At 66.9% G+C, this 110,776-nt stretch carries 115 protein-coding genes, 1 tRNA gene and 1 pseudogene (2 of these 117 running past the window's edge); 75 read left to right on the top strand and 42 right to left on the bottom strand.

Going from position 1 to position 110,776, the window contains the following annotated elements; translation table 11 throughout:
- The 9 genes from pyrR to PHR85_RS03465 form a co-directional block, all read left to right on the top strand.
- Positions 1–95, top strand: the final stretch of a protein-coding gene (gene pyrR / locus PHR85_RS03505; RefSeq protein WP_300050497.1) for a bifunctional pyr operon transcriptional regulator/uracil phosphoribosyltransferase PyrR. Its footprint begins 427 nt before the window's first position; only the last 95 of its 522 coding nucleotides appear in the window; the start codon falls outside the window, past its left edge; it ends in the stop codon at positions 93–95.
- A gap of 1 nt (position 96) precedes the next feature.
- The gene (locus PHR85_RS03500; protein ID WP_300050494.1) at positions 97–1,056 is read left to right on the top strand and encodes an aspartate carbamoyltransferase catalytic subunit; all 960 of its coding nucleotides are present in this window, start codon (positions 97–99) and stop codon (positions 1,054–1,056) included.
- A gap of 23 nt (positions 1,057–1,079) precedes the next feature.
- Entirely contained in the window at positions 1,080–2,408 is a 1,329-nt protein-coding gene (locus PHR85_RS03495) for a dihydroorotase (protein ID WP_300050491.1), read from the top strand.
- A gap of 10 nt (positions 2,409–2,418) precedes the next feature.
- Positions 2,419–3,168, top strand: coding sequence for a 1-acyl-sn-glycerol-3-phosphate acyltransferase (locus PHR85_RS03490; protein ID WP_300050489.1), 750 nt, complete (start codon positions 2,419–2,421; stop codon positions 3,166–3,168).
- A gap of 49 nt (positions 3,169–3,217) precedes the next feature.
- Positions 3,218–3,757 carry a DUF2889 domain-containing protein gene (locus PHR85_RS03485; protein ID WP_300050487.1) on the top strand — a complete coding sequence of 180 codons (540 nt, stop codon included), beginning with the start codon at positions 3,218–3,220 and terminating at the stop codon, positions 3,755–3,757.
- Between the two features lie 93 nt (positions 3,758–3,850).
- Positions 3,851–4,564 carry a TerC family protein gene (locus tag PHR85_RS03480; protein ID WP_300050484.1) on the top strand — a complete coding sequence of 238 codons (714 nt, stop codon included), beginning with the start codon at positions 3,851–3,853 and terminating at the stop codon, positions 4,562–4,564.
- 20 nt (positions 4,565–4,584) lie between these two features.
- Entirely contained in the window at positions 4,585–5,001 is a 417-nt protein-coding gene (locus tag PHR85_RS03475; protein ID WP_300050482.1) for a universal stress protein, read from the top strand.
- A gap of 22 nt (positions 5,002–5,023) precedes the next feature.
- The gene (xdhC, locus tag PHR85_RS03470; RefSeq protein WP_300050479.1) at positions 5,024–5,887 is read left to right on the top strand and encodes a xanthine dehydrogenase accessory protein XdhC; all 864 of its coding nucleotides are present in this window, start codon (positions 5,024–5,026) and stop codon (positions 5,885–5,887) included.
- A gap of 69 nt (positions 5,888–5,956) precedes the next feature.
- The gene (locus tag PHR85_RS03465; protein WP_300050477.1) at positions 5,957–6,709 is read left to right on the top strand and encodes a TerC family protein; all 753 of its coding nucleotides are present in this window, start codon (positions 5,957–5,959) and stop codon (positions 6,707–6,709) included.
- A gap of 34 nt (positions 6,710–6,743) precedes the next feature.
- On the opposite strand, the gene PHR85_RS03460 is transcribed toward PHR85_RS03465, so the two are convergent.
- The 4 genes from PHR85_RS03460 to PHR85_RS03445 form a co-directional block, all read right to left on the bottom strand.
- Complete coding sequence (locus tag PHR85_RS03460) at positions 6,744–7,136, bottom strand: co-chaperone YbbN (RefSeq protein WP_300050475.1); 393 nt, start codon at positions 7,134–7,136, stop codon at positions 6,744–6,746.
- Between the two features lie 131 nt (positions 7,137–7,267).
- Complete coding sequence (locus tag PHR85_RS03455) at positions 7,268–7,669, bottom strand: YbdD/YjiX family protein (RefSeq protein ID WP_300050472.1); 402 nt, start codon at positions 7,667–7,669, stop codon at positions 7,268–7,270.
- Positions 7,662–9,707 carry a carbon starvation CstA family protein gene (locus PHR85_RS03450; RefSeq protein ID WP_367278699.1) on the bottom strand — a complete coding sequence of 682 codons (2,046 nt, stop codon included), beginning with the start codon at positions 9,705–9,707 and terminating at the stop codon, positions 7,662–7,664. The genes PHR85_RS03455 and PHR85_RS03450 overlap by 8 nt, the downstream gene beginning before the upstream one ends.
- Before the next feature lie 137 nt (positions 9,708–9,844).
- Positions 9,845–12,148, bottom strand: coding sequence for an NADP-dependent malic enzyme (locus PHR85_RS03445; RefSeq protein WP_300050469.1), 2,304 nt, complete (start codon positions 12,146–12,148; stop codon positions 9,845–9,847).
- A gap of 91 nt (positions 12,149–12,239) precedes the next feature.
- On the opposite strand from PHR85_RS03445, the gene PHR85_RS03440 reads away from it, so the two are divergent.
- The 3 genes from PHR85_RS03440 to PHR85_RS03430 all read left to right on the top strand — a co-directional run bounded on the left by PHR85_RS03440 (position 12,240) and on the right by PHR85_RS03430 (position 15,715).
- Entirely contained in the window at positions 12,240–12,614 is a 375-nt protein-coding gene (locus PHR85_RS03440) for a DUF2946 domain-containing protein (RefSeq protein WP_300050466.1), read from the top strand.
- 117 nt (positions 12,615–12,731) lie between these two features.
- The gene (locus tag PHR85_RS03435) at positions 12,732–13,214 is read left to right on the top strand and encodes a copper chaperone PCu(A)C (protein ID WP_300050463.1); all 483 of its coding nucleotides are present in this window, start codon (positions 12,732–12,734) and stop codon (positions 13,212–13,214) included.
- A 149-nt stretch (positions 13,215–13,363) separates the two neighbouring features.
- Positions 13,364–15,715, top strand: a complete 2,352-nt coding sequence (locus tag PHR85_RS03430; protein WP_300050460.1) for a TonB-dependent receptor — start codon at positions 13,364–13,366, stop codon at positions 15,713–15,715.
- On the opposite strand, the gene PHR85_RS03425 is transcribed toward PHR85_RS03430, so the two are convergent.
- Positions 15,688–16,815, bottom strand: coding sequence for an ABC transporter ATP-binding protein (locus PHR85_RS03425; protein ID WP_300050457.1), 1,128 nt, complete (start codon positions 16,813–16,815; stop codon positions 15,688–15,690). The two genes, PHR85_RS03430 and PHR85_RS03425, sit on opposite strands and share 28 nt — an antisense overlap.
- A gap of 64 nt (positions 16,816–16,879) precedes the next feature.
- Here PHR85_RS03425 and PHR85_RS03420 point away from each other — a divergent pair, with 64 nt between their 5' ends.
- Positions 16,880–18,487, top strand: a complete 1,608-nt coding sequence (locus PHR85_RS03420; protein WP_300050454.1) for an iron ABC transporter permease — start codon at positions 16,880–16,882, stop codon at positions 18,485–18,487.
- Between the two features lie 67 nt (positions 18,488–18,554).
- On the opposite strand, the gene PHR85_RS03415 is transcribed toward PHR85_RS03420, so the two are convergent.
- A tRNA-Arg gene (locus PHR85_RS03415) sits at positions 18,555–18,629 on the bottom strand.
- Between the two features lie 110 nt (positions 18,630–18,739).
- On the opposite strand from PHR85_RS03415, the gene PHR85_RS03410 reads away from it, so the two are divergent.
- A complete protein-coding gene (locus PHR85_RS03410; protein ID WP_300050452.1) occupies positions 18,740–19,783 on the top strand; it encodes a site-specific integrase in 1,044 nt (347 codons plus the stop codon).
- Here PHR85_RS03410 and PHR85_RS03405 read toward each other — a convergent pair.
- The 6 genes from PHR85_RS03405 to PHR85_RS03380 are packed head-to-tail and all read right to left on the bottom strand — an operon-like array spanning position 19,728 to position 24,006.
- Complete coding sequence (locus PHR85_RS03405; protein WP_300050449.1) at positions 19,728–19,979, bottom strand: hypothetical protein; 252 nt, start codon at positions 19,977–19,979, stop codon at positions 19,728–19,730. The two genes, PHR85_RS03410 and PHR85_RS03405, sit on opposite strands and share 56 nt — an antisense overlap.
- Complete coding sequence (locus PHR85_RS03400; protein WP_300050447.1) at positions 19,976–20,341, bottom strand: helix-turn-helix domain-containing protein; 366 nt, start codon at positions 20,339–20,341, stop codon at positions 19,976–19,978. Before PHR85_RS03400 ends, PHR85_RS03405 begins: the two co-directional genes overlap by 4 nt.
- A complete protein-coding gene (locus PHR85_RS03395) occupies positions 20,338–20,742 on the bottom strand; it encodes a hypothetical protein (protein ID WP_300050445.1) in 405 nt (134 codons plus the stop codon). Before PHR85_RS03395 ends, PHR85_RS03400 begins: the two co-directional genes overlap by 4 nt.
- Entirely contained in the window at positions 20,739–21,311 is a 573-nt protein-coding gene (locus PHR85_RS03390) for a hypothetical protein (protein ID WP_300050443.1), read from the bottom strand. The genes PHR85_RS03395 and PHR85_RS03390 overlap by 4 nt, the downstream gene beginning before the upstream one ends.
- Positions 21,308–23,449 (bottom strand): ParB/RepB/Spo0J family partition protein, encoded by a 2,142-nt coding sequence (locus PHR85_RS03385; protein WP_300050440.1) that lies wholly within the window; start codon positions 23,447–23,449, stop codon positions 21,308–21,310. The genes PHR85_RS03390 and PHR85_RS03385 overlap by 4 nt, the downstream gene beginning before the upstream one ends.
- Positions 23,446–24,006, bottom strand: coding sequence for a DUF4406 domain-containing protein (locus PHR85_RS03380; RefSeq protein ID WP_300050438.1), 561 nt, complete (start codon positions 24,004–24,006; stop codon positions 23,446–23,448). The genes PHR85_RS03385 and PHR85_RS03380 overlap by 4 nt, the downstream gene beginning before the upstream one ends.
- Before the next feature lie 183 nt (positions 24,007–24,189).
- Between PHR85_RS03380 and PHR85_RS03375 the strand changes: the two genes are divergently transcribed.
- A complete protein-coding gene (locus PHR85_RS03375; RefSeq protein ID WP_300050435.1) occupies positions 24,190–24,537 on the top strand; it encodes a hypothetical protein in 348 nt (115 codons plus the stop codon).
- A gap of 23 nt (positions 24,538–24,560) precedes the next feature.
- Here PHR85_RS03375 and PHR85_RS03370 read toward each other — a convergent pair whose 3' ends face one another.
- Genes PHR85_RS03370 through PHR85_RS03355 form a run of 4 tightly spaced genes read right to left on the bottom strand, consistent with a single transcriptional unit; the run spans position 24,561 to position 26,071 of the window.
- On the bottom strand, positions 24,561–25,448 hold the full coding sequence (locus tag PHR85_RS03370) for a hypothetical protein (protein WP_300050433.1): 888 nt from the start codon (positions 25,446–25,448) through the stop codon (positions 24,561–24,563).
- 22 nt (positions 25,449–25,470) lie between these two features.
- Entirely contained in the window at positions 25,471–25,623 is a 153-nt protein-coding gene (locus PHR85_RS03365) for a hypothetical protein (protein WP_300050431.1), read from the bottom strand.
- Positions 25,620–25,865, bottom strand: coding sequence for a hypothetical protein (locus PHR85_RS03360; protein WP_300050428.1), 246 nt, complete (start codon positions 25,863–25,865; stop codon positions 25,620–25,622). The genes PHR85_RS03365 and PHR85_RS03360 overlap by 4 nt, the downstream gene beginning before the upstream one ends.
- Positions 25,862–26,071, bottom strand: a complete 210-nt coding sequence (locus PHR85_RS03355; RefSeq protein WP_300050426.1) for a hypothetical protein — start codon at positions 26,069–26,071, stop codon at positions 25,862–25,864. The genes PHR85_RS03360 and PHR85_RS03355 overlap by 4 nt, the downstream gene beginning before the upstream one ends.
- A 226-nt stretch (positions 26,072–26,297) precedes the next feature.
- Here PHR85_RS03355 and PHR85_RS03350 point away from each other — a divergent pair, with 226 nt between their 5' ends.
- Positions 26,298–27,350, top strand: coding sequence for a DNA cytosine methyltransferase (locus PHR85_RS03350; RefSeq protein WP_300050423.1), 1,053 nt, complete (start codon positions 26,298–26,300; stop codon positions 27,348–27,350).
- On the opposite strand, the gene PHR85_RS03345 is transcribed toward PHR85_RS03350, so the two are convergent.
- The 5 genes from PHR85_RS03345 to PHR85_RS03325 all read right to left on the bottom strand — a co-directional run bounded on the left by PHR85_RS03345 (position 27,283) and on the right by PHR85_RS03325 (position 30,384).
- Positions 27,283–28,041, bottom strand: a complete 759-nt coding sequence (locus PHR85_RS03345; protein WP_300050421.1) for an MAE_28990/MAE_18760 family HEPN-like nuclease — start codon at positions 28,039–28,041, stop codon at positions 27,283–27,285. The genes PHR85_RS03350 and PHR85_RS03345 overlap by 68 nt on opposite strands.
- Complete coding sequence (locus tag PHR85_RS03340; RefSeq protein WP_300050418.1) at positions 28,041–29,180, bottom strand: DUF262 domain-containing protein; 1,140 nt, start codon at positions 29,178–29,180, stop codon at positions 28,041–28,043. Before PHR85_RS03340 ends, PHR85_RS03345 begins: the two co-directional genes overlap by 1 nt.
- A gap of 47 nt (positions 29,181–29,227) precedes the next feature.
- Positions 29,228–29,614, bottom strand: coding sequence for a hypothetical protein (locus PHR85_RS03335; RefSeq protein WP_300050415.1), 387 nt, complete (start codon positions 29,612–29,614; stop codon positions 29,228–29,230).
- A complete protein-coding gene (locus PHR85_RS03330; protein WP_300050412.1) occupies positions 29,592–29,780 on the bottom strand; it encodes a hypothetical protein in 189 nt (62 codons plus the stop codon). Before PHR85_RS03330 ends, PHR85_RS03335 begins: the two co-directional genes overlap by 23 nt.
- 76 nt (positions 29,781–29,856) lie before the next feature.
- The gene (locus tag PHR85_RS03325) at positions 29,857–30,384 is read right to left on the bottom strand and encodes a S24 family peptidase (RefSeq protein ID WP_300050410.1); all 528 of its coding nucleotides are present in this window, start codon (positions 30,382–30,384) and stop codon (positions 29,857–29,859) included.
- Between the two features lie 328 nt (positions 30,385–30,712).
- Here PHR85_RS03325 and PHR85_RS03320 point away from each other — a divergent pair, with 328 nt between their 5' ends.
- Complete coding sequence (locus tag PHR85_RS03320) at positions 30,713–30,991, top strand: helix-turn-helix domain-containing protein (protein WP_300050408.1); 279 nt, start codon at positions 30,713–30,715, stop codon at positions 30,989–30,991.
- A 176-nt stretch (positions 30,992–31,167) separates the two neighbouring features.
- Here the strand turns inward: PHR85_RS03320 and PHR85_RS03315 are convergent, their stop codons facing one another.
- Positions 31,168–31,533 carry a DUF2513 domain-containing protein gene (locus PHR85_RS03315; RefSeq protein WP_300050407.1) on the bottom strand — a complete coding sequence of 122 codons (366 nt, stop codon included), beginning with the start codon at positions 31,531–31,533 and terminating at the stop codon, positions 31,168–31,170.
- 168 nt (positions 31,534–31,701) lie between these two features.
- Here PHR85_RS03315 and PHR85_RS03310 point away from each other — a divergent pair, with 168 nt between their 5' ends.
- From PHR85_RS03310 to PHR85_RS03140, 35 genes are all read left to right on the top strand, one after another.
- Positions 31,702–32,169 (top strand): phage regulatory CII family protein, encoded by a 468-nt coding sequence (locus tag PHR85_RS03310; RefSeq protein WP_300050405.1) that lies wholly within the window; start codon positions 31,702–31,704, stop codon positions 32,167–32,169.
- Positions 32,170–32,172: 3 nt separating this feature from the next.
- Complete coding sequence (locus tag PHR85_RS03305) at positions 32,173–32,466, top strand: hypothetical protein (RefSeq protein ID WP_300050402.1); 294 nt, start codon at positions 32,173–32,175, stop codon at positions 32,464–32,466.
- An 83-nt stretch (positions 32,467–32,549) separates the two neighbouring features.
- Positions 32,550–35,123 (top strand): VapE domain-containing protein, encoded by a 2,574-nt coding sequence (locus PHR85_RS03300; RefSeq protein ID WP_300050400.1) that lies wholly within the window; start codon positions 32,550–32,552, stop codon positions 35,121–35,123.
- Positions 35,124–35,496: 373 nt separating this feature from the next.
- The gene (locus PHR85_RS03295) at positions 35,497–35,817 is read left to right on the top strand and encodes a hypothetical protein (protein ID WP_300050398.1); all 321 of its coding nucleotides are present in this window, start codon (positions 35,497–35,499) and stop codon (positions 35,815–35,817) included.
- Positions 35,804–36,208, top strand: a complete 405-nt coding sequence (locus tag PHR85_RS03290) for a hypothetical protein (RefSeq protein WP_300050395.1) — start codon at positions 35,804–35,806, stop codon at positions 36,206–36,208. Before PHR85_RS03295 ends, PHR85_RS03290 begins: the two co-directional genes overlap by 14 nt.
- Before the next feature lie 112 nt (positions 36,209–36,320).
- Complete coding sequence (locus PHR85_RS03285; protein ID WP_300050392.1) at positions 36,321–36,725, top strand: HNH endonuclease; 405 nt, start codon at positions 36,321–36,323, stop codon at positions 36,723–36,725.
- Between the two features lie 204 nt (positions 36,726–36,929).
- A complete protein-coding gene (locus PHR85_RS03280) occupies positions 36,930–37,316 on the top strand; it encodes a P27 family phage terminase small subunit (protein WP_300050389.1) in 387 nt (128 codons plus the stop codon).
- A 44-nt stretch (positions 37,317–37,360) separates the two neighbouring features.
- Positions 37,361–39,028 carry a terminase TerL endonuclease subunit gene (locus tag PHR85_RS03275; protein ID WP_300050386.1) on the top strand — a complete coding sequence of 556 codons (1,668 nt, stop codon included), beginning with the start codon at positions 37,361–37,363 and terminating at the stop codon, positions 39,026–39,028.
- On the top strand, positions 39,025–39,219 hold the full coding sequence (locus PHR85_RS03270; protein ID WP_300050384.1) for a hypothetical protein: 195 nt from the start codon (positions 39,025–39,027) through the stop codon (positions 39,217–39,219). Before PHR85_RS03275 ends, PHR85_RS03270 begins: the two co-directional genes overlap by 4 nt.
- Positions 39,219–40,508, top strand: coding sequence for a phage portal protein (locus tag PHR85_RS03265; protein ID WP_300050382.1), 1,290 nt, complete (start codon positions 39,219–39,221; stop codon positions 40,506–40,508). The genes PHR85_RS03270 and PHR85_RS03265 overlap by 1 nt, the downstream gene beginning before the upstream one ends.
- Positions 40,505–41,497 (top strand): S49 family peptidase, encoded by a 993-nt coding sequence (locus PHR85_RS03260; RefSeq protein WP_300050380.1) that lies wholly within the window; start codon positions 40,505–40,507, stop codon positions 41,495–41,497. Before PHR85_RS03265 ends, PHR85_RS03260 begins: the two co-directional genes overlap by 4 nt.
- A gap of 90 nt (positions 41,498–41,587) precedes the next feature.
- Positions 41,588–42,976: a phage major capsid protein gene (locus PHR85_RS03255; RefSeq protein WP_300050378.1), complete on the top strand. Its 1,389-nt coding sequence runs from the start codon at positions 41,588–41,590 to the stop codon at positions 42,974–42,976.
- Between the two features lie 65 nt (positions 42,977–43,041).
- The gene (locus PHR85_RS03250; RefSeq protein ID WP_300050376.1) at positions 43,042–43,212 is read left to right on the top strand and encodes a hypothetical protein; all 171 of its coding nucleotides are present in this window, start codon (positions 43,042–43,044) and stop codon (positions 43,210–43,212) included.
- A 5-nt stretch (positions 43,213–43,217) separates the two neighbouring features.
- Positions 43,218–43,832, top strand: a complete 615-nt coding sequence (locus PHR85_RS03245; RefSeq protein ID WP_300050374.1) for a hypothetical protein — start codon at positions 43,218–43,220, stop codon at positions 43,830–43,832.
- A gap of 2 nt (positions 43,833–43,834) precedes the next feature.
- On the top strand, positions 43,835–44,176 hold the full coding sequence (locus PHR85_RS03240; RefSeq protein ID WP_300050372.1) for a phage head closure protein: 342 nt from the start codon (positions 43,835–43,837) through the stop codon (positions 44,174–44,176).
- Positions 44,169–44,555: an HK97-gp10 family putative phage morphogenesis protein gene (locus PHR85_RS03235; RefSeq protein ID WP_300050368.1), complete on the top strand. Its 387-nt coding sequence runs from the start codon at positions 44,169–44,171 to the stop codon at positions 44,553–44,555. Before PHR85_RS03240 ends, PHR85_RS03235 begins: the two co-directional genes overlap by 8 nt.
- Complete coding sequence (locus PHR85_RS03230; protein ID WP_300050365.1) at positions 44,552–44,902, top strand: DUF3168 domain-containing protein; 351 nt, start codon at positions 44,552–44,554, stop codon at positions 44,900–44,902. The genes PHR85_RS03235 and PHR85_RS03230 overlap by 4 nt, the downstream gene beginning before the upstream one ends.
- Positions 44,903–44,962: 60 nt before the next feature.
- Complete coding sequence (locus PHR85_RS03225) at positions 44,963–45,601, top strand: phage tail tube protein (RefSeq protein WP_300050362.1); 639 nt, start codon at positions 44,963–44,965, stop codon at positions 45,599–45,601.
- Between the two features lie 15 nt (positions 45,602–45,616).
- Positions 45,617–45,937, top strand: a complete 321-nt coding sequence (locus tag PHR85_RS03220; protein ID WP_300050360.1) for a phage tail assembly chaperone family protein, TAC — start codon at positions 45,617–45,619, stop codon at positions 45,935–45,937.
- Positions 45,938–46,005: 68 nt separating this feature from the next.
- Entirely contained in the window at positions 46,006–46,266 is a 261-nt protein-coding gene (locus tag PHR85_RS03215) for a DUF4035 domain-containing protein (protein ID WP_300050357.1), read from the top strand.
- Positions 46,267–46,294: 28 nt separating this feature from the next.
- On the top strand, positions 46,295–46,711 hold the full coding sequence (locus PHR85_RS03210) for a hypothetical protein (RefSeq protein ID WP_300050354.1): 417 nt from the start codon (positions 46,295–46,297) through the stop codon (positions 46,709–46,711).
- A gap of 70 nt (positions 46,712–46,781) precedes the next feature.
- A complete protein-coding gene (locus PHR85_RS03205) occupies positions 46,782–49,685 on the top strand; it encodes a phage tail tape measure C-terminal domain-containing protein (protein ID WP_300050351.1) in 2,904 nt (967 codons plus the stop codon).
- Positions 49,682–50,173 (top strand): hypothetical protein, encoded by a 492-nt coding sequence (locus PHR85_RS03200; RefSeq protein ID WP_300050349.1) that lies wholly within the window; start codon positions 49,682–49,684, stop codon positions 50,171–50,173. Before PHR85_RS03205 ends, PHR85_RS03200 begins: the two co-directional genes overlap by 4 nt.
- Position 50,174: 1 nt before the next feature.
- Complete coding sequence (locus PHR85_RS03195) at positions 50,175–50,681, top strand: hypothetical protein (RefSeq protein ID WP_300050346.1); 507 nt, start codon at positions 50,175–50,177, stop codon at positions 50,679–50,681.
- Entirely contained in the window at positions 50,678–51,079 is a 402-nt protein-coding gene (locus tag PHR85_RS03190) for a hypothetical protein (RefSeq protein WP_300050343.1), read from the top strand. The genes PHR85_RS03195 and PHR85_RS03190 overlap by 4 nt, the downstream gene beginning before the upstream one ends.
- On the top strand, positions 51,076–53,892 hold the full coding sequence (locus tag PHR85_RS03185) for a host specificity factor TipJ family phage tail protein (RefSeq protein ID WP_300050341.1): 2,817 nt from the start codon (positions 51,076–51,078) through the stop codon (positions 53,890–53,892). Before PHR85_RS03190 ends, PHR85_RS03185 begins: the two co-directional genes overlap by 4 nt.
- 11 nt (positions 53,893–53,903) lie before the next feature.
- Positions 53,904–54,401, top strand: a complete 498-nt coding sequence (locus tag PHR85_RS03180) for a hypothetical protein (protein ID WP_300050338.1) — start codon at positions 53,904–53,906, stop codon at positions 54,399–54,401.
- Positions 54,398–54,616 (top strand): hypothetical protein, encoded by a 219-nt coding sequence (locus tag PHR85_RS03175; RefSeq protein ID WP_300050336.1) that lies wholly within the window; start codon positions 54,398–54,400, stop codon positions 54,614–54,616. Before PHR85_RS03180 ends, PHR85_RS03175 begins: the two co-directional genes overlap by 4 nt.
- A 23-nt stretch (positions 54,617–54,639) precedes the next feature.
- Positions 54,640–56,307 (top strand): hypothetical protein, encoded by a 1,668-nt coding sequence (locus tag PHR85_RS03170; protein WP_300050333.1) that lies wholly within the window; start codon positions 54,640–54,642, stop codon positions 56,305–56,307.
- 23 nt (positions 56,308–56,330) lie between these two features.
- Positions 56,331–57,767: an SGNH/GDSL hydrolase family protein gene (locus PHR85_RS03165; protein WP_300050330.1), complete on the top strand. Its 1,437-nt coding sequence runs from the start codon at positions 56,331–56,333 to the stop codon at positions 57,765–57,767.
- Complete coding sequence (locus PHR85_RS03160; protein WP_300050326.1) at positions 57,767–58,225, top strand: hypothetical protein; 459 nt, start codon at positions 57,767–57,769, stop codon at positions 58,223–58,225. The genes PHR85_RS03165 and PHR85_RS03160 overlap by 1 nt, the downstream gene beginning before the upstream one ends.
- Entirely contained in the window at positions 58,218–58,505 is a 288-nt protein-coding gene (locus tag PHR85_RS03155; protein WP_300050323.1) for a hypothetical protein, read from the top strand. Before PHR85_RS03160 ends, PHR85_RS03155 begins: the two co-directional genes overlap by 8 nt.
- Before the next feature lie 46 nt (positions 58,506–58,551).
- Positions 58,552–58,719, top strand: coding sequence for a hypothetical protein (locus tag PHR85_RS03150; RefSeq protein ID WP_300050320.1), 168 nt, complete (start codon positions 58,552–58,554; stop codon positions 58,717–58,719).
- On the top strand, positions 58,716–59,270 hold the full coding sequence (locus PHR85_RS03145; protein WP_300050317.1) for a glycoside hydrolase family 19 protein: 555 nt from the start codon (positions 58,716–58,718) through the stop codon (positions 59,268–59,270). Before PHR85_RS03150 ends, PHR85_RS03145 begins: the two co-directional genes overlap by 4 nt.
- Positions 59,267–59,428, top strand: a complete 162-nt coding sequence (locus tag PHR85_RS03140) for a hypothetical protein (protein WP_300050315.1) — start codon at positions 59,267–59,269, stop codon at positions 59,426–59,428. Before PHR85_RS03145 ends, PHR85_RS03140 begins: the two co-directional genes overlap by 4 nt.
- A gap of 44 nt (positions 59,429–59,472) precedes the next feature.
- Here PHR85_RS03140 and PHR85_RS03135 read toward each other — a convergent pair whose 3' ends face one another.
- From PHR85_RS03135 to PHR85_RS03120, 4 genes are read right to left on the bottom strand one after another with little or no spacing between them, the layout of a single operon-like run.
- The gene (locus PHR85_RS03135) at positions 59,473–60,846 is read right to left on the bottom strand and encodes a hypothetical protein (RefSeq protein WP_300050312.1); all 1,374 of its coding nucleotides are present in this window, start codon (positions 60,844–60,846) and stop codon (positions 59,473–59,475) included.
- Positions 60,843–62,279 carry a hypothetical protein gene (locus tag PHR85_RS03130; protein WP_300050309.1) on the bottom strand — a complete coding sequence of 479 codons (1,437 nt, stop codon included), beginning with the start codon at positions 62,277–62,279 and terminating at the stop codon, positions 60,843–60,845. Before PHR85_RS03130 ends, PHR85_RS03135 begins: the two co-directional genes overlap by 4 nt.
- A 23-nt stretch (positions 62,280–62,302) precedes the next feature.
- Positions 62,303–63,025 carry a Rha family transcriptional regulator gene (locus tag PHR85_RS03125; protein WP_300050307.1) on the bottom strand — a complete coding sequence of 241 codons (723 nt, stop codon included), beginning with the start codon at positions 63,023–63,025 and terminating at the stop codon, positions 62,303–62,305.
- Complete coding sequence (locus PHR85_RS03120; RefSeq protein WP_300050305.1) at positions 63,022–63,276, bottom strand: hypothetical protein; 255 nt, start codon at positions 63,274–63,276, stop codon at positions 63,022–63,024. The genes PHR85_RS03125 and PHR85_RS03120 overlap by 4 nt, the downstream gene beginning before the upstream one ends.
- A 519-nt stretch (positions 63,277–63,795) precedes the next feature.
- Between PHR85_RS03120 and PHR85_RS03115 the strand changes: the two genes are divergently transcribed.
- The 5 genes and pseudogenes from PHR85_RS03115 to PHR85_RS03095 all read left to right on the top strand — a co-directional run bounded on the left by PHR85_RS03115 (position 63,796) and on the right by PHR85_RS03095 (position 65,906).
- Positions 63,796–64,056: an ADP-ribosyl-(dinitrogen reductase) hydrolase gene (locus PHR85_RS03115; RefSeq protein ID WP_300050302.1), complete on the top strand. Its 261-nt coding sequence runs from the start codon at positions 63,796–63,798 to the stop codon at positions 64,054–64,056.
- Positions 64,057–64,101: 45 nt separating this feature from the next.
- The gene (locus tag PHR85_RS03110; RefSeq protein WP_300050299.1) at positions 64,102–64,446 is read left to right on the top strand and encodes a hypothetical protein; all 345 of its coding nucleotides are present in this window, start codon (positions 64,102–64,104) and stop codon (positions 64,444–64,446) included.
- Between the two features lie 62 nt (positions 64,447–64,508).
- Positions 64,509–64,601: pseudogene (locus PHR85_RS03105) on the top strand (BrnA antitoxin family protein); the annotation flags it as partial.
- 55 nt (positions 64,602–64,656) lie between these two features.
- Positions 64,657–65,031 carry a hypothetical protein gene (locus PHR85_RS03100; RefSeq protein ID WP_300050297.1) on the top strand — a complete coding sequence of 125 codons (375 nt, stop codon included), beginning with the start codon at positions 64,657–64,659 and terminating at the stop codon, positions 65,029–65,031.
- Positions 65,032–65,033: 2 nt separating this feature from the next.
- Positions 65,034–65,906 (top strand): exonuclease domain-containing protein, encoded by an 873-nt coding sequence (locus PHR85_RS03095; RefSeq protein WP_300050294.1) that lies wholly within the window; start codon positions 65,034–65,036, stop codon positions 65,904–65,906.
- Positions 65,907–65,999: 93 nt separating this feature from the next.
- On the opposite strand, the gene PHR85_RS03090 is transcribed toward PHR85_RS03095, so the two are convergent.
- The 8 genes from PHR85_RS03090 to PHR85_RS03055 all read right to left on the bottom strand — a co-directional run bounded on the left by PHR85_RS03090 (position 66,000) and on the right by PHR85_RS03055 (position 79,468).
- Positions 66,000–69,773, bottom strand: a complete 3,774-nt coding sequence (locus PHR85_RS03090) for a translocation/assembly module TamB domain-containing protein (protein WP_300050291.1) — start codon at positions 69,771–69,773, stop codon at positions 66,000–66,002.
- Positions 69,770–71,671, bottom strand: a complete 1,902-nt coding sequence (locus PHR85_RS03085) for an autotransporter assembly complex family protein (protein ID WP_300050289.1) — start codon at positions 71,669–71,671, stop codon at positions 69,770–69,772. The genes PHR85_RS03090 and PHR85_RS03085 overlap by 4 nt, the downstream gene beginning before the upstream one ends.
- Positions 71,672–71,786: 115 nt before the next feature.
- Positions 71,787–73,124: a sigma-54 dependent transcriptional regulator gene (locus PHR85_RS03080; protein ID WP_300050286.1), complete on the bottom strand. Its 1,338-nt coding sequence runs from the start codon at positions 73,122–73,124 to the stop codon at positions 71,787–71,789.
- Positions 73,117–74,982, bottom strand: coding sequence for an ATP-binding protein (locus PHR85_RS03075; protein ID WP_300050283.1), 1,866 nt, complete (start codon positions 74,980–74,982; stop codon positions 73,117–73,119). The genes PHR85_RS03080 and PHR85_RS03075 overlap by 8 nt, the downstream gene beginning before the upstream one ends.
- A 40-nt stretch (positions 74,983–75,022) precedes the next feature.
- Positions 75,023–75,787 (bottom strand): sulfite exporter TauE/SafE family protein, encoded by a 765-nt coding sequence (locus PHR85_RS03070; protein ID WP_300050280.1) that lies wholly within the window; start codon positions 75,785–75,787, stop codon positions 75,023–75,025.
- A gap of 51 nt (positions 75,788–75,838) precedes the next feature.
- Entirely contained in the window at positions 75,839–77,140 is a 1,302-nt protein-coding gene (locus PHR85_RS03065) for a dicarboxylate/amino acid:cation symporter (RefSeq protein WP_300050277.1), read from the bottom strand.
- 273 nt (positions 77,141–77,413) lie between these two features.
- Positions 77,414–78,598, bottom strand: coding sequence for a VWA domain-containing protein (locus tag PHR85_RS03060; RefSeq protein ID WP_300050275.1), 1,185 nt, complete (start codon positions 78,596–78,598; stop codon positions 77,414–77,416).
- Positions 78,599–78,619: 21 nt separating this feature from the next.
- Positions 78,620–79,468: a MoxR family ATPase gene (locus PHR85_RS03055; RefSeq protein WP_300050274.1), complete on the bottom strand. Its 849-nt coding sequence runs from the start codon at positions 79,466–79,468 to the stop codon at positions 78,620–78,622.
- 160 nt (positions 79,469–79,628) lie between these two features.
- Between PHR85_RS03055 and PHR85_RS03050 the strand changes: the two genes are divergently transcribed.
- The 3 genes from PHR85_RS03050 to PHR85_RS03040 all read left to right on the top strand — a co-directional run bounded on the left by PHR85_RS03050 (position 79,629) and on the right by PHR85_RS03040 (position 83,852).
- Positions 79,629–81,554, top strand: a complete 1,926-nt coding sequence (locus PHR85_RS03050) for a TonB-dependent siderophore receptor (protein WP_300050271.1) — start codon at positions 79,629–79,631, stop codon at positions 81,552–81,554.
- A 151-nt stretch (positions 81,555–81,705) separates the two neighbouring features.
- The gene (locus PHR85_RS03045) at positions 81,706–82,515 is read left to right on the top strand and encodes an ABC transporter substrate binding protein (RefSeq protein ID WP_300050269.1); all 810 of its coding nucleotides are present in this window, start codon (positions 81,706–81,708) and stop codon (positions 82,513–82,515) included.
- Entirely contained in the window at positions 82,512–83,852 is a 1,341-nt protein-coding gene (locus PHR85_RS03040; protein WP_300050268.1) for a diguanylate cyclase, read from the top strand. The genes PHR85_RS03045 and PHR85_RS03040 overlap by 4 nt, the downstream gene beginning before the upstream one ends.
- 33 nt (positions 83,853–83,885) lie before the next feature.
- On the opposite strand, the gene argH is transcribed toward PHR85_RS03040, so the two are convergent.
- Positions 83,886–85,337 (bottom strand): argininosuccinate lyase, encoded by a 1,452-nt coding sequence (gene argH / locus PHR85_RS03035; protein WP_300050265.1) that lies wholly within the window; start codon positions 85,335–85,337, stop codon positions 83,886–83,888.
- Positions 85,338–85,473: 136 nt separating this feature from the next.
- Between argH and hemC the strand changes: the two genes are divergently transcribed.
- The 11 genes from hemC (at position 85,474) to ntrC (ending at position 97,147) form a co-directional block, all read left to right on the top strand.
- On the top strand, positions 85,474–86,436 hold the full coding sequence (gene hemC / locus PHR85_RS03030; protein ID WP_300050262.1) for a hydroxymethylbilane synthase: 963 nt from the start codon (positions 85,474–85,476) through the stop codon (positions 86,434–86,436).
- On the top strand, positions 86,433–87,260 hold the full coding sequence (locus PHR85_RS03025; protein WP_300050259.1) for a uroporphyrinogen-III synthase: 828 nt from the start codon (positions 86,433–86,435) through the stop codon (positions 87,258–87,260). Before hemC ends, PHR85_RS03025 begins: the two co-directional genes overlap by 4 nt.
- A gap of 2 nt (positions 87,261–87,262) precedes the next feature.
- Positions 87,263–88,426, top strand: coding sequence for a uroporphyrinogen-III C-methyltransferase (locus PHR85_RS03020; protein ID WP_300050256.1), 1,164 nt, complete (start codon positions 87,263–87,265; stop codon positions 88,424–88,426).
- Positions 88,427–88,437: 11 nt separating this feature from the next.
- Positions 88,438–89,721 (top strand): heme biosynthesis HemY N-terminal domain-containing protein, encoded by a 1,284-nt coding sequence (locus tag PHR85_RS03015; RefSeq protein WP_300050253.1) that lies wholly within the window; start codon positions 88,438–88,440, stop codon positions 89,719–89,721.
- Between the two features lie 8 nt (positions 89,722–89,729).
- Complete coding sequence (locus tag PHR85_RS03010) at positions 89,730–90,464, top strand: pseudouridine synthase (protein ID WP_300050250.1); 735 nt, start codon at positions 89,730–89,732, stop codon at positions 90,462–90,464.
- Positions 90,465–90,495: 31 nt separating this feature from the next.
- A complete protein-coding gene (locus tag PHR85_RS03005; protein WP_300050247.1) occupies positions 90,496–91,344 on the top strand; it encodes an EI24 domain-containing protein in 849 nt (282 codons plus the stop codon).
- Complete coding sequence (locus PHR85_RS03000; protein WP_300050244.1) at positions 91,341–92,174, top strand: molybdopterin-binding protein; 834 nt, start codon at positions 91,341–91,343, stop codon at positions 92,172–92,174. The genes PHR85_RS03005 and PHR85_RS03000 overlap by 4 nt, the downstream gene beginning before the upstream one ends.
- 225 nt (positions 92,175–92,399) lie before the next feature.
- Entirely contained in the window at positions 92,400–93,815 is a 1,416-nt protein-coding gene (glnA, locus tag PHR85_RS02995; protein ID WP_300050242.1) for a type I glutamate--ammonia ligase, read from the top strand.
- 148 nt (positions 93,816–93,963) lie between these two features.
- Positions 93,964–94,506, top strand: a complete 543-nt coding sequence (locus tag PHR85_RS02990; RefSeq protein ID WP_300050239.1) for a hypothetical protein — start codon at positions 93,964–93,966, stop codon at positions 94,504–94,506.
- Positions 94,503–95,594: a nitrogen regulation protein NR(II) gene (gene glnL / locus PHR85_RS02985; protein ID WP_300050236.1), complete on the top strand. Its 1,092-nt coding sequence runs from the start codon at positions 94,503–94,505 to the stop codon at positions 95,592–95,594. The genes PHR85_RS02990 and glnL overlap by 4 nt, the downstream gene beginning before the upstream one ends.
- Before the next feature lie 38 nt (positions 95,595–95,632).
- Positions 95,633–97,147, top strand: coding sequence for a nitrogen regulation protein NR(I) (gene ntrC, locus PHR85_RS02980; protein ID WP_300050233.1), 1,515 nt, complete (start codon positions 95,633–95,635; stop codon positions 97,145–97,147).
- Positions 97,148–97,489: 342 nt separating this feature from the next.
- Here the strand turns inward: ntrC and PHR85_RS02975 are convergent, their stop codons facing one another.
- The 4 genes from PHR85_RS02975 to PHR85_RS02960 all read right to left on the bottom strand — a co-directional run bounded on the left by PHR85_RS02975 (position 97,490) and on the right by PHR85_RS02960 (position 101,399).
- On the bottom strand, positions 97,490–98,494 hold the full coding sequence (locus PHR85_RS02975; RefSeq protein ID WP_300050231.1) for a tripartite tricarboxylate transporter substrate binding protein: 1,005 nt from the start codon (positions 98,492–98,494) through the stop codon (positions 97,490–97,492).
- A 25-nt stretch (positions 98,495–98,519) separates the two neighbouring features.
- Entirely contained in the window at positions 98,520–99,866 is a 1,347-nt protein-coding gene (gene iscB / locus PHR85_RS02970) for an RNA-guided endonuclease IscB (protein ID WP_300050229.1), read from the bottom strand.
- A gap of 470 nt (positions 99,867–100,336) precedes the next feature.
- Positions 100,337–101,116: an exodeoxyribonuclease III gene (gene xth / locus PHR85_RS02965; protein ID WP_300050227.1), complete on the bottom strand. Its 780-nt coding sequence runs from the start codon at positions 101,114–101,116 to the stop codon at positions 100,337–100,339.
- Positions 101,117–101,177: 61 nt separating this feature from the next.
- On the bottom strand, positions 101,178–101,399 hold the full coding sequence (locus PHR85_RS02960) for a hypothetical protein (protein ID WP_300050224.1): 222 nt from the start codon (positions 101,397–101,399) through the stop codon (positions 101,178–101,180).
- 129 nt (positions 101,400–101,528) lie between these two features.
- On the opposite strand from PHR85_RS02960, the gene nadC reads away from it, so the two are divergent.
- Together nadC and PHR85_RS02950 are read left to right on the top strand one after the other, a co-directional pair.
- A complete protein-coding gene (nadC, locus tag PHR85_RS02955; protein WP_300050221.1) occupies positions 101,529–102,398 on the top strand; it encodes a carboxylating nicotinate-nucleotide diphosphorylase in 870 nt (289 codons plus the stop codon).
- Positions 102,395–104,383 carry a Cache 3/Cache 2 fusion domain-containing protein gene (locus PHR85_RS02950; protein ID WP_300050218.1) on the top strand — a complete coding sequence of 663 codons (1,989 nt, stop codon included), beginning with the start codon at positions 102,395–102,397 and terminating at the stop codon, positions 104,381–104,383. The genes nadC and PHR85_RS02950 overlap by 4 nt, the downstream gene beginning before the upstream one ends.
- A gap of 22 nt (positions 104,384–104,405) precedes the next feature.
- Here the strand turns inward: PHR85_RS02950 and PHR85_RS02945 are convergent, their stop codons facing one another.
- The gene (locus PHR85_RS02945) at positions 104,406–104,912 is read right to left on the bottom strand and encodes a dihydrofolate reductase (RefSeq protein ID WP_300050215.1); all 507 of its coding nucleotides are present in this window, start codon (positions 104,910–104,912) and stop codon (positions 104,406–104,408) included.
- A gap of 71 nt (positions 104,913–104,983) precedes the next feature.
- Between PHR85_RS02945 and PHR85_RS02940 the strand changes: the two genes are divergently transcribed.
- On the top strand, positions 104,984–106,057 hold the full coding sequence (locus PHR85_RS02940) for a nitronate monooxygenase family protein (RefSeq protein ID WP_300050212.1): 1,074 nt from the start codon (positions 104,984–104,986) through the stop codon (positions 106,055–106,057).
- A 21-nt stretch (positions 106,058–106,078) separates the two neighbouring features.
- Here PHR85_RS02940 and PHR85_RS02935 read toward each other — a convergent pair whose 3' ends face one another.
- Positions 106,079–109,039 (bottom strand): UvrD-helicase domain-containing protein, encoded by a 2,961-nt coding sequence (locus PHR85_RS02935; protein ID WP_300050210.1) that lies wholly within the window; start codon positions 109,037–109,039, stop codon positions 106,079–106,081.
- 4 nt (positions 109,040–109,043) lie between these two features.
- Positions 109,044–110,513 carry a 5-carboxymethyl-2-hydroxymuconate semialdehyde dehydrogenase gene (hpaE, locus tag PHR85_RS02930; protein ID WP_300050207.1) on the bottom strand — a complete coding sequence of 490 codons (1,470 nt, stop codon included), beginning with the start codon at positions 110,511–110,513 and terminating at the stop codon, positions 109,044–109,046.
- Between the two features lie 202 nt (positions 110,514–110,715).
- Between hpaE and alaS the strand changes: the two genes are divergently transcribed.
- Positions 110,716–110,776: the 5' portion of an alanine--tRNA ligase gene (alaS, locus tag PHR85_RS02925; protein WP_300050204.1), read on the top strand. It continues 2,576 nt past the right edge of the window; 61 of the gene's 2,637 nt are visible here — the first part of the coding sequence; it begins with the start codon at positions 110,716–110,718; its stop codon lies beyond the right edge, outside the window.

Here is a 110,776-nt window from a genome sequence, read left to right as displayed (position 1 = left end):
GCCTGACGCTGCCGGTCAGCCAGTCCTTCGAGCTCGCGCGCGACGCGCAGGGCCATTTCAGCTTTGTGGTGCAAGACAAGAACGCGGAGACCTGAGATGAAGAAACGCAATCCCCAGCTCAACAGCAACGGCGAGCTGATTCACCTGCTCTCGACCGAGGGCCTGCCGCGCGAGATCCTGACCCAGATCCTCGATACTGCCGCCAACTTCGTCAGCATCGGTGACCGCGAGGTCAAGAAGGTGCCGCTGCTGCGCGGAAAAAGCGTGTTCAACCTGTTCTTCGAGAACAGCACCCGCACCCGTACCACCTTCGAGATCGCGGCCAAGCGCCTGAGCGCCGACGTGTTCAACCTCGACATCGCGCGCAGCTCGACCGCCAAGGGCGAGTCGCTGCTCGACACCATCGCCAACCTGTCGGCGATGGCGGCCGACATCTTCGTCGTGCGCCACGGCGAGTCGGGCGCGCCCTACCTGATCGCGCAGCATGTCGCGCCCCATGTCCATGTCGTCAACGCCGGTGATGGCCGCCACGCGCATCCGACCCAGGGCCTGCTCGACATGTACACGATCCGCCACTACAAGAAGGACTTCACGAATCTGTCGGTGGCCATCGTCGGCGACGTGCTGCACTCGCGCGTGGCGCGTTCCGACATCCACGCGCTGACCACGCTGGGCTGCCCCGACCTGCGCGTGGTCGGCCCGCGCACCCTGGTGCCGTCCGAGTTCGCCGACATGGGCGTGCGGGTCTGCCACACGCTGGAGGAGGGCATCCGAGACGCCGATGTCGTCATCACGCTGCGGCTGCAGAACGAGCGCATGAGTGGCGCGCTGCTGCCGTCCAGCCACGAGTATTTCAAGAGCTTTGGCGTTACCACTGAGCGCATGCAATGGGCCAAGCCCGATGCGATCGTGATGCACCCGGGCCCGATCAACCGTGGCGTCGAGATCGACTCCAGCGTGGTCGACGGCGGCCAGAGCGTGGTGCTGCCGCAGGTGACCTTCGGCATCGCGGTGCGCATGGCCGTGATGGGCATCGTCGCCGGCAACATGGCCTGAACCGCCATAGACAAGGACTTCACATGAAAACCCTGATCCAGGGCGGTCGCCTGATCGACCCCGCCAGCGGCACCGACCGCCTGGCCGATATCGCCATCGCGGCCGGCCGCATCGTCGGCATCGGCCAGATCCCGGCCGATTTCACCCCGAACCGCGTCATCGACGCCAGCGGCTGCATCGTCGCGCCGGGCCTGGTCGACCTGTCGATGCGGCTGCGCGAGCCCGGCCAGGAGCACGCCGGCATGCTGGCGAGCGAGACGGCCGCCGCCGCCGCCGGCGGCGTCACCAGCCTGGTCTGTCCGCCCGACACCGAGCCGGTGCTCGACGAGCCCGGCCTGGTCCAGATGCTCAAGTACCGCGCCGAGAAGCTGCACCAGGCGCGGGTGTTCCCGCTCGGCGCGCTGACCCGTGGCCTCAAGGGCGAGGTGCTGACCGAGATGGTCGAGCTGACCGACTCGGGCTGCGTCGGCTTCGGTCAGGCCGAGGTGCCAATCGTCAACACCCAGGTGCTGCAGCGCGCGCTGCAGTACGCCGCGACCTTCGGCTACAGCGTCTGGCTGCGGCCGCAGGACTTCTGGCTTGGCAAGGGCGTGGCCGCCAGCGGCTCGCTGGCGACCCGCCTGGGCCTGGCCGGCATCCCGGTCGCGGCCGAGGTGATCGCGCTGCAGACCCTGTTCGAGTTGCTGCGCGGCGTCTGCAAGACCCCGGGCACCCAGGTCCAGCTGCACCTGTGCCGCATCAGCAGCGCCGCCGGCCTCGAACTGGTGCGCCAGGCCAAGGCCGAGGGCCTGCCGGTGACCTGCGACATCAGCGTGCACAACCTGCACCTGACCGACATCGACATCGGCTATTTCGACAGCCGCCTGCGCCTGCAGCCGCCGGTGCGCCAGCAGCGCGACCGCGAGGCGCTGCGCCGTGGCCTGGCCGACGGCACCATCGACGCGCTGGTGTCCGACCACAATCCGGTCGATGCCGACGCCAAGATCCTGCCCTTCGCCGAGGCCGAGGCCGGCGCCACCGCGGTCGAGCTGCTGCTGGGCCTGGCCTGGAAATGGGCCGAGCAGGATGGCGTGCCGCTGGCGCGCGCGCTCGCCGTGCTGACCCAGGGGCCGGCCGCCGTGCTGGGGCGCAGCCTGGGCACGCTGGAAGCCAGCGTCGGTCGCCTGGTCGTTGGCGGCGTGGCCGACCTCTGCGTGATCGACCCCAAGGCCTACTGGACGGTGGGCGAGGATACGTTGTGCAGCCGTGGCAAGCACACCCCGTTCGGCGGCCACGAGCTGCCGGTCTCGGTGCGCACCACGCTGGTGGCCGGTCAGGTCGCTTACGACGCGCTGGCCGCGCAGCGCGCCTGAGAGCGCGCGCATGAAGTCGCTGCGCGCCGCCGGGCGCCTGCTGCGCGTGCTCGCGCATCTGCTGTCGGGAGCCTGGACCATCCGGCGCCGCTTCGGCGCGCTGGCTTTCCAGCAGCGCCAGGCGCTGGTGCAGGCCTGGTCGCGCCGGCTGCTCGAACTCATGGGGGTGCGCCTGGTCGTGCATGGCGAGCTGCCCGGTGCCGGGCCGCTGCTGGTGCTGGCCAACCATATCTCCTGGCTCGACATCATCGTGATCGACGCGGCGCTGCCCTGCCGCTTCGTCTCCAAGGCCGATGTGCGGCACTGGCCGCTGATCGGCCGCCTGGTCGAGGGAGCCGGCACGCTCTTCATCGAGCGCGACCGCCGGCGCGACGCCATGCGGGTGGTGCACCTGATGGCCGAGCGGCTGCGGGCCGGCGACCGGCTCGGGGTCTTCCCCGAGGGCACCACCAGCGACGGCGGCAGCCTGTTGCCCTTTCACGCCAACCTGCTGCAAGCCGCGCTCACGACCGATACGCCGGTGCAACTGCTCGGCCTGCGGTACACCGATGCCCGCGACGGCCGGCGCCATGACGGCCCGACCTATGTCGGCGACACCAGCCTGCTGCGCTCGCTCTGGCGCACGCTGGGCGCGACCCGCCTGCAGGCCGAGCTGCATGTCGGCGAGGTCGACCGCGCGCAAGGCCGCGACCGCCGTACCTGGGCCGAGGCGCTGCGGCGCGAGCTGGCGCTGCGGATCGATCTGCCGCTGCCCGACTGAAGCCGCCGCGCGCCGTTTCTTCAACCTTTTCCGTTTTCGAGTCGATCCCATGCCGCTTCCCGCTCCCCAGCCCCGCCGACAGGTCAATACCCGCGAGACCCGATTCCGCTGTTTTCTGCGTGATGACGGCCTGTGGGACGTCGAGGGCGAGTTGCTCGACACCAAGGACGAGCTGTTCACGATCCGCAACGCGCGCAGCTGGCAGCCCGGCGAGCCGATCCACCACATGCTGATCCGCGCGACCATCGACTCGGACAAGGTGGTGCGCGAGATCTCGGTCTCGATGGAGGCCTACCCGCACGGCATCTGTCCGCAGGCCATGGCCCACATGCAGCGCATGGTCGGCTGCACCATGGCCGGCGGCTGGCGCAAGGCGATCGAGCAGCACCTGGGCAAGGCGCAGGGCTGCACCCATATCCGCGAGCTGCTGTTCAACATGGCGACCGCCGCCTTCCAGGGCATGGAGCGCGCCCGCGCCGAGGCCGCGCCCGACGAAGTGCCGGCCTACCTCGGCACCTGCACCGCCTGGGACGTCGCCGGACCCGTGGTGGCGCGTGAGTTTCCGCTGCTGTACCGGCCCCGGGCATAGGTAGTTGCCGCAGCCTGAGCGGCAAATCCCTGTAGTACGATCCCGGCAACCGCGCCCGGTAGCCTGAGGCGCGCCCATTCAATCGAGGTGACCATGGACTATTTCAGCTTGGCGTTTCTGACTGCGGTGCTGCAGATCATCGCCATCGACATCCTGCTGGGCGGCGACAACGCCGTCGTGATCGCGCTGGCTTGCCGCAAGCTGCCCGAATCGCAGCGCAACAAGGGCATTGCCTGGGGCGTGGTTGGCGCCATCGGCCTGCGCATCGTGATGATCTTCTTCGCGCTGCAACTGCTGGCGCTGCCCTTCCTGAAGATCGTCGGCGCGCTGCTGTTGCTGTGGATCGGCGTCAAGCTGCTGCAGCCGGAAGACGACAGCCACGACAACATCGAAGGCGCGACCACGCTGGCGGGCGCGATCAAGACCATCGTGATCGCTGACGCGGTCATGAGCCTGGACAACGTGATCGCCGTCGCCGGTGCCGCCCATGGCAACATGGGCCTGGTCGTGTTCGGCATCCTGGTCAGCATCCCGATCATCGTCTGGGGCAGCAAGTTCGTGCTCAAGCTGATGGACCGCTTCCCGGTCGTCATCACCATCGGTGCCGGCTTGCTGGGCTGGATTGCCGGCGGCATGTTCGTCACCGACGAATTCCTCAAGGATCACCTGGCGGACGCTCCTTCCTGGCTGCACTACGTCACCGCTGTCGTCGGTGCCGTGGCCGTGGTCCTGGTCGGCAAGTTGCTCGCCGCGCGCCAGGCCCCGGCCGAGCCGGCCCCGTTGGTCGACCTGGCCAAAAAAGACTGAGACCAGAGAGGAACCGCTCCATGACCAAGATCCTGCTTCCCAACGACGGTTCTGCCGCCAGCGCCCGCGCCATCGAGCAAGTGCTGCAGCGTGGCTGTGCCGGGCTTGAGCTGCACCTGCTCAACGTGCAGCTGCCGGTCGACGGCAATGTGCGCACCTTTGTCAACGCCGACGAGCTAAACGCCTACCACCTGGCCGAAGGCCTGGCCGAGCTGGCCGCTGCCCGCGCGCAACTCGACGCCGCCGGCGTGGCCTGCCAGCAGCATGTGCTGGTTGGCCATCCGGCCGACCAGATCCGCCGCTTCGCCGACGAGAACGGCTTCGACGAGATCGTGATGGGCACCCACGGCCGCACCGGCCTGATGCACCTGTTGATGGGCTCGGTCGCGGCCGAGGTCTCGGAACAAGCCAAGACCCAGGTCACGCTGGTCAAGTGAGCTGAAGCGGCATACTGGTGGCATGGAAGCAATCCCTGCCGCCACCGCCGACCAGTCCGCCTTGCTCCAGGGGCTGGCCCGCGAGCCGGCCGTGCTGGTGACGATAGTCAAGACCCAGGGCTCGACCCCGCGCGAGGTCGGTGCCTGGCTGGCGCTGTTCGCCGACCGCCAGCTCGGCAGCATCGGCGGCGGCCAGCTCGAATTCCAGGCGCTGGCGTTCGCGCGCGAGCTGCTGCAGGCTGGCGCCTCGCACCCCCTGAACGGCCAGACCCGGCGCCAGGCGCTCGGACCCAGCCTGGGCCAGTGCTGTGGCGGCGCGGTCGAGCTGCGGTTCGATTCCCTGTCCGATTCCGACGCGGCCCGCGCCCTGGCTGTCACCGAGCCCGGTTGCGATCCGGTCGCCATCTTCGGCGCTGGCCATGTCGGGCAGGCGCTGGTGCGCGCGCTGCTGCCCCTGCCGTTCGCGCTGCGCTGGATCGACAGCCGCGACGGCGTCTTCCCGCCCGGGCTGCCGGCTGGCGTGCGGATCGAGCAGTCCGATCCGGTGCAGCGGGCGGTGCCGGAGCTCGCGCCCGGCAGTCTGGTGCTGCTCATGAGCTACAGCCATGCCGAGGACTTCGAGCTGGTCGCGGCCTGCCTGCGACGGCTGCGCGAGTCCGGCGACCTGTCCTTCGTCGGGCTGATCGGCAGCCAGTCCAAATGGGCCAGCTTTCGTCAGCGATTGCTCGCGCGCGGCTTCGGGCCGGAAGAACTCGCGCGCGTGCGCTGCCCGATCGGGCTGCCCGGCATCGCCGGCAAGCAGCCGGCCGTGATCGCCGCCAGCGTGGCGGCCCAGTTGCTGCAGCTCCGTCAGGTTTTTACGAAGGGTCACCCCCTCAAAAGCTGATTCCTTCCGAGGGGTTCAGCCCTTATCCTAAGCGGTCTGCCCGTTTCCCGGGCCTCACACGGATACACCATGGAATTCCTGTTCGACCCCAACATCTGGATCGCCTTCGCCATGCTGACCACGCTCGAGATCGTGCTCGGCGTGGACAACATCATCTTCATCTCGATCCTGGTCGGGCGCCTGCCGCCCGAGCAGCGCGACAAGGCGCGCCGCCTGGGCCTGGGCTTCGCGATGATCTCGCGCCTGCTGCTGCTGGCGTCGTTGAGCTGGATCATGGGCCTGAAGGCCGACCTGTTCTCCGTCTTTGGCCAGGGCATCAGCGGGCGCGACATCGTGCTGCTGTCCGGCGGCCTGTTCCTGCTCTGGAAGGCTTCGCACGAGATCTTCGTCGAGGTCGAGGCACGCGAGCAGGACCATGCGCCCGAGACCGACGCCGCCACGCTCAAGGCGGCCGGTCAGCGCCTGTTCTGGGGCATCATCGGCCAGATCGCCGTGATCGACATCGTCTTCAGCCTGGACTCGGTCATCACGGCGGTCGGCATGGTCGACAACCTGGCCGTGATGGTCGCCGCCGTGATCGCCGCCGTCGGCGTGATGATGTTCGCGGCCAAGCCGATCGGCGACTTCGTCGATTCGCACCCCTCGGTCAAGGTGCTGGCGCTGGCCTTCCTGGTGATGGTCGGCATGGCGCTGACCGCCGAGGCCTTCGAGGTGCATATCCCCAAGGGCTATGTCTACGCGGCGATGGCCTTCTCGCTCGCGGTCGAGGCACTCAACCTGCGCGCACGCAGCAAGCGTCTGGCCAAGGCCAACGCCGCCTGATAAGCCTGACAGCTGCAGCCTGCCCGCGCAGGCTTCAGGGCTGGCGCTCGGCCAGCGTCGCCAGCAGGGCGCGCAGGGCCGGGCTGTCGCGGTCTTCGGCCAGCGGACGCAAGCCGCTCGCCTGCTGCATCAGCCGCTCCAGCGTCTGGATATGCGGCAGCAGCACGCCAAAGAAGACCGGCTGGCCGGCCACGCCGATCAGCAGGGTCGGGAAGTTCTCGACGTCGAGGTCGCCGAGCAGGTCGGCCTCGTCCTCGACGTCGACCCAGTGCAGTCTCGCCTGCGGATAGCGGCTTGCCAGGCTGGCAAAGGCAGCGGCGTATTCGCGGCAGGTACCGCACCAGGCGGCGCAGAGGCAGACCACATCGATGGCGGCCCGCGGGTCGGAATGTGGGTCGGGACGCGGGGCAGGGACAGCGGCATTCATGGCGGGCTAGCTTACCAGCAGCCACGGGCTTTCGAGCCGATGTGGCGGGCCGGACCGGAGTCCAGACAAAACGCCGGCCCGGAGATGGCATCCGGCCGGCGTCTGGCTGGCAGCGCAGCGATCAGCCGCGATCAGCAGGGGCAGCGGCTGCCGCTGCGCTCGGCGCTCGGGAAGCGCGCCTCCAGGCAGTAGCGGTAGAACTCGTCGCGGCTGAACGGCTTGGCCTGGGGATGGCGCGAGCGCATGTGGTCGAGGTAGTACTCGTAGTCGTGGATGCCCACCACCAGGCGGCAGGTCTGCACCAGCTTCTTGGCCGCATCCTTGATGTTGGCCAGCCAGTTCGAGTCCGAGCCCAGGCTGTAGCGCTCGAACTCGGTGGGCGTCATCGGCTGCGCCAGCGGATTCTGGGCCCGCGCCTGGGCCGCGTAGCGGGCATAGGCGTCGTCCAGCTCAGCCGGTGCCGCAGCAGTTGCAGCGACCGCGGGCAGGGGCGCCTGGCGACCGCGCCCGATCAGGTAGGACAGGTCAAGCATTGCGGTATTCGATCGGTGCTTCCACGACCGTCGGCTCGCGGCTGGCCAGTGCCTTGCGGATCACGCCGAAGGCCGAGAACACCATCGTGACGGCCACCAGCATGAAGAAACCACACAGCCAGGCGTCGATCTGGTTGTTGAAGGCGACGCGGCTCATTTCCTCGATCGACTTGGCCGGCGCCAGCACCGTGCCTTGCGCGGCGGCGTCGTTGAACTTCCTGGCCAGCGCCAGGAAGCCGATCTTGGGGTTGTCGCTGAAGATCTTCTGCCAGCCCGCGCTCATCGAGGTGATGAACAGCCAGGCCGTCGGGATCAGCGTCACCCAGGCGTAGCGCTCCTTCTTCATCTTGAACAGCACCACGGTGCCGAGGATCAGCGCCATCGAGGCCAGCATCTGGTTGCCGATGCCGAACAGCGGCCACAGGGTGTTGATGCCGCCCAGCGGATCGGTCACGCCCTGGTAGACGAAGTAGCCCCAGCCCGCCACGGCCACCGAGGTGCCGATCAGGTTGCCGGTGACGCTGTGAGTGCGGTGCAGGCCCGGAATGAAGGTGCCGGCCAGATCCTGCACCATGAAGCGGCAGGCGCGGGTGCCGGCGTCGACCGCGGTCAGGATGAACAGTGCCTCGAACAGGATCGCGAAGTGGTACCAGAAGGCCATCATCGCCTTGCTGTGGAAGATGTCGGTGATGATCACCGCCATGCCCACGGCGAAGGTCGGCGCACCGCCAGCGCGCGACAGGATGCTGTGTTCGCCGACGTCCTTGGCCATCTGGGTCAGCGCTTCCGGCGTGACCACGAAGCCCCAGCCGTTGATGACCTGCGAGGCCTCCTCCACCGTCTTGCCGATCACGGCGGCCGGCGAGTTCAGCGCGAAATAGACGCCCGGGTCGAGGATGGAGGCGCAGATCAGCGCCATGATCGCCACCAGCGATTCGCCCAGCATGGCACCGTAGCCGATCAGGCGCGTCTGGCTTTCCCGCTCGATCAGCTTGGGCGTGGTGCCGGAGGCCACCAGCGCGTGGAAGCCCGAGCAGGCGCCGCAGGCGATGGTGATGAACAGGAAGGGGAACAGGCTGCCGGAGAACACCGGGCCGCTGCCGTCGATGAAGCGGGTCACGGCCGGCATCTTCAGGTCGGGCATCGAGAACGCGATGCCGATGGCCAGGCCGAAGATGACGCCGAGCTTGAGGAAGGTGGACAGGTAGTCGCGCGGCGCCAGCAGCAGCCACACCGGCAGCACCGAGGCGACGAAGCCGTACACCACCAGCGCCAGCGTCAGCTGCGGGCCGGTCAGCGTGAACAGCGGACCCCAGTACTCGCTGTGGGCGATGTTCTCGCCGTACAGGATGGCCGCCATCATCAGCGCGAAGCCGATCACCGAGATCTCGGCGATGCGGCCCGGGCGGATGAAGCGCATGTAGATGCCCATGAACAGCGCGATCGGGATCGTCATGGCGATCGTGAAGGTGCCCCACGGGCTTTCGGCCAGCGCCTTGACCACGATCAGCGCCAGCGCCGACAGGATGATGACCATCACGCCGAGCGCGCCCAGCATCACGATCAGGCCGGCGCGCGGGCCGAGCTCCTGCTTGGCCATCTCGCCGAGCGAGCGGCCATCGCGGCGCGTCGACATGAACAGCACCAGGAAGTCCTGCACCGCGCCGGCGAGCATCACGCCGACCAGGATCCAGATCGTGCCGGGCAGGAAGCCCATCTGCGCCGCCAGGATGGGACCGACCAGCGGGCCGGCGCCGGCGATCGCCGCGAAGTGGTGGCCAAACAGCACCCACTTGTTGGTCGGCACGTAATCGAGGCCATCGTTGTGGCGCTCAGCCGGCGTCAGGCGCCGGTCGTCGAGCTCGAACACCTTCTCGGCGATGAACTTGCTGTAGAAACGGTAGGAGATGGCGTAGCAGGACAAGGCGGCCAGCACCAGCCACACGGCGTTGACATGTTCGCCACGGTTGAGGGCGAGCATGGCAAACCCGCCAGCGCCGATCAGCGCGACGAGCAACCATATGAATTTTGATTTCAAGATGTACTCCTGTGATGAAGAACGGGATTCGGCGCGGGCCTGGACGCTGGGAGCCGGCCAGGCATTGTGCCTCCGGATCCGCCGCGCGTAAAAAAAAGAGCGCCCGTGGGCGCTCCTTCAGCGATCCATGATCGTGTTCAGGCCTTGTCGGCGCCGGTGAGGGCCGCCACTGCCGTCATGTTGAGCACGCGGCGCATGGTGGCCGAGGGCGTCAGGATATGCGCGCTGGCGGCCGTGCCCATCAGGATCGGGCCGACGGTCACGCCGCCGCTGGTCGTCGTCTTGAGGACGTTGAACAGGATGTTGGCCGAGTCCAGGTTCGGGCAGATCAGGATGTTGGCCGAGCCGTTCAGCGCCGAATCCGTCAGGTAGCTGCGGCGGATGTTCTCTTCCAGCGCGGCGTCGCCGTGCAGTTCGCCGTCGGACTCGACCTCGGGGTGGGCGGCGGCGAAGATCTCGCGCGCCTGGCGCATCTTCCTGGCCGACGGGCGGCTCGACGAGCCGTAGCTCGAGTGCGACAGGAAGGCGACCTTGGGCGGCAGGCCGAAGCGCTGCACTTCCTTGACCGCCAGCCAGGCGATCTCGGCGAGTTCCTCGGCGCTGGGACAATCGTTGACGTAGGTGTCGGCGATGAACAGCGGGCCGCGGTCGGTGTTGAGCGCGTTGAGCGCGGCGAACTGCTTGGCCCCGGCCTTGCGGCCGATGATGTGCTCGATGCGCTCGAGGTGGGTCTCGTATTGGCCGACCAGGCCGCAGATCATCGCGTCGGCATCGCCGAGCTTGACCATCAGCGCGGCGATGATGGTGTTGGAGCGGCGCACCGCGGCCTTGGCCATCTCGGGCGTGACGCCATCGCGACCCATCAGCTGATGGTAGGTTTCCCAGTACTGGCGGAAGCGCGGATCGCTCTCGGGGTTGATGACCTGGAAGTCTAGCCCTGGGCGGATGCGCAGGCCGGCCTTGGCGATGCGCGCCTCGATCACGGCCGGGCGTCCGATCAGGATCGGCGTGGCCAGCTGGTCGTCGATGGCGGCCTGGGCCGCGCGCAGCGCGCGCTCGTCCTCGCCGTCGGCGTAGGCGACGCGCTTCTTGTCGGCGGCGACGGCCTTGGCGGCGTTGAAGACCGGGCGCATCAGGATGCCGGTCTGGTAGATGAAGCGGCCCAGGCTCTCCTTGTACGCTTCCATGTCCTGGATCGGACGGGTCGCGACGCCGGAATCAGCGGCTGCCTGCGCGACGGCCGGCGCGATCTTGAGGATCAGGCGCGAGTCGAAAGGCTTGGGGATCAGGTAGTCGGGACCGAACACCAGGTCCTGGCCGGCGTAGGCGGCGGCGACCTCGTCGCTGATCTCGCTCTTGGCCAGATCGGCGATCTGGCGCACGCAGGCCAGCTTCATCTCCTCGGTGATCTTGGTCGCGCCGCAGTCGAGCGCGCCGCGGAAGATGTAGGGGAAGCACAGGACGTTGTTGACCTGGTTCGGGTAGTCCGAGCGGCCGGTGGCGATGATGCAGTCCGGGCGCGCGGCCTTGGCGATCTCGGGGCGGATCTCGGGCTCGGGGTTGGCCAGCGCCAGGATGACCGGCTGGTCGGCCATCGACTTGACCATCTCGGCGTTGACCACGCCAGCGGCCGAGCAGCCCATGAAGACGTCGCAGTCGACCATCGCGTCAGCCAGCGTGCGCTTGTCGGTGTCGCGGCAGAAGCGCTGCTTGGAGGCGTCGAGCTTGCCGGCCAGCGCATCGGCGCGCTGGCTCTGGATCACGCCCTTGGAGTCGCAGACCAGGATGTTCTCGACCTTGACGCCCAGGCCCACCATCACGTCGAGGCAGGCGATCGCGGCGGCGCCGGCGCCCGAGACGGCCATCTTGATCGAACCGATGTCCTTGCCGACCAGTTCCAGCGCGTTGAGCAGGGCGGCGCTCGAGATGATCGCGGTGCCGTGCTGGTCGTCGTGGAAGACCGGAATGTTCATCCGCTCCTTGAGCTTCTTCTCGATGTAGAAGCACTCGGGGGCCTTGATGTCCTCCAGGTTGATGCCGCCCAGCGTGGGCTCCATCGCGGCGATGATCTCGACCAGCTTGTCGGGGTCGTTCTCGGCCAGTTCGATGTCGAACACGTCGATGCCGGCGAACTTCTTGAACAGGCAGCCCTTGCCTTCCATCACCGGCTTGGACGCCAGCGGACCGATGTCGCCCAGGCCCAGCACGGCGGTGCCGTTGGTGATCACGGCGACCAGGTTGCCGCGGCTGGTGTATTCGGCGGCCAGGCTCGGATCCTGCTCGATGGCCAGGCAGGGATAGGCGACGCCGGGCGAATAGGCCAGCGACAGATCACGCTGGTTGGACAGCGGTTTGGTCGGGTTGACCGAGATCTTGCCCTTGTTCGGGGAACGGTGGTATTCGAATGCGGCGTCGCGCAATTCTTGTTCTGCGGGGGTCATATTTTCTAGTGCTCCTTGGCAGCTTCAAGCAAGCCTACCTTGCCTGAAGCTGACATACAGTGTAACGGTCTTGCATGACTACAATATGGTTATGAAGAGTAAAAGCCTGGTGCGACGTTGGGCAACATGGCTGGCCATGTGGGCCGTCGTGTTGCACGCGCTTGCGCCCGGCATGGCGCAGGCCGTGCTCGCGGATGCCGATCCGACGCACGAGATCTGCAGCAGCACGGGCATCGTGCGCCTGGTCGAGCCGGCCCAGGACGACTCCGGTCCCAGTGGCACGGCCAACTCGGGTGTTCACTGCGAATGGTGCCTGCTCGATGCAGCCCTTGACCTGCCGCCCGTGGCGGCGCTTCGCTTCGATCCGCTTCCCGCCGCCGGTGCCCCAGTCGCTGTCCCACGCGCTCCCGTGGTCCCCGCGCCCTGGCGTCTTGCCCAGCCGCGCGCACCACCTGCTTTCGTCTGATTCCTGTCGTGCCAGCGCCTTGCGCGCTGTCGCCCACTGAAATCTGCCCCGTCTCCAGGCCGGCTGGTCGCTGACGGGGTTCAGGGTTCGATCCGTGAACCCGAACGAAAGAACACCATGAAAAAAATCCTTCTCGCCTCCATCGCCGCCCTGGCCCTGAACGCCTGGGCACAGTCATCCGTCAAGATCGAGGACGCCTGGGTGCGCGGCACCGTGGCCCAGCAAAAGGCCACCGGCGCCTTCATGCGGCTGACCGCGCCGCGCGATACCCGCCTGGTGGCCGTGAGTTCGCCCGTCGCCGGCGTGGTCGAGCTCCACGAGATGAGCCTGGACAACGGCGTCATGAAGATGCGGGCCATTGCTGGCCTGGCCCTGCCGGCCGGCAAGACCGTCGAGCTCAAGCCGGGCGGCTACCACGTGATGCTGCTGGACCTCAAGGCCCCCGTCGCCGCCGAGCAGCAGGTGCCGCTGACGCTGGTGTTCGAAGCCCAGGGCGGCCAGCGCGAGCAGGTCGAGCTCAAGGCGCCGGCGCGCGCGCTCAATGCCGGCGCCATGTCTGGCCCGATGGGGCAGGGCCACCAGCACGGTCGCCAGCACTGATCCTGCGGGGCCTCGCCCCAAGCTTCCTGTCGCAATTCGCACCGCCCGGACTTGATCCGGCGGCGAGCTTTCCTGCGCCTTGAGCGCGGGAGGCTGCGCTTCGCCCTGCCACCGGGTCCCGGCATGGGTGCACCGAACCATTCAAAGTCATGAAACACGCATCACTTTCCCCGGCTGCCTTGCGTCCGTCCCGCTCAAGCCTGGCACTGGCTGCCGTTCTGCCCCTGGTTGGCCTGCAGCTTGCCCATGCCCAGTCCGGACCGACCAAGCTTGCTGCCGTTATCGTCAGCGCCGAGCGCGAACCGACGCTGCCGCAGGCCGCCGCCGAGTACCAGGCCGAGCAGCTGATGTCGCGCCGCGCCGCCACCAGCGACACCGCCAGCCTGCTGCAGGATATCCCGGGCGTCAGCCTGTACGGCGCTGGCGGAGCGTCCAGCCTGCCGTCCATCCACGGCCTGGCCGATGACCGGCTGCGCATCAAGGTCGACGGCATGGACCTGGTCGCCTCCTGCCCCAATCACATGAACCCGCCGCTGTCCTACCTCGATCCGACCCAGGTCGGCAAGGTCGAGGTCCATGCCGGCATTGCGCCGGTCAGCAGCGGCGGTGACAGCATTGGCGGCACCATCATCGTCGAGACGCAGGCGCCCGAATTCGCCGTACCCGGTCAGGGCCTGCTGACCCAGGGCGAGGTCGGCACCTTCTACCGCAGCAATGGCGATGCGCATGGCGCCAACCTGTCGGCCACCCTCGCCAGCGACAGCCTGAGCCTGAGCTACAGCGCTGCCACCGCCCAGGCCGGCAACTACCAGGCCGGCAACTACCAGGCCGGGGGCGACTTCAAGACCTCGACCGCCACCGGCCGCGCCGGCCATGCCCTGCCACTCGACGAAGTCGGCTCGACCGCCTACGAGACGCGCAACCAGACGCTGGGCCTGGCGTTCAAGGAAGGCCGTCATCTGATCGAGGCCAAGCTTGGCGTGCAGGACGTGCCCTACCAGCTCTATCCGAACCAGCGCATGGACATGCTGGGCAACCAGCAGCAACGCATCAGCCTGCGCTACCAGGGCGACCACGACTGGGGCCGTCTCGAAGCGCGCGCGTACCACGAGACCGTCGACCACTTCATGGACTTTGGTGCCGACAAGCGCTTCTACTACGGAGACGCCTCATGGATGGATCCTGTGAAGGGAGCGATCGGCAAATCCACCCTGGACGGCACTTATTGCCCGTCTCCGCTGACGCCGGGTTGCGCGCATGGCATGCCGATGTACACCCAGAGCAAGACCGACGGCCTGAGCATCAAGGCCGACATTGCGCTGGGCGGCAAGGACCTGCTGCGCGTAGGGGCCGAGCTGCAGCAATACCGCCTGGACGACTGGTGGGCGGCTTCCGGCGTCAACATGGCGCCTGGTGTCTTCCTCAACATCCATGACGGCGAGCGTGACCGCAAGGCTCTGTTCGTCGAATGGGAGGCCAGGCTGAACCCGCAATGGACCACGCTGGCCGGTCTGCGCCATGAGCGTGTCATCACCGATGCTGGCAATGTGCATGGCTATGCCGACACCAACGGCATGGCACCGATGTTCAATTACCAGCAACGCGACAGCAAGGCCTTCAACGCGCTCGACCGCAAGCGCAGCGACGACAACCTCGACTTGACGCTGCTCGCACGCCACCAGATCGACGCCAGCCGTGACCTCGAATTCGGCTTTGCCCGCAAGACCCGCTCGCCCAACCTCTACGAGCGTTACACCTGGTCTACCTGGGCCATGGCCGCCGTGATGAACAACTTTGTCGGTGACGGTAACGGCTACTGGGGCAACCCGGACCTGAAGGCCGAGAAGGCCAACACCCTGTCGGCTACCTACGACTGGCATGCGGCCAACCGCGAGTGGGGTTTCAAGGCGACGCCGTTCTACACCCAGGTGCAGGACTACATCGACGCCATCGATGTGGATCCGAAGGCCAGCTACGACACCGGCTTCAAGGGGCTGCAATACGCCAACCAGTCGGCGCGCCTGTACGGCATCGACCTGTCGGGCCACATGCCGCTGGCACAGACCGGCTACGGCCGCTGGGGTCTCAAGGGCCTGCTGAACTACACCCATGGCGAGAACCGCGACAGCGGCGACGCACTCTACAACGTGATGCCGCTCAATGCCAGGCTGACGCTCACCCACCAGCAGGGCGGCTGGGACAACGCTCTCGAACTTCTGCTGGTGCAGGGCAAGCACAATACGTCGGACGTTCGCAACGAGATCAGTACCAAGGGCTACGGTCTGGTCAACCTGCGCGTCAGCCACGGCTGGAAGCAGGTGCGACTCGATTTCGGCATCGAGAACCTGTTCGACAAGGCCTACGCGCTGCCGCTGGGCGGTGCCTATTTCGGCCAGGGCAAGACCATGAGCACGAGTCAGATGACAAAAGGGGTCAACTGGGGCACGGCTGTCCCCGGTGTTGGCCGCACCCTCTACACGGGCGTGAACATCAGGTTCTGACCAGGGCCTGAATCTGCCGGCGCGGCCGCCGCGCCGGCGCCGCGCTCGAAGGTCACCACATGGTCGACCGCCGCGCGCAGGCCGATGCGCTCGCCGAGCTCGTGCCGGTGGTGCGAGGGCACCAGCGCCATCACGGTCTCGCCGCTGTCGAGCTCCAGCGTGTAGAGGAACTCGGCGCCGCGAAAGGCCTTGCGCACGATCCGGCCCTGCGCCGGCGCGGCGTCGTCATGCACGATGTCGTCGACCCGCAGCAGCACCTCGCACAGGCCGTCCGGGTAGGCGCTGGGCAGCGGGCATTCCTCGACGTCGTGCAGCGGACCCAGCGGGGTGTCGACCCGCACCTCGCCGTCCTGCAGCGAGAGCCGGGCCGGCGCGAACACGCCCTGGCCGATGAACTCGGCCACGAAGCGGGTCGCCGGCCGGTGGTAGAGCTGGTAGGCGTCATCCCACTGGTGCAGCCGGCCCTGGTACATGACGCCGATCGCGTCGCCGATCGCGAAGGCTTCGAGCTGGTCGTGGGTGACGAACAGCGCGGTCGCGCCAGCCGCCTTGAGGATGGCGCGCAGCTCGTGCGCCAGCCGCTCGCGCAACTCGACGTCCAGGTTGGAGAAGGGCTCGTCGAGCAGCAGCAGGCGCGGCTGCGGCGCCAGCGCGCGCGCCAGCGCCACCCGCTGCTGCTGGCCGCCCGAGAGCTCGTGCGGGTAGCGCGACTCCATGCCCTCCAGGCCGACCAGGGCCAGCACCTCGCGCACGCGGGCCGGGCGCTCGGCTTTCGGCCGGTCCTGCAGCCCGAAGGCGACGTTGCGCCCGACGTCGAGGTGCGGAAACAGCGCGTAGTCCTGGAACACCATGCCGATGCGGCGCTGCTCGGGCGGCAGCTGATGCGTCGGGCTGCCGACCTGCTCGCCGCCCAGCCGGATGCTGCCGTACGCCAGCGGCTCCAGCCCCGCGATGGCGCGCAGCAGCGTGGTCTTGCCGCAGCCCGAGGGGCCGATCAGCACGCCGATCTCGCCCGCGGCCAGACCGAGCGTGACGCCGTCAACCGCCGCTTGCGCGGCCCCAGGAAAACGGATGCCGAGTTGTGTGACATGCAGGAACATGGGGTGATTGTAGATAATAAGCATTCTCATTGGCACACAGATGAATCAACACCTTTCCTCCCTCATGGCCTGGCTGTCCAGAGGCGCGCTGCTCGCGCTGGCCGCCGCGCTCGCCTTGCCGGCGCTGGCGCTGGCCGCCAGCTGGCTGCAATGGGACGCGGCCGCGCTCGACGTGCTGCGCCAGATGGCGCAGTCCGTGCTGCCCGACTACCTGCTGACCACGCTGCTGCTGTGCGTGTCCGTGGCGCTGGCGGTGGCGCTGATCGGCACCGGTTGCGCGGCCATGGTCACGCTGTTCGAGTTTCCCGGCCGGCGCGTGGCCGAATGGGCGCTGCTGCTGCCGCTGGCCATGCCGGCCTATGTCGTGGCCTACGCCTACACCGACTTCCTGCAGTTCTCGGGGCCGTTGCAGAACGGGCTGCGGGCCAGTTTCGGCCTGAGCGGGCGCGTCTTTCCCGAGGTGCGCAGCCTGGGCGGCGCGGTCTGGGTCTTCAGCTTCACGCTCTATCCCTATGTCTACCTGCTCGCGCGCACCGCCCTGACCGAGCGCGCCGGTCAGCTGATGGAGGCCGCGCGCCTGCTCGGCGCCCCGTTGTCGCGCCGCATCCGCGAGGTCGCGCTGCCGCTGGCGCGTCCCGCCGTGGTCGCCGGCGTGGCGCTGGCGCTGATGGAGACGCTGGCCGATTTCGGCGTCGCGAGCTACTTTGGCATCCAGACCTTCACCGCCGGCATCTACAAGGCCTGGCTGGTGATGGACAACCGGCTGGCGGCGGCCCAGCTCGCCACGCTGCTGCTGGCTGGCGTGGGCCTGTTGCTGTGGCTGGAGCGCCGTTCGCAGCGGCGCCTGCGCTTTGCCAGTCAGCGCAGCCTGCGCTCGGGCGGCAGCGAGGGCCGGCCGGCCCGCCTGCGGGGCCGGGCGGTCGCGCTGGCCTGGCTGATCTGCGGCCTGCCGGTGCTGGCGGGCTTCGTGCTGCCGGTGCTGTTCATGCTGCGCCCGCTGCTCGACAGCTGGGCCGAGCTGCCCTGGACTTCTTTCCTGCAGTGGTCGCGCAACAGCCTGTGGCTGGCCGGCTTGAGCGCGCTGCTGGCCACCGGCGTGGCGCTGGCGCTGGGCCACGCGCAGCGCCGCCGCGCCGACCGCCTGACCCAGGGCGTGGTGCAGGTGGTGGGGCTGGGCTATGCGGTGCCGGGTGCGGTGGTGGTGGTCGGTCTGCTGCTGCCGGTGGGCTGGGCGCAGGCGCGCTGGCCCGACTCCAGCCTGGGCTACTGGATCACGGCCACCGCCCTGGGGTTGATCTGGGCCTACCTGGTGCGCTTCTCGGCGGTCGCGCTGCAGTCGGTGCAGAGCGGCTACGCCCGCATTCCGGTCACGCTCGATGATTCGGCGCGCATGCTGGGCCATGGCAGCTGGGGCCTGTGGCGGCGCGTGCACTGGCCGCTGCTGAGCCGTTCGACCGCGGCGGCGCTGCTGCTGGTGTTCGTCGACGTGATGAAGGAGCTGCCCGCGACCCTGGTGCTGCGCCCCTTCGACAGCGACACGCTGGCGGTCGTGACCTACCAGCTCGCGCGCGACGAGCGCCTGGGCGAAGCCGCGCTGCCCGCGCTGGTGCTGGTGCTGGTCGGCCTGATCCCGGTGGTGATGCTGAGTCGCACGTTGCGCCGGGAGGCTTGAGCGGCGGAGCCGCTGTGGCCCCAATGAGAAAAAGCCGCATACGTGCGAACGTCTGCGGCTTGATCGATGGTCCCCCCGACAGGAATCGAACCTGTATTTGCCGCTTAGGAGGCGGCTGTTCTATCCATTGAACTACGGAGAGGTCAGGCCGGATTCTAGCCTGTTTTCCTCTGCGGGCTTTGCGCCTGTTTGCGCCTGTTTGCGCCTGTCTGATAATGCGAGTGGTACACAGTTGATACGGTATCACCACACATGGCAAGCATCGTCGAAGTCAAGGGCAAGTGGCGCGCGCTGGTGCGCCGCAAAGGCCATCCATCCTACTGCAAAACTTTCACGACCAAGACGCAGGCCGAGAAGTGGGCGCGTGCAATCGAGGCCGACATCGACCGCGACCTGGTGCCCAAGGCGCAGGACGTGCTGGGCCACCGGCTGCTGGTGTCCGACCTGATCGACCGCTACCGCAAGCTGCGCGGGCACAGCCGGCCGATCGATGACACGGCCAGCGAGCACTACATGCTGCAGATGCTGGCCGCCTACCTGGGCGACCGTGACGCCACCAGCCTGACGCCCGACGACCTGGTCAGCTACGCCAAGACGCGCGCCGACATGGGCGCCGGCCCGTACACCATCAATATGGACATCTCCAAGCTGGGGACGGTCATGCGCCTGGTGAGCGCGGCGCTGCATATCGAGCTGCCGGACGTGGTGGGCAAGGCCCGGCCGCTGCTGAATCACCTCAAGCTGATCGGCGGTGGCGGCAAGCGCGAGCGCCGGCCGACCGAGGATGAACTGGTGCGGATCTGTCACCAGTTGGAAGCGAAGCGGGGGATGGTGTACGCCGATGCGGTGCGGTTCGCAGTCTTGACCGCCATGCGCCGGGGCGAAATCACGGGCTTGCTGTGGGAGGATCTGGACGCTGAGAAGCGCCTGGTGATGGTGCGGGACCGAAAAGATCCGCGCGAGAAGATGGGCAACGACCAGCTGGTGCCACTGCTCAATGGCGCCTGGGAGCTGGTCCAGGGCCAGGCCAGGTCAGGCGAGCGGATCTTCCCCATCCACCCGCAGACCATGTCCAAGTATTTCACCGAATCTTGCCGTGAGCTTGAGATCCCGGACCTGCACTTTCATGACCTGCGTCATCACGGCGTGTCGCGGCTGTTCGAGCAGGGATACCGGATCGAGCAAGTGGCGCTGGTGTCGGGGCACAAAAGCTGGCAGCACCTCAAGCGCTACACCAACCTCAAGCCGGAAGACCTGCACCACGGGCCACACGCTGACGTGCCTCGGCGCGCATAGCGTCGAAGTATTCGGCCATGTCGCGCACATCGGCCCAGCGCTTGCCGCTGTCGACGTAGGTCGGGATGCCCAGCGTGCCATCGCTGATACGCCGGTAGATGGCGGCTGCCGTCAGGCTCATGGTGTCGGCGATCTGCTCGACGCTCAGGCGCGGGCCATACTTTTCGAGCAGGTAGAACTGGTGCAGCATGCTCATGTTATCAATCCTTGAAAAGGGCTCGGCGGCAGTAGCGACTTGCGCCGGGCAATCGTGATCTTGTGGCGCTCGCGAAAGCGCCGGTCGTAATCTGGCCTGGTGCAGGCCGGCGGCTTCTGGGCATCCTGCTGGCTGCCTGTGCGCAGCGCCCACTGGCGCGAGCGCTGGGTGCCCTGGTAGGGCCAGTCTCGGATGTACAGGCGCTTCATCTGGTGCAGGCCGTTGATGGTTTTGCGGGCACCTTCGCGGGATAGCTCGAGCTCAGCGCACAGCTCCTGGATCGTCAGCGGGCCAATGGCCTTGATGCGGTCGAGGATGGCACGCTGGGTGGCGGTGAGGCCTTGGGCGTCCCAGCGCTTCATGCTTTGCCCCTTGCTCGTATGGCTGCGCGGTACTTCAAGATTGCAGTTCCAGGGCCGTCGCTGGCTAGGATGTGCAGCGGCGTCACGTCTATGGTGGCGCACGCCTCGCGCTCGGCAGCGGCGCCAATCGCTTCCATTTCGGCGCGCAGGCGGTCGCTGCTGTTCATGAACTCTTGCGCGCGCGCCTTCCACACGCCGACCAGCATGTCGGCGCCGGATGCGTACAGTCTCAGTTGCTCATTCTCTGCAAGCAGGCGGTCGATGCGCTGTTTGATGACATCGGCGCGGTGCTTTCCCAGCTCGTTCGGCTGGCTGGTCTTCTGCACCCACTCGGTCTTGTCGAGCCACTCCTTGTTGGACAGTTCGGATCGGCGCAGCGCCTCGGGTTGTTGGTCGGTCATGCAGTAGCCCTCAAGTCGATGATTTCCACGTCATGCGGCCGGCGCCGGCCAGACAAGATGTCCGAGATTCGCTGCTCGGTCAGCCGGTGGGCGCGGATGATGGTGCGCGCGGGCAGCACGTCGAGCAGGTCGCGGTAGTCCTCAATCACCGCCCGCACCGCATGGATGCCGTCGGCGTCAAGGCGAATCTGCCCGCCTTTGAGCTTGCGGATGCCGGCTGCTGTCTGTGCAGCAATGGCATCCGTCAAGAGCTTGAAGCTGTCGTGGATCTGCACCCAGTCGCCCGCGCAGTCGCGCCACCAATTCGAGCTGACCTCGCCATGCTCATCGGGTCGCGCGTCGCCATTGCGCAGCAGGGTCTCCATGATGTTCACGGCATCGCTGCAGACACGCCAGTCGTCAGTGCTCGGCGCGGGCGCGGTCTCGATCGCGCGCAGGCCTCCCCACATCCGTGAGAGCTGGTTCCGGCGCAGCTCGGCGCTCAGGGGCTGGTACGGGCTGGCCATCATCTCGTCGATTCGGCTGTAGGTGCGCACCACGGTCAGCCGGGGCTTTTTGCGTTTGCTCATGCCTGTGCTCCTTCTTCCTGGTCGACGATCAGCTCAAGCTCATCCAGGCTGAATCGATACTCGCAATCCAGCCCGTCAGGAATGACAAACAAGTCGCCGCTGGAATGTTGGCCGACGACCCGGCCAGCTTTGCCGATAGCGGAACCTATGATTGCCACTCGCTTCCCCCCCAGACCAGGCCCTTCGTTGACATCTGCGGGCCTGCCCCCCGCGGCCTTGGGCCGCGCCTCCTGCCCCTCGACGGCAGCGCCGTCGACTGATTCATCTTCCAAGCCCCGCATCGCGGCAGCGATGCCTGACCTGACCTTCTTCTCGTGCGCCTTCGGCTTGGTCGGCACCTCGGCCTTGCGCTTGCCCCGGCCGCGCCCGGGCTCGCCCTTGAGCGAGCCGCGCGCAGCAGGGCCGTCGCTGGCTACCGCCTCCCCCCGCACCCCATTGGCTTGCGCAGCAGGGGGAAGGGGTAGATCCGCTTTCGCAGCCTCGGCGGCCTTCACGGCCTTGACCGCCGCGCGCGTGCGCGCCTTGACTTCGGCCTGCACGAGAGCCGGATCGATGCCGAATTCGCTCGCCACCAGCCGCAGCCCGACATTGGTGTCGGATTCGTCGAGCCAGTGCAGATAGCCCACGTCGGCAAACATCACCAGCAGCAGCACGGCCCTGGTCGGTTCGGTATCGGTGTCCTTGACCCAGTCCAGCAAGCCCTGCTTGGGCGCGACCTTGCCCAGCTCAAGCAGCTTGCACAGACGCCCGCACTGCTCCTGGTTGAGCTTGTGCGCGTAGGTCATGGCCAAGTGGCGCATCAGAGCCGGCCAGGTCTTCACTTCGCCCCGGCCTTCGCTGATCATGTACCAGGTGGTCACCAGCAGCTGCCAGCGCCACTCGGTTTCGTACTCGGTCCTGGCTTCGGCCTTGGCCTTCTCGGCAGCCGCCTTTTTCTGGTTCTGGTTGTACAGCTCCTGGTCGCCGGCTTCCTCGGCGCGGCCGGCAGCCTTCAGCAGCTGGGCCACCACGTCGTTCGGCATGCAGGCCAGCAGCTCGCCGTCCTGGTAGGGGTTGGCAATCAGCACCGGGACGATGCCTTGCTCCGCCATCACCTTGCCGATGATGGCCCGCAGCGGCTGGCTGGTCGGGCTGTCGGCCGGATCATCAAGCCGGCAGTGGCCGTCGACTCGGCTCTGGTAGGTCATGGGCATCAGCGCCTTGGCGTCACGCCCTTCGATGATGACCTGGCCGCGCTCATGCGCCTCGCGCTTGGTGCGCGCGGCCAGCGCGTCACGCTTGGCCTGGTGGCAGGGCGGATCGATGCACAGATCCTCGCCCTCGACGTCGGCAAACAGATCCGGGTCGGCGCCGGTGCGCTTGGGGCAGGTGGCGCAGCTGCCGCTGGCCAGCACCAGGCCGGCGTCGTGGATGTCGAACGGCGCCTCGCTCAGCTTGAGCATGTAGTGATTGCGCACCAGCCGCTTGGCTGCCCGGTACGACCTGGGGGCATTCTCGCCACTGGCGTCGGCGGCAATGTCCCTGACCGCCTGGGCCTGCAGCTTTGTGTCCGGGATGCGCGCAATCAGCAGCGCATGGCTGGCATCGATGCGGCCCTGGCGCAGCGCCTCGCGGCCGTCGGGGCCCAGCTCAAGCAGCTTGAGCCGGCCGTAGACGTAGCTGCGGCTCTTGCCGATCTTGGCGCCCACGGCCTCGGCGCTCAGCTGGCTGTGCTGCATCAGGGTCTCGTACCCCTCGGCCTCTTCGAGCTCGGTCAGGCCGTCGCGCTGCAAGTTCTCGATCAGCTGGATTTCGAGCACTTCGTCATCGGTCAGCGACCGCACCATGGCCGGCACTGTCGCCAGCCCGGCGATCTGGCAGGCGCGAAAGCGCCGCTCGCCGGCAACGATTTCATGCGTCGGGCGCGGCTGCAGCCCACCGCTGGCCGCGTGGATGTCGAAGGTCTCCTGCAGGCGGTGGCCCGGCAGCGGACGCACCAGGATGGGCTGGTGCACGCCGGTGGAGCGGATGCTCTCGGCCAGCTCCTGCAGCTTGGCTGGGTCGAAGTGCTTGCGCGGGTTGGTCGGGCTGGTGACCAGCACCGGCAGCGGAAGGTGGTCGAAGTGGTCGACCTCGGGCAAGGGATGGCTTGGGTTCATGATGCGCTCTGGGGCTGGTAGGTTGCGGCTTGCACCAGCTGGCCCATCTGCCCGCTGGTGGCCAGGTCGGACCAGGTCGCCACGCTGGCCACCGTCAGTTCCAGCCGCGTGGCCAACTCGATCTCGACCTGGGCGCCCTTGCTGGCCTCGCTGCCCGGCAGCACCGCCAGCGCCGCACAGTCGCACAGCCCCTTGATGTCGGCGCGCATGTGTTGAGCCCAGGGTGCGCCCGGGGGCAGGCCGTTCTCGGCCGGGTTGACCACGGCATAGCCCATCGCGCGCAGCTGGGCCGCTGCCTCGTTGAAGGCGGGGTAGTTGTAGTCAGGCAGGCCCGTCATGGGGCCGCACAGGTACAGACGCGGCCAGCCTTTACGCGGGGTTGGATACAGTGCGTCGACCTCGGGCAGCAGGCCCCAGTCCTTGCGGGTGCGCGCCATGATGTCGAGCGCATACGACTGAGCCGGACTGCACGGGTGTCCTATGGCGGGGCGGAAGCTGCTGGCGACCGACACGCCGCCAGCGGGGGTGTCGGTGAGGGTCAGGGTGATCGATGGCATGGGTCAGACCTCAAGATCCATGAGGTTGGTCAGGTGCAGCGCTCCCGGCATTAGCAATAGGCTGCTGTGCCAGTCGTCGACCACGCTGGTGCATCCCAGCCAAGCGGCCAGCGCGTTGGCCAAAAGGGTCTTGCCAGCCCCCTGCGGTAGACTCAAAATCACTGTCTTTTTGGAAATTCCATCGTGAGCAACCCGCGCGAGTCCGACTTCTCCCAGGTCTTCCTGATCTACTGCCTCGACCTGTTGCCCGATGGGAGCTATGTCGCCCTCAATCGGCGCTACAAACCCGTAGGCTTGACCAGCCTCGACTGGGTCGAATATGAACAGTTTCCCGTTCGCTTCAAGTTCAAACGCGCGCTCTCGGCCAAGCAGATTTCCGCCCTGTCGTGCCATGGTCACACCGCTCCCGAGCGCATATACCTCTACGCGGATGGTTCCGTGCCCACGGCTTCCGCTGCCAACTGGGCGGTTTACGCAAGCCGCCTCGAACGCTTGGCCGGCTACAAGATCCTGCACGGCGGCGAGGGATGATTCGTTCTGGTGATAGTTCATTTTTAGGTCTTGAGGTAGGGTAGATCGGAATTGGGGCGAGGAGGTCTTTTGGGTGGGATCTGTCCCTTCAGCAGAGACCACGGCGGCCAGTTGCTGCCGGCTCTGGTTGCACCGGCAGTCGTCGCTGGTGGTGGCACGCGACGAGGCAGGGCCTGGGCCGAATTCGCGCGGGCGTGGCGATTTGCACCGGTAGCGGCTGAGCCAGCGGGCTGGACTGCGGATTCCGGCCGGGTGGCCGCCCACAGCTGGCCGGCAGCGCCCATCAGCACCAGGCCCATGACGCCGATCAGCAGCGCACGAGCAGCAGCGAAGGCTGAAGCACCGGACTCGCCCAGCACGCCGGTCAGCGTCGGGCGAATGCCGCCCTGCAGCGCGGCCAGCTCGGATTCGAGCGCCTGCAGCTGCTGTTGGCCGGCCAGCGAGTCGCGCAGCGCGGTGGCGCCCAGGTGCTGACGCCAGCCGTTGGTGGATTCAGACTGGCGCGTGCCGTTATCGCGCAGCTGCTCGAGCGTGGCGCGCTGACTGTCGATCGCGGCGCGAAGGTCGGCTGCGTGCGTGGCCTGTGCAGACGTCGCCACGACGTTTACATGCTCGAGCGCACGCTGGGCGGTGAACATCGACACGCACTCGAACGTCAGCAGTGCCAACCCCAGCCACAGCAGTCGGCGGCGCAGGCCTGCCAATGCCGCCGGCAGCAGCGCGGCCAGGCCCACTGCGACATGCTCGGTCGCCACCATCAGCCAGCCGGCCAGCAGCAGCGGGGTGCGCGCGGTGGCATCGGGCTCCAGGCGGTCGAGGCCGAGCGCGAAGAACCAGCCGTTGACCACGGCGCAGGCCAGCCCCAGCAGCAGGGCCAATGCGGCCAGGATGCGCAGGGTCGACGGAGGCATGGGGAGGCTGTTCATGGCTAGGTCACCCGGGTACGTGCGGTGCCAGGACCATCGCGCCGCAGATGCCTGCCGACACCAGCACGGCCAGGAAGACGGCGTAGCCGGTCAGGGCCGAGGCGATCGACTGCAGGCGACGTGCGCTGCACGGCAGGTCATGGCGGTGGCTGGAGGTCATTCCTGCTCCAGCTCGGCGAAGCGGTGCGCCTGGCTCGGCAGCGGCACCAGGCATTGGCAATCGCGCGGCCGGAGGCGCGCCACTTCGAGGGCCGCAATCCGCGTCTGCTTGATCGCATCCTGCAGGTCGGCCTGCACAGCGCGCTCGACCTCCAGGTCACTCGGGCCGTCCATCGGTGCGCCCAGGGCCAGCAGTCCCATCATGGCAGCGGCGATCAGGATCAGGTGAGCGGCGCGTTTCATGCCAGCACCTCAGCGTCTTCCACGCGCTCGACCGATTCGATCGCGCAGCCTGTGATCGCTGCGGCGGCGCGCAGGGCGTGTTCGGCGCTGGCGGCCTTGAGCTGGACGACGGGCAGCACGCCCGATTCGGACAGCTGCGGGTTGCCGTAGGCGTCCCTGGGGTGGTAGGCGCAGCGGTAGCTGCGGGCGGGGGTGACTTGCATCATGGTCTGGCTCCTGTTCCGGTCTGGGCTGCACGTCGATCCGTTGGCCCTTGCCGCTGCGCTTTGGTTTCACTGCGGCATGGATGAAATATAGCCGGGCTATCCAATAAAGTAAATAGCCGGGCTAAAATATTTCCGCGCATCGACCCGATCCAGGGCTGTGCGCAGGGTCAGACACCGGCGGCATGGGGCTGGCGGGCAGGGCCGGTAAAATGAAGGGTTGAACACCATGGCACACATCGAAGCGGTTGATCTCTTTTGCGGCGCGGGCGGGCTGACGGCGGGCCTGCAGGCTGCGGGCGTGCGCGTCACGGCCGGGATCGATGTCGATCCGGCCTGTCGCTACCCGTTCGAGGCCAATCACCCGGGAGCCCGATTCGTTGAGCGGGATGTCTCGCAAGTCACGGGTGGGGAGTTACAGGCTTGCTGGTCGCCAGGGGTAGTGCGTCTGCTGGCGGGCTGTGCGCCATGCCAGCCGTTTTCAAGCTACGCGCGCGGGCGTCCTGCGGACCATACGAAATGGGGGATGCTGTACCAGTTCTCCCGCTTGGTGCGCGAATCCCAGCCTGATTTGGTCACGATGGAGAACGTGCTCGGACTTGAGGCGCAAGAGCCGTTTGCCGATTTCGTTCATACCCTGCGCGAGTGCGGCTTCGAGGTCTGTCATGCGGTCCTTAATGCTGCTGACTATGGCGTGCCGCAGCGCCGCAGGCGCTTGGTGCTGCTGGCTTCGCGCTTGGGTCCAGTCAGTCTGCCACAGCCGACACATCCTGGGCGGGGGCACTGGGTCAGCGTGAAGGACGCGATTGGCGAGCTGCCTGTTTTGGCGCATGGACAGTCTTGTCCGGAAGATCCCTTGCACCGCGCTGCGATGCTGTCACCCCTCAATCTGGCGCGCATCCAGGCATCAAAACCTGGTGGTACCTGGCGCGATTGGCCGACGTATCTCGTGGCTGACTGCCATGTCAGGGAGAGCGGCAGGCGCTCGACTGGCGTTTATGGTCGCATGTCGTGGGATGATCCGTCTCCCACCATGACCACGTTGTGTACGGGTTACGGCAATGGCCGCTTCGGGCATCCAGCGCAGGATCGAGGCATCACGCTGCGGGAGGCCGCGATTTTCCAGTCGTTTCCACGCGATTACCGCTTTGTTCCCCCGGGAGTCGATGTACCCAACAAAACGGTGTCGCGCTTGATCGGCAATGCCGTTCCGCCTAAGCTGGCTGAAGCGGTGGGGCGGCAACTGCTCGAGGCGGCCTCACATAGCCGCGCTGGGCAATGAAGGCTTCGACGGCACGGACGTGATGACGCAGACAGCGCAGCACGCCGACGCCCTCCTCAAGTAGCAGGTCAACCGAGGTATCCATGCCGCAGTCCTTGAAGCTGGTCTTGCCATGTGCCAGAGCGTTCCGCTTTTCCTTGGCTTTGTACAAGCCGGGGTGCTTCATCTGGTCTTCTCGACCATAGGTATCGAACCCATATTTCTTCGCCATCTCCACTATCTTCTGCCCATCCAGATTGCCGGAGGCTAGAGGATTCTTGTTGTTCCTCACGGCCTGGTCATGGTCATCCAGCCAGTATTTCACCAGCCAAGCTCCGGAAGAGGGATAGGACCCGCTCAGCTTGTCACTGGCTCCTTCTTTGAAGCGCCTCAAGACGCGTTCGAACAGGGCGGGGTTCAGGCAGTCCAGCGTCATGTCATCCAGGCCCGCTGCCATGTCGCAGCGCATGGCTCGATGGATATCCGTGATGGCCATGGTCATGGTGGCTTCGACGAGGTTGTAGATCAGCAGGTAGCCGTTGGCCTTTAGTGTGTGCGTCAAGTCCCTATCGATGGGGGCCGTGGCGTTTTCCCTGGGCAGGTGTAGGCCAGCGTCCTCGTTGATGACTGTCTTGAGGAATCTCAGGTAGAGCAACACCTCTCTGCCGCGCTCGTTAAGCAGCGAGCGACACATCAGCATGGACACGGCCATCAAGCCTCCCTGCTGCCGTCAGCGCCTATTGGCAAGCCGCCCTCTATGTACTCAACCGGCCGCCCCAGCAGGTTGTCACGCACGAAATGGATCCGGTTCACCACCCTGGGGCGTGAGTTGCTGGCGTCCGAGCGCGTGTGCCGCTTGAACTCCTTGCTTTCGAGCCAGCTCGTGACGTCCAAGGGGTCTAGTTGCGGGTTTTCCCGCAGCGCCAGGGTCGCACCGATGGCGATCGACTCGAAACGGATGCGTGGTACCGACTGATTGGCGGCGTCTTTGCGGAAGCCATGCGGAAAGTGCCGTCCTACGAACGCCAGCATGATTTCGAACTGCTGGCGGTACTCTTCCGATTTTTCTGGTGTCGTCGTCAGCGCGGTGTTCGCGCCTTTCAAGAAATCGTCCAGGAACACATCGACGTTCTTGCTGAACGCCTGGTAGTTATCGCAGTATGCAAAGTAGCGCAACACCAGCTCTTGCGGCTCTTGGAGCTTTTTCTTGATGGCGCTGACCGGGCACAGCTGCGTGAACGCGGCCAGATTCGCGCATTCTTCAAGTACCTTCATGAAGGGGCCGTCCATGCTGCCGCGACGCTGCTCCATGGGCTGAATTGGAGTGCCGCCAGAGTTCAGGCGGTCGAAAATCTCGCGTCGAGCTTCTTCGTCGGTGCTTTCGGTCAGCTCAATCGTCCGCAGCGTCTTGCGTTTGAAGCGCATCTGGCGCGGAACGGACATATCGCTGAAGACGAAGCCGTTGGCCTTGTCCAGCTTGATCAGGCCGCTCAGGCGCAAGGAGTCCTGCATGAAAGCGACCAGGGTCCGGATGCGCTGGCTGCCGTCAACGATTTCCAGTCGGCCCTCGCGTGCGCCCTCGTTAACGTCGGCCACGAACAGATAGGGAATGGGCAGATTCAGCAGGATCGACTCGATGAAGCGCGACTGCTGTGGTTCGCTCCAGATGAACTCGCGCTGGTAGTCGGGAATGAAGAGCTCGGCCTCGTCTGCTTCCAGCCCGGTGACGAATTTGTCGACCAGGATCTCGACCGGGTATTCGCGGATCTCGTAGTCCACGATCTTCTGCAGTTTCTGAACCTGCTCATCCAGGGTGCGCTGCTCATCTTCCGTGCGCGTGAGCAGTGGCATTTGTCTGGGGACCATGAAATTGCCTTTACCTAATGGGGAAGATCAGCTCAGCCCTTTGTGATCGAATTGCGCTTGAGGAAGGTGACCGCCAGGGTGCCGATCGTCACGCTCACGATGGTGCCTCCAAGCCACGGTTGACCATGCAGTCCGGCATAGATGCCGCCCGCGATGCCCATGACGGCCAGCGCGATGGCCGAGAGCTGGCCCACCAAACGCTCAATGAAAACGAACAGGTTGATGCGCGACTCTTGCTGGCGACGGTGTGCGGCTTCCTGCTGCGTTTCGCTGACCACCAGGTCCACCAAGTCAGGGCGGAAGGCGTGCAAAGCTTCCAGCTGCGCCACCGGCAAGATGAGCGCGTCGTTGTCGTGGGCGTGAACGGTCAGTTGGTCGCCCTGGCTGTTCCTGGCCTCAGCCTTCAGTGACTTTGCCATGGCGCTTGGCGGCTTGCTGAAGGTTTTGCCCCACGCGCTTGACATCTCCGCGCAGCTTTTCCTGGTCGCGCCGGAACCCGCCGCGCGTCACCTGGTAGGCGCGTTGTGGCGCTCCCCAGTTGATGGCTTGGGCAAAGCCGTCCAGAAAGTTGCGGAGGTGATTCATGATGATCTAAGTGTATAGCCATTCTATTGTCACGCCATGAATTCGGTGTTTGGTTTGATGCTGCTTGAATTGGAGATCAGCCCTTGCGTAGCGACCACCAGGCCAGCACCTTGCCGCAGATGGTGATGGTGTCGCCTTCCTTGGCCAGATCGTAGCGCTCCTCGTCGGGGAACTCGACCTGGTTCTCGCTGCGCAGGATCAGCGTGCCGTTGGCCAGGATCAGCGCCTTCTTCAGCAGCAGCCGGCCGGCCACGTCGACCACATAGATTCCGGGCGCGTCGATCGCGCGCTGCGCCACGTCCACGAACACCAGGTCGCGGTGGTTGATCGCCGGCCACATGCTGCGCCCCTTGGCGGTCAGCACCTTGATGCGCTGCGCGTCCACGCTGCCCACTTCCTCGCGCACCCAGCGCTCCAGCACGTCGAGGTGCTGGACCACCTGCTCAAGCTCATCCACCACGGCGCCGTGGCCCATGGACGGCTGGGCCGACAGGTGCTCCAGGCGGATGTAGCCCTCGGGCGGACCGATTAGTTCGATGGGCGCCGGCACCACGGCATCGCTGGCTGCGGGCGTCTGGGCGGAGGGCGGCAACTGACGCGCCAAGGTAGGGCTTATGTCAGCCACATCAACGCTGAGGCCTTTCGCGAACTTGATAGCTGCGGCCAGTCCGAGTGACCGCTTCCCTGTCAAGTACTGGGACATCATAGCCGGCGATCCGATGCCCCACCGTGAGCCGAAGTCTTTCTGTGAAAGCCTAGCCTTCTCGTCAAACAGTCGCTTCAGGCGCTGAATGTCTGCCTGCTCGCTCTCTGTGAGGTTGGACGCCCTGAACTGAGTCTCGCTTTTGGTCATGGCTGAAATATAGCGGCGCTATTAAAAAGAGTATTTAGCCGGGCTTCCTTTTGATGTGTAGCCGGGCTATACTTCTGTCATGAACCTCAAGACCTATCTGGCCGAGCACAAGCAGGTGGACCTCGCGCGGCAGCTGGGCGTCACTCAGGGCGCGGTCCACCAGTGGGCTGTTGGCCTGTCGCGACCGTCCGCCGAGCGCAGCATCCAGATCGAGAAAGCCACCGCCGGCGCGGTGCGCTGCGAAGACCTGCGCCCCGACGTGGACTGGGCCTACCTGCGCGGTACCACCCCCACCCCCCAAGCGCCGGCAACGGCAGGCTCCGATATCGCAACGGCTGCGGCTGGGAAGGGGGCGTGATGACCGATCCGATCCTTGCCCAGCAGCTCGCCAGGCTGGCCGCTTCGTGGTTTCGGGCTGCCGGCACCGATATCCGCTGGCGTGATCGCCTCGGGCCGATGCAGGTCTTGAGCAACGCGCAGCCCGAAATGCGCGGTGTGCTGGCCTGTGCGCTGGAGCTTGCAGCCCTGCTCGAATCAGCCCCCGAGTGTCGGCAGGCCCTGCCGGATCTCGCTGGCCAGCCAGTCCTTTAGCACCCCAAAAGTGAATGAGGCGCTGGGTTTGATGATAGTGGCTTTTGCCTTGGACCACAGCCCCTCGTCGCGCGCTGCGTCTAGAAAGTCGCAGCCTTGCCATGTCAGGCGCTGGACCATGACGAGGCTGTCCTCGGTGCCCATGTATTCCGAAATGACAGCTTCGATCAGCCCCGCTTCCTTCATCCAGACCACGTGCTGCGCGAACGTAGCGGGGTCTACGCCATCGAGGGCATCCAGGGTCTGCCTGTTTTCCAGCGCCTCCGTGGCGAAGGCGATTCGGCGTATCAAGTCCATGTCCCGTTTCATGGGTCGGTCCTTTTCGGTCGAGGGTTGGTGTGAGAACCCCCATCGTACCGGGCTGGACCGACCCACCCCTTGCGCTTTTTCTTCCCACCATGCTCGCTCCTTCCTCCCTGCCGCCAGTGTCGCCAGGGCGGGGCGGGCTGTCGTTAGCAGCATTCGCTGAGGTTTGCCATGCAGTTGCTTGATGTCGCTTACCACACCGTTCACGACTACCCCGGCGGCGCGCCATCGCTGGCCCCGCGCATGGGCAAGAGCCCCCATACCCTGAACCACGAGGTTACCGGCAACGGCAGCGCCAAGTTCGGCCTGGTTGACGCGGTCAAGGCCTGCCAGCTGACGGGCGACTACCGCATCCTGTACGCCTTCGCCGAGGCCTGCGGTCACGTCTGCATCCCTATGCCGACCGATTCGGCGGCGGATGCTCAGGGGGTGTTGCACCAGTTGGCCGAAACCTCCCGCGAGTTCTCGGAGCTGTGCGCCGAGGTCTGCACCTCGGCCGCCGACGGCCACATCAGCGACAACGAGCTCGAGCGCATCGGTCGCGAGCGGCTTGACCTCATGGGGGCGCTGGCCCGACTGGGCGAGGCGGTGCTGTCCCTGAACCAGGCTGGCAAGCCGCGCCATCTGCGGGGGGAGTGATCCATGCGCCCCGCATCTGAAGTCCGAACCGCGCTGCTGCAAGCCGCCCGCCATTGCCACGGCCTGGGCCAGAGCCCGACCCTGCTCGAGCTGGCCCACCACGCCCAGGTGGGCATCGCCACTGCGACCACCACCGTCAAGAACCTGCGCCGTGCCGGCTTGCTGCAGATCTGCGGCACGCGCCGGGTGGCCTACCGGAACCGCCCTGTGGCGGAGTACGCGCCGGTCAGCCAGCCGATCGAGCTGGCAGCCGTGCATTCCCTGCAATCGACCCTGCACAGCTGGGTCAAACCTTAACCCTCCATGACATTTGCACCAGTGCCGCCGGCGGTGGACACGCCGGCCTGGGCTGACATCACCCTGAATCCGAGAGGTGCCGCATGAACCGCGCACCTCTGCCTCCCATCAACTTCAACGCCCTGGCCGACGCGCTGCTATCGCGCTCCGAAACCATCGTCCCGGCCTGGCTGCCGGGCGGTCGCCGCAGTAGCCATGAGTGGGTCTGCGGCGGCATGCACGGCGGCAAGGGGACCAGCTGCTCGGTCAACTTGCGCACCGGCTGCTGGGCCGACTTCGCTTCCGATGAAAAGGGCGGCGACCTGGTCAGCCTGTACGCTGCCATTCACGGACTCGACCAGGGCAGGGCGGCAGTCGCCGTCGCGCGCGACGAAGGGCTGGAAGACGTAGCCGGCGTGCAGCATGACACCAGCCATCAGCGCCCAGCCCGTCCCGAGCCGCCGCCGCCCATGGCCAAGCCCGCCCGCCAGGAAGAGGGCTGGACCACAGTGCGCCCGGTGCCGCCTGGCGTGCCGGCGCCCACCTTCAAGCACTTCAGTCGGCCAGCCAGCGACATCGTGCGCACGGCCGAATACCGCCTGGGCGATGAGCTGCACGGCTACGTCGTGCGCTTCCGCACCAGCGACGGCGGCAAGGATGATCTGCCCTACACCTGGTGCACCAGCGCGCGCGATGGCGCCGCAAAATGGCACTGGCGGCAGTTCGACGAACCGCGCCCGCTCTACCTGCCCGGCCACAGCCTGCCCGCCAGCCGCACCGTGATCCTGGTCGAGGGTGAGCGCAAGGGCGAGGTGCTGCAGCAGCTGCTCGACGCGCAGGCCCCGGGCATCTATTGCGTTGTGGGCTGGCCCGGTGGCTGCAAGGCCTGGGCCAAGGCGGACTGGTCATGGATCACCGGCAGCACCGTGCTGGCCTGGCCCGATACCGACAGCAAGCGCGCACCGATCACGGCCAAGGAATCCAATGCCTGCGCCGACGATGTCGAGCGTGACGCCATCAAATCCGGAAAGCCTTACCTGCCCGCCCACAAGCAGCCCGGCATGGCCGCGATGCTGGGCATCGGCCGCCTGCTCGAGCGCGAGCACGGCTGCAAGGTCCAGCTGCTGGCTATCGATGGCCCCGGCATCAAGCCTGACGGCTGGGACGCTGCCGACGCGATCGAGACCGACGGCTGGGACTTCGCGCGCGTGCTGGCCTTCTTTGCCACCGCCTACGCGCTGCCGCCCGAGGTTGACCAGCCGGCCGCACCAGAGCCGCCGGCCGCCAAAAAAATCGATGGCCCCGTTGGCACTGACGGCAGTGATTCCCCCGATTCGCCTGCGGCGTTGCCGTGGTGGCTCGAGTGCTTTCATGACCCGATCAAGAACCGCTGGAACCTGAGCCGCAAGACCATCATCATGGCGCTGCGCCACGACCCAGAGCTGCAGGGCGTGCTGGGCTACAACGAGCTGTCCAATACCATGGAGGCGCGCCGTGACTGGCCCTTCCCGCATGGCCGGGCCGGCAAGATCACCGGCGCCGTTGACCTGCTGCTGGGCAACTGGCTGAGCAAGCGCTACGGCCTGCCATCCATCACCCGTCAGGCCATCATGGAAGGCATGGAGACGGTGGCTTATGAGAACCCCTGGCACCCGGTGCGCGACTGGCTGGGCGGTCTGCAGTGGGACGGCAAGGGTCGGGCGGACAAGTGGCTAATCCACGCCATCAGCGAGACCCCCGAGGCGCTCGACCCCAGGATGCGCGAATACCTGACGCTGGTCGGGCGCTACTGGTTGATCGGCATGGTCATGCGCGTGATGGAGCCCGGCAGCAAGTTCGACTACTGCCCGGTTCTAGAAGGCCCGGGCGGCCTGGGCAAGTCGACGATGGTCGAGACCCTGGCCAGCAGCGCCTGGTACAGCGACACCCCGTTCGAGATCGGCAAGGGCAAGGAATCGCAAGAGCAGGTGCAAGGCATCTGGGGCTATGAGCTAGGCGAGCTGTCCCAGATGGGCAAGGGCGAGATCACCGCGATCAAGGCATTCATCAGCTCCAAGGTCGACCGCTACCGGCCAGCCTATGGCCGCGTGGTCGAGGAACACCCGCGCCAGTGTGTGCTGGTGGGCACCACCAACGAATCTACCTACCTGCGCGACCGCACCGGCAACCGGCGCTTCTGGCCAATACCAGTGCGCAACCCGATCCGGATCGAGTGGCTGGCCAAGTGGCGCACGCAGCTGTTCGCAGAAGCCTACTCGCTCTACCTGGAAGGCTTGACCTGCATCCCGACCCGCGAGCAGGAGGGCCGGCTGTTTTCACCGGTCCAGGAATCGCGCCTGATCGAAACCGCTGTCACCAGCGAGCTGCTGGCGGTGCTGACCCGTCCGCCCACGGCCACCGGCATTGGCGCCCTGGTCAACCAGCTGACCGACTTCGTCACGCTGGCCCAGCTGGTCAAGGCGCTCGACATGGACGCGGGCAAATCCACGGCTGGCCTGGAATCCCAGATCCGCAGCTGGATGACGCACCAGGGCTGGGTGCACAAGAAACGACAGGTCAACGGCGTGCGCGCTCATGGCTGGGAGAGGCCGGCCGATTGGCCCGCCCCCGATACCGACATGCCCGTAGCGGACGCTGGGGCATCTACCGAACCGCCGGCAGACGATGAACCGTTCTGACCGTCACCCCATCACCACACAGGACACGGCGCTGAATGGCGCCCGTGTGCTGGTCTCACGCGCCGTGCGCGCCTGGGATGCGGAACGCACGGGGGCAGATCGCCCCCGCCAGCACGCGGGCGCATGGATGCGCGTGGCTCAGGCCGTGCCCTGAGTGTCCAAGTGTCCAGGGTGGCCGGCGTTTCCCATGGAAGCATATCGGCAGCAACAGGGCCTGAATCAGCAGGTCGAGCTGCTGCATTGTCCAAAGCCAGGCCAGCCCCCTGGCCATCACCCCCAAGGCAGGCGCAGGCATGCAGGCAGGTGCCTAGGCGCGTGCGCACACGCGCGGACACATTAATTCTCATTACCTCTCTATAGAAAGGATGGACAGTTGGACACTTCAAGGACCGCAGCAGATGTCGAACAGGCGATTCGCGACATCAAGTCCCACATGCCCGAGACCTACCAGGCCATCCTCGAGCGGGCCAAGGAATCGGATCTGGGCCGCCAGGCCTATGCGCTGGTCAGGCGTGGCATCAAGGGCGAGGCCAACTGCTTCTATGCGATAGAGCGGGGCCGCGTGGTTGGCGCGCCGTTCAGCCTGCCCGACGTGACAGCCGAGATGGCGCGCTACATGGTGCAGTTCGGCTGCAGCTTCATGATCATGTGGCAGCCAGGCGCCACCAAAGGAAAACAGCGTGGCCAGGCTTGATCACATTCACCGGCGGTTGATTCGATGGGGTGCTTGGCGGGCCAGGCGTGAGGACTATGGCCTGGGATTCTCCAAGGTCAATATCCTGCTGAGCTTGGGCGGCGGCGGTGCGGGTGGTTATCGGGAGGCCGTGATCCCTACCGACGAACTTGAGGCTGCCGAGACTGACCGTGCCGTCGAGTCGCTCAAGCTGGTCAAGTCGCACCTCTACCTGACGCTGCATTACATCTACATCAAGAATCAGGGCGTCACTGGTGCAGCACGCGCCATGGCCAGATCCCGGGCAGCCGTCAATGCCCAGCTCGATCAGGCTGATGTGGAAATCCATCGCTGGCTGGAAGACCGACGCAAGCAGCTGGTCAGTTCCGAAAAAAGGAGTTTTACTCCTTAGACACTTTTGGTACATTTCAGGCAAGCTGTGCAGTCGGTGTGTCCACCCACTGCTGCACATCCTGCCCCGCAGTGGTTTTTCGCTCGCGGGGCTTTCTTTTTTCTACCCTTCCATGCCCAAGTCTGCGCCACGCCCCTGCACTTATCCCGGCTGTGGCGTGCTGGTACGCGACGGATCTGGCCGCTGCGACCAGCACAAGCGGGTCGAAGCCCGGGCGCGGGATGCCAGGCGCGGATCGTCTTCTGAGCGCGGCTACAGCTACAAGTGGCAGCAGGCCCGTGAGGGTTTCCTACGTGCTCATCCGCTGTGCGTTCGGCATGAGGTCCGTGGCGAGGTGGTGGCTGCCACCGTGGTCGACCACATCACCCCGCACAAGGGCGACAAGGCGCTGTTCTGGCAGCGCTCCAACTGGCAGCCGCTGTGCAAGAAGTGCCATGACGTCAAGACGGTGCTTGAGGATGGGGGCTTGGGTCGGTCTTTGCCTGATTCGGCGGTCCCCGCACTGATCAGTCGGTAGCGAGGGGGGTGGAAATCTCTGTGGGGATCTGTCTCTAGACCGATATTAGGAGAGCAGGTTTATGTAGAACGAAAACTACCCCCCGGGGGTTTGAATGGTGCGGCGATGAGAGACAAAACCAACTTCGCAGCAATGCTTCCAGCCGTGGGTGGTGCAGCAGTCCAGACCTCGTGCGATGAGGTGATGTCTCCCGATCCACCCCCGATGCTGAAGTTCAGTCCGGATGAGCGTCTGCTGTTCGATCACATCTGCACGACCTTGCGCCAGGCGGGGATTGAGCACCTGACCGCTGGCATGCCGATTGCGATCATCGTGCGGACATTCGCTGACTGGCTCAAAGCCAGCGCGGAGTGCGAGGAAAAAGGCCGCACTCAGACATCAAAGACGGGCTGGTCAACTCCGACGCCGTGGGCAGAGGATGAGCGGCGTTTGAAAATGGAGCTGGGGCAGTGGTTACCAAAAGCATGTTTGACGATTCCGTCGCTGGCAAGGGTGCGCAAGGACACGGGGGAGCGGAGCGGACAGGACGACCTGTTCGCCGATCTAGTCGGCCACGCCACCAGCTTACCGCGCGCCGGCTTGCCAAACTGACGCCAACTGTCCTGCAAGCATGGGACGAGGCCTACGGCCTGCCAGTGCTGCGCGGTGAAATCACCGTTGGGCGCTACGTCTATCTGGCCGTCAAGCGGCATTACGAGGATCTGAGGTCGGGTCCAGCGCGCGGATTGATGTTCAGTCCCGCGCATGCCTGGCACATCATCCAGTTCATCGAGCGCTTCTTCGTTCACATCAAGGGGCCTTTGGCTGGCAGGCCGATGCTGCTGGATCCCTGGCAGCAGTTCTGGACGGCTGTGCTCTATGGCTGGCGACGCGAAGCGGACGGCTCGCGGCGCTTCACCCGGGCCTACGAAGAAGTCGCGCGCAAGAACGGCAAGAGCACCTGGAAGGCGCCGCAGGGCGCGTACCTGTTTGGTTTTGCAGGCGAGCTCGGTGCCGAGGTCTATGCCGTGGCGACCACGCGGGCCCAAGCAATGACGGTGTTCAAGCCCGCTTTCGACAACATCAAGCGCTGGCAGCGCCGCTCATCTGGCGTCTCGCGATCGTTCCAGGTGTTCAATGGCCTGAACCAGGAAAAGGTCACCTGCGACAGCCTGGGCGCCGTGTTCATGCCGCTGCCGGCGAACGCCGACAACCTGGATGGCCTCAACCCCTACGCGATCATGTTTGACGAGCTGCATGCCCAGGCGACACGCGATGTGTGGGACGTCATGGAAACGGCTCTGGGCGCGCGGGTGGATCCGCTGCTGTCGGCCATCACCACCGCGGGCTATGTGCTCGATGGCATTTGCACCGAGATCAGGCAGTACGTGATCTCGATCCTGGAAGGCAAGCGGAAAGACGATACTTTTTTTGGCTACGTCTACACGCTGGATGAGGGTGACGATCCGCTCGACGAGCGCAACTGGCCGAAGTCGAATCCTGGTCTTGGTCGCTCGAAGGGCCTGGACTACATGCGCAGCATGGCGCGGAAGGCGGCGGCGCTGCCCAGCGCAATGGCGAACTTCAAGACCAAGGACCTGAACGTCTGGTGTGGGGGCTCAGAAGGTTGGTTTGACATCACCGTCTGGGACAAAGGCGGAAAGCGCTTCGATTCGGCGCTGCTCAAGGGACGGCGCTGCTACGGTGGACTCGACCTGGCAGCGACGCGCGACCTGACGGCATTCGTCCTGGTGTTTCCGCCGGAGGACCCCGCAGGCGAGTGGTTTGTCGTGGCCTGGTTCTGGTGTCCCGAGGAAAAGATCGAAACGCAGGAGAAAGACGACGCTGCCAATTACCGCGCTTGGCAGCGACAGGGCTGGCTTACTGCCACGCCGGGCAACGTCACCGACTACGGTCCTGTCAAGGAGAAGATTCTGTGGGCGCGGACGGAATTCGACCTGGTCGAGCTGGGATTCGATGTCTGGAACGCCACCCATCTCGCCAACGAGCTGATGGAGATGGATGTTCCGCTGGTCCAGGTGCCCCAGAACACCGGTGGCATGTACCCCGGATCCAAGAAGCTTGAGGAGCTGGTCTATGCCAGACGATTGCGGCATGGTGGCAACCCCGTGCTGGCGTACTGCGCCGGCAACGTGGCGTTGCTGTTCGACAGCAACGACAACTTCAGGCCGGACAAGAAGCGGTCCAGGCAAAACGGCCGCATCGACGGCATCGTCGCGACAGTCATGGCCCTCAGCCGTGCCGTCTCTGCATCACAAGACTCAGGCAAGAGTGTCTACGAAACAAACGGAGTTGGAATATGACCCTCGACACGGCCGCCATGGTGGCTGGAAGCATCGGCTTCCTGCTGCTGGTGATCGGCGTCGGCGCCATCTACTGGCCTGCCGGCCTGATCATCGCAGGCCTGTTTCTGCTCGCCTGGTCGTTCCTGGTCGCGCGCGCCGTCGCACGCCAGCCGGCAGCCGAGCTGGCCCACAAACCAGGATCGGACTGATGTTCTTCTCGCAGATATTCTCCGGTTCTGGCGCGTTGATGCCCGCCGGCAGCGGTGGCTGGCTAGGGTCTTCGCTGGTTGCCGGCGGGACGTCCGAGGCGGGCCCGGTCATCAACCCACAGACTGCGTTGGCACTCACTGCCGTGCAGCGCGCCGTGACGTTGCTGGCCGAGTCAATTGCCCAGCTGCCGTGCCGCGTGTACCAGGCCACTTCGCCAGATGATCGCAAGCCTGTTATCGATCACCCGGCGCACCGGGTGATCTCCGTGGCGCCCAACGGCTGGATGACGCCGTTTCAGGTCCATGAGTACAAGCAGCTCTCTGCTGGCCTGCGCGGCAACGGCTTTGCGCTCAAGGAGCTGGATATGGACGGCTCAGTCAAGAGTCTGTACCCCTTGCATCCCGATCGCGTGCAGGTCATGGTCAGTCCCCAGGACCGAATGCCGTACTACCGCGTGCTGCTTGCGCCGGATGGCATCGAGGGCGTGTTTCCGCTGCGCCGCATGCACCATGTGCGCTGGATCGGCGATAACGTCTACGCCGGCCTGAGCCCAATCGCGCTGCACCGCGAGGCGTTGGGCATCGTCGCCGCGAGCGAACGCCACACCGCCCGTGTGTTCGGCAACGGCACTCGACTGTCCGGCGTGCTGACCCGCCCGCGCGAGGCTGCTGCCATCAAGGAGCAGGGCGCCATCGACAAGCTGCTGTCCGACTGGAAGGGCAAGTACGGCGGCGCCGGCAAGGCGGGCGAGGTCGCACTGCTGCAGGAGGGCATGGAGTTCAAGCCCCTGAGCATGAGCAACGAGGATGCCCAGCTGATCGAGGCGCGCAGCTACGGCGTGCGCGACATCGCGCGCATCTACGGCATACCGCCGCACAAGCTGGGCGATCTCTCTGGGGCCACGTTCTCGAACATCGAGCAGCAGTCGTTGGAGTTCGTGGTCTTCACGCTGATGCCGTGGCTCAAGCGGCACGAGGAATCGATGGAGCGCGACCTGCTCACCGAGGAAGACCGTGCCGCGGGCGTCTACATCCAGTTCGACGTCGCCGGCCTGTTGCGCGGTGACACCCAGTCGCGCTACGCCGCCTATGCCCAGGCGAGGCAGTGGGGCTGGCTGTCGGTCAACGACATCCGCCGCCTGGAGAACCTGCCACCGATCGCCGGCGGAGACGTGTACCTGACGCCGCTGAACATGGCCGATGGCAAGACCGGCTTGGCCGTGGGCCCAGTGAACCGGGCGCAGCCCAGCGCACAGCAGATCAACGACATCGATAGGATCTTCACATGAGCAAGCAGTTTCCCAATCTCATCAGCCAAATCTTCAACCGCCCCATGCTGGCCACGCCCGAGCTGTTGCACGATGCCGTCCTGTTTGCGCGTTCGCACCTGGGCCTGCCGCTGATCGCGGTGGATGGTGAGCCGCTGCCGTCGGTGATGGCGCGCATAGGTCTGATCGATGATGACCCTGATGACGCCACGGGGGTGGATGATGATGGCGACGCCGATGGCACCGGCGTTGCACAGATCGGCATCTATGGTCCTCTGGTCGCGCGCACTGGCAACCTCAAACTATGCACGCAGATGACGGCGTATGAGAGCCTGGGGCAAGAGCTCGATGCGGCCTTGGCCGATTCGTCCGTCTACCGCATCGTGCTTGACGTGGACAGCAACGGAGGAGATTCGACTGGCGCCTTCGAGGCGGCTGATCGCATCCGCGCCGCCAACCTGATCAAGCCGGTGCATGCGATCGTGCACTTCAGCGCCTTCAGTGGCGGCTATTTGCTCGCCTCGGCAGCCGGGGAAGTCAGCGTCAGCCAGTCCAGCGGCCTGGGGTCGATCGGCGTGATTGCTCAGCACATGGACGTTTCGCGCGCGATGGACAGCGCCGGCGTCACCGTTACCACGGTCTATCGAGGTGCCCGCAAGGCAGACCTATCGCCCACGTCTCCGTTGTCCGATGGTGCGCGCGCCGCACTGGATGGTCAGTTGGACCGCATCTACCACCAGTTCACCACCTCGGTCGCGGCCTTTCGCAGCATCCCATTGCAGGCTGTCGCTGCAACGGATGCCGGCCTGTACTTCGGCCAGGCTGCCATTGATGCTGGCCTGGCGGATCGATTGGAGACGCCGCAAGAGGCGTTCGACCGTATCGTCGTCCTGGCCGCTGAAGACCGCGCGAAGGCGCGCGCCGCAGCGCCGGATCCATTCACCGTGTCGACCCAAGCCCAGCGCATGCGCATGGCTGCCGCCGCCATGGCCATGAGCAACTCGTTGTAACCGCAGTCGCAGCTACGCAGTCATTTGTCGCCCATGGCGGCGCTTTCCTCCACCCGCTCGCGCGGGTTTTTTTGTTTCTGGAGTCCCCTCATGATCAAAGCCATCAATGACCTGCGCCGCGAACGCGCGGCCATCAACTCCCGTGTCCAGGCGATCGCCGCGATCGAGAATCCTTCGGCCGTCGAGGTCAATGAGTTCAATGACCTCAAGGTCAAATTCGATCAGCTTGGCGCGCAGATCCAGCGCCAGGAAGCCGCCGAGCAGATGGCTGCTGCTGCTGCCGTACCGGTGGATAACTTCACCGCCCCGACCGCCGCTCCCGCCGTCAGCGCCCAGGCGCGAGACCATAAGGCCGAAGGCCAGCACTCGATCGCGACCTTCTTCACCTTCATTCATGCGTTGGACCAGGCCAAGGGCAATCCCCATGTCGCCAAAGACCAGGTCGTCAGCCGCTTGAAGGTACGTGATGACGTCAAGGCCTCGGTGGCCAGCGCGTTCGAGCAGTCGATCCAGATGGCCATGAACACTGAGTCGGCATCTGGTGGCGGCGTGTTCGTGCCGACTGTCCTGGCGCAGAACGTGATCAACTACCTGTTTCCCAATGCGGTCGTTCGCAATACCAATGGCGGCCCGTTGGAAATCCCCATGCCGAACGGTAACCTGGACATTGGCCGTATCTCGGCCGCGCCGACGGCCAGCTACACCGGGCGCAATGCCGCCGTCGGCGTCACCAGCGCCTCGACCGATAAGGTCTCGCTCAAGGCCAAGAAGTTGACCGGCATGATCCCGATCGCCAAGGATCTGCTGCGCATGGCGGGCGTCTCCCCTGCGGTAGACACTCTCCTGACCACCGTGCTGGGCAATGCCATGTCGGTGGCTGCCGACATCGGCATGATCCGTGGCGATGGCACCGGCAACAACATCAAGGGCCTGCGCTATTGGGCTCCGGCCGGCAACGTCCTCGGCGCTACTTCGCTGACGGGCAAGAGTACCGCTGACGGCACGCTGCAGCAGGCGATTCGTGGCGACATCTCCCGTCTCAAGCTGGCCCTGCGCCGCGCCAACGTTGGCCTGACGCGGCCGGCGCTGCTGCTGCACCCGGATTCTTTCGAGTACCTGGCCAGTCTGCAGACCACCACTGGCGCCAAGGTGTTTCCCGAGGTCGAGGCCAATGGCACCTTCGGCCAGATCCCGATCGGCATCACCACGCAGATCCCGACCAACCTGACCAGCGGCGGTGCCGTTGGCATCGGCTCCGAGATCTACCTGGTGGATTGGGACAACTGGCTCATCGGCACCGCATTGCCGATGGAAGTGGCCATCAGCTACGAGGCCAGCTACACCGACCCCGCCACGGGCAACCAGGTCAACGCCTTCGAGCGCGACGAAACCCTGGTCCGGATGATCGTCGAGCACGACCTCGCGCCGATGCACGCGGTCGCAGTCGCCGTGCTGGATGGCGTGACCTGGTTCCGCTGATTTCCCTCATCCCATCCCCCAGGCCCGCCCGGCCAGTCCGTGCGGGCCTTTTTCTGGAGCCGTACATGAAGCACATCAAGGTCATCAAGCATTTCAACAACCTCAATCCGGGCGAGATCGCCGGTTTCGATGACGATGTGGCAGCAGACATCGTCAAGCGCGGTTTGGGCGAGGAGGTCGATCCGCCCAAGCCGACGAATGACGTGTCCGCTGCGACTGGCAAAGCGGCCAAGTAAGCCTCATGGCCGAGTTCGTCGAATTCCTACCTGGCGCGGATGAGCCTATCGTGCTTGCCGACGTCAAGGCTCACTGCCGCATCGACGCTGACATGACGCTGGACGATGAGTTCATCACGTCCATCGTCATTCCTGGCGTGCGCCAGCAGGCCGAGACCCGGACTGGATCGATCATCCGGCAGGCCAGGTACGTGCAGCGCCTGCAGAGGTTCCCTGTGAACGGCGTTCCGATTGCCATCACCCATGGCCTTGTGGGGGCCGTCGAGCGCATCACCTACGCCCTGCCTGGTGGCGATGGGCGAGGCTCCATCCCGACCAACGCGTTCGAGGCAGCCGTCATCGGACGCGAAACCTTGGTGGCGCCAATCGCCTCCCTGTGGCCTGACGCAGGCGGCGGCTTGCGCGCCGTCGAGGTGACCTACACCGCCGGAATGTCTGCACGCGATTTCGTGTCCCGCTACCCGTCGGTGCGCGCGTGGATGTTGCTGGCTGCTGGCTGGGCCTACGAAAACAGGGAGCTGTTCTTCGTCGAGAGCCGCCATGCGCGTGGATTGTCCGAGCTGCCTGAGGGCTACCAGGCTACGCTGCTGGACCCGATTGCAATTCGCCCGAGGTTCTGATCATGCGGGCCAGCGATCTGCGTCACCAAGTTACCCTGCAGCGCCGCGACACCACCCGCGACACCACGGGTGGACAAGTCACCAGCTGGACCGATGTCTGTACCACGCGCGCCGGTATCGCCGCGCTGTCGGGGCGTGAGCTGCAGGCTGCTCAGGCAATTCATGCCGAGGTCACGCACAGCGTCACGCTGCGCTACCGGCCCGAGTTCGTCAATCCCACGCAGGCGGCGGCCCTGCGCCTGCTGTTCAAAGGCAGAGTGTTCAACATCGCGTTCGTGGACAATCTGGATGAGCGTCGACGCGAGATCAACCTGGTCTGCTCGGAGGGCCTGAACGATGGATGACCATGTATCCGGCCTGGCTGATCTGAATCAGTCCATCGAGCGCATTTCCCAAGAGGTGCGCGCGAAATTGCCAGAGCTGGTGATGCAGGCGGCGACCCTGGTGGAGGCGGAAATCCGTATGCGCGCTCCGGTGGACACTGGCCGGCTGGTCAGCAGCCTGGATGCGAAGGCTGTGCGTCGCATGGATGCCGCCAGCGCCACGGTGCAGATCGAGCGCAGTGGGCCGGACGGCACCGAGCACTACGCGATCTTCCACGAGTTCGGCACCAGTCGCGAGCCTGCGCGACCGTTCTTCCGGCCAGGTGTTGAGGCTGCTAGGCAGCAGATGCAAGACATCATCATCGACGGGGTTCTGGCAAAGATGGAGTCAGAAAAATGAGCATCCAAGAGCAGCTTTACGACCTGCTGAGCGGGCACACCGATGCCGGGTCGCGAGTCTTTCCGCAGGTTGCGCCAGAAGGCACCGAGAAGCCCTACATCGTCTACCAGCGCGTTAGCTCCAGCAGCGAGAACACGCTCGATGGCCGTTCCGGCCTGGTCAACACCCGCATGCAGATCGACGTGTTCGCGCGTACCTATGCACAGGCCCTGTCGGTCACGTCGGCCATCGATGGCTTGATGGACGCCTGGGAGGTGCAGAACATCTCGATCCTGTCGGCGGACTCGTTCGAGCCGGACACCAGGCTGCACCGCGTGACCAGCGACTACTCGATCTGGCACGGCTGAAGCCGGCGATTTTTTTGACCATCCCGCTGAGAGGCGGGTTTTCTTTTTTAGGGGTACCGCATGACATCCTCCGCTATCTCGGCACAGGGCTCGACCCTGTCCATCGGCACGGGCACTGGCTCGGCCAAGACCATCACCGGTGTCGCCGTCGGCTTCCCGACCATCATCACCAGCACGGCGCATGGCCTGTCCGAGGGCGACGTGGTGACCTTGTCCGGTCTGACTGGCGCCGATGCCGCCGCGCTCAGCGGGCAGACCGTCAGCGTCAGGAACGTCACGGCCAACACCTTCGCTGTCGGCCTCAACACGGTCGGCAAGACCATCACCGCGAGCGGCACCGCCACGCCGGTGACCTGGACGCAGCTCGCGAACCTGAAGAGCTTCTCGGGTGTCGACGGGTCGGCGGCCGACATCGAGGTCACCAACCTGGACAGCACGGCGAAGGAGTTCATCAGCGGCATCTCGAACGCGGGGCAGTTCTCGTTCGAGATCGACTACGACGGCAGCAACGCCGGCCATATCGCGTTGCGCTCGAAGCAGAGCTCGCGCGCGACCTCGCAGTTCAAGCTGGTGCTGCCGAATGCGCAGGCGATCACCTTCGCCGCCTATGTCAAGAAGTTCCCGATTCAAGGTGGCATTGACCAGATCGTGCGCACCTCGGTCAGTGTCCAGATCACCGGCGCCGTGTCGGGCCTGTAACCCCAAGGAGATCCCATGAGCATCATCAACAAGTCCGCGCTGCTCGCAGCGCTGCAGCCGAAGAAGCGTGCCGTCGAGATCGATGGGTTCGGCACCGTCTATGTGCGCGAGCTGTCGATCGGCGAGGTGCTGGAAATCCGCCAGGACGCCGATGGCAAAGAGGTCAATCCGTTGCGCATGGTCGTGCGAAGCGTGGTCGATGAGGCCGGTGCCACGGTGTTCGACGAATCTGATGTCGAGCTGCTCAAGGGTACGGGCAAGACCGCGTTCGAGCAGCTGATGAAGGTTTCCAGCGAGCTCAACGGCTTTGCCAGGGGCGCCGACGCGGGAAACTGACACCCGAGCGCCGGTTTCTGTTCAGACTGGCGCTCGCTTTGGGCCGATCAGTGCGCGAGGTCGAGCTGATGCCGGCCAGCGAGCTGGCCGAGTGGCAGGGGTTCTACCGGGTCGAGCCTTGGGGCACCGCGGTGCACGACATGGCCCAGGCGCATGTCAACGTGACGCTCGCCAACGTCAACCGCGATCCCGAACAGCACAGCAAGCCGTATCGGCTGCGGGATTTCTTGCTGTTTGATCAGCGCGATGAGCCTGAAGAGCTGGCCGCGCCTGCAGATCCCGAGGCGCATGCGGCGCTGATCAAGGCACTTTTATTCGGAAGCGCATAATAATTTCTTTTTTTATTAAGAAGTTGATATGCGCACATGGAAAAAAGTCGCCCTCGGGTTCTTGGCATTGATGATGACTTCTGCTGTTGTCATGGGGGGCGAGCATCTAGCCAATGAGGTCGTCAGGATGCTGTTTGTCATCGGTGCCATGGCGTTTGTGTTCTGGCTGGCCTGGCGCGGGCTGCTGTTCGTGCGTTTGCTGTTGGAGCCGGTTGGAAAAGCGCTGGGCTCAAAGAAGCTGGATCCGGTGCGCAAGGTTGTTGATTCTGGTGCCGCTTCTATCAACCAGCATGTCGATGACACGCTGCGCCGTTCTGGAATGGGCGCAGTGGTCGATTTCAACAAGCGCATTGACAGCGCCGTGGGCAAGTTGAGCAACGGGCTGGACCGCGCGATGGAAGAGTCGCAGCGTCGGATTGACGAGCGCAACAAGCCAAAGACCTGACGCATCCGCGTTTCATCCAAGCAGCCGCCCGGCGTGATCCCGGCGGCTTTTTCTTTTACTGGACCCCCTCATGGCACTCGGCAATCTGTCCGTCAAGATTTCGGCGGACATCGACGAATTCACGCGCGGCATGGGCAATGTCTCGGCCGTGAGCCGGCAGAACATGGCGTCCTCCTCGGCTGCGGTCGTGGACTTCCGCGCCTCGCTGCTGCAGGCCTCCCAGTCCCTGCAGCTCGCGGCGGCCCAGATGGGCGGCGACTGGAAGGCGATGAACGATTCGATCGCAGCGGGCTCGCAAGTGTCCGCCGACGCTGTCGCCGGAATCGCGCAGGCAGCCAACGAGTCGAATTTCAGCGAATTCGAGAGCCGGTTTTCAAGGGCCATGAAGGGGGTCGGCGAGGGCTTGAAGAGCTTTGGCGATGGCCTCGGCAGCCTCGGCGCCGGCATCAGCGAGCTGCAGTCGGCCATCAGCGAGGCGTTCGGGTTCATTGCCCACGCGGTCGAAGCCGCGTTGACCGTGAAGGCAATCAGCGTGTTCTCCGAGACGCTGGGGGTCGTCGTGGGGCGCGTTTTCAAGCTTTATGCCGCCTGGACGCTGCTGAAGGAGACGGTCTCGTTCGGCGTTGGCCTGTTCACCGGCGACGCCTACAAGAGCGACGACATCGATGCTTTGATCAAGTCAAACGACCGGGTCAAGGAGCTGCAGGCCTCGCTGCAGCTGACCGCGCAAGAGGCCTCGGCGCTCGGCAACGCGCTGGCCACGATCGGCGTGCCGAAGGATGTCTATGTCGGCGTGTTCGACAAGGCGGCCGATGCCGTGCGCAGCAATACCGACGAGCTCGACCGGCTGGGTGTCGCCTACAAGAACGTCGACGGCAGCTTGCACCCGCTCGACCAGACGCTGCAGAGCGCCAAAGGCACGCTCGATCAGTACACCGAGGGCTGGGACCGCAACAAGGCTGCCGCCGCACTCGGCATGGGGTCCTACGAGCAGATCGTGCAGGCGCTGAAGGTCACTGACCAGGCAATGCAGATCTCGCGCGATGAGATGGCGCAGTACAACCTGTTGATCGGACCCGAGACGCAGGCCGCGGTCGCGCGCTACGAAGAAGCCATCAAAGGCTTCGACCATGCAAACGAACTGACCTCGCAGGGGTTCAAGCGCGCGTGGTCAGACGCCATCATGCCGATTCTGACCGACATGGCAGAGTTCTTCACGGGCGGCTGGCCATTTGCCGTGAATGTCTTTCGCTACTCGATGGCGACGGCAGTTTCGTTGCTGTACGGCCTGAAGGAAGTAGCCTATATCGTCGCCGAGTCGGTCATTGCAAGCGCAACGGCGATCGGGTCCGTGGTGGATGGCATTGGCGGCGCCTTGATCAAATTCCTGAAGGGTGATCTTTCCGGCGCAAAAGACGAGTTGGTTCACGGCTGGGAGGATGCTAAGGCTCGCTTGGCGCTGGCTGGTGACAACATGGTCGAGCAGTCGCTGCGCAACGTCAAGGCCATACGCCTGGCGTGGGCGTTTGACGATCGCAACGAACCGCCCCCGGACAAGTCGAAGCAAAATAACCCGCCGCCGGGGAAATCATGGGTCCCGAAGCCTGACAAGACGAAGGAGGAGACTGACAGCGGATCAAATTCCAGCTCGACCCGGCAGGACCCTTTCAGCACGGCCATGGATGAGTCGGGCCGGAACCTGGCGGGCATCCAGTACGCGATCAAGCACTACGACGAATTCAGCGGCAAGGTCAAGGAATCGCGCGCCGCGATGGCCGAATTCGACGTGACGCTGGGCCGGTTCTCCGACCGGCAGCGCGAAGCGCAGAAGCTCACCCCGCTGACGGAAAAGCAGCGCGCCGACTACATCGAGCTCGGGCGCCATATCGACGCTGGAATCGAGAAGGAGCGTCAGCTCGGTGTGCTGCGCAAGTTCAGCAAGGACGCTGACAACTGGGCGTACAGCAACCAGATTGACGTCGACGCCCGCCGTCAGGACGTCGAGTGGATCGGCAAGAGCACCCTGGAAATCCAGCAGCTGACGTCAGCGCGCCAGATCGACCAGCAGGTCGCCCGGATGATCCACCAGACCGAGGTGGAGCTCGGGCAGCAGGGGTTGAAGATCAGCCAGGACCGGATCGACGCGATCTATGCGCAGGCCAATCAGACCAAGCAGGCCATTGTCGATCTGATGCAGCAGTCCTACGACCAGCAGCGCACGGCGGCATTCGGTGCCAGGGAAGCGCTGCGCAAGTACCAGGACGACGCGGGCAACGCCGCCGCGCGGGTATCTGGCGTGATGACCAACGCGTTCAAGTCGATGGAAGACGCTTTGGTGAATTTCGTGATGAAGGGGAAGTTCAACTTCCGCGGCCTGGTCGAGTCGATTCTGTCGGATCTGGTCCGGCTGCAGGCCCAGCAGGCGGTCAGCGCCTCGGCTGGTTGGCTGCAGACGATCGTCGGCGCGGCGATCGGCGGGTCGCTCGGCAGCATCACGTCGGGGTCCGCGTATTCGCTGACCACGGCACCAAGCTACGACAGCGGCGGTGTTGGTTTGCAAATGGGCGGGGGTCAAGGCCTGACCACTGGCGGCGGTCAGGGGCTGGGCGGAAGCGGTGCCAGCTCGAACTTCTGGTCCGGCAGCGGCGGTGTCCCCAGGCTGGCCACCGGCACCAACTACGTGCCCTACGACGAATTCCCGGCTGTCCTGCACAAGGGCGAGGCCGTTGTCCCTGCGGCCTATAACCCGGCCGCAGGCGGCGCCCAAGGCAGTGGGGGCGGATCGGGTCCGATCACCATCATCAACAACACCAGCGCTCCGATTGGCCGCGTGACCGAGCGCCAGGGCTCCGACGGCGAGCGCGTGCTGGTGATCGAGGAAACCGTCAAGGCAGTTGCAGCGCAGTTTGCCGATCCCAACAGCCGCGTGAGCAAGGCCATGGGGTCGAACTACAGAATGCAGAGGGTCCGATGAGCACGCCGCATCTTCCCAATTGGATGACGCCGGTCGTCGAGGGCTATGGCATGACCGCCCCAGGCGGTGTGCAGCGCACTGAAGTTGCCGGCGGCATGAGTCGCGTCGCGCTGCAGTGGGACTGCGGTGTCGCGGTGTTCCGCGTCACGCTGATCCTGGACGACACCCAGTTCAGCGTCTGGAACGCGTTTTTCCTGCGCACGATCCGCAAGGGCGCGATCAGCTTCACGATGCCGCTCGACAGCGGATTCGGCACCAGCGACCACCTGGCCACGATGGTCCCAGGCAGCTACTCAGCCAACCGGACCGCCGGGGTGCTGTATGCCGTGTCGTTCCAGGTCGAAGCCGAACCGGGCGGCAACAGCTTGAGCGACGCCGACGCCGATGCGTTGCTGGGCTTCTACAACGAGTACGGCCGCGACAGCGACGCCATGCTGGCGCGCCTGCACCAGTTCGCCAACCTCGACACCCTGGTGCTGGGGACCTGACATGTCGCTCGACCTCGAATCCCGCCTGCGCGTGTTCCTGGCCAGCGCGCCGCAGAACTTGCATGCCATCCCGGTGCTGCAGATCAGCCACAGCGCCATGACAAAGACCTACTACCTGTGGCGCGAGCCCTACGTCGGCACGGTCACCACCGAAACCGGCGTGCACCAGGTCGAGCCGCTGAACCTCGAGATCAAGCTGGCCGGCGCCGAAAACAACCTCGACCAGCGCTTCCAGATCCTGCTGGACCTGACCGACGTGGCCGACGAATTCCGCGAGCAGCTGGACCGCATCCCACTGACCTCGCTTGAGCACATCCAGGTGATCTACCGCGAGTACCTGAGCGACGACCTGACCGCCGTGCTGGCCCAGGCCACGCTGCAAGTCGAGAGCGTCAGCCTGACCCTGGGCGCAGCCACCCTGATCGCGGTGCAGCCGCGCCTGTCCATGACCCGCACCGGCGAGGTGTACGCCCCGCGCGATGTCCCGATGTTGAGAGGTTTCCTGTGATGGATGTTTCCCGCTACATGGCCACCCAGTACCCGGCGCCGCCCTGCTGGACCCTGGTGGCCGACGTCTATGCCCGCGAGCTGGGCCAGGGCGTCAACGACTACCGCACCATCAACCCGAGCGCGCGCGCGATCGCCGCAGCGTTCCGCCTGGCGCTGCACAAGAGCGCGCACGGTTTCGAGCCGGTGACCGCGCCGGCCGCACCCGCCGACTTTGACGTGGTGCTGCTGGGCAAGGCCCCGAGCCTGGGCCTGCATCACTGCGGCGTCTACTGGCGAGGCGGGGTGCTGCATGCACTCGAAACCGGCGCTGTCTATCAGGACCTGGCCAGCCTGCGCGACACCTACCCACTGATCGAATACTGGCGCAAGGCGATGGTGTCGGAGGTGACCGCGTGATCACGATCCGCCTCTACGAGCACCCGTTTGCGCCGGTGGCGCCGCGAGTCTTCCAGGCCGACAGCGTCGGCGCCTGGCTGCTGCAGCACTACGGCGACACGCCGCAGGTCGGCCTGCAGATCTACTCTGGCGAGCCCAGCGCCGAGACCGAGATCACCCAGGACCTGCAGGCCCTGCTGCACGGCCGCGCGCCGATGGTGACCGTGCTGCAGAGCCCGGGCGGCCCGGCGATCCCGATCCTGATCAATATCGCGATCGCGATAGCGGTCAGCGTCGCGATGTCGCTGCTGTTCCCCCCGCCCTCGATGCCGGGCAACGTCAACCGGACCCAGCAGAGCGCCAACAACGGCCTGGCCGCGCGCGAGAACGAGGTGCGGCTGCTGCAGCGGGTCGAGGACATCTACGGCACCGTGCGCGCTATCCCCAGCCTGCTGATGCCGACCTACAACAAGTACCAGGACCACCGCCGCGTCGAATACGGCTACTACTGCGTGGGCCGGGGCTACTACGACATCAGCAGCATCCGTGATGGGGACTCGCTGATCAGCGACATCAGCGGGTCGAGCGCGTCGGTCTATGCGCCGTTCACCAGCCCCAACAGCAGTGACAGCCCGGTGATCCAGGTCGGCGACCCGATCATCGACAGCATCGTGACCGCAGCGCGTAGCGTGCAAGTTGACGGCCTGACGCTCAAGGCCGCGAACCAGATCCAGCTGCCGGCCAGTGCTGCTTACACATTCTGGGCAGCCGGGACGGGCGACGGCAGCGCGGTGCCTGCTGGGCTGACCACCGACGCCATCTCGCAAGATCAGAAGCGCCCGAACTTCAACGCGATCTGCAACCCCGGTGACCAGTTGAGCATCAGCATGTCCGGCCATCTGGTCATCGTCAGCAGCGCGGTCACTGTGGTGGCCGCGAGTCGGTCCTACACCGATGTCGGCACGGACAGCGCCATTTTTGCCCATGTGACCCCGGGCTCCCTGGTGACGTTCAGCGGCTTCACCAATGCCAGCAACAACGGCACCTTCACCGTGCTGGCCAAGGCCAGCGACCGCTCCATCACCGTGACGGCAGGCAGCCAGGTCAACGAAGCCAGCGCGCTGGCTACCCTGAGCACTACCGTGGATTACTCGGGAACCCGCACCGTCACCGAGGTGGGGGATGGCTGGGTGGCGCTCAGCGGGTCCGTGTTCAGCGGAATACTCGGCGGCTGGCTGGGGGGCGTGACCGCGTCCATCACGGTCGACAATGGCCTGACCGAGTGGACCGAGTGGACCGACTGGGTGACCCTGCCGCAAGCCGATCGCACCGAAGTCTGGGTCAACGTGCTGGCCCAGCTGGGCATGTACAAGGACAACGGCGGCAAGAGCGCGGCCAGCGTGATTTTCGAGGTCCAGATCGAGCGCCTGACCAGCGCCCTGGCGCCCACCGGCCAGGTCGAAACCGTGACCGAGACCATCAGCGGCGCCGTGAGCGACGAGCGCGCCGTCACGGTCGAGCGCGTGACCGCCTGGACCGGCCCGACCCGGGTGCGCGCGCGCCGCGTGACGCCATTCGACTACGACTTTGGCGGCACCGTGATCGACGAGATCAAGTGGGCCGACCTGTACGCGGTCAGCCCGGTCGGCAAGACCCACTTCGGCAACAAGACGACGATCCATAGCGTCACGCGCGCCACGCCGCGCGCCACGGCCGCGCGCCAGCGGCAGCTCAACTGCCTGGCCAGCCGCAAGCTACCCAGCATCAGCGCCGACGGAAGCGCCAGTGGTGCTTTCGATGCCGAGGGCCGGCATGTCAGCGGCACCATTGCGGCGACCAGCCGGGTCGTGGACGTCATGGCCGCGGTGGCGGCCGACCCGCGCATCGGCAACGGCGCCGCCCAGGTCGACCTGGTGCAGATCCACGGCGTGCAGCAGCAGCTCGACGCCTGGTCCCCGGACGCCGGCCAGTTCAACTACACCTTCGACAGCGACCAGACCAGCTTCGAGGAAACGCTGACCATCATCGCCAACACGGCCTTCTGCGTGCCCTACCGCCAGTCGGGCCGGATCCGGCTCGGCTTCGACCGGTTGCAGACCAGCAGCAGCGCGCTGTTCACCCACCGCAACAAGCGCCCGAACGCCGAGACCATCACGCGCAGCTTCAGCACCGACGCCGAGTACGACGGGGTCGAGTTCGTCTACCAGGACCCCGACACTGAGCAGGCCGAGACCATCAAGCTGCCGCTGGACGCCAGCGCGACCAAGTACCGGCGCTTCGAGATTCCGGGCATCCGCAGCTTCGCTCAGGCCTGGTACCGCGCGAATCGCGAGTACCGCAAGCTGCTGGGCCAGCGCCTGGCGATCGAGACCGAATGCACGACAGACGCGCGCCTGCTGCTGCCCAACAGCCGGGTGGACATCGTCGACAACACCCGCTTCAAGAGCTACGACGGCGAAGTGATCGGCCAGAGCGGCCTGGTGCTGACGCTGAGCCGGGACGTCGCCTTCACCGCCGGCGCTGCGCACTCGATCCTGCTGATGAAGCGCGACGGATCGCTGCAGTCGATCGCCTGCACCGCTGGAGCCGTTCCGAATCAGATCGTGCTGGCCAGCGCCCCGGCCGAGGCCATCGTCACCGCGCCCGGCCAGGACGGCATCCGCACCATCTTCAGCTTTGCATCGGACAGCGGCCGCCAGGCCCAGGCCTGGCTGGTCCAGGAAGTGGGCATGAGCGACGGCCAGTACATCCGCATCAAGGCGGTCAATTACTCGCCTGACTACTACGCGGCCGACCAGCTGGCCGTGCCGGACAAGAACACCATCATTAACTGATTTCCAATGCCATGCCTGCCATCACCCTACCAGACCTGAATAACGCGAAGCTGGACGTTGACCACATTGCGGAAATTGCCAACAGCACGGCCGCTACCGCCACTGATCGCGTGGGTCATGTCAAGAAGACCCTGAAAGGCGTCTTTTCTGATGTTGATGCATCTGTCTCGAAGAAGATGACGGATGTTGATTCAGTTCTCGCCTCAAAGATTGCCGAGCTGGATTCGATCATTTCGTCCCAGTTCAATCTTTCCGCCGCGACCACCTGGTCATACAAGATTGGAACCACCGCAGGCACCTCAGCAGGTCAGACAGCGTTCAGCGGTCTTGATCTCGCAGAGGGGCATGTCGAGGTTTTCTTCAACGGGTCCCTGATCTATTACCCGGACGACTACAGCTACACCAACAGCGCGCTGACGCTGGCAGCCCCATGCGTGATCGGTGATGTCGTGGTGATCAACAACTTCAGATACCCCGTGACGCTGATCGACGGAGGGTACTACGCATGACCATCAGCAAAGCATTCATCTCGGGTCAATTCGCCAACACCGGGGCGCCGGCTGCAATTGAAGTTTCCGATGAGGGAACTCATGTCAGCGCTACCGTGAAATCTCTCGACTTTCGCGGTGATTTGGTTCGGGCGACAACAGATTCAAACGGAAACGTCATTGTGAATATTTCCTCCCCGCCAGCCATCGATAAGGTCGATGGCGGAACTTTTTAACGCCAATCTCAAGGAGTCATTCCATGGCAGTCCTCAAACTCAAGCGCCGTGCAGCAGGTGGCGCAGCAGGTGCCCCGACAGCACTCAGCACCGGCGAGCCGGCATTCAACGAAGTTGACAGCACCCTCTATATCGGTGTCGGAGATGACGGTAACGGCGCCGCCACCAGCATCAAAGAAGTTGCTGCGCCTTTTGGCCACGTGGGCGCCACGGGCACCGCGCACGGCGCTGCTACTACATCGGCAGCCGGGTTCATGTCCGCCACGGACAAGACGAAGCTCGACGGCATCGCAGCCAGCGCCAACAACTACGTCCACCCCACGGGCGACGGCAGCCAGCACGTACCGGCTACCGGCACCACCTCGAACAAGAAAGTCCTGGCAGCTGGATCGACCGCCGGCAGCGCGGCCTGGCAGACGCTGGACCTCACCTACCTGTCGGACGCTGCGGTCAAGAAGTCGGTCAAGGCAGCCACTACGGCAGCCCTCACGGTCTCATTCGCAACCGGGGTGTTGACCAACACCGGAACCCTGGCCGCCCTGACGTTGGACGGCATCACGTTGGCGGTGGGCGATCGCGTGCTGGTCAAGGACCAGGCGTCTGCCCTGCAAAACGGCATCTACACGGTGACCAATGCCGGCTCTGCTTCTGTGGCGTGGGTACTGACGCGAGCCGAGGATGCTGATTCCGCATCCAAGCTCGCCGGCTGCTTTGTCAACGTGGACTCCGGCACGGCCAACGGCGGCATCCGATACGACACTGATTTCAAGACGACTGACACGCTCAACACCACGGCTGTCACCTGGAACCGTGTGCTCGACACCGGCATGGCATCCGCCTCAGCCGGTGCAGCCCTGGGCACGGCAGCGGCCGGTACATCGCTGAGCTACGCACGCGCCGACCATGTGCACCCGTTTCCACGGATCGATCAGCTGACACTCCCCACGGCGTCTGTCGCCATGAACGCACAGCTCATCACCGGCCTGAAAGATCCGGCAAGCGCGCAGGACGCGGCGACGAAGGCCTATGTCGATAGCGTGGCCCAGGGTCTGGACGTGAAGTCGAGCGTTGTGGCAGCCACCACGGCCAACATCACGCTGTCCGCCCCCCAAACGATTGACGGTGTTGTGCTCGTTGCTGGCGATCGAGTGCTGGTCAAGGACCAAACGACATTGTCCCAAAACGGCATCTATGTCGTGGCTGCAGCCGCCTGGACGCGCTCCACCGATACCGATGCATGGTCGGAGCTGGTGTCGGCATTCGTCTTTGTCGAAAAGGGAACGGTCAACTCTGACAGCGGCTGGACCTGCACGGTAGATGCTGGCGGAACTATCGGCACCACCGATATCGCCTGGGCGCAGTTCTCTGGTGCGGGTCAGATCACCGCTGGCACCGGCCTGACCAAATCCGGCAACACGATCAACGTCGGCGGCACCGCGAACCGCATCGTGGCCAATGCCGACAGCATCGACATCGACAGCGCATACGTCGGTCAGGCCTCGATCACGACGCTGGGCACGGTCACCACCGGCACCTGGAGTGCCACCACGATCGCCGTGAACAAGGGTGGCACGGGTGCGACCACCCTCACGGGCCTTGTCAAGGGCAACGGCACCACGGCGTTCACCGCTGCCGTGGCGGGCACCGACTACCTCGCGCCGACTTCGACCATCGACGGCGGCACGTTCTAAACATCTGAGAAGGAGAAACCGGAATGGCTATTCTGAAAACAAAGCGTTCTACCGTAGCAGGGGTCATTCCGGCCGCATCCAGCATAGTGCTGGGTGAGCTGGCCCTCAACACCGAAGACGGCCACCTCTACGCTGAAAAACTGGATGGCACTACGGTGCAGCGCATTGGGACGACGGCAGATCGCGTTGCATACATGCCGGCAGGAACTGGCGCAGTCGCAACGAATGTGCAGGAGAAGCTGCGGGAGATTTGTGATCTTATCACTTATACCCCAGCCGCCAATATTGCTCTTATTCCACGGACAATTTCATCTGCTTTGTATTCCATAGGGGACTCACAGACTCGCGGGTCGAATGCAGCAACTGGTGTTTATTACACAGATGGCGTGGGAAGGCTTTTGCCTCAGTATCGATGGCCACACATTGTGGCTGATCTGTTAGATAACGCCATGACTGTCAGTAATTTTGCCATTGGGGGTCAGCGCCTTGGGTGGAATGCAAGCGGAGGCGCCCAGTGGTCGATTTTCAACCAGATGGGTAACCTTGGACCGTATGCTGGGGCTGCAGAAGCGCCTTACGTCATCTGTGTGATGGGTGGGTGGAACTCAGTCAACCCGTATTCGACCACAGAGGAATTTTACAAGATCGTTAGGCGCTCACACGAGGCTAACATTGCGCGCCTGCTGGTAGACCATTGGGGAGGAATTTCCCATCTCGGGTGGGCCGATCCTATTTTGGGCGGAAAAGGAGTTGGATCAACCCCAGGATTTGTCACGACGGCCGGTCTATCAGAATCAATTCAAGATACTGTAGCCACGGACAAAATGTCTTTCAATCCGTTCTACTATGGAGATACAACTGGTGGTAGATGGGTCACAAGACTAACAAACGGTCAGTATTCGCAGATCACACTGAGCAACCAAAGGTCGTGTGCTGTATTCCTTGAGACTGACCCGTCATTACAGGGTATTGCCACGATCACGGTAAATGGTGCTACGGTGGCTACCGTAAACTGCTACTGGACCAGCGCATTCAACGATGACCGATGGCCTATGGTGGTGTGGATTGAAAACCTTCCAGCGTCTGCCAACATTCGCGTAACATGCGAGACTGGCGGAACAAAGTCGGTTCGTCTCTTGGCGTTTGGATGGGCTGGAAAAGATTCTGGGGTAGCGCGCCGCCGAACAATCATCTATGGATCAACTGTTGCTAACTCGGCGAACCAGCATGATCCCACTGTTCTTTACACATGCGCGAAGCAGGCAGAAGCTGCCGCTGGAATGTTCTCAGAGTACGGAGTCTTTTTTGCAAACCCATTCAATAACTGGATTGAGGCAGAGGATCAGGAGCCGCAAGACATAAGCCACCTTACTCCAGCCGGAAATATTCGAGTAGCAAAAGCATTTTTGACAGCCAAGCCGTTCCCTTTCATGCCATCTAACTCATTCATTAAATTGTGATGAGCAATGCAACCATGCGACGACACCAACGCCAAAAATTTACCGACGGCTTCCGAGCAGCGCTATTCGACTCCGACCTGATCAGCACGCGCCTTGCCTTGGCGACAGCTGAGATGTGCTGGGCCATCATGCTGCTGTGGCCCGGCGACACGTTCGAGCGGCCGACTTACACAGTCATGAGCCACGTAGCGCCAGAGCTGGTCTGGGCTATTGCCTTCCTGGTCACGTCAGTCGTGCAATTTTCCATCGTGGTCTATGGCGCCTACCGCGAACGATGGGCGCACTGGTTTGCGGGCTGGAACGCTTGCATATGGGGCTATACCGTGGTGGCGATGCTGTTATCGGTCTATCCGCCGCCAGCGGCCATTGGTGGCGAGCTGGCACTCATGATCAGCGCGATCTGGATATGGGTACGGCCCATCATCATGCGACACGGTGAAAGGCTGCATCATGCGTGAGAAAGACGAAATTGAAGAGCTGACGCGCGCGGTGCATCAGCTGCAGCAAGCCGTTCAGCGGCTCGAAACAGCCCTGCCGCGCAACGATTTGGGGTTGCCTGATGCCGATGGGCACCGCCAATATCACACCGGCAAGATCCGACAAGCCGGCGAAATCAAGGGCTATCAGACCGCCGTCACGCAAAAGATTCTGCTGGGCCTGGTGGGTGTCGTTATGGCGGCGCTGGCGTCTGGTTTCTGGCAGCAGGTGACTGAACAGATCAAGGCGGTGGCACCATGAATCCTATTTTTTACGCAATGCTTTTCAATTGGTGGAGGCTGTGGGAATGAAGAATTACTTGCTTGACCGCGCCCGCGAGGCTTCGACCTGGCGCGGCCTGATCCTGATCGCCGCGTCCATCGGCGTGCCGATCGCGCCCCAGCTGGCCGAGGCCATCGTGGCCGCTGGCCTGGGCCTGGCCGGCCTGGTCGGTGTGCTGGTGGCTGACCGATGACGCTGCTGACTTCCCAGCAGCTGCAGGCCGCCACAGGCTGCACGCCGGAACGCGCCACGCGCTGGCTGCCGCACATCGAGCGCGCCTGCCAGCTCTACGGCATCACCAGCCCAAAGCGCCTGGCTGCCTTCCTGGCTCAGATCGGCCACGAGTCCGGCCGCCTGCGCTACGTGCGCGAGATCTGGGGTCCGACCAGGGCGCAGGCCGGCTACGAAGGCCGCGCCGATCTGGGCAACCGCCTGCCCGGCGACGGCAAGCGCTTCGCGGGCCGCGGGTTGATCCAGATCACCGGGCGCTTCAACTACCGCGCTGTGAGGGCAGGACTGAAGCTGGTGCGCAAGGATGTGCCCGACTTCGAGCACAGCCCGGAGTTGCTGGAACAGCCTGAATGGGCCGCGCTGTCGGCTGCCTGGTACTGGTACAGCCGCAGCCTGTCCGCGCTGGCCGATGCCGGGGACTTCGAGCGCATCACGCGCAAGATCAACGGCGGGCTGAACGGGCAGGCTGAGCGGGTGGCGCTCTACGGCGCGGCGATGGAGGCGCTGGCGTGACCAGTGGCCTCACGCGCCGCTCCCCTGATCGGCCCACGCTGCCCAAGCGCCTGCGCGAGCAGCTGACCCGCCGCCAACGCAAGGAGCAGCAGGATCTGCTCAGGCGCTACGACGACCGGCCGATCAATGACCCGGAGCCACCGCCGCGCTGGATGTGACCGTGCAGGCCAGGCGGCACCCCCGCCGCCTGGCCTGCCCCAGCTCAGACCGCCATGCTCATCTGCCTCGGGTCGATCGGGGTGCCGCGCAGCGCGTAGCCCCTGCCCTTGCGCGCGATCACGCCGTCGCGCTCAAGCTCCTGCAGATAGCCGCGCACGATGTCGGTCCCGCCTCCCTGGGCCGCCTGGATCGCCCGGATGCTCGGCGTCAGCGTGCCTGCCTGCACCGCATCGCGGATGCGGCGGTAGCGGTAGCCGTCCTCGGCGCCGACGCCCGAGTCCCGCTTGTGCCCCACTTCGACCGGCGCCGAGCGCGGCTTGCGCGGCGTGGCGCGGCCCTTGGCCGGCGCCTGCTCGACTGCACCGCCTGACCCGGCCGACGACTGCACCGAATCCAGTGCAGTCTCGCTCGGCTGTGATTGCACCGAAACCGGTGCAGTGCGTGTTCCCAGCGTCTGCACCGAATCCGGTGCGATCGGTGCTGCAGGCGCGGCGGCGACCGGCGCCGAGTAGCTGGCACCAGGGTAGGCCGGTGCAGTCACGGACATGACCGGCGCCGCGAAAGCCGCTGCCGGGATGGCCGCTGCAGGCACGCCGGCCGCAGCCCAGCGCCGGGCGGCAGAGTAGGGCGTCATGACCTGGTCGACGCGGTGCGGTGCAGTCGAGGTAGCCGCTGGCGACGCCGGTGCAGTCGCCGCGCGCGCTGCCGTTGCATGGCTGCGCGCGATGCCGACCAGCAGCCCGCCGACGCTGACTGCCGCCACGCCGGCCAAAATGAAGGCCACCGCACCGGCCGCGCTGAACAGCTGCATGCCTTGATCGCCCAGCACGCCGACGGCGGTCGGGCGGCGCTGCGCCTGGGCGCGATTCAGCTCGGCGATCAGCGGGGCGGTGCGGGCTTCGAGCTCGGCGGCATCGCGGATCGAGCGCGCACCGTCGGCGCGGCTGTCAGCCACCCAGCTGCGCGCCGACTTCTCGCCGGCTGCGCGCAGCGAGGCAGCGGTGCTGCGGGTTGTTGCGATCTGAGCCTGCAGCTGCTGCACCCGGCTTTCAGCACCGGCAGCCAGCGTCTCGGCACTGCGCGCGAGCACGACCTTGGTCGTGTACACGGTGACGATTTCCAGCAGCAGCAGCGCCAGGGCGCAGGCGCTCAGCATCCGGCGCGCGGTGCGGAAGCGGTCATGGCGCAGCAGGGCGGCGGCGAAGAAGAACGCCAGGTGCGCGACCACGGCAAGGATGCCGTACCAGGTGCGCAACTCGCGCGCTTCCAGGTCGGGCTCGATGCGGCTCAACCCGAGAATGTAGAACTGGCCATTCACCCACGAAATGCTCAGGCCCAGCGCGAGCAGCGCCAAGCCGATCAGGGTGTAGGCGCCCGGGCGCAGGTGGATGCGGCTTTCGATGTCGTTGGTGTTCATGCTGCGACTCCCGAGAGGGCGGCGCGCTGCGCCTTGAGGTCACGCACGGCCAGGCCCAGGGCGGCGGCCGCGTGGGTCAGCTTGGCGTGGGAGACCGGCTCGCCGGCCAGGAAACCGTCGACGGCCTGGCGTGCCCAGCCGGTGCCGGTGCTGCCGAGGGCGGTGGGCGGTGCGTGGCGCAGCGTGACGGCCCGCAGCGGAGCCGGGCGGGTGATCGGCGCGGCACTGGCCGGCAGCATGACGCTGGCGGCTGGCCCCTGGCGCATGGCATCGATCGACCGGCGCACCAGCTCGGCTTGCACTTGGTCGGCTTTGGCTCGGGCCTGCGCCTTGGCGGCCTCGTCGATCGGCGCGGGCTGGATGGCGGCAGCCGGCGCGGCAGCCTGGGCCACGAAGTCGGCGCGGAAGAAGTTTCGGCCCGGCTTGGCCAGGATCCACTCGGCGGCGGCCTGCGGTGCGATGCCGACCAGGGTGGCTTCGCGGTGCAGGTCCTGCAGGTCGGCGTGCTTGAGCGCCGCCTTGCCGTGGCGCAACCGCTGGGCGTTGACGGCGGCCAGGGTGTCGGGGGCGATGGCCACGGCAAGCGCCGGGGTGGGATGGACCGGCGCTGGCGGCGTGACGATCGGCGCGGCAGGGGTCGCCAGTGCAGCCAGTTCAGCTGGTGGTTCAGCTGGTTCAGCCGCTCCCGGGACGGCGACGGCCGGCAGGCAGCCGCGCACCGCGTCCGCTGCCACGGCGAGCGGCACTTCGCCGCAGGCGTCGGCAGCCTCGATCAGGTCGCGCAGGCTTTGGCCGCTGATCGGCAGGCCTTCGGCGCGGGCATCAGCGATGTGTGCCAACACGTCGTCAACCAGGTTACCCGGCTGTTCGGTCTTCAGGTCTTCAAGAATCGGGAGGGGAGGGAAGGTGGTCCCCACCAGGTCGGCTGCCGGCGCGCACGCATCAGACTCCTCCCCAGAGTAATACCCAGAGAACCACCCAGAGTGTGCGACATCCATGTCATGGGTCTGTGTCGAAAATGTCGTGGGTGGCTGCTCGAAATGTCCGGGGTCGGTGTCGGAAATGTCCGGGGTGGTGGAGTTATCCACAGGCGCGATGGCCTGCTGCGGAAGCTTTTTGCAGGTCTCAGCCTCGGCCAGGGCCTTGACGTTGATTTTGTACACGAGGCACTTACCGATCATGCCCACACGGTCCACCAGTCCGAGCCCCACCAGGGCATCAATGTAGCGGCCGGCTTGCCTCTTGCACACCCGGCCGCTGCGTCGGCCGATGGTCTCCAGCGACATCGTGGTGTAGCCGGTGCGGGTGTCGCGGCAGCGCGCCAGGGCGATCAGTGCGAGCTTCTGGCCGCCGGTCAGCAGGATGTCGCAGGCATCGATCAGCGCGACCAGGCCAGGGTGCTTGAGGCCGGTCGCTTCGGGGGCAGTGTTCATGGTCTGCATGTCGGCCTCCCGCCTCACCACTGCAGCTTGACCGGCTTGCCGGCAGCCTTGCTCTCGAGATAGTCCAGGCTCTGGCGCAACCGCGTCATGGCCTGGGCGATGAAGTCGGTCATCACCTGGGGCTTGACCGCGATGCCGTTGGGCTCGACCAAGGCCTGCAGGAAGCGCTCCGGGCTCATGATGCAGGCATCGGACTCGATGCGCTGGATGTGGGGCCGGGTCTGGCCGGGCTTGCGCTCATCGGCGACGAAGGTCAGCAGCCAGCGACCGCCGTCGAACAGCTCGGACTTGGCGAACTGCTCGAAGGCCTCGGCCTGCACCAGGGCGGCGAGCTGGGCCGCGTTTTCCAGCGCCTGGCGGGTGGACTTGGCCGCAGGGTCGAGCGTCGCCTGCCAGCGCGACAGCTCAGCCTCCATCCGATTGAACGCATCGAGGTAGGCCAGCTTGAACTCGAGCGCGCGGGTGCCGGTGAAGCCCATGGCCAGCAGCGTGAAACCGTCGCGGGTGATGCGGTAGGCCGGCTCCGAGCGGGTCGCGCCGTTGGGGCCGGGCACGTCAATGAACGTCTCCCCAAAATTGGGGGCACGTTCAGCCGGCAGTTGCGCGAGCAGATCGCGGATCGTGCGCAGCACGTGATCGTGGCGCTTGCCGAAGTGGCGCGCGACGTCGAGGCTGCTGGTGGTGACGTGGCCGTCGATGACGGTCAGCACGGGCGTGACGGGCGCGGCGCGGTTCATGCGGCACCCCCTTGCATCTGGGCGGCGCAGGCGCGCTTGAGCAGGGTGGCGGCGCGACAGGCGCGGGCAGTAGCGCGTTGCAAATCGACGGCGCTGCCTTGCGGGTTGCGCAGCATGGACAGCGCCATGCTCAGGGCGTTCTCGGCGGCGTGCAGCGCGAGGGTGTCGGTGATGGACGGCGCAGCGCGGCGGCTGGCCAGGGTGATGACGTGCGCGGGCGAGCGCACAGCGGTTGCGGTGGTGTCAGCCATGAATGGCTCCTGATGAACAAGTTAGAGAACCTGCCGCTTACCACTCTGCCAAGAATGGATGGGAAGCAGTCCGTGTAGGTTGGCAGACCGGCATCAGGAACCGGCGAACTTCCTTGCGGAAGTTCCCCACACGGACCGCTAATCGTCGGAGCTGCGCGCTCCGTCCGCTGGGGAATCCGTGCTGCCACTCGCAGCGGTGGACATTGAAAAAGCCGCTGACGCTGTGAAGCGGCGCGCGGCTTGCTGCGCCTGATGAGATTCGGGCTGCCAACCCGTGTGCCGAAGCACAGTGTGGATTTTACCGCGCTTTCACGGTGATGGGAAGGTGGCGATGGCCGGCTCTTGGGGGGGGGGCCGGCGTTGCCGTGGGCGTCTGCAGCAAGTCGAGCGTGGCCCGCAGCCAGGCCAGGTAGTCGGCAGGAAAGACTGTGCTAAGATAATGGTCTTGTATATACAAAAGTTAGTTTTTTACCTAAAATAGAGAAAGAGAATATGAGAAGTCTGTATATCTCTAGCGATATGCTGGATAAGCTCACCGTGAGGCACAACGTCACGCGCCGAGAAGTCGAGCAATGTTTTGAAAATCGCGAGGGTGGCCTGCTGGAGGACACGCGCGAGCAGCACAGGACCAACCCGCCAACGCAGTGGTTCCTGGCTTGCACCAATTCTGGGCGCTTGCTCAAGGTGATTTTTGTATTTGAAAACGGCAAGTACATGCTGAAGTCAGCTTACGAGCCGAACGATACTGAAAAATATATTTACGAACGTCACGGTTTGTGACGTAGCTGAACGTCACGATATGTGACACACACAGAAGGAAGTCATATGAACAACGCCCTCGAAAAAATTGACAGCACCCCGGAAGCCTGGGAGTCTCGCCAATTGGGGGCGGACGAATCCACCGTCCGCAGAGCCTCTCCAGAATCGGAAGCGGCCTTGGATGCAGCACTAGGCTTGCAGGCGATCTCCATCCGCTTGCCCAAGCAGCTGATCGATGTCTACAAGCTGATCGCCGCTCATCACGGCGTGGGCTATCAACCCCTGATGCGCGACATCTTGCAGCGCTTCGCACCGCAAGGCTTGAAGGAGGTCATGGCGCACCAGGCCGACAAGGCGGCGGAAGCCGAGGAACGTCTGCAGCAGCCTGAAAGCGTCCGCAAGGCGGCTTGAAGTCACGGCCTTGATCAGAGAAACCGCCTTCGGGCGGTTTTTTCATGGGCGCGCGGACCACGGTGCTGGCTGCCTTCCAAGCCACAGGAGACGGCTGGCAGGCGCGCATCAACGCCGCACTCAAGGACTGGCTCAAGACGCATTCGCCGGCGTGACTATGCCGTCTGATATCCTTTGTCGTTGTCGAAAGGATATAAAAGGCAGACAGCAATGAAAATCGAATGCAAGATCAGCGAGCCACCCACCCAGGGTGAAAGTTTTGTCGAGCGCTGGAACGGCCCCGATCGCGGGTTGATCTGCTGCTGGCTGCGCGGCATTGCCAAGGCAAAGGAGGCCCCAGAGCTGGCAATCAAGGCCAAGAGGGATGAACTGCCGGCCCTGGCCTGGAAGGGCGGGGTGGACAAGGAGATCAAGGGGAAATCGAAGGTCGGGAGCATCAACTACTTGGCGACCTGGCAGGGCTTGCGGGGCGAAGACCTCTGTGTCGACCTGGACCGTGAAGTCGAGCTGACCTGCTCGCGCACCGGCGTGACGGTCCTGTTCTCGGCATCGTCCCAGCTCCTGCTGGCGTCGGAGGAGGTTTGACCATGGACTTCGTGGCCATTGACGTCGAGACCGCGAACGAGGATGTCGCCTCGATCTGCCAGATCGGTATTGCCGGCTTCAGGAATGGCGAGCTTGTCGAGACATGGAGCAGTCTGATCGATCCGGAGCAGGAGTTCTCCTGGATGAACATCGGGGTGCACGGCATCCTGCCAGAAATGGTGGTTGGCCAGCCCAAGCTGCCCGAGGTGGCTGACCGCGTCAGCGCTATGCTGGGCGGGCGCATCAGCGTCCATCACACCCACTTCGACCGGGTGTCGGTGAGTCGCGCGTTCAGCAAGTATCAATTGCCCGATGTCCAGACGACCTGGCTGGATTCGGCCAAAGTCGTTCGGCGAACCTGGCAGGAAGTGGCTCGCAAGGGCTACGGCCTGCACAACGTGTGCCAGATGATCGGATACCAGTTCAACCACCACGACGCACTGGAAGATGCAAAGGCAGCGGGCCAGGTGATGTTGGCGGCCATGCGCGAAAGCCAGATCAGCCTGGATGACTGGCTGAAGCGCGTCAGCCGCCCGATTAACCCCAGTTCGAGTTACAGCGGCAACATCAGTCGAGAGGGCAATCCCGAGGGAGCCCTGCACGGCGAAGTGGTCGTGTTCACCGGATCGCTTGAGATCCCGCGCCACCAGGCGGCTGACTTGGCCGCCAACCTCGGATGCCAGGTGGCCGATAGCGTGACCAAGAAGACCACGCTACTGGTGGTCGGTGACCAAGATGTCAGCCAACTGGCGGGGCACGACAAGAGCTCCAAGCACCGCAAGGCCGAAGAGCTGATCGAGCGGGGGCAAGCGATACGCATCCTGCGGGAAACGGACTTCCGTTTCATGGTCGATGGGGAAGGCGGTAACAGCTGACAGCGCGATACCAGAAAGGGGCTTGCGCACGAGTCGATCGATATGAGATTGATACCGGACTTGCCGTTTTCTCTCTGTAGGCTTCGCATTGAACTACGGAGAGGACTTGCGCATTGTAGCGGTGCCCGGGCCGTTTTCTGGCGCGGTGCGGCTTGAGCTTGCGCGCTTGCCGTCGTACTGGTGGGTGAAGATCAGTTCGATCGCGTTGTCGTCGCCGGCCTGGGCCCGCAGCGTGAGGCGGCGCGTGATGTCGTAGAGCACCGCCACGGTGCCGGTCGCGCCGATCACGCTGCGCGAGTAGCTCAGGTAGAGCTGACGCGAGATCCGCTTGCCCAGGGTGAGCGCGGCCGCGCTGCTGCTGCCATCGGCCTTCTGCGTTTCGCCCCGGAAGGAAATCTCGTCCAGGCCCAGCGCGCGCTGGATGCCGCCGTCGGCCGCCTTGCCGCGACCGCTGAACAGGGCCATGGCGGCTTGCTGCAGCAAGGCGGCTTCGGAGCCCGCGCCGGTGGCCGGTCGGCCCAGCACCAGCCAGGCGAGTTTCTCGCTGTCGGGCAGTTCGGGGTCGGCGTACAGGCGCAGGCGCGGGGCCATGGCCGTGCCACTGATCTGCACGCCGACCCGCTGGCCGGTCAGTGGGCGCAAGGCCAGGAGCTCGATCGTGGGGTTGTCGTAAGGGCCACTGAAGCCCAGCACGCCCGATTCGATCTCCAGCGCCTGGCCCCAGGCGCGGTAGCTGCCGCGCTCGGTCCTGACCTGCCCGGTCAGTTGCGGCTTTGGCTGGCCAGGACTGGCGGTCAGCAGCAGTTCGCCCTTGAGGGTGGTGTCCAGGCCCTGGCCACGCAGCCGGAAGTCATCGCCCAGCGCGATCTCGACCCGCAGCCGGCTGGGCGGTGCCGAATTCGCCGTCGCGCGGCCCGGCTGGGCCTGACCGCGCACGACGACATCATCGCCCAGTGCCAGCTGGTCCTCGTCGGGCAGGATGAACAGGGCCGAATCCGCCTGCAGCCGGCCCGAGAGGTCGAGCAGGTGCTCGTCCATCCGGACGGCTAGCTGGCCCGATACCGTCAGGCGCCGGTCGGCGCGGGCGAGCAGGCGCAGGCGGCGGGCTTCGAGTGTCAGGTTCATGACGGGCAGCAGCGGCGCGACCGCCTGGCCCGGCGCGGTGTCGGCGCGGCTCCAGCGCAGGGTGCCGCTGCCCAGCAGCAGGCCGCCGCTGTCGCCGCCGGCGCCGCGCAGCTTGAAGCTGTCGAGCCGGATCTGGTCGCCGGCCAGGGTGGCGCGCAGTTCGCCGCCGCTGAAATCCAGTCCATCGACCAGCGAGCGCAGCGAGAGCTCGTCGCCCTGCAGCTGGCCGCGCCATTCGGGCTGGCGCCGGGTGCCGCCCAGGCTGGCGTCCGCCCGCAGGCTGCCGCGCAGGCGCCAGCCCGGCGGCACCAGGCTGGACCAGAGGCCGAGCTGGGGCAGGCCGGCCTCCAGCCGGCCCGAAAGCGGCGCCTCGGCCGGCCAGGACCAGTCGGGCGTGGCCGGTGACGGTGGCGCGAGCTCGGTGCCGAACTCGGCACTGAGCCGGCCCGCCAGCCGGCTGTTCCAGCGCAGCTGGGTCTGCAGCTGCCTGCCGGTGAGCGCCAGGCTGGCCGAGGCCTGCTCCAGGCCGACCGCCTGCGGCTTGCCGCCGGCGGCCTCGGGCAGCAGCAGGTTCAGGTCGCCCCCGCTGCGGCTCAGTTCCAGCCGGGCTCTGGCTGGGAGGCTGGCAGGGGCTGCGGCCTGCAGCGGCAGGCGCAGCTCCCAGCCGGCCGCCAGCGTGACCTCGCCCGTGAGTCCGGCCTGCGCCAGCGGCCCGTGCGGTGCCGCCGGGCTGGCCAGCAGGGCGTCCAGCCAGCCCAGCGCCAGCCCGCTGGCGCGGCCGCGCGATTCCAGCATTCCGCCCGACCAGCGCGTTTGTTCCCAGGTCAGCAGGGCCGGCGCTCGCGCCGGGGTTTCGTTCCCGACCGCCTGCGCGAGGCTGGCCTGGCCGGGCGCCAGCGTCAGGTCGCCGCCACCGCCCAGGCGCAGCCTGGTGCCGCTTGGCGTCGTGAGCCGGGCCGATAGCGTGTGCGCAGCATCCCTGGCCTGCAATTCAGCGCTGTCCAGCCGGATATCGGCCGTGACGCCTTGCCGGTCGCGCCCGAGCTCGCCCTTGGCGTCGAGCTTGGCCTGGGCGGTCCAGCCGTTGGTCGAGGTCGTGCCGTTCAGGCGCAGCGCCAGCGCATCGCCCAGGCCCGACAGCGCGAGCTGCCAGTCCTTGAACTGCAGCGGTGCGGTGCCGCTTGTCGCCGGCCAGGCGAGCTGCAGCTGCGGCACCTGGGCTTGGGCGCTCCAGTCCTGCGGCGGCCGGTCGGTGCGCAGCGGACCCTTCCAGTCGGCGTCCAGCGTGGCCTGTCCGCGCAGCTGGCTGGCGCGCAGCGCCTCCGGTCGCAGGCTGTCGATTGCTGAACGCGGCAGCCAGCGCGCCAGGCCGGTATCCAGCCAGCGCTGCAGCCGTGCGGCATCGTCGATTGCCAGTTGGAGTTCACCGTTGCCGGCCCGGGCCTGGAGCCGGCCGCTGGCGCCTGGCAGTTTCAGGGTGAGCTCGCCGATGAGCCGATGATCGCGCAGGTTCAACTGGCCCTGGGCCTGGGCGCTGGCGTCGACCAGATCCAGTTCGGCCTGCTGGAGCTGGACCTGATCGCCGCTCCAGCGGCCCCGGGCACTAAGCCGGCCGCCGCCGTCGAGCCGGGCGGCCATTGTCCGCAGCAGCCAGTCCCGGCCCGAGAATGCCAGCTCGGCGCTCAGACGCTCGATCGGCAGCAGGTGGCGCTGCCAGGGTCCGGCCCTGCCGTTGCGCAGTTCGCCGCTCAGCTGCCAGCGGGTCGCCTCGCCAGCCGAGGCGGGCAGGCTGGCGGCCTGCCAGCGGCCCTGCAGGCTGGTGCCCGGTGCATCTGGCCAGAAGGCCGACAGGTCGATCTGGCGCAGCTCGAGTTCGGCGGCCGGCAGCGGCAGGCTGGCCCAGGGCAGGATCGTGGCGCGCGCGCTCAAGCCGATGTCAGTGCGGGACCGGGCCGATGCGACGGGTGTCACGCTGGCCTCCAGCTGCAGCGTTGCATCAGGGCTGGCCAGCGCGCCGCTCAGGCTGGCCCGTGCCGACAGCTTCTGACGTTGCCCGCCAGGCACCTGGGCCTGCACCTGGCCTTGCAGTTCGGCGCGCAGCGCCATGGGGCTGCTGGCCTGGAGATCGGCCTGCAGCTGGTAGTCGCCCTCGGCCCAGCGCAGGCGGTGCACCTGCAGGGTGTGCTGGCGCTGGCCGTCAGTCCCGACGCCATAGTGGTAGTCCGCCTGCAGCGGACCCAGCGCGAGCGTGGGCGAGCCTTCGATGACGAGGGCTTGCACCCGCAGCGGCAATTGCACCGACTCCAGCCAGGGCAGCAGCAGGTCGGCGGGTGCGGTCCGGTCCGGATTGGCCGGGCTGTCGTCGCGCACGCGCAGGCGCTCCAGTTCCAGGGTATCCAGCCGCAGTTCGCGGCGCAGCACGAGGTCGGGCCAGAGGCTGGCCGGCCAGCGCAGCGCCAGCCCTTCGAGCTCGACTTCGAGTCCATCCCGGCGCCAGCGCAGGTAGCCGATGCGCCCGCCTTCGCGCAGGCTGCCGCTGGCGTCGCGAACCAGCAGCGGGCTGTCGCCGCCGGCTTCTGCTAGCCAGTCCCGCAGCCAGTCCAGCGTGCGTGGCAGCGACGCGGGCTGGCCAGACCAGAGCCAGGCCGACAGCAGCAGGGCTGCCAGCAGCGCGAGCGCGCAGCCCGCCAGCCAGGCCAGACTGCCCGCCAGGCCCGCGAGCGCTCGTGTCAGCCGGCTCAAAACGCAAACCCCACGCTCATGTGCAGCCGCAAGGCCCGCCGCTCGATGCCGTAGGCCAGATCGAGCTGCAGCGGGCCGACCGGGCTGCGGTAGCGCACGCCGGCGCCCACGCCGACCTTGGGATCCAGCTCGCGGCTGCGGTCCGCGACCGCGCCGGCATCAACGAAGAGGACGGTTTCCCATTCGCTGCGGCGGCCGTTCAGCCACAGCGGTCGCTGCCACTCGACGCTGGCCAGCGCCAGCAGCCGGCCCGGGTCGACGCCGCCGTCGGCCCTGGCCACCCCGATGTCGCGCAGGCCGTAGCCGCGCACGCTGCCCTCGCCGCCGGCCAGGAAGCGCTGCGTGGCCGGCACGGCGCTGTCATCGCCGCTCCAGACGACGCCGCCTTCGAGCCGCAGCGCCCAGCGGCTGGGCCGGTCGCTGTCCGCGAAGGCCGGCCGGTAGCCCAGCCAACGCAGCTTGGTGCGCAGGTAGGGCACCGGATCCCGTGACAAGGTCAGGCCGGCGCCGAGCTCCAGCGCCAGTCCCTGGCCTCGGGTCGGGTTGGTCAGGTCGTTGAAGTCGCGCCGGGTCCAGCCGTAGTGCGCGCTCAGCGAGGAGGCCGCTTCGGCCTGCACCGCCAGCGCCGGGTCGTGGACCTGCGCGCGGTCGTACTGGGCGTAGAGCTGGCGTTCGAGCTGGCGCCCGCTTTGGGTGCGGCCGGCCCTGAACTGTTCGCTCGTGGTCACGAGCGGGGCATCCTCCTGGCGCTGCAGTTGCGCGCCCAGGTTCCAGCGCCAGCCATGGTCATCGATCGGCGACTCCAGCAGGCCGTTGAGGGTGCGGGTGTCGCGCTCAAGCTGCAGCTTGGAGGTGGCGCGCCAGTCCAGCCCCGGCACGCGGTGGTGCATATGTTCCAGGCTGAGCCGGGCGCCGTTGTCGGTGCTGGCGCCCACGCCGATCACCAGCTTTTGCAGCTTGGCTTCGCGCACGCTCGCCTCCACCGGGGCCGCGTTGGGGTCCGCGTCGGTGTCCAGCCGCACGAAGGCGGATTCGTAGTCGCCGCTGTCGAGCAGGCGCAGCTGCGCATCCTGCAACAGGCCTTCGTCGTAGTCCAGGCCCGGCTCGACGCCGGCGAGCCGCACCAGGCGCCGGATCGTCTCGGGCTCGTAGCGCTCGCTGCCCAGCACCCGCAGCTCGCCGAAGCGGTACGGCGGGCCGGAGTCGAGCTCCAGCAGCAGATGGGCCTGCTGGCTCTGCGGGTCGATGTCGGCCAGGCTGTGCATGATGCTGGCCTGGGGGTAGCGGTGGCGGTTCAGCGCGCGCAGCGCTTGTTGCTTGGCCGCATCCCAGTCCTGTTGCGTGAAGACCTGGCCCTCGGTCAATGTCCAGCCGGCCAGCAGGGACTCGCGCTGGGCGAGGGTGGTGGGGTCTTCGCTCACCGGGCCGTGCAGCGTGACGCGCCAGCCAGCCACGCGGGTGAGCGGGCCGGGTTCGACCTCGATCCGCACCGTCACGGGCGAGTGGGCCGCCTCGATCCGCCGTATGGCTATCCGGGGCGAAAAATGGCCCTGGGTCGCCAGCAGCTGGCGCAGGTCGGCCGGCGCGGTCAGCAGCAGGCGTTCGAGCTCGGCCGCGCCGAGGTCGGGCAGGACGCTGAAGCGCTGCAGCTCGGCGTGGCGCAGCAGGAAGGCGTCGAGCGGGGCCGGCGCCACGATGTCGAGCCTGAACGCCGCGCTGGCCGTGGACGATGGCGCATCGGCGGCAGCGTTCGCGCCCGACTCGGCGCTGGCAGTCGTCGCCGATGGCCCGTCCTGTGCTTGCGCGCCGCCCGGGCCGGGCAGGCCGAGCGCCAGCAGCGCGGTGCTCACGGTCAGCCACCGTCTGAGCTGGGTTGCGGTGGGCGTGGCAGGACTCATGGATTCGAATTTATAACAACCAGCAGCGCTGTGGGGGCCGCTGGTCCGCAATGAGGCAACCCGAGGCGCCATCCGCCTGGCCCGCGCGGCGATTGCCGCCAGTCGTCCGGCGGGTTCAGCCGGCCTGGCCCAGCCGGTATTTGCGGATCTTGTCGTGCAGCGTGGTCTTGGCCATGCCGAGCGCCTGCGCGGTGCGCGCCAGGCTGCCGCCGTGGCGGCCCAGCGCCTCGGCGATCAGCGCGCGCTCGAAGTCCTCCACCGTGGCGGCCATCGACCGTGGCGTGACGGGCGTTTCGTTGCTGAACGGCGGCGCGCCGGCGGCGATGCCCAGCACGCAGCGGTCGGCCACGTTGCGCAGCTCGCGCACGTTGCCGGGCCAGTCGTAGGCCAGCAGCCGGGCCTGGCGCGCCGGATCGGCGTCAGGTACCGGGCGCTGGTGGCGCGCGGCGGCCTGCAGCAGGAAATGCTCGAACAGCAGCGTGATGTCCTCGCGCCGCTCGCGCAAAGGCGGCAGCGGCAGCGTCACGACGCTGAGCCGGTAGTACAGGTCGGCGCGGAAGCGCCCCTGGTCCGACAGCGCCTTGAGGTCGGCCTTGGTCGCCGCGATGATCCGGCAGTCGACCGGGATCAGGGTGTTGGAGCCCAGCCGCTCCAGGCAGCGCTCCTGCAGCACGCGCAGCAGCTTGACCTGCAGCGCGATCGGCATCGACTCGATCTCGTCGAGGAACAGGGTGCCGCCGCTGGCGTACTCGATCTTGCCGATGCGGCGCTTGCCGGCGCCGGTGTAGGCGCCCGCCTCGTGGCCGAAGATCTCGCTCTCGAACAGGGTTTCGGGCAGGCCGCCGCAGTTGATCGCGACGAACTGGCCGCTGCGCCTGGGGCCGGCCTCGTGCAGGCAGCGCGCCACCAGCTCCTTGCCGGTGCCGGTCTCGCCGTGGATCAGGATGTCGGCGGCGCTGTTGCCCAGGTCCGCCACCAGCTGGCGCACCCTGGTCATCGCCGGCGAGCGCCCGATCAGCTGCGCTTCGAGCCGGTCACGGCTGGCCAGCTGCTGCTTGAGCTGGCGCAATTCCAGCGTCAGTCGGCGCTTGTCCAGCGCCCGGCGCACCACCTCGACCAGATAGTCGGGCGAGAAGGGCTTTTCGATGAAGTCGTGCGCGCCGTCCTTCATCGCCTGCACCGCCAGCGACACGTCGCCGTGACCGGTGATCAGCACCACCGGCAGATCGGGGTCGATCGCGTGCAGCCGCTTGAGCAGGGCCATGCCATCCATGCCCGGCAGGCGGATGTCGCTGACGATCACGCCCGCGAAATCACGGCCGACGCGGCGCTCGGCCTGTTCGGCGCTCGCCACGCCGCTGACCGGGATGTTTTCCAGCTGCAAGGCCTGTTCGCAGCCCAGTCGGACGTCGGGGTCGTCCTCGATCAGCAGGACTCGCAGGATGTCATTCATTGTGGGGCTCCGGGGCGGCGGGCAGGTCCAGGGTGAAGATGGCGCCGCCTTGCGCGTGATTGTCGCCGGTCAGGCTGCCGCCGAAGTCGGCCACGATGCCAGCCGAGATGGCCAGCCCGAGTCCCAGGCCGCTGCCGGCTTCCTTGGTGGTGAAGAACGGTTCGAACAGATGGGGGCGTACCGCGTCGGACAGGCCCGGTCCGCGATCGCGCACTTGCACCAGAACCCGATCGCCCTGGCGCCTGGCGCTGATGTCGAGCGCCGGCGCCGGCTGGCCCTCCATCGCGTCGAGCGCGTTGCCGGCCAGGTTCACCAGCACCTGTTCGAGCCGGTTGGCGTCGCACCAGGCGTGCAGTTCTTCCTGCGGGAGGTTCAGGCAGGCGACGATGCCGGCCCGCCTGAAGCGCTGCTCAAGCAGGAACAGCGCGTTGTCGATCGCGCGGCGCAGCGGCACCGACTGCGGCCGGCCCGATGACTTGCGGGCAAACGACTTGAGCTGGCCCGTCAGCCGGCCCATGCGATCGACCAGTTCGGCGATGCGCGCCAGGTTGCCGTCGGTGGTGGCCTGGTCGCCGCGCGCGAGGAACTTGCGCGCATTGCCCGACAGCGTGCGCAGCGCGGCCAGCGGCTGGTTGAGCTCGTGCGCGATGCCGGTGGCGAGCTGGCCGATCACGGCCAGCTTGCCGGCCTGCACCAGTTCGTCCTGCGCGGCGCGCAAGGTGCGCTCGGCCCGGGTGCGCTCGGCCACCTCGGCCTGCAGCTGGCCGTTGGCGGCCGAGAGGTCGGCGGTGCGCTCCGCCACCTTGCGCTCGAGCTCGTCGTGGGCTTGCTGCAGCGCCTCGCGCGCCGCCAGCCGGTCCTTGAGGTGGCGCCGCCGCTCGTTGAGCATCAGGGCCAGGATGCACAGGAAGGCCGCGCCCACGCCGGCCAGCGCGGCCCGGGTGACGGCGACACCCCGCACCTGCTCCTGCTGCGAGAACACGGTGATGTTCCAGGGCGTGCCCGGCAGCGGCTGGGTCTGGGCCAGGAACTTGCCGGTGACCGGGAACACCGAGACCAGCTCGGGCCCCAGCCTGGGCAGGCGTACCAGGCGGGCGCCGTGGTCCAGCGTTTCCAGTTCGACCACGCCCAGCGGGTCGAGCGCGCGCCGGTTGTACTGCTGGCTGCGGTCGAAGGCGCTGCGGGTGGCCGCATCGAGCGGCTGCAGCGTGGTGAATTTCCAGTCCGGTACCGAGGCCAGGATGACGACGCCGTTCTCGTCGGCCACCAGCGTCGGGGCCTCGACCGTGGCCCAGGATTTCTCCAGCTGCTGCAGGCCGACCTTGACCACCGCCACGCCCAGCGTGCCCTGGCCGTTGCCCAGCGCCGAGGCCAGGTAATAGCCCGGCTCGCCGCGCGTGGTGCCGATGCCGAAGATGCGTCCGCTGCCGGTTTCCAGCGCCTGGCGGAAATAGGGCCGGAACGACAGGTCCTCGCCGAGGAAGCTGTCGGGCCGGCGCCAGTTGCTGCTGGCCACGACCCGGCCCTGGCGGTCGAGCACGTAGATCGACAGCGTGCCGGCGCGCTCGTTGAGCTGCTCCAGGTACTGGTTCACCTGGGCCGTCCGCTCCGGCCTGGGGGCGGCCAGCAGCTGCAGCACGTCGCGCTCCAGTCCCAGCGTGGTCGAGAAATAGGCGTACTTGTCGATCTCGCGTTCCAGGCTGCTGGCGTACAGGTCGAGCCGATGCCGCCCGGTGACCTGCAGCTCGCTCAGGCCCAGGGCCAGGCTGAGGCGAAAGGCCAGCAGGCTGGTGGCGGCGATCAGGGCGGCAAAACCCAGCAGCAGGACGAGGCGGAGCAGGTGCTGGCGCGATGGCATGGGTGTTCGGTTTTCCGAATGATGCCTGAAGCGCTGCCGGTCAGCCGGCCAGCATGTCCCAGGCCAGCTTGGCGATCAGCAGCGCGACCACCAGCAGGAAGGCCTGGCGCACGAAGCCCGCGCCCCGGCGCAGCGCCAGCAGCGTGCCGACCTGGGCGCCGGCCAGGTTGCAGACCGCCATCAGCAGGGCCACGCCCCACAGGATGGGGCCGTGACTGGCGAAAAATGCGATCGCCGACAGGTTGGTCGCGGCGTTGATCACCTTGGCGCTGGCCGATGCCCGGATGAAGTCCATGCCGAACAGGCGCACGAAGCCGAAGATCAGGAAGCTGCCGGTGCCCGGCCCGAAGAAGCCGTCGTAGAAGCCGATCACCAGCCCGAGCCAGGCGGCGCGCCAGCGGTCGGCCCGCACCAGCTCCCGGGTTTCGGCATGGCCGAAATCCTTGCGCCAGAAGGTATGGAGCGCGACGGCCAGCATCATCACCAGCACCAGCGGGCGCATCGCCTCGCGCGGCAGCCAGGCCGTGACGGCGGCGCCGAGCCAGGCGCCCAGCAGCGCCGCCAGCGTGGCCGGCAGCACCACGGCCCAGGGAATCGCGACCTGGCGGGCATAGCGCCACAGCGCCGACGCGGTGCCGGCGATGCTCGACAGCTTGTTGGTGCCGAACAGGGTCGGGATCGCGGTCTGGGGAAACTGCGACAGCAGCACCGGGATCTGGATCAGACCGCCGCCGCCGACCACCGCGTCCACCAGGCCGGCGAAGAAGGCGGCGCCGGCGAGCAAGAACCAGTTGAATTCCATCATGAGATCAGGGGCTTGGGCGGCCTGGAACGCCCAGCGTTGCCCGCCCGGATTTTAGGCCCTGGCCACCGCTGGCTCGGCCGGCAGCGGCAGCACCGCGTCGGATTCGGCCAGTTCAGCGCTGACCGGCTCGATCGCGTTCTCCCACTTGGCGACCACGGCGGTGGCGATCGAGTTGCCCAGCACGTTGGTCACGGTGCGCGCCATGTCGAGGAAATGGTCGATGCCCAGGATCAGCAGCAGGCCGGCCTCGGGCAGGTTGAACATCGGCAGCACGGCCGCGATCACGACCAGCGAGGCGCGCGGCACGCCGGCGATGCCCTTGGACGAGACCATCAGCACCAGCAGCATCGTGACCTGCTGGCCGATCGACATCTCGATGCCGTAGGCCTGGGCGATGAACAGCGAGACGAAGGCGGTGTTCATCATCGAGCCGTCGAGGTTGAACGAGTAGCCCAGCGGCAGCACGAAGCCGGTGATGCGGTCCTTGATGCCGAACTTCTCCAGCTGCTCCATCAGCTTGGGGTAGGCCGACTCACTGCTGGCGGTCGAGAAGCCGATCAGCATCGGGCCGCGGATCAGCTTGAGCAGGCGGAACACGTCCTTGCCCAGCACGGCATAGCCGGCCGCGATCAGCACCAGCCACAGCACGCCCAGCGCCAGGTAGAAATAGGCCATGTAGCGGCCGTAGACCTCCAGCACGCCCAGGCCGTGGATGGTGATGACCGCTGCCACGGCGGCGAACACGCCGACCGGCGCGAAGCGCATCACATAGTCGGTGACCTGCAGCATCACGTGGACGATCTCCTCGCAGGTCTTGACCAGGCCGATCGCGGTCTTGTCGTGCAGCTTGCCCAGCGCGAGGCCGAAGAACAGCGCGAAGATCAGGATCTGCAGGATCTCGTTGTTGGCCATCGACTCGAAGATGCTCTTGGGGAACACATGGGTGATGAAGTTCTTCAGGTTCAGCGTCGAGGTCTTGAGGTCGGTCGTCGCGCTGACGTCGGGCAGCGGCAGCGAGATCGCGTCGCCCGGGCGCAGCAGGTTGGCCATCACCAGGCCGATCAGCAGCGAGCACAGCGAGGCGCCCAGGAACCAGCCCAGCGCCTTGCCGCCGATGCGCCCGACCGCCTTGCCGTCGCCCATGCCGGCCAGGCCGGCGACCAGCGTGCCCAGCACCAGCGGCGCGATGATCATCTTGATCATGCGCAGGAAGATGTCGGTCAGGATCGAGAAATAGCCGGCGATTTCCTTGGCGGCGGCAGCGTCGGGCGCCAGCGTATTGCACAGGTAGCCGACGCCGATGCCGGCCAGCAGGGCCAGCACGATCCAGGTCGTGAGCTTGTTCATTTTCATGGGGACTCCTTGGCCGCCCGGGGCCGGGCGGAGGCTGTGATCGAGAGGGTGGGCCGGCGCCAGCAGGTCAACACCTGTCCGGGCCGGATTGTTCCTTTCAATCGCAGCTTTCGTGCCACCTGGCATGGCACATGCAGGGAGTCTCAAGCCATTGATCCTGCTTGAAAATATTTCCCTGTCATCGGGCCGGCGTTCGGGAATCCGTACCCTGGTCCACCGCGTCGTTCGGAAAACCGAACGGTCGGCATGCCGTCTGGATGCCGGCCGCCCGCCTCACTTCATCAGCTGGCGCATCGCCTGCTCCAGGCCCTGCAGCGTCAGCGGGTACATCCGGTTGCCCATCAGCTGGCGGATGATGTCCACGCTCTGGCGGTACTGCCAGACGCCCTGCGGCTCCGGGTTGATCCAGGCGCAATGCGGGAAGGCGTCGGTCAGGCGCTGCAGCCACTCGGCGCCGGGCTCGGGGTTGTCGTACTCGACGCTGCCGTGCGGCTGCAGGATCTCGTACGGGCTCATGGTGGCGTCGCCGACGAAGACCAGCTTGTAGTCCTGCTGGTACTTGCGGATCACGTCCCAGGTGTCGAAGCGCTCGGCGTGACGGCGCCGGTTGTGGCGCCACAGGTGGTCGTAGACGCAGTTGTGGAAGTAGAAGAACTCAAGGTGCTTGAACTCGTTCCTGGCCGCCGAGAACAGCTCCTCGACCTGCTTGACATGGTCGTCCATGCTGCCGCCGACATCCATCAGCAGCAGCACCTTGACGCTGTTGTGCCGCTCGGGGACCATGCGCAGATCCAGCCAGCCCGCGTTGGCCGCGGTCGCCCGGATCGTGCCGGGCAGGTCGAGCTCCAGCGCGTTGCCGGTGCGCGCGAACTGGCGCAGCCGGCGCAGCGCCAGCTTGATGTTGCGCGTGCCCAGCTCCTGGCTGTCGTCGTAGTCGCGGTAGGCGCGCTGCTCCCAGACCTTGACCGCGCTGCGGTTGCGGCCCTGGCCGCCGATCCGTATCCCCTGCGGGTTGTGGCCGCCATGGCCGAACGGGCTGGTGCCGCCGGTGCCGATCCACCTGTTGCCGCCTTCGTGTTTTTCCTTCTGCTCCTCCAGCCGTTTTTTGAGCGTCGCCATCAGCTCGTCCCAGTCCAGCTTGGGCGCGTTGGCCTTCTGCTCGGCCGACAGCAGGCGCTCGAGTTCCTGTCTGAGCCAGTCGGCCGGAATCTCGCGGCTGAAGTCAACCAGTTGCTCGACGCCGTGGAAGTAGGCGCCGAAGGCGCGATCGAAGCGGTCGAAATGCTTCTCGTCCTTGACCAGCACGGTGCGCGCCAGGAAGTAGAAGTCGTCCAGCGTGCAGGCCTCGGAGCGCGGGCCGACCACATCGGCCTGCAGGCATTCGAGCAGCGTCAGCAGCTCCTTGACCGAGACCGGCAGCTTGGCCGCGCGCAGCGCGTAGAAAAAGTCGATCAGCATGGGTCGGTGCTGCCAGCGGGTTCAGCGGTGGCGCTGGTTCATCAGGACCAGCTTCTCGAACAGCGCGATGTCCTGCTCGTTCTTGAGCAGCGCGCCCACCAGCGGCGGCACGGTGATCTGCTGGCCCTCGCCCCGCAGGCTGGTGGCCGGAATCTCCTCGGCCAGCAGCAGCCGGATCCAGTCGATCAGCTCGCTGGTCGAGGGCTTCTTCTTCAGGCCCGGCAGGTTGCGGATGTCGAAGAAGGCTTTCAGCGCGGCGCCCAGCAGCTCGTCGCGCAAGCCGGGAAAATGCACGTCCACGATCTGCTTCATCGTGTCCGCCTCGGGGAACTTGATGTAGTGGAAGAAGCAGCGGCGCAGGAAGGCGTCGGGCAGCTCCTTCTCGTTGTTCGAGGTGATGAAGACCAGCGGGCGGTGCTTGGCGCGGATCAGCTCGCGCGTCTCGTAGCAGTAGAACTCCATGCGGTCGAGTTCGCGCAGCAGGTCGTTGGGAAACTCGATGTCGGCCTTGTCGACCTCGTCGATCAGCAGCGCGACCGGCTGCTCGGCGGTGAAGGCCTGCCACAGCACGCCCTGGACGATGTAGTGGCGGATGTCGTTGACGCGCGGGTCGTTGAGCTGGCTGTCGCGCAGCCGGCTGACCGCGTCGTACTCGTACAGGCCCTGCTGGGCCTTGGTGGTCGACTTGACATGCCACTGCAGCAGCGGCATGTCCAGCGCGGCCGAGACCTCCTCGGCCAGCAGCGTCTTGCCGGTGCCGGGCTCGCCCTTGACGAGCAGCGGGCGCCTGAGCTGGAGCGCGGCATTGACCGCGAGCATCAGGTCCTGGGTGGCGACATAGTTCTCGGTTCCGGTGAATTTCTTTGTCATCTTGTTGGGGTCGCGGGTCTCGACTGGGTGGATGGGACTGGGAATAGTCTAAGGACTTTCCATGGTCTGGGAGATCTCGCCTGTTTCGCACATCTCATGTGTCGGTCTTGGGATAATCCATCCCATGAGAGATGAATGGAAAGATGCCATCAGACGCCCGATGGTTTGGGCGGCGCTGGCGCTGCTGACGGTGATGGGGGACGCGGCCCGGGCGCAGTCCCTGACCGAGGACGACTACCTGGCCGAGCTGCCGGTCGTGCTGACGGCAAGCCGCTTGCAGCAGTCGCTGCACGACGCGCCGGGCTCGATGACCGTGATCGACCGCGACCAGATCCGCCGCACGGGCGCGCGCGATGTGGCCGAGCTGTTGCGGCTGGTGCCGGGCTACATGGTGGGTGGCTTCAATGGCGCCCATCCCGTGGCTTCCTATCACGCGCCGCTGGACGAGTACGGCATGCGCAACCTGGTATTGATCGACGGCCGTTCGGCCTACTCCTCGTTTTTCCTGGGTGACACGCATCGCGGCATGATGTCGGTATTGCCCGAGGACATCGAGCGCGTCGAGGTGCTGCGCGGCGCCAACTCGGCGGCCTACGGTGCCAACGCGATGTTCGGTGTCATCAACATCATCACCCGCCATACCGCCGACAGCCTGGGCGCCGAGGCACAGGTCAGCGTCGGCTCGGCTGACTTGCGCGATGCCCGTGTCAGCCTGGGCTTCGGGGATGAAAAGGCATCCCATCGCCTGTCGTTCGGTCAGCGCGAGGACAGCGGCTACGCGGTTGCCTTCGACGACCGCCGGCTGCGGGTGCTGGACTGGCGCACCGATCTGCGGCCTGCCGCCGACCAGGACCTGATGCTTCGCGCCGGCGCCAGCGACTTGCAATCCGGCCGGGGTTATGGCGACACACCAGGCGACCCCGAGCGCACCGTCCAGTGGCGCGAGTGGTTCCTGCAGGGGCGCTGGCAGCGACAGCTTGAGGGCGAAGGCCAGCTCCAGCTCAGCGCCGACTTCACCCAGGAGGACTATGCCGATGTCTCGCACCATCTCGCCTACAAGAAGGTCTTGCTCGACTATGGCAGCCGGGGCCAGCGCGCGAACCTCGAATTGCAGCATACCCTGGTGCCGCGCCCGGACCTGCGCGCCGTCTGGGGCCTGGGCTGGAAGCAGGAGCAGGCCCAGTCCCGGCCGCTTTTCTACACCGACGAATCGGTCGAGTACCGCGAAAGCCGGCTGTTTGGCCATCTGGAATGGCGTCCGACCGAGCGCTGGACCGCCAACGCCGGCGCCTTTCTTGGCGACCACAGCCACAGCGGCACCTATGTCGCCCCCCGGCTGATGCTCAACCACCACTTCACGCCCGACCACACGCTGCGCTTCGGGATCAATCGTTCCATGCGCACCAACAGCCTGCTCGAGTTCGCCGGCGACATCCGTTATGACCTCAGCCCTTACAAGCTGGGTCAGTTGCGCTACTGGTCCGGCAATCCGGACATCCGGCCGGAACGGCTGGACAGCCGCGAAGTCTCCTACCTGGGGCAATTCAGGCCCTTGCACCTGACGGTCGATGTCCGGGCCTACAACGAGCGTCTCAAGGACGGGATCAGTTATTCCGAGGCTTACAGTACCGCCCAGCGGGTCTTCGACAATCTGCTGGACTTGACGGTGCGGGGTGTCGAGTACCAGCTGAGCTGGGAACCCCGTCACGGCACCCGGCTGCAGTGGCAGCAGAGTTTCAGCGAACTTGAATGGGCCGACCCCGTGAAAAATGACACGGCCAATCACAAGCCGCCGGGGCGCGCCAGCACCCTGGCCTGGTCCCAGCAATTGCCGAGCGGCTATGACCTCATGCTGATGCGGCACGAGCGCGGCGAGATGACCTGGGACCGGGATGAAAGGGATCACGACCGGCTGCTGCCGGCCGCGAGCCGTATCGACCTGCGGCTGGCCAAGCACTGGCGCATCGGCAGCAAAAAGGCCGAGGCGGCGCTCACGGTGCAGGCGCTCGACGGTGACCATCTGGATACCCGACAGAGCTTCCAGTTCCAGCGCCGCGCCTTCCTGACCCTCAGACTGGAGCAGTGAACTGGACGCTGCGCGCCGTCATTGCCTGGGGACGCTGCTGGCCGGGGCCTGCGGCGCGGGGCTGGCTTGCTGGCCGGCGCTGGCGGCGGACGCCGAGGTCTGGGTCGTCTGGTCGGCCTCGGGCGGCGTCCATGCCGAGACCGCCCAGGCCTTGCAGGAGTCCTGGGCGCGTGAATCCCGCGCGCCGCTGAGCTGGCGCCTGGCGAGCTGGTCCGAGCTGCCGCTGGCGAGCGGGCCGCTGCCCCAGCTGATCGTGACCCTGGGCGCGGGTGCCTACCTCGAGGGCGTCGAGCGCGTGCTGGCCAGCCCGGCGCTGGCGCGCGTGCCGATGCTGGCCGCGCTGCTGCCGCAGGCCAGCTACCCGGCGCCGGTGGCCCGGGCGCCCGGGCTGACTTCGGCCGTCTTCCTCGACCAGCCCGCCGGGCGCCTCGCGCGGCTGCTGCAACTGGCCCTGCCCGAGCGCCGACGCGTGGGCGTGCTGTTCGGACCCGACTCCCTCGCCGTCAGGCCCGCGCTGGCCCGCGCGCTGACCGCGCATGGCTTCAAGCTGGTGGAACAGACGGTCCTGAGCGGTGACAAGAGTCTCTACCCGGCCTTGCGCGGTCTGCTCGACGACTCCGACCTGCTGCTGGCCCTGCCCGACAAGCGGGTTTATTCTGCTTCCAACATGCACAACATCCTGTTGGCCGCCTATCGCCAGCGCATTCCCGTGGTCAGCTATTCGGCCGCCCATGTCCGGGCCGGGGCCTTGCTCGCCTTGCACACGGAGCCGGCCGCCATCGGGCAGCAGGTCGCGGCCGCGCTGCGCCTGTGGCTGGCCGGTCGCGGGCTGCCGCCACCGAGCATGGCCGAGGGTTATGCGGTGACCCTCAATGACCAGGTGGCCCGCTCGCTGGACCTGTCCCTCCCGACCCCGGAGGCGCTGGTGCTGGCGCTCAAGCAGCAGGAGTCCGCACGATGAAGAGCCTGTTCGGCATCCGCATGCGGCTGTTCCTGGCCGCGAGCCTGCCCGCCATCCTGGCCATCGTCGTGCTGCTGCAGGGTTTCCTGCAACGGCACGATCAGGTGCTGACCGAGGCCCTGCACGAAAATGCCCTCGGCACGGCGCGCCAGGTCGCGATCGCCGCCGAGTTTCCGCTGTTCGCGGGCAGCGCGCCTTCCTTGCAGCGGCTGGCCGAGGGCGTGCGCGCCTCGGGCACCCATGTCGCGGCCGTGTCGATCTGGTCCACCGTGGGCGTGCCGCTGGCTTCGGACGGCCGCTCCCGGCAGGGCGCGCTGCTGCCCGCCATCGAATCCGGGCGCACCGAGGTCGTGGGCGATCGCTTGCTGGCCCTGGCGCCGATCTGGTCGACCGTGCTGGTCGAGCCGGACCCCTTCATCGAGCCGCTGCCGGCTCCGGTGGCCGCGGACGGACGGCGTCTGCTGGGCTACGCCCTGGTCGAGCTCGAACTGGGCGTGCTGCAGCGCCAGCGCCGGGACTTGCTGGACTGGGCCTTGGTCGCCGTGGGCAGTGGCCTCTTGTTCGCCGGCCTGCTGTCGGTGCTGATCGCTTCGAGCGTGACCCGACCCCTGGGCCGGATCAGCGCGGTGGTCGAGCTGTTGCGCCATGGCGTGCTGGGCTCGCGCGTCGATGTCGCGGCGGCCGGCGTGCTGCGTCCGCTGGCCGAGGGCATCAACACCATGGCCGCCGGCCTGGCCTCGAACGAGGCGCTGTTGCAGCAGCGGGTGCTGGAAGCGACCGAAGCGCTGCGCCATGAGAAGGAGTCGGCCGAACTCGCGGCCCGTACCGATCCCTTGACCGGACTGTTCAACCGGCGTGCCTTCACCGAGCTGGCCCGGATCGAAATCCAGCGTGCCCGGCGCTTCGACCTGCCGCTGGCGCTGGTGACGGTCGACCTGGACCGCTTCAAGTCGATCAACGACAGCCACGGCCACGCCGCCGGTGATACCGTGCTGCGTGATTTCGCGCGCGTGGTATCGGCCCAGCTGCGGGAGCTCGACGTGGTGGCCCGGATCGGCGGCGAGGAGTTCGTGTTGCTGCTGCCGGGCACCGGTGTGCAGGGAGCGGCCCAGGTCGCCGAGCGCGTCAGGCTGTCGATCGCCAACAGCGTCGTGGCGATCGGCGACGAGTTGTTGAGCTATACCGCGAGCTTTGGCATCGCCGGCTTCGAGCCACGCCAGCCGGGACTGGAGCGCTGGCTGGCTCGCGCCGACGGGGCGCTCTATGTCGCCAAGAACAAGGGCCGCAACCGGGTGGAGCTGGCACCGGGCTGGGACGAGTTGGGTCAGCCCAACTGATCCGCGACTGACCCGATCGACCAGGCCTCGGCCTCAGGCCAGGCGGCTCTGGTGGCGCGCGATCTGGGCCCGCACCTGCGCCGGCGCGGTGCCGCCGACGGTATTGCGGGCGTTCAGGCTGCCGCGCAGGCTGAGACAGTCGAACACGTCCTTCTCGATCGAGGCGTGAAAGCCCCGCAGCGCGGCCAGTGGCAGCTCGGACAGGTCGACGCCGTGCGCGGTCGCGGCCTTGACCGCGTGCGCCACCGTCTCGTGCGCGTCGCGGAACGGCACGCCCTTCTTGACCAGGTAGTCGGCCAGGTCGGTCGCGGTCGCGTAACCCTTGAGCGCGGCCCGCTCCATCGCCTGGGCGTTGACCGTGATGCCGCCTTCCTTCTTGCCGCTGGCCGGGTCGAGCTGGCCGCCGATCATCTCGGCGAAGATGCGCAGCGTGTCCTTCAGGGTGTCGACGGTGTCGAACAGCGGCTCCTTGTCTTCCTGGTTGTCCTTGTTGTAGGCCAGCGGCTGGCCCTTCATCAGCGTGATCAGGGCCATCAGGTGACCGACCACGCGGCCGGTCTTGCCGCGCGCGAGTTCGGGCACGTCGGGGTTCTTCTTCTGCGGCATGATCGAGCTGCCGGTGGTGAAGCGGTCGGCGATCCGGATGAAACCGAAGTTCTGGCTCATCCAGATGATCAGTTCCTCCGACAGACGGCTGATGTGGATCATGCACAGGCTGGCGGCGGCGCTGAACTCGATCGCGAAGTCGCGGTCGCTCACCGCGTCCAGGCTGTTCTGGCACAGCTGGGCTTCGCCGGCGGCGTTGACCATGCCCAGCGTGCGGGCGACGCGCGCGCGGTCGAGCGGGTAGGTGGTGCCGGCCAGCGCGGCCGAGCCCAGCGGCAGCCGGTTGGTGCGGCGGCGCACGTCCGAGAAGCGCTCGGCGTCGCGCGCGAACATCTCGACATAGGCCAGCAGGTGGTGGCCGAAGCTGACCGGCTGCGCGACCTGCAGGTGGGTGAAGCCCGGCAGGATGGTCTCGACGTTCTGCTCGGCGATCTCGACCAGCGCCTGCTGCAGCTCGGTCAGCAGGCCACCGATGACGTCGATCTCGCCGCGCAGCCACAGGCGCACGTCGGTGGCGACCTGGTCGTTGCGGCTGCGCCCGGTGTGCAGGCGCTTGCCGGCGTCGCCGACGAGCTGGGTCAGGCGCGCCTCGATGTTGAGGTGCACGTCCTCCAGGTCGAGCTTCCACTCGAAGGCGCCGGACTCGATCTCGGAGCGGATCTGGGCCATGCCGCGCTCGATCGCGGCGAAGTCGTCGGCGCCGATGATGCCCTGCGTGGCCAGCATGTCGGCGTGGGCCAGGCTGCCGGTGATGTCGGCGTCCCACAGTCGCTGGTCGAAGAACACGCTGGCGGTGTAGCGCTTGACCAGCTCGCTCATGGGTTCGGAGAACAGGGCCGACCAGGCCTGGGATTTGGTGTCGAGCTGGTTTTTGGACATGGCGTGCGCGGGGACGGTTGGCCCCCGTTGGGTGATGGGCTAAAAGGCTGGATTTTATCGGGCCGGCAGGCGCGCTGTCCGCACCGGGTGGCGTGCTAGCATCTGGAGATTCTCCAGACTTCCGGATTCGCCCATCGTGAGCCAGACCCCCGCCGCCCTCCAGTTGACCATCGCCACCCGTGAAAGCCGTCTGGCGCTGTGGCAGGCCGAGCACGTCCAGTCCCTGTTGCGCGCCCAGGGCCATGCGGTCGAGCTGCTCGGCATGACGACCCAGGGCGACCAGATCCTGGATCGCGCGCTTAGCAAGGTCGGCGGCAAGGGCCTGTTCGTCAAGGAGCTCGAAGTCGCGCTCGAACAGGGCCGGGCCGACCTGGCGGTGCATTCGCTCAAGGACGTGCCGATGGAGCTGCCCGAGGGCTTCGAGCTGGCCTGCGTGATGGAGCGCGAGGACCCGCGCGACGCCTGGGTCTCGCCGACCTGCGCCGGCATCGAGGACCTGCCGCCGGACGCCGTCGTCGGCACTTCGAGCCTGCGCCGCGTCGTGCTGCTGCGCGCCGCGCTCGAGCGCCTGGGCCGCGCCGACGTCAGGATCGAGCCGCTGCGCGGCAACCTCGACACGCGACTGCGCAAGCTCGACGAGGGCCAGTATGCCGCCATCGTGCTGGCCGCCGCCGGCCTCAAGCGCCTGGGCCTGGAGTCGCGCATCCGCAAGGTCTTCTCGCCCGAGGAGATGCTGCCGGCCGCCGGCCAGGGCGCGCTCGGCATCGAGCTGCGCCAGGACCGCCCCGAGGTCGCGGCCGCGCTGGCGCCGCTGGCGCACCCGCCGAGCTGGCTGGCGGTCGCCGCCGAGCGCGCGGTCAGCCGTGGCATGGGCGGCAGCTGCTCGATGCCGCTGGCCGCCTTCGCCGCCTGGCAGGGCGAGCCGCTGGCGTCGGCGCTGCGGCTGGCCGCCGCCTGGGGTGACCAGGAGGGCCGCATTCCGCTGGTGCGGGTGCAGGCCGAGGCCGTTGTGAACAGTCTGGCCGAGGCCGAGGCCCTGGGGGCTCGGGTGGTCGTGCTGCTGCGCCAGGGCGGCGCAACCGGGCCAGCTGCCGCATGAGGCGCGCGGTCGTCACCCGGCCGACGGGCGAAGCCCAGCGCTGGGTGTCGGCCTTGCAGCGCCAGGGCTGGGATGCCTTGGCGCTGCCCCTGATCGAGATCGCGCCCGCCGCCGACCCGCGGCCCTTGCGCCAGGCGCGCGCCCGCCTGGCGGACTACCACGCCTTGATGTTCGTGAGTGCGCCGGCCGTGGCGCAGTTCTTCGCCGGGCAGCCCTGGCCGCCCGCCACGGGCGCTGAGGATGGAGCCGACGCCGGCACCGCCACGGCGGCCGGGCCGCGCTGCTGGGCGCCGGGCCCCGCGACGGCGCGCGCGCTGCTGACCGCCGGCGTGCCGGCCGACCGCATCGACCAGCCCGACGCCGGCGCCGACCAATACGACTCCGAATCGCTCTGGCGCGTGGTCGGTCCACTGGTTGTTCCCGGTCACCGCCTGCTGATCGTGCGCGGCCAGACCGAGGCGGCGGCTGTCGCCGCCACCAGCCCGCAGGGCAACGGCCGCGACTGGCTCGCCAACCAGTGCCGCGCCCATGGCGGCAGCGTGGACTGGTGCGTGGCCTACCGCCGACGCGCACCGGCCTGGACCGCGCGGCAGCGCGAGCAGGCCCAAGCCGCCAGCCGTGACGGCAGCATCTGGCTGCTGAGCAGTTCCGAGGCGATCGAGTACCTGCGCGACCTGCTGCCCGAGGCCGACTGGTCGCGGTCGCGCGCGCTCGCGACCCATCCGCGCATCGCGCAGGCCGCCGCCCGCCTGGGCTTTGGTGCCTTGCGCATCAGCCGGCCGGCGCTCGCTGATGTCCTGATCAACCTAGAATCCATGCCGTGACCATGGCCGACACCGATTTCCCATCATCCGCAGGCGGCCCAGCCGCGTCCGCAGCTGCTGCTGCCGCTGCGCCGACGGCCTCCCCGGCACCGGCGGCGCAGCCGCTCCAGCCAGTCCCGGGCCAGCTGCTGTCCCGCCTCGCGCTGGGCCTGGCGCTGCTCGCGCTGGGCGCCAGCGCCGTGCTCTGGCAGCAATTGCAGTCGGCGCGCAAGGAGCTCGCGCGTCGCAGCACCGACACCGGCGCGGCGGTGACCGAGGCGCGCGAGCAGTCCGCCCGCGCCGAGTCCCTGGTGCAGGAGCTGCAGGTCAGGCTCGGCGTGGCCGAGCTCAGGCTGTCCGAGGTCAGCCTGCAGCGCAGCCAGCTCGATGAGCTGATGCTGACGGTTTCGCGCACCCGCGACGACAGTCTGGTGCAGGACCTCGAATCCACGCTGCAACTCGCGCAGCAGCAGTCCGCGCTGACCGGCAGCGTGCAGCCGCTGATCTCGGCGCTGCAGTCGGCCGACCAGCGCATCGCGCGCGCGGCACAGCCCCGCCTCAATCCGGTGCAGCGCGCGATCGCGCGTGACATCGAGCGCATCCGGGCCGCGTCCCTGGTTGATCTGCCCGCGCTCGCGGGGCGGGTCGACGAGTTGTCCCGTCTGATCGACGAGCTGCCGCTGCTCAACGCGGTGGCGCCCAGCCCGTCGCCCGAGCCCCATGCGAGCGCTGACCAAGCCGCCGGCGCGTCCAACCGCGCCCAGGCGCCCGCCGGCATGGCGGCAGAGGCTTCGGCCTGGCAGCGGCTGCAGTCCTGGTGGAGCGGCTGGTCCGCCCGCGCCTGGGCGGCGATCAGCGCGCGCGGCAGCGAGCTGGTGCGGGTGCACCGGGTCGACCTGCCCGAGGCCGCGCTGCTCGCGCCCGACCAGGAGTTCTTCCTGCGCGAGAACGCCAAGCTCAAGCTGCTCAACGCCCGCCTGGGCCTGTTGGCGCGCCAGCCGGGCCAGGCAGCGGCCGACCTGCTCGCGGTCGATGCCATGCTGGAGCGTTATTTCGATCGCCAGGCCAAGCCGACCCAGCTGGCCCGCGACGCCCTGCGGGGCTTGCAGCGCGACCTGCGCCAGAACGACCTGCCCCGTCCCGATGACGCGCTGGCGGCGCTGGCCGCCGCCGCCGGCGGACGCTGAAAGGGATCGCGATGAAAGGCGTGTTCTGGTTCCTGGGTTTGGCGGCGGCCGCGATCGCGCTGGCGCTGCTGGTCGGCGCCAACGATGCCAACGTGACCTTGTTCTGGCATCCCTACCGGGTCGATCTGTCGCTCAACCTGGTGCTGTTCGGCTTGCTGCTGCTGTTCGGGCTGTCTCATGCCGCCCTGCGCGCGCTGGCGCTGCTGCGCAGCCTGCCGCAGCAGGCACAGCGCTGGCGCACGCATCAGCTGGAGCGTTCGGCCCAGGCCTCGGTGCTGGAGGCGCTGGCCCAGCAGTACGCCGGCCGCTATGTGCGGGCCCAGTCGGCCGCGCGCCAGGCGCTGGCCCAGATCGGGCAGCTCGGCGATCACCATTTTCCCGGGCGCGAGCAGACGCAGCTGCTGGCCCACCTGCTGGCGGCCGAAAGCGCCCATCAGCTGAGCAACTTCGATGAGCGCGATCGCGTGCTGGCCGCCGCGCTGGCCGGTCCGGCTGCCAGCCAGGGCGGCGAGGCCCGCGCCGGTCTGCAGTTGCGCGCCGCCGCCTGGGCCCTGGAGCAGCAGGACGGCGCGGTCGCCGCGGGTTGGCTGGGCGGCCTGCCGCAGGGCGTGGCGCGCCGCATCCTGTCGCTGCGCTTGCGCTTGCGCCTGGCAAGCCTGCAGCAGGATCATGCGGAGGCAATCGAACTGGTGCGCCTGCTGACCAAGCACCGCGCCTACAGCGCGCAGGCTTCGCGCAGCCTGCTGCGCGGCCTGGTGCTGGATCGCCTGCGCGCCGCGCGCGATCCGGCGGCGCTGCAGCAGGCCTGGCGCGCGCTCGATCCTGGCGAGCGGGCCGTGCCCGAGCTGGCGCTGGCCGCGCTGGAGCAATGGCAGCGGCTGAACGATGGCCCCGAGCCCCAAGGGCTGGAGGCGCCCCAGGGCGCCCCGCGCTGGCTGGACGACTGTCTGCAATCGGCCTGGGCCGGCTACCCCGCCATGGACGCCGCGCTGCGCCGCCGGTTGCTGCTGTGCCTGGAGCCCCTGTTGCCCGGCCTCGGCGCGGACTGGCTGGCCCAGATCGAGCAGGCCCAGCAGCGCCAACCCGGCGACGCCGGCCTGCAATACCTCGCCGGCCAGGCCTACCTGCAGTGCCAGCTCTGGGGCAAGGCCGCCAGCCTGCTCGGTCAGGCCAGCCCGCGCTTGTCCGATCCCGAACTGGCCCGCCGCTGCTGGCGCGGCCTGGCCCATCTGGCCGAACGGCGCGGCGACGTCGATGCGGCCCAGGCCGCCTGGAAGCGCGCGGCCCTGCTTTAATCACCACCATGCAACTGCAAGAAATCCTCTATTCCCAGGGCTTTGGCACGCGGCGCGTCTGCTGCGGCCTGATCCAGCAAGGCCATGTCGCGGTCGGCAATCCGGCCCAGGTCTGCACCGACGCCAGCGCCGACTTCGAGCCCGAGGGCCTCGAATTCACGATCCAGGGCAAGGCCTGGGCCTACCACGAGCATGCCTACCTGATGCTGCACAAGCCGACCGGGCACGAGTGCTCGCAAAAGCCCGGCGCCTGGCCCAGCATCTACACCCTGCTGCCGGCGCCGCTGCGCTCGCGGCCCTCGGGCGCGGCCAGCGGGGTGCAGGCGGTGGGACGGCTCGACCAGGACACCACCGGCTTGCTGCTGCTGTCCGACGACGGCAAGTTCATCCACCGCCTGTCCTCGCCGCGCCACCATGTGCCCAAGGTCTACCTCGCGACCTGCAAGCATCCGGTGACCCAGCTGATGGTCGACAAGCTGCTCGCTGGCGTGGTGCTGGAGGACGATCCCAAGCCGGTCAAGGCCTCGGCCTGCCGCGCGCTCGACGAGCATGCCCTGGAGCTGACCCTGACCGAGGGCAAGTACCACCAGGTCAAGCGCATGGTCGCGGCCGTCAGCAACCGGGTCGAGGCACTGCACCGCAGCCGCATCGGCGACATCGACCTGCCGAGCGACCTCGCGCCCGGACAGTGGCGTTGGCTGACGGCGGACGAGGTCGCGGGCCTGATCGCGGCGCGCCGCTGATTCCCCCGCACGCCGACGGCCGCCATCCCGCATGAGCCTGCTGCTCGACTCCTGCTGGCGCGCGCTGGCCTACTGCCTGCATCCGCGCGTGGTGCTGCTGTCGCTGCTGCCCGTGCTGTTGATGGCGGCCGGCGTGTTCGCGCTGGGCTACTACTTCTGGTATCCGGCGCAAGCCGAGCTGAACGCCTGGCTCGACAGCTGGTCGCTGCTGTCGCCCCTGCGCGCCTGGCTGGACAACGCCGGCCTGGGCTCGCTGGCCAGCGTGCTGGCGCCCCTGCTGCTGCTGGCACTGGCCACCCCCTTGCTGGTGTTGCTGGCGCTGCTGCTGGTCGGCCTGTTCATGACGCCGGCCATGGTCAAGCTGGTCGCGCTGCGGCGCTTCGCCCACCTGGAGCGCCGCCAGGGCGCGGGCTTCTTCGACAGCCTGGCCTGGGCCACCGGCTCCACCTTGCTGGCCTTGCTGGCGCTGCTGGCCTCGCTGCCGCTGTGGCTGGTGCCGCCGCTGGCGGTGCTGCTGCCGCCCCTGGTCTGGGGCTGGCTGAGCTACCGGGTGTTCGCCTTCGATGCGCTGGCCGAGCACGCCGACCGGGCCGAGCGCACCGAGCTGCTGGCTCGGCACCGCTCCAGCCTGTGGCTGATGGGGCTGGTCTGCGGCCTGCTGGGCGCCGCGCCCAGCCTGCTGTGGGTCTCGGGCGCCATGTTCATCGCGATGGCGCCGCTGCTGGTGCCGCTGGCGGTCTGGGTCTACGCGCTGGTGTTCGCCTTTTCCTCGCTCTGGTTCGCGCATTACCTGCTCGCCGCGTTGGCGCGTCTGCGTGCCGCCGCTGTACCCGCCGTGCCAGCCGGCCCGGACCCTCAACCGTTCCAACATCTGCCATGACCACTGAACGCCACGCTCCCGCCTTCGGCCTCATCATCGTGGGCGACGAGATTCTCTCGGGCAAGCGCGCCGACAAGCACCTGCCCCAGGTCATCGCCCGGCTGGCCGAGCGCGGCTTGAGCCTGTCCTGGGTGCGCATCGTCGGCGACGACCGCCCGCGCATCACGGCGGCGCTGCGCGAGGCCTTCGCCAGCGGCGACATCGTGTTCAGCTGCGGCGGCATCGGCGCCACGCCCGATGACCATACCCGCCAGTGCGCGGCCGCCGCGCTCGGTGTCGAGCTCGCGCTGCACCCCGAGGCCAAGGCGCTGATCGAGGAGCGCATGCGGGATGTCGCGCGCGAGCAGGGCCAGGCCTGGGAGCCCGACCGCCACGACAACCTGCACCGCCTCAACATGGGCGTGTTCCCGCAGGGCGCGACCCTCATCCCCAACCCCTACAACAAGATCCCGGGCTTCAGCTGCGCCGGCCAGGGGCAGGGAGCGGTCCATTTCGTGCCGGGCTTCCCGGTCATGGCCTGGCCGATGATCGAGTGGGTGCTGGACCAGCGCTATGCCCACCTGTTCGCGCGCCAGCAGCGGCGCGAGCGCTCGGTGATCGTGTTCGGCGCCATCGAGGCCACGCTCACGCCGCTGATGGAGGCGATCGAGGCCGCGCACCCCGGCATCAAGGTCTTCAGCCTGCCCAGCGTCGACCACCCCGAATGGGGCCGCCACATCGAGCTCGGCGTCAAGGGCGAGGCCGGCGCGGCCGATGCGGCCTACGTCGACCTGCTGGCCGGCCTGCACCAGGTGGGCGCCAAGCTGGGTCCCGAAATGGTGCGCGACTGATCGCACCAGGTTGGGGCTTTTCATGCACCAAATCGGTGATGTTGACGCGCGGCCGTGCCAAGCCCAATAATGCGCGTCGTCCCCGCAGCGAACAGGCACAATAGCGGGTGTTGCTGGGCAGGGTCCGGCCGACCGCGAGCGTGTTGAGTTCGGGTTGGCACGGTTTCTGCTTCAGATCAATACAACACAGTTTCATCCCTTTTTTCCCCGACCAGGAGTTTTCTGATGGCCAAGACCGTCGCAGACGTGATGCAAATGGTGAAGGACAACGACGTCAAGTTCGTCGATTTCCGCTTTACCGACACCCGTGGCAAGTGGCAGCACATCACCGTGCCCATTTCCCAGTTCGATGAAGAGAAGATGGAAGAAGGCCAGGCCTTCGACGGCTCCTCGATCGCGGGCTGGAAGGGCATCGAAGCGTCCGACATGCTGATGGCTCCGGATGCCAGCACCGCCTTCATCGATCCCTTCGTCGAAGAAACCACCCTGGTGCTGGTCTGCGACGTGATCGAGCCGACCGATGGCAAGGCCTACGAACGCGACCCGCGCTCGATCGCCAAGCGCGCCGAGACCTACCTCAAGGCCTCCGGCCTGGGCGACACCGCCTTCTTCGGTCCGGAACCCGAGTTCTTCCTGTTCGACGAAGTGCGCTGGAGCACCGAGCCGAACAACACCTTCTACGCGATCGACGACTACGAAGCGCCGTGGAACAGCGGCACCAAGCTCGAAGGCGGCAACCGTGGCCACCGCAACCGCCTCAAGGGCGGCTACTTCCCGGTCGCTCCGGTCGACAGCACCATCGACATGCGCAACGAGATGGTCCAGATCCTGGAAGCCGTCGGCGTGCCGGTCGAGGTCCACCACCACGAAGTCGCCGGCGCCGGCCAGTGCGAAATCGGCACCAAGTTCTCGACCCTGGTCGAGCGCGCCGACTGGACCCTGCTGCAGAAGTACGTGATCCAGAACGTGGCCAATGCCTACGGCAAGACCGCCACCTTCATGCCCAAGCCCTACGCGGGCGACAACGGCTCCGGCATGCACGTGCACCAGTCGATCTGGAAGGACGGCAAGAACCTGTTCGCGGGCAACGGCTACGCCGGCCTGTCCGACACCGCCCTGTACTACATCGGCGGCATCATCAAGCACGCCCGTGCCCTGAACGCGATCACCAACCCGGGTACCAACTCGTACAAGCGTCTGGTGCCGCATTTCGAGGCTCCGGTCAAGCTGGCCTACTCGGCCAAGAACCGCTCGGCCTCGATCCGCATCCCGAACGTCGCCTCCGACAAGGCCCGTCGCGTCGAGGCCCGCTTCCCCGATCCGCTGATGAACCCCTATCTGGGCTTCGCCGCCCTGCTGATGGCGGGTCTGGACGGCATCGAGAACAAGATCCACCCGGGCGAAGCCTCGACCAAGGACCTGTACCATCTGCCGCCGGAAGAGGACAAGCTGGTCCCGACCGTCTGCCACAGCCTGGACCAGGCGCTGGAATGCCTGGACAACGACCGCGCCTTCCTGACCAAGGGCGGTGTCTTCACCGACTCCTGGATCGATGCCTACATCGAGCTCAAGATGACCGAAGTCACCCGTTCGCGCATCGAGGTGTCGCCGGTCGAGTACGACATGTACTTCAGCCTGTAATCCCCGGATTGCGGCATTGAGGAAAGGGACGGCTTGCCGTCCCTTTTTTTTGGTTCGCCCACGCGACCGCCGCCGCCTGCCCGAGGCAGGAATTACGCGATACTGAACGCCGAGGAGGCGGGGCGAGTCGAGCAGCCCCGGAGAAGCGATGCAGATTCTGGACATTTTCCACCGCCGGATCGCGCTGGCCCTGCTGGCCGCGCTGGCGCTGCCCGCCACGGCGGCCAGCGACAAGATCTGGCGCTGTGGCAACGAGTACACCAACCAGCCGGGCGACGCCAAGGCGCGCGGCTGCAAGCCAGTCGAGGGTGGCAACCTGACCGTCATCGACGGTCTCAAGCCCCAGGCCAGCGTCAAGCCGGCACCCAGCGCCCCCAGCCCGGCCCGGACCGGCGGCCAGGCCGCGCGTGGCGAGGGCGAGCGCGTCAACAGCGCCGAACAACGTGCCCGCGATAGCGATGCGCGCGCCATCCTGGAGGCCGAGCTGCGCAAGGCCGAGGCCAGGCTGGCCGAGCTGCGCCTCGAATACAAGGATGGCAATCCCGAACCGCGCCCCGAGGAGCTGCGCAATCCCCCGCTGCATCAGCAGCGCACGGCCGCGCTCAAGGAACAGGTCGGTCGCGCCGAGGCCGATGTGGCCGCGCTTCGGCGCGAGCTGGCACGGGTGGTGCCAGCCCCCGACAAGAAATGACGGCGGCCCAGCCCAGGACCGGCCGTCGCGCCGCGTCGGGATCGCGCTACCAGGCGCTGGACCTGCTCGCGACCCTGGTCGCCATCGTCGATGCCGACGGGGTGGTGCAGTGGTCCAACGCCACGCTGGAGGACCTGCTGGGCGTCTCGCGCCGCAGCATCGCGGGCCTGTTGCTGTGCGACTGGTTCGAGGCCCCCGAGCTGCTGCAGAACGCGCTGGCCAGCGCCAGCGGCAACGAGTACGCCCTGATCCGCTACGACGACCGCATCCGCCGTCCGGGCCATGAGCCGCTGCAGGTGCATGTGCTGCTGGCCCAGATGGAGGAGGCGGGGCGCTTCCTGGTCGAGCTGCTGCCGCTGGAGCAGCAGGCGCGCATGGAGCGCGAGGAACGCCTGCTGGAACAGGCGCAGGCCAACAAGGAGCTGATCCGCAACCTGGCGCACGAGATCAAGAACCCGCTCGGCGGCATCCGTGGCGCGGCCCAGCTGCTGCAGATGGAGCTCGACTCGCGCGAGCTGATCGAATACGCGCAGGTCATCATCCACGAGGCCGACCGGCTGCAGGTGCTGGTGGACCGGCTGCTGGCACCACACCGGCGCGCGCGCGTCGTCGGTGACGTCAACATCCACGAGGTCTGCGAGCGCGTGCGCGCCCTGGTGCTGGCCGAGTTTCCGCGCGGCCTCACGGTGGTGCGCGACTACGACACCTCGATCCCCGAGTTTCGCGGCGACCGCGAGCAGCTGATCCAGGCGCTGCTCAACATCGTGCACAACGCCGCCCACGCGCTGGAGCGGCGCATCGAGCGGGGCGACGCCGAGATCGTGCTGCGCACCCGGGTGGCGCGCCAGATCACCTTCGGCAAGCAGCGCTACAAGCTGGCACTGGAATTGCATGTGATCGACAACGGGCCCGGCGTGCCCGACGAGATCAAGGACCGCATCTTCTACCCGCTGGTGTCGGGCAAGGATGGCGGCTCCGGCCTGGGACTCAACCTGGCGCAGACCTTCGTGCAGCAGCACCAGGGACTGATCGAGTGCGACAGCGTGCCGGGACGGACCGACTTCAAGCTGCTGATCCCCCTGCCTTGAGATCGGAAGGGGGCAGAACGAACCAAGAGACAACGCGCATGAAACCCATCTGGATCGTAGACGACGACCAATCGATACGCTTCGTACTCGAGAAGGCCCTGGCTCGCGAGAACCTGCCCACGCGCAGCTTCACCAACCCGCGCGAAGTGCTGGCCGCGCTGGCCGAGGCGGACGAGGGCGACGGCCCCCAGGTGCTGGTCAGCGATATCCGCATGCCGGGCGGCTCGGGGCTGGATCTGCTCGATCAGGTCAAGCAGCGCCTGCCGGGCCTGCCGGTCATCATCATGACGGCCTACTCGGACCTCGACAGCGCGGTCTCTGCCCTGCAGGGCGGGGCGTTCGAGTACCTGCCCAAGCCCTTCGACCTGACCAAGGCGGTCGAGCTGATCCGGCGCGCCATCGGCGAGAGCCAGCGCGAGGAGGTGGCCGACGAGGGGCTGGACACCGTGCCCGAGATGCTGGGCCAGGCACCCGCGATGCAGGATGTCTTCCGCGCCATCGGCCGCCTGAGCCAGAGCAACGTGACGGTGCTGATCACCGGCGAGTCGGGCTCGGGCAAGGAGCTGGTCGCGCGTGCCTTGCACAAGCATTCGTTGCGCGCCAAGGGTCCCTTCGTCGCGATCAACACCGCGGCGATTCCGAAGGACCTGCTCGAATCCGAGCTGTTCGGTCACGAGCGCGGCGCCTTCACCGGCGCCCAGACCATGCGGCGCGGCCGCTTCGAGCAGGCCGAGGGCGGCACGCTGTTCCTCGACGAGATCGGCGACATGCCGTTCGACCTGCAGACCCGCCTGCTGCGCGTGCTGTCGGATGGGCATTTCTACCGGGTCGGTGGCCACAGCGCGGTCAAGACCCAGGTACGCGTGATTGCCGCGACGCATCAGCACCTTGAGCAGCGCGTCAAGGAGGGGGCATTCCGCGAGGATCTGTTCCACCGCCTCAACGTGATCCGACTGCGGCTGCCGGCCTTGCGCGAGCGGCGCGAGGATGTGCCGCTGCTGACGCGCTTCTTCCTGCAGCAGAGCGCCCGCCAGCTCGGGGTCGAGCCCAAGCGGATCTCGGACGCGGCGCTGCAACAGCTGGCCGCCTTCGATTTCCCCGGCAACGTGCGCCAGCTGGAGAACATCTGTCACTGGCTGACCGTGATGGCGCCGGCGCAGGTGATCGAGCTCAAGGACCTGCCACCCGAGGTGGTCGAGGCCGGCCCGCTGGAAGCCGCGCTGCTGCCGCCAGCAGAGGCCCAAGTGCAGTCAAGGGCCGAGTCGGCCCCGGTTCAGGTGGCTGGCGCTGCAGCCTCCCCGGTGGCCCAGGCCGTCCTGCCCAAGCCGGCGGCAGGCGGCGCCGAATGGGAGCAGGGCCTGCAGGCCGAGGCGCTGGCCTTGCTGGCGGAGGGCCGCCCCGATATCTGGGACATCCTGACGCGCCGCTTCGAGACCGGGCTGATCCAGTCCGCGCTGGCGGTCACGCGCGGGCGTCGCATCGAGGCGGCGCAGAAGCTCGGCATCGGCCGCAACACGATCACGCGCAAGATCCAGGAGCTGGGGCTGGATTGAGGCTTCTGGCTTGGCTTGGCCGGGGTGTTCTGGGGTTGGCAGGGGTCGAGGTGGAGCTGTCGGCCTCATCCGTCCGCTGCGCGGCCGGCAAATCGGCCGCCAGCCCCACCTCGACCCCTGCCTGTGCGGCTGCTGCGCAGCCGGTCAATGAACAGCCTGCGCCTCGTGCGGACAGTGTTCTGTAATTTGCAAATCATGGCAAGGTGATCAGGGCTGACCCGGGCCTGACAGCCGATTTGCCGGCCGCGCAGCGGACGGATGAGGCTGGCGGGCTCGGGTTAGCCCTGATCCATCAGAGAGGCCGATTTTTCGGCCGCTCATCCATCCGAGCGATCAGCGCCTTCAGTCCAGCGTGGCGCCCGACGCGCGCACGACCTTGCCCCACTTGAGCGACTCGGCCTGGATGAACGCGGCGAACTGCTCGGGCTTCTCGCTGACGACCTCGGCGCCCTGTTCGGCCATGCGCTTCTTGACGTCGGGCCGAGCCAGCACCTTGACGAGCGCCGCGTGCAGCCGGGTCTGCACCGGCGCCGGCGTGGCGGCCGGCACGAACAGGCCGAACCAGGAACTGGCCTCGTAGCCCGGCACGCCCGCCTCGGCGATGGTCGGCACGTTCGGCAGTTCGGGCGAGCGCTTGGCGGAGGTTACCCCGAGCGCGTTGAGTTTGCCGGCGCGGACATACTGGAGCGCCGAAGGCATGTTGTCGAACATGATCGCGATCTGGTTGCCGAGCAGGTCGTTCATCGCTGGCGCGCTGCCCTTGTAGGGCACATGGACGATATCGACCTTGGCCATGTGGCTGAACATCTCGCCCGACAGGTGGATCGAGGTGCCGTTGCCCGAGGAGCCGAAATTGACCTTGCCCGGATTGGCCTTCGCATAGGCGATCAGCTCGGGCACGGTCTTGAACGGCTGCTGCGGGTTGGCGACCAGCAGGTTCGGCACGTTCGCGACCCGGGTCAGCGGCGCGAGGTCCTTGATCGGGTCGTAGGGCATCTTCTTGTACAGGCTGGGGTTGATCGCGTGCGTGCCGACCGCGCCCATGAACAGCGTGTGGCCATCGGGAGCGGCCTTCGCGGCGAGCTGGCCGCCGATGTTGCCGCCCGCGCCCGGACGGTTTTCGATGATGACCGACTGGCCGATCTCGATCGACAGCGCCTGGCCGATGATGCGCGCGAGGATGTCGGTCGCGCCACCGGCGGCGAACGGCACGATGATGCTCAGCGGCTTGCTCGGGAAGGCTGCCTGGGCTTGCGCGGCGGTCGTGGCCAGGCCGGAAGACAGGGCGACCGATGCCAGCAGGCCCAAGGCAAAGCGGCGGCGGGAGGTGGCGGGGCGTTGGATCATCAGATTGCGCGGGAAACCTCGGCCTTCAGGCCGGGGAGGCAGAGCGCATCGTGCGCTTGGCGCGACCCTCTCCCGCTTCCTTTCTCGTCAAGCTCTGTTGTTGAAAGTAGCCGTAGCCGTCGCTGCGCTGGATAAGGCGGCAATGGCGGTGCGAGATGCCTTGGACGACTTCGGAGCCGGTTTGGATGTTGAAGCTGCCGGTAGCCCTGACGGCGACCCGGCCGGTGTAGCGACCGACTTTCTTGCCAGTGGGCACGATGGCCTGGACCCGATCGCCGGTACCGAAGCCTTGGACGCGCTTGGTGCGCATCAGGTAGCCACGGGGGAAACCGAACTGGTTGAGTCGGGTGCGCTGGTAGCTGCCGCGTCCGGTGCACTTGACGACCAGCGTGGGCCGGCGCCAACCCGTGACCGCATTGACCTCGCCCACGCATACTGCGTCCAACGCATGGGTCTTGGGGATCTTAAGCTGTTGGCGGTTGAACTTCGTGCGTCCGCCCGAGGCCAGTTCGACGGGCAGACCGGTGGCTTTCAGGGCTTGGGCCAGTGCCCAGCGGGTGGCGTTGACGGCGGCGGCATCCTTCAGGGGGCGCTGGGCTTGCGCCAGGAGTCGGCGCAGGCGCTGCGGGTCTTTTGCCAAAAACGCTTCGATCGGCTGGGCGCCCTTCTTCTGGTTGCAGCAGGCACAGGCCAGCGTGAGGTTGCTCACGCGGTCGGAGCCGCCCCGGGCGCGAGGCTGGATGTGCTCGATTTGCAGCGGTACGTTCTGGGCACCGCAGTAGGCGCAAGTGCGGTCCCACTTTTCGAGCAGGTATTCCCGGGTTTCGTAGCCGGCGAGCGTGCCTTGCTGATACTCGACGCCGGCTATTTCGGGGTTCTGGATGGCCTGCAGGTCGAACCGCACGAGTTCGCTCGACAGGGCGGTGACGGGTGCCCAGCGCTGGAGCCGCTGGACCCAGGCCAGGCTGGTGTGGACGCGGTGTTGCAGGCTGGGCGGCAGCCAGCCCTTGGCCCTGCGGCGGTTGAGGAATCGTGGGGCACGGTGGCGCAGGTGGCCACGGCGGCGGCGGCGCATGGCGCGACGAGCCGTGAGGGCGTCGGAGATGGCATGACCCCGATGCGCGAGTTCGAGCAGCTGCAGCACGGCAGCGCCGGGGAGGACTTCGCCGGTGTCGGGCTCGACCGATTCGGTCTCGCGCATCAGGGCCAGCCCCGTGGTGCGGCTGCCCGGATCGAGTTTGACGCGCAACGGCTGCAAGGTGCAGCGGTCCGCTTCACGGTCGATGAGACGAATGACGAAGGGGACGACGCGGTGAAGGCGAGCCCTGCCGCGCTCCAGCAGCAGCCTGGCCCGCTTTTCGCTGCACGGCATCAGGGGTTGCCCCCGACGATCCAATACGAACACTGACACACAAAACCTTTCCGCCCTTACGGGCCTGGTGACGCCTGTCTGGCGACAGGGCTCCCCTCGGGAATGTCCATCACCGGCTCCCGTGCTGCAAGGCACGGCGGCCAGGACCTTCGGCGCTTTACCTTTCGCCCGCCTGATCCCAGCCTTGCAGGGCAGCCCACTGAGGAAGCATGGGCTGGTGCGTCGCAACGACCTGTCATGAACGTAGCGGGTTGGCTACCGCTTTCCCTGGTCAACCTGGCTTGAAGAGATTTCTCCCACCAAGCTCCGCCCTTCAGGGCGGGGTAGTTGACTCTAGAGCCAGAAACGCCCAAGTATGCCCGTTTCCAGACTGTCTTCACAGATCAGGGCTGACCCGAGCCTGACGGCCGATTTGCCGGCCGCGCAGCGGACGGATGAGGCTCTGGCGGGCTTGGGTCAGCCCTGATCACTCAAAGGTCCAGCGTGACAACCACCGGCGCGTGGTCGCTCGGCTTGGGCCACTTGCGCGGCGCGCGGTCGATGGTGCAGGCGCTGACCCGCGCCTTGAGCGCGTCGCTCACCAGCACATGGTCGATGCGCAGACCACGGTTCTTCTGGAAGCCCAGCATGCGATAGTCCCACCAGGAATAGCTCCTGGGTGGCTGTTCGAACAGCCGGTAGGCGTCGGTCAGGCCGAGCTCCAGCAGCGCGCGGAACTGCTGGCGTTCGGCCGTCGTGTGGTGGATGGTTTCGCGCAGCCCCTCGGGGTCATGGCTGTCGCGGTCCTCGGGGGCGATGTTGAAGTCGCCCAGCAGCACCAGCCGGGGGTGTCGCGCCATCTCGCCGCGCAGCCATGCGCGCAGCGCGTCCAGCCACTGCATCTTGTAGCCGAACTTCTCGCTCTCGGGGTCCTGGCCGTTGACGAAGTAGCCATTGACCACGCGCAGCGGGCCTTGCGGCGTGTCGAGCGTGGCGGCGATCACGCGCGACTGCTCGTCGGCATGGCCGGGAATGTTGCGCACGATGTCACGCGGCTCGCCGCGCGCGATCAGCGCGACGCCGTTGTAGGTCTTCTGGCCGAACCAGGCCGCCTGGTAGCCGGCCTGCGCGAAGGCATCCAGCGGGAACTTGTCGTCGGTCAGCTTGAGCTCCTGCAGCGCGAGCAGGTCGACGGGATGGTCGGCCAGCCAGTCGAGCACCTGGGGCAGGCGCACGCTCAGGGAGTTGACGTTCCAGGTGGCGAGTCGCATGGTCGGGAATTCTTTCAGGATTGATGATGGGTTGGGGTGGCTGGCGATCCGTGGCCGCTGCTCAGCGCAGCAGGCAGGCGCGGATCCGCTCCACGGTCTGCTCGACCGGCGCGTGGCGGGACACCTCCAGCCCCAGCGCGCGCGCGATGGCATTCACCTTGGCCGGGTTGAGCGGCAAGCCGCCACGGTCGACCGCCTGCACCAGCGCGCGGGCTTGCGCGATTTCAGGTGGCAGCTCGCTCTTGGGGCCGAGCCGCCAGAACCGAAGGAATCCGAATTTCATGGCAATGATTTTCGCAGGATGATCAGCGCAGGGCGGGGGCGGGCGGGCCTGAACGCCTGCCGGGCTCGGCGTATCATCATGCCCTTCAGCGGCTTGTCGCGCAGGCGGCCGCGCACAAGGAACCCACACATGAGCAACTACGACCTGGCCGCGACGGTGGCCGACGATGTACAACGCGCGCTGGCCGAGGATGTCGGCAGCGGCGACCTGACCGCCCAGCTGGTGCCGGCCGAGCGCATGGTCACCGCCACCATCATCTGCCGCGAGGCGGCGGTCATCTGCGGCCGGCCCTGGGTCGACGAGGTGCTGCGTCAGCTCGCGCCGGGCGCGCAGGTGAACTGGCTGGTCGACGAGGGTGGCCGCTGCGAGCCGGGCCAGAAGATCGTCGAGATCACCGGCCGCGCGCGCGACCTGCTGACCGCCGAGCGCAGCTGCCTGAACTTCATGCAGACGCTCAGCGCGGTCGCGACCAAGACCGCCAGGTACGTCAAGGAAGTCGCAGGCACCCGCGCCGCCATCCTCGATACCCGCAAGACCATTCCCGGCCTGCGCGTGGCCGAGAAGTACGCCGTGCGCTGTGGCGGCGGCAAGAACCACCGCATGGGCCTGTACGACGCGATCCTGATCAAGGAAAACCACATCGCGGCGGCCGGCGGCATCACCAACGCGCTGCGCGCGGCCGAGGCCTTCGCCGACCGCGCCAGCTTCATCCAGGTCGAGGTCGAGACCTTGAAGCAGTTGCAGGAAGCGCTCGATGCTGGCGTCAAGATGGTGCTGCTCGACAACATGGACCTCGACACGCTGAAACAAGCGGTGGCGCTGGCCGGCGGGCGCATCAGCCTGGAGATCTCGGGCGGCGTGACCTTTGACAACCTGCGCCAGCTGGCCGCAACGGGGGTCGACCGGATCTCGGTCGGCGCGCTGATCAAGGACGTGCAGGCGGTCGACTTCTCGATGCGCTTCCAGGACAAGCCGGTCGAGCGGGTGCTGCCTGCATGACCCACTCTGGTCTTGAGGCGGGTGGCGGTTCGATCGCCCGCAAGGTGTCCGTGATCGGTGGCGTCGGCATGTCCTGCGTGCTGCTGGTCATCAGCCTGCTGGTCAGCTTCATGGTCACCGACAACGAGCGCCAGAACATCGTGCGCTGGATCAGTGCCCAGACCCAGGGCAAGGTCGAGACCATCGAGACGATGGATCTGACCTCGCGTGGTTTGGCTCAGCGCTCGTTCATGGTGTTCAAGCAGGCCTTCGGGTCCGACTTCGCGCAAGACGCCCAGACCGGCGACCTGCGCCACGCCGGGCGCTCGCTGAGCAACGATTTCACGGCGGTGGACGATTTCCAGCAGGTCACCGGCGGGGTGGCGACCGTGTTCGGCCGCCGGGGCGACGATTTCCTGCGCATCACCACCTCGCTCAAGAACGCTCAGGGCGAGCGCGCGGTCGGCACGGTGCTGGTGCACAGCCATCCGGCCCATGCCCTGCTGCTGCAGGGCAAGTCCTATACCGGGCGTGCCGTCCTGTTCGGCAAGCCCTACATGACGCACTACGAGCCGATCCAGGGCGCGGACGGCCAGCCGATGGGCGCGCTCTTCATCGGCTTCGACATGACGGCGTTCGAGGCGGCGACGGAAAAGACCGTGCTCGAGACCCGCTTCTTCGAGACCGGCGGTCTGCTGGTGATCGATCCCAAGAAGGACCTGGCCGAGGCCAGCTTCGTGATCCATCCGAGCGCCAAGGGCGGCCAGGTCGCCGATCTGCTGCCCGGCGCGGCGGCCTTGCTGGCCTCGCTGCGCGACGCGCCCGATGGCGTGATCCGGGGCGCGACCTCGCTGCTCGACGGCAAGTCCACCGGCCGCTTGCTGCAGATGCAGCGCAACCCGGCCACCGGCTGGTGGGTGGTGGCCGACCTGTCCGAGGCCGAGGCCATGCAGCGGCACTGGGGCGCCATGGCCATGCTCTGGGTCTTGTTGGGCGGTGGCGCGCTGGTGCTGGGCGTCGGGCTGTTCTGGCTGATCCGGCGCTGGGTCGCGCTCCCCCTGGCGCAGCTCAGTCTGGCGGTCAACGCCGTGGCCCAGGGTGATCTGACCCGTCCGATGCAAAGCCAGCAGCGCGACGAAATCGGCGCCCTGATCCGGGTGGTCGAGGTCATGCGCCAGCAGCTGACCCAGACGCTGTCGGGCATACGCGACGCGGTCGATTCGATCACCACGGCCAGCAACCAGATCGCCACCGGCAACCAGGACCTGAGCCACCGCACCGAGCGGACCGCCGACGACCTGCAGCAGACCGCGTCGAGCCTGGGCGAGTTGACCGAGACCGTGCGGCATTCGGCCGATTCGGCCCGCCAGGCCAACCAGATGGCGACCGCGGCGGCCGAAGTGGCGGCGCGCGGTGGCGCCGTGGTCCACCAGGTGGTCAGCACCATGGACGAGATCAACGCCAGCTCGCGCCAGATCAGCGACATCATCGGCGTGATCGATGGCATCGCTTTCCAGACCAACATCCTCGCGCTCAACGCCGCGGTCGAGGCGGCGCGCGCCGGTGAGTCCGGTCGGGGTTTCGCCGTGGTGGCCTCCGAGGTCCGAAGCCTGGCCGGGCGCAGCGCCACCGCCGCGCGCGAGATCAAGCTGTTGATCGGCAGCAGCGTCGAGAAGGTCGACGGCGGTTCGCGCCTGGTGAGCGACGCGGGTCTGACCATGGGCGAAATCGTCAATTCGGTCCAGCGCGTCAGCGGCATCATTGGCGAGATCTCGAGCGCTGCCGTCGAGCAGAGCGCGGGCATCAGTCAGGTCAACGGCGCGATGACCCATCTCGACCAGATGACGCAGCAGAACGCCGCGCTGGTGGAACAGTCCACCGCCGCCGCCAGGAGTCTGGGCGAGCAGGCCGAACAGCTCGCGCTCGCGGTGCGGCAATTCCAGCTCGGCGAGCAGCGCGCTGCCCCGCCGGGCTCCGCCGGTCGAATCGGGTTGTCGGGCACCTGAGACCGACCCCGGTTCGGCCGGTTCAGCGCTCGTAGCTCGCGAAGTCGTAGGCCAGGCCGCTGGCCGCGACATGCGACTCGCGCGCGGTCTGGCGCCACTCGGGACCCAGCTCCGGCGCGTGGGCGTCGCCCTCGTAGTCGCGCGCGATCTCGGTGACGACGACGCGCCGCGCCAGCGGCAAGGCTTGCGCGTAGATCTGCGCGCCGCCCATGACCCAGAGCTCGGCCGGCGGCGCGGGCAGCGCGGCGCAATGCGCGAGCGCCGCTTGCAGGCTGGCCAGCGCCAGCGCGCCCTCGGCTTGCAGTTGCGCGGCGGTGGTGGCGTCGCGCGTCAGCACGATGTTGAGCCGTCCCGGCAGCGGGCGGAACCTGGCCGGCAGCGATTCCCAGGTCCTGCGGCCCATGATGACCGGGCAGCCTTGCGTGTGGCGCCTGAAATGGGCGAGGTCTTCCGGCAGGTGCCAGGGCATGGCGTTGTCCTTGCCGATGACGCCGTTGGCGGCGCGGGCGTAAATCAGGTTCAGTCGCATGAATCGATTGTCCCATGGAGCTTGCGCGCGCGGTAAGCCTGGCGCGGTCCTGAACGCGCTAGCATCACGTCATGTCGAAATCCACTCTGCAAGATCTGCTCGGCCTGCGCCTGCCCGTGATCCAGGCGCCGATGGCGGGTTCACAGGACAGCGCGCTGGCGCTGGCCGTGACGAACGCCGGCGGGCTGGGCTCGCTGCCGGCCGCGACGCTGAGTCCGGCGCAACTGCGCGCCGAGCTCGAAGTCCTGCGCCGCGAGGCACGAGGGCCCTGGAGCGTCAACTTCTTCTGCCACCAGCCGCCGCAGGCCGATGCGCAGCGCGAAGCGCAATGGCGCGCGGCGCTGGCTCCGCTCTGCGCCGAGGCCGGACTGCCCGCGCCCGAGGGGCGGGCGGTCGCGGCGCGCGCGCCCTTCGACGCGGCGGTGGCCGATTGGGTCGAGCCGTTCCGCCCGCCCGTCGTCAGCTTTCACTTCGGCCTGCCGGCGCCGGAGCTGCTGGCGCGCGTCAAGTCCTGGGGCTCCCGGGTGCTGACCAGCGCCACCACGGTCGAGGAGGCGCAATGGCTGCAGGCCCATGGCGCCGACGCCATCATCGCGCAAGGGCTGGAGGCGGGCGGCCACCGTGGCATCTTCCTGGGTGATGACCTCACGACCCAGCTCGGCACCTTCGCGCTGCTGCCGCAGGTCGTGCGCGCGGTCGAGCTGCCGGTGATCGCGGCCGGCGGCATCGCGGACGCGGCCGGGGTCGCGGCGGCGCGGGCGCTGGGCGCGGCTGGGATCCAGGTCGGCACCGCCTATCTGCTTTGCCCCGAGGCGCGCACCAGCGCGCTGCATCGCGCGGCGCTGCAGTCCGAGGCAGCGCAGCACACCGCGTTGACCAATGTCTTCACGGGACGGCCGGCGCGCGGCATCGTGAATCGCGCCATGCGCGCGCTCGGCGCTGATGGCAACTCGGGCGGCTGCATCAGCAGTCAGGCGCCGGCCTTCCCGCTGGCGGCCACGCACCTGGCGCCGCTGCGCGCCTGGGCCGAGGCACAGGGGCGGGATGACTTCACGCCGCTGTGGGCCGGTCAGGCTGCAGCGCTGGCGCGCGCGTTGCCGGCGGCCGAGCTCACTCTCGCGCTGGCCGAGGGCTGGCGCGGCTGATCGCGCTGGAGGGACGCGCCGTCAGGGTCGGACCCGGCTCCGGATGATGGGGGTCTCCATCGGAGCGAGTTGCGCCCATTCGAGGTAGCGGTCGACATATTCACGGCTGCGCTCCGGGAGCATGAAATCCTTGTTGTGCTGATACAGGATGAACTGCCCCAGCAGGCGCAGGTTCAGCGCCTCGAATACCGGCACCCAGCGTTCCTCGCCGTTGACCTTGCGCCGCACCGACAGCGCCGGGTTGAACTGGTAATGGCCGTGGGCGACGCGCTTGAACAGCATCCGGTTGTAGGCATAGTCGCGCTCGACCTCGTTGCGCGACAGCACGTTGCTGAGGTGGCTGCGCTTGTTGCGCTCGGCGCGCAGCACGCTGGTGGGCAGGTCCTCCCAGACGTCGAGCACCATGTCGGTCCTGAACGCGCAATGCTCATAAAAGCCCATGTGGCCGCTGGTGAAGCCCAGTCGCAGCAGGACCCACAGCGTCTGCAGCAGGAAATATTCGGTCAGATGCTTGTCGATGCGCACCAGACGCTGGCCGGTGTTGATGTCGATCGAAGCTGGCGCGAGCAGGTCGTACAGGGTCGCAAAGGGTCCGCGCGCGAAATCGGAGTCGCGGAAGGCTTCGAGCATCGCCCAGTGCAAGGCGTTGTGGCCGAAATGGTCGGTGGCCTCGCGGTCGGCGCCGCGCTCGATCAAGGCTTCGACCAGCGCGACGTTGCCGACCATGGCCGCCGCCATCAGCGGCGTCAGGTTCATCGGCAGCCGGTGTTCGAGTCCGTAGACATCGCACTGGCGCAGCACCTCCTTGATGTGGCGGCTGGTGTAGGCGCTCAGGCTCTTGCGCGCCAGGTTGCCGAACTGTTCGCTGAAATCCGAGGGCCGCTCGAAAACATTGCGCGGCGGGTGGAAGCGGGCTTGCGGCTGGTTGCGCTCGGCCGCGCCGATCACGCGCTGTGCCGCCGGGAACTTGCTCAGGACATTGAGGCCGTTGGCGAGCTCGGGCAGGTTGTGGCAGGCCGCGATCTCGAGCAGCTGCTGCCTGTGCTTGTTGCCGGGCACCTGTTCGATGAGGACCTTGCGCATCAGGTCCTCGGTGTGCGTCTGGTCGAACACCGGCCAGGGCGGCGTGGCCTGCCTGAGGATGTCCTTGCGGATCGCGTCGGCCTGCTCCTGCTTGCCCTGCAGTTCGAGCTTGCGCGCCTCCTTCTGCCAGTCCTCCAGCGATGACTGCTTCACATCGAGCCTGACCTGGCCGCTGTCGCGGACTTCGAGCAGGTCGAACAGCGGATGGCGCAGGTCGGACTCGATCAGGTAGAGGTTCCTGATCGCGCGCGTCAGCGCGACGTAAAGCGCGTTGACGAAGAACTTGTAGACCTCCAGCGACTTGTCGCTCTTGTCCCTGGCGCGGCGGTATTCAAGGCTGTCGCTCTGCAGGTCCTCGGCGCGCACGCCCTCGACGATCTCGCCGAACTCGGCGCGGTGGTCCGAGACGAAGCGGTAGAGCACGATGTTCTCGTACTCCAGCCCCTTGGCCTCGTGGATCGAGAACAGCAGCGGCGTGCTGAAATGCTGGCGCGCCTGCGCCTTGTCCTCGTCGCGCATCACCAGCACGGCGAACTGGGTCGATTGCCGGATCTGCTGGTTCAGCGCCTTCTTGTCGCTGTCCTTGTCGGCCAGCAGCCGCACCGCGCCGGTCTCGCCGCCGACGGCCTGCACCAGGAAGTTGCTCTCGCGGTCGATCGAGCCGAAGCGGCGCTGCTTGATCTTGAGCAGCTGGTTGGCCACCCGCGTGGCTTCGTGCCCGTTGCGGAAGTTTGCCGCCAGCACGCTCAAGCCCTGGCGTTCGGCCAGCGCCGCATCCTGCCAGAACAGGCTCTTGACCTGGGCCCAGGAGAAGAAGTTCGGATGCACGATCTGGTTGGAGTCGCCGCAGAGCAGGAACTGGCCCGGCTTCTTCAGCGTCCTGAGCACCAGCGCGAGCTGCACCGGCGTGAGGTCCTGCACCTCGTCGATCACGACGAAATCGTAGCGCGGCCGGGCGCGCGCCAGCCAGTCCCGCGCGACCAGGTTGAGGTCGAACAGCCGCGATTCGGCCAGCCAGGCGCGGTATTTCTCGAACAGGTCGTAGAGCGCGTCGCGCCGCTCGGGCGGGAAGATCGACTGGCGCACGCCGAGCGCGCGGTAGGCCTCGCGCGACAGCAGGCCTTGCGCCGAGGCCGCGAGCACGCCCCGGACCTCCTCGAAGGCCTGGTGCGCCTCGATGTCCTTGAAGGCCTGGCGCATCCGGGTGAACCAGGCCGCGAAGTCGCGCCACAGCGCCTCGCGCCCGGGCGGCACCTCGATGCTCTCGATGAATTCGCGGTAGGACAGGAAGATCGCCTCCTGGCCCGGCTGCTCGAAGCCGTTGGCGTAGTAGAGGTCGCGCGCGCTCTGCGCGAGGAAGGCCGAATGGGTGACGTAGAGCACCTCGCCCTCGGCATGCTTGAGCTTTTCCAGCGTCAGCGCGGTCTTGCCGCTGCCGGCGCTGCCGACCACGATCAGCGGCGCCGGCTGGCGGTAGATCGCCTCCTGCACGTCATCGAACGAGATCGGCTTGTCGAGCAGGTGGACGCTGGCATGTTCCGGGTGCAGGTAGCGCATCGAGGCGAGCTGTCGCGACTCGGTTTCGGCTTCGGTCCAGTCGATGTCGGGGATCTTGTCCTCGTCGATCACGGCGCCGCGCAGGAAGCGCGACTTGTCGTAGTCGTGATTCAGGATCACTTCGAGCATCAGCGCGCAGACCTCGCCGCCGTGGCGCACCAGCGTGAACAGCAGCCGGTTGCTGTCGTCGAGTCGGGCACGGTAGAAACGGCCCTGGCCTGCCTGGCCGAGCTTCTTGACCTGGGCCGCGCGGAAGTCGCGGCTGGCGATGGCCTGCGCCACCTTGCGGTAGGCCTTGGCGACCTTGTGCGTGTCGAGGCCGGTGTATTCGAGGATGCGCATTTTATTAAACTCCCCAGCGCGGAATCGCGTGCTGGCCGTGGCTGACCGAGACGTTCTTGGGCTCGGTGTAGGTCTGCATGCTCCAGTGGCCGCCGTCGCGCCCGATGCCGCTGGCCTTGACGCCGCCAAACGGCGGACGCGGGTCGCGCGCGCTCTGGCTGTTGACGTAGCAGACGCCGACCTCCAGCGCCGCCGCGACGCGGTGCGCGCGGCCGGCGTTCTCGCTCCAGACATAGCTGGCCAGGCCATAGGGGCTGTCGTTGGCCAGCGCGATCGCCTGCGTCTCGTCGCTGAAAGGGAGCAGGCAGGCGACCGGGCCGAAGATCTCCTCGCGCATGATGCGCATGTCCGGCCTGACGTCGGCGAACACGGTCGGCCAGACGAAGTTGCCGTCGCGCACCGCCGTAGCGACTTCTGGCGCGTAGTCGGGGCGCTGCGCGCCGCCGCACAGCAGCGTGGCGCCTTCTCGCAGGCCGAGCTCGATGTAGCCGCGCACCCGCGCCAGATGGCCCTGGCTGACCATCGGGCCGATCACGGTGGTCGGGTCCAGCGGGTCGCCGACGGTGATGCGCCGGGCGCGCTCGACGAAGCGGCGCGCGAACTCGGGGTAGATCGATGCCTGCACCAGGATGCGGCTGCCGGCGGTGCAGCGCTCGCCGTTGATGCTGAAGATCATCACCAGCGCGGCGTCGAGCGCGCGCTCGAAGTCGGCGTCCTCGAACACGATGAAGGGGCTCTTGCCCCCGAGCTCCATGCTGTATTTCTTCAGCCCGGCGTTGCGCACGATCGCGTTGCCGGTCGCGGTCGACCCGGTGAACGACACCAGCCGCACATCGGGGTGCGCCACCAGCGGCGCGCCGGCCTCTTGGCCATTGCCTTGCACGATGTTGAGCACGCCGGGCGGCACGCCGGCTTCGAGCGCGAGCTCGCCCAGGCGCGCGGCCGTCAGCGGGCTGAGCTCGCTGGGCTTGAGCACGGCGGTGTTGCCGTAGGCCAGGCAGGGCGCGATCTTGGCGCTGGCCGTCAGCAGCGGCACGTTCCAGGGGCTGACCAGCGCGCAGACGCCGACCGGCTGCAGCAGCGTGTAGTTGAGATGCGTTGGCGTGCTGAAGGTCTGGCCGTCCATGCGCGTGCAGAGCTCGGCGTGGTGGTGAAAGCTGTCGGCCGCGCGCGGCACCAGGTTGGCCCCGGTCTGCGCGATGACCTGGCCGCAGTCGGCGGTCTCGATCCGGGCCAGCTCGGCCTGGTCGCGCGTGATCAGCTCGCCCAGGCGGTGCATGATCCGGGCGCGTTTTGCCGCCGGCGTGGCGGCCCAGGCCGGCAAGGCCGCGCGGGCGGCCTGGACGGCGGCGTCGACCTCGACTGGCGTGCCGGCGGCGACCTCGGCCAGCAGCTGCTGGTTGGCGGGGTTGAGGCTCTCGAAATGCTCGCGACCGGCTACTGCCTGGCCGTTGATCAGGTGGGGGATGCGCATGGAATGTCCGGTGGTGGCGCGCCGCCGCAACGGCGGGCGCCGGTCTGCTTCATATGGTAGCCGACGGGCTGGCGGGCGCCGGCAGTGGGATTGCTCGAACGATGCGCGCCCGGCCTTAAAATCAAATGTTCGCTACCGGTCCCGGCCGGCGGCCTTTGTCGATCAACCTCCACCCCGCGACGCGCCGCTGGCGCTGCCGACCATGACCCAGCCTTCAGCAAAACCCGTGGCCTCCGTGGCCGAGATCCGCAAGACCTTCCTGG

It is taken from the genome of Malikia sp. (assembly GCF_028687635.1).
Taxonomy (GTDB): Bacteria; Pseudomonadota; Gammaproteobacteria; order Burkholderiales; family Burkholderiaceae_C; genus Malikia.
This window is presented reverse-complemented; position numbering and strand designations above follow the sequence as displayed.

Coding starts and splice junctions, on each gene's coding strand:
- PHR85_RS03500 (WP_300050494.1), top strand. CDS start 97: ATGAAGAAACGCAATCCCCAGCTCAACAGCAACGGCGAGCTGATTCAC.
- PHR85_RS03495 (WP_300050491.1), top strand. CDS start 1,080: ATGAAAACCCTGATCCAGGGCGGTCGCCTGATCGACCCCGCCAGCGGC.
- PHR85_RS03490 (WP_300050489.1), top strand. CDS start 2,419: ATGAAGTCGCTGCGCGCCGCCGGGCGCCTGCTGCGCGTGCTCGCGCAT.
- PHR85_RS03485 (WP_300050487.1), top strand. CDS start 3,218: ATGCCGCTTCCCGCTCCCCAGCCCCGCCGACAGGTCAATACCCGCGAG.
- PHR85_RS03480 (WP_300050484.1), top strand. CDS start 3,851: ATGGACTATTTCAGCTTGGCGTTTCTGACTGCGGTGCTGCAGATCATC.
- PHR85_RS03475 (WP_300050482.1), top strand. CDS start 4,585: ATGACCAAGATCCTGCTTCCCAACGACGGTTCTGCCGCCAGCGCCCGC.
- xdhC (WP_300050479.1), top strand. CDS start 5,024: ATGGAAGCAATCCCTGCCGCCACCGCCGACCAGTCCGCCTTGCTCCAG.
- PHR85_RS03465 (WP_300050477.1), top strand. CDS start 5,957: ATGGAATTCCTGTTCGACCCCAACATCTGGATCGCCTTCGCCATGCTG.
- PHR85_RS03460 (WP_300050475.1), bottom strand. CDS start 7,136: ATGAATGCCGCTGTCCCTGCCCCGCGTCCCGACCCACATTCCGACCCG.
- PHR85_RS03455 (WP_300050472.1), bottom strand. CDS start 7,669: ATGCTTGACCTGTCCTACCTGATCGGGCGCGGTCGCCAGGCGCCCCTG.
- PHR85_RS03445 (WP_300050469.1), bottom strand. CDS start 12,148: ATGACCCCCGCAGAACAAGAATTGCGCGACGCCGCATTCGAATACCAC.
- PHR85_RS03440 (WP_300050466.1), top strand. CDS start 12,240: ATGAAGAGTAAAAGCCTGGTGCGACGTTGGGCAACATGGCTGGCCATG.
- PHR85_RS03435 (WP_300050463.1), top strand. CDS start 12,732: ATGAAAAAAATCCTTCTCGCCTCCATCGCCGCCCTGGCCCTGAACGCC.
- PHR85_RS03430 (WP_300050460.1), top strand. CDS start 13,364: ATGAAACACGCATCACTTTCCCCGGCTGCCTTGCGTCCGTCCCGCTCA.
- PHR85_RS03425 (WP_300050457.1), bottom strand. CDS start 16,815: ATGTTCCTGCATGTCACACAACTCGGCATCCGTTTTCCTGGGGCCGCG.
- PHR85_RS03420 (WP_300050454.1), top strand. CDS start 16,880: ATGGCCTGGCTGTCCAGAGGCGCGCTGCTCGCGCTGGCCGCCGCGCTC.
- PHR85_RS03410 (WP_300050452.1), top strand. CDS start 18,740: ATGGCAAGCATCGTCGAAGTCAAGGGCAAGTGGCGCGCGCTGGTGCGC.
- PHR85_RS03405 (WP_300050449.1), bottom strand. CDS start 19,979: ATGAGCATGCTGCACCAGTTCTACCTGCTCGAAAAGTATGGCCCGCGC.
- PHR85_RS03400 (WP_300050447.1), bottom strand. CDS start 20,341: ATGAAGCGCTGGGACGCCCAAGGCCTCACCGCCACCCAGCGTGCCATC.
- PHR85_RS03395 (WP_300050445.1), bottom strand. CDS start 20,742: ATGACCGACCAACAACCCGAGGCGCTGCGCCGATCCGAACTGTCCAAC.
- PHR85_RS03390 (WP_300050443.1), bottom strand. CDS start 21,311: ATGAGCAAACGCAAAAAGCCCCGGCTGACCGTGGTGCGCACCTACAGC.
- PHR85_RS03385 (WP_300050440.1), bottom strand. CDS start 23,449: ATGAACCCAAGCCATCCCTTGCCCGAGGTCGACCACTTCGACCACCTT.
- PHR85_RS03380 (WP_300050438.1), bottom strand. CDS start 24,006: ATGCCATCGATCACCCTGACCCTCACCGACACCCCCGCTGGCGGCGTG.
- PHR85_RS03370 (WP_300050433.1), bottom strand. CDS start 25,448: ATGCCTCCGTCGACCCTGCGCATCCTGGCCGCATTGGCCCTGCTGCTG.
- PHR85_RS03365 (WP_300050431.1), bottom strand. CDS start 25,623: ATGACCTCCAGCCACCGCCATGACCTGCCGTGCAGCGCACGTCGCCTG.
- PHR85_RS03360 (WP_300050428.1), bottom strand. CDS start 25,865: ATGAAACGCGCCGCTCACCTGATCCTGATCGCCGCTGCCATGATGGGA.
- PHR85_RS03355 (WP_300050426.1), bottom strand. CDS start 26,071: ATGATGCAAGTCACCCCCGCCCGCAGCTACCGCTGCGCCTACCACCCC.
- PHR85_RS03350 (WP_300050423.1), top strand. CDS start 26,298: ATGGCACACATCGAAGCGGTTGATCTCTTTTGCGGCGCGGGCGGGCTG.
- PHR85_RS03345 (WP_300050421.1), bottom strand. CDS start 28,041: ATGGCCGTGTCCATGCTGATGTGTCGCTCGCTGCTTAACGAGCGCGGC.
- PHR85_RS03340 (WP_300050418.1), bottom strand. CDS start 29,180: ATGCCACTGCTCACGCGCACGGAAGATGAGCAGCGCACCCTGGATGAG.
- PHR85_RS03335 (WP_300050415.1), bottom strand. CDS start 29,614: ATGGCAAAGTCACTGAAGGCTGAGGCCAGGAACAGCCAGGGCGACCAA.
- PHR85_RS03330 (WP_300050412.1), bottom strand. CDS start 29,780: ATGAATCACCTCCGCAACTTTCTGGACGGCTTTGCCCAAGCCATCAAC.
- PHR85_RS03320 (WP_300050408.1), top strand. CDS start 30,713: ATGAACCTCAAGACCTATCTGGCCGAGCACAAGCAGGTGGACCTCGCG.
- PHR85_RS03315 (WP_300050407.1), bottom strand. CDS start 31,533: ATGAAACGGGACATGGACTTGATACGCCGAATCGCCTTCGCCACGGAG.
- PHR85_RS03310 (WP_300050405.1), top strand. CDS start 31,702: ATGCAGTTGCTTGATGTCGCTTACCACACCGTTCACGACTACCCCGGC.
- PHR85_RS03305 (WP_300050402.1), top strand. CDS start 32,173: ATGCGCCCCGCATCTGAAGTCCGAACCGCGCTGCTGCAAGCCGCCCGC.
- PHR85_RS03300 (WP_300050400.1), top strand. CDS start 32,550: ATGAACCGCGCACCTCTGCCTCCCATCAACTTCAACGCCCTGGCCGAC.
- PHR85_RS03285 (WP_300050392.1), top strand. CDS start 36,321: ATGCCCAAGTCTGCGCCACGCCCCTGCACTTATCCCGGCTGTGGCGTG.
- PHR85_RS03280 (WP_300050389.1), top strand. CDS start 36,930: ATGCTGAAGTTCAGTCCGGATGAGCGTCTGCTGTTCGATCACATCTGC.
- PHR85_RS03270 (WP_300050384.1), top strand. CDS start 39,025: ATGACCCTCGACACGGCCGCCATGGTGGCTGGAAGCATCGGCTTCCTG.
- PHR85_RS03265 (WP_300050382.1), top strand. CDS start 39,219: ATGTTCTTCTCGCAGATATTCTCCGGTTCTGGCGCGTTGATGCCCGCC.
- PHR85_RS03260 (WP_300050380.1), top strand. CDS start 40,505: ATGAGCAAGCAGTTTCCCAATCTCATCAGCCAAATCTTCAACCGCCCC.
- PHR85_RS03255 (WP_300050378.1), top strand. CDS start 41,588: ATGATCAAAGCCATCAATGACCTGCGCCGCGAACGCGCGGCCATCAAC.
- PHR85_RS03250 (WP_300050376.1), top strand. CDS start 43,042: ATGAAGCACATCAAGGTCATCAAGCATTTCAACAACCTCAATCCGGGC.
- PHR85_RS03245 (WP_300050374.1), top strand. CDS start 43,218: ATGGCCGAGTTCGTCGAATTCCTACCTGGCGCGGATGAGCCTATCGTG.
- PHR85_RS03240 (WP_300050372.1), top strand. CDS start 43,835: ATGCGGGCCAGCGATCTGCGTCACCAAGTTACCCTGCAGCGCCGCGAC.
- PHR85_RS03235 (WP_300050368.1), top strand. CDS start 44,169: ATGGATGACCATGTATCCGGCCTGGCTGATCTGAATCAGTCCATCGAG.
- PHR85_RS03230 (WP_300050365.1), top strand. CDS start 44,552: ATGAGCATCCAAGAGCAGCTTTACGACCTGCTGAGCGGGCACACCGAT.
- PHR85_RS03225 (WP_300050362.1), top strand. CDS start 44,963: ATGACATCCTCCGCTATCTCGGCACAGGGCTCGACCCTGTCCATCGGC.
- PHR85_RS03220 (WP_300050360.1), top strand. CDS start 45,617: ATGAGCATCATCAACAAGTCCGCGCTGCTCGCAGCGCTGCAGCCGAAG.
- PHR85_RS03215 (WP_300050357.1), top strand. CDS start 46,006: ATGCCGGCCAGCGAGCTGGCCGAGTGGCAGGGGTTCTACCGGGTCGAG.
- PHR85_RS03210 (WP_300050354.1), top strand. CDS start 46,295: ATGCGCACATGGAAAAAAGTCGCCCTCGGGTTCTTGGCATTGATGATG.
- PHR85_RS03205 (WP_300050351.1), top strand. CDS start 46,782: ATGGCACTCGGCAATCTGTCCGTCAAGATTTCGGCGGACATCGACGAA.
- PHR85_RS03200 (WP_300050349.1), top strand. CDS start 49,682: ATGAGCACGCCGCATCTTCCCAATTGGATGACGCCGGTCGTCGAGGGC.
- PHR85_RS03195 (WP_300050346.1), top strand. CDS start 50,175: ATGTCGCTCGACCTCGAATCCCGCCTGCGCGTGTTCCTGGCCAGCGCG.
- PHR85_RS03180 (WP_300050338.1), top strand. CDS start 53,904: ATGCCTGCCATCACCCTACCAGACCTGAATAACGCGAAGCTGGACGTT.
- PHR85_RS03175 (WP_300050336.1), top strand. CDS start 54,398: ATGACCATCAGCAAAGCATTCATCTCGGGTCAATTCGCCAACACCGGG.
- PHR85_RS03170 (WP_300050333.1), top strand. CDS start 54,640: ATGGCAGTCCTCAAACTCAAGCGCCGTGCAGCAGGTGGCGCAGCAGGT.
- PHR85_RS03165 (WP_300050330.1), top strand. CDS start 56,331: ATGGCTATTCTGAAAACAAAGCGTTCTACCGTAGCAGGGGTCATTCCG.
- PHR85_RS03160 (WP_300050326.1), top strand. CDS start 57,767: ATGAGCAATGCAACCATGCGACGACACCAACGCCAAAAATTTACCGAC.
- PHR85_RS03155 (WP_300050323.1), top strand. CDS start 58,218: ATGCGTGAGAAAGACGAAATTGAAGAGCTGACGCGCGCGGTGCATCAG.
- PHR85_RS03150 (WP_300050320.1), top strand. CDS start 58,552: ATGAAGAATTACTTGCTTGACCGCGCCCGCGAGGCTTCGACCTGGCGC.
- PHR85_RS03145 (WP_300050317.1), top strand. CDS start 58,716: ATGACGCTGCTGACTTCCCAGCAGCTGCAGGCCGCCACAGGCTGCACG.
- PHR85_RS03135 (WP_300050312.1), bottom strand. CDS start 60,846: ATGAACACCAACGACATCGAAAGCCGCATCCACCTGCGCCCGGGCGCC.
- PHR85_RS03130 (WP_300050309.1), bottom strand. CDS start 62,279: ATGAACACTGCCCCCGAAGCGACCGGCCTCAAGCACCCTGGCCTGGTC.
- PHR85_RS03125 (WP_300050307.1), bottom strand. CDS start 63,025: ATGAACCGCGCCGCGCCCGTCACGCCCGTGCTGACCGTCATCGACGGC.
- PHR85_RS03120 (WP_300050305.1), bottom strand. CDS start 63,276: ATGGCTGACACCACCGCAACCGCTGTGCGCTCGCCCGCGCACGTCATC.
- PHR85_RS03115 (WP_300050302.1), top strand. CDS start 63,796: ATGCTGGATAAGCTCACCGTGAGGCACAACGTCACGCGCCGAGAAGTC.
- PHR85_RS03110 (WP_300050299.1), top strand. CDS start 64,102: ATGAACAACGCCCTCGAAAAAATTGACAGCACCCCGGAAGCCTGGGAG.
- PHR85_RS03100 (WP_300050297.1), top strand. CDS start 64,657: ATGAAAATCGAATGCAAGATCAGCGAGCCACCCACCCAGGGTGAAAGT.
- PHR85_RS03095 (WP_300050294.1), top strand. CDS start 65,034: ATGGACTTCGTGGCCATTGACGTCGAGACCGCGAACGAGGATGTCGCC.
- PHR85_RS03085 (WP_300050289.1), bottom strand. CDS start 71,671: ATGAGTCCTGCCACGCCCACCGCAACCCAGCTCAGACGGTGGCTGACC.
- PHR85_RS03080 (WP_300050286.1), bottom strand. CDS start 73,124: ATGAATGACATCCTGCGAGTCCTGCTGATCGAGGACGACCCCGACGTC.
- PHR85_RS03075 (WP_300050283.1), bottom strand. CDS start 74,982: ATGCCATCGCGCCAGCACCTGCTCCGCCTCGTCCTGCTGCTGGGTTTT.
- PHR85_RS03070 (WP_300050280.1), bottom strand. CDS start 75,787: ATGATGGAATTCAACTGGTTCTTGCTCGCCGGCGCCGCCTTCTTCGCC.
- PHR85_RS03065 (WP_300050277.1), bottom strand. CDS start 77,140: ATGAAAATGAACAAGCTCACGACCTGGATCGTGCTGGCCCTGCTGGCC.
- PHR85_RS03060 (WP_300050275.1), bottom strand. CDS start 78,598: ATGCTGATCGACTTTTTCTACGCGCTGCGCGCGGCCAAGCTGCCGGTC.
- PHR85_RS03055 (WP_300050274.1), bottom strand. CDS start 79,468: ATGACAAAGAAATTCACCGGAACCGAGAACTATGTCGCCACCCAGGAC.
- PHR85_RS03050 (WP_300050271.1), top strand. CDS start 79,629: ATGGTTTGGGCGGCGCTGGCGCTGCTGACGGTGATGGGGGACGCGGCC.
- PHR85_RS03040 (WP_300050268.1), top strand. CDS start 82,512: ATGAAGAGCCTGTTCGGCATCCGCATGCGGCTGTTCCTGGCCGCGAGC.
- argH (WP_300050265.1), bottom strand. CDS start 85,337: ATGTCCAAAAACCAGCTCGACACCAAATCCCAGGCCTGGTCGGCCCTG.
- PHR85_RS03025 (WP_300050259.1), top strand. CDS start 86,433: ATGAGGCGCGCGGTCGTCACCCGGCCGACGGGCGAAGCCCAGCGCTGG.
- PHR85_RS03020 (WP_300050256.1), top strand. CDS start 87,263: ATGGCCGACACCGATTTCCCATCATCCGCAGGCGGCCCAGCCGCGTCC.
- PHR85_RS03015 (WP_300050253.1), top strand. CDS start 88,438: ATGAAAGGCGTGTTCTGGTTCCTGGGTTTGGCGGCGGCCGCGATCGCG.
- PHR85_RS03010 (WP_300050250.1), top strand. CDS start 89,730: ATGCAACTGCAAGAAATCCTCTATTCCCAGGGCTTTGGCACGCGGCGC.
- PHR85_RS03005 (WP_300050247.1), top strand. CDS start 90,496: ATGAGCCTGCTGCTCGACTCCTGCTGGCGCGCGCTGGCCTACTGCCTG.
- PHR85_RS03000 (WP_300050244.1), top strand. CDS start 91,341: ATGACCACTGAACGCCACGCTCCCGCCTTCGGCCTCATCATCGTGGGC.
- glnA (WP_300050242.1), top strand. CDS start 92,400: ATGGCCAAGACCGTCGCAGACGTGATGCAAATGGTGAAGGACAACGAC.
- PHR85_RS02990 (WP_300050239.1), top strand. CDS start 93,964: ATGCAGATTCTGGACATTTTCCACCGCCGGATCGCGCTGGCCCTGCTG.
- glnL (WP_300050236.1), top strand. CDS start 94,503: ATGACGGCGGCCCAGCCCAGGACCGGCCGTCGCGCCGCGTCGGGATCG.
- ntrC (WP_300050233.1), top strand. CDS start 95,633: ATGAAACCCATCTGGATCGTAGACGACGACCAATCGATACGCTTCGTA.
- PHR85_RS02975 (WP_300050231.1), bottom strand. CDS start 98,494: ATGATCCAACGCCCCGCCACCTCCCGCCGCCGCTTTGCCTTGGGCCTG.
- iscB (WP_300050229.1), bottom strand. CDS start 99,866: ATGCCGTGCAGCGAAAAGCGGGCCAGGCTGCTGCTGGAGCGCGGCAGG.
- xth (WP_300050227.1), bottom strand. CDS start 101,116: ATGCGACTCGCCACCTGGAACGTCAACTCCCTGAGCGTGCGCCTGCCC.
- PHR85_RS02960 (WP_300050224.1), bottom strand. CDS start 101,399: ATGAAATTCGGATTCCTTCGGTTCTGGCGGCTCGGCCCCAAGAGCGAG.
- nadC (WP_300050221.1), top strand. CDS start 101,529: ATGAGCAACTACGACCTGGCCGCGACGGTGGCCGACGATGTACAACGC.
- PHR85_RS02950 (WP_300050218.1), top strand. CDS start 102,395: ATGACCCACTCTGGTCTTGAGGCGGGTGGCGGTTCGATCGCCCGCAAG.
- PHR85_RS02945 (WP_300050215.1), bottom strand. CDS start 104,912: ATGCGACTGAACCTGATTTACGCCCGCGCCGCCAACGGCGTCATCGGC.
- PHR85_RS02940 (WP_300050212.1), top strand. CDS start 104,984: ATGTCGAAATCCACTCTGCAAGATCTGCTCGGCCTGCGCCTGCCCGTG.
- PHR85_RS02935 (WP_300050210.1), bottom strand. CDS start 109,039: ATGCGCATCCTCGAATACACCGGCCTCGACACGCACAAGGTCGCCAAG.
- hpaE (WP_300050207.1), bottom strand. CDS start 110,513: ATGCGCATCCCCCACCTGATCAACGGCCAGGCAGTAGCCGGTCGCGAG.